Here is a 115,343-nt window from a genome sequence, read left to right on the forward strand (position 1 = left end):
CAGTGCCTTGCATGGCGATATGACTCAGGATGAGCGCAAGCGTTCGCTGGATTTTTTCCGTCAACAGAAAACCCAGGTACTGGTCGCCACCGATGTGGCAGCGCGCGGGTTGGATATTGATGATATCGAATTGGTGATCAACTTTGATATGGCGCACAGCGGTGATGAATACACGCACCGTATTGGCCGTACTGGCCGCGCCGGTCGTGAAGGTCGCGCTGTGTCTCTGGTTACGGCGGTTGACTGGAACCTGATGAGTAGCATCGAGCGCTACTTGAAAGTGCGCTTTGAAAAAACCCAGGTGCCCGGTCTGGTAGCGAGCTACCAGGGCCCGGCCAAACTCAAATCCTCCGGTAAAGCCGCCGGCGTTAAAAAGAAAAAGCCCGGTGCCTCGGCATCGTCTGGCGGCGGTAGTAAAAAGCCGTTGGAAAAAGCCAAGGTGCGTGACCGCGATAAGAAAAATATCGGCAAGCGTCGCACTGCGGTGGATGGTGCTGCTCCGCGCCCGGAAAATTCTGCTCCGGTTATCGATGGTTTTGCACCACTCAAGCGCAAAGCCGTTCGCGACCCGGGCGATGACGCCTGATAAGTGTGCGCGTTTTCTCACGCCGATTTTTTAGTTGAAATAATTTATTAATCAGTAACAAATCGGCGTTGACCGCTATTTTTTTTGGGCATATATTTCAAGCAAGCTGCTGAAGAGTGACAGGTTCATTTGCAGTGCTGTTCAGCAGTTTGATACCGGCGATATTATTTTTATAAGGCACAAAACTTTTTCTCCGGTTTGGTGCCATAATAATGTCACACCGGCTTGTTAAAAATAACAAACCGGTAGTTGCACGGTGGGGTGGCTTTGGCAGGCCGATACATTCATACGACAACGTGGAGTTAAAAGAAGTTTTCCTGACCTGTTTACGTCAATTCGGAAGTTAAGCAGCTCGCGCAAATGCCGGTGATTATCAGCTCCGGATGTTTACCCGATTTTCGCGACGCGTTATTTTTTCCAACCAGAAGGGGATAACCACCCATGGCGAAACGATCTCATGCTAGACGTAGTACTTCTCAGGGTTACGCGGAAGATGGCAATTACAGGGGCTCAAGGCACAAATCTTCCAGACGACACCGAAACGACGACAACATCGTCGAAATCAATTCCCGCTCACAACAGATTGAAACTGCTTACTCTCCTCCTCGCTCTCCCCAGCCCCTTCGGGCAAAAAACCAGGCTCAGCAAGATTACATCAACGCTATTCGTCATCACGCGTTAACCTTTGGTATTGGCCCTGCGGGTACCGGAAAAAGTTATTGCGCCGGCGCACTGGCGGCTGAAGCGCTGGAATCGGGTCGTATTGAACGCATTATTCTCACGCGGCCGGCGGTAGAAACCGGTGAAAATCTCGGTTTTCTTCCTGGCGATCTGGATCAGAAATTCTCCGTTTATATTGATGCCTTCCGCGATATTCTCAATGAACGTCTCGGGGCCGGAACGGTAGATTACTGTTTGCGCCATGGCCGTATTGTAGCTGCGCCGCTCGCCTTTATGCGCGGTAAAACCTTCAACAGCAAAACCTTTGTGATTCTCGACGAAGCGCAAAACACCAGCGTTGCGCAGATGAAAATGTTTCTGACGCGTATCGGGGAAGACTGCAAGGTGGTTATTAACGGAGACATTGAGCAAAGTGATATTCGGGGGCCAAATGGTTTGGCGGATGCAATTCAGCGTCTGGATAAACTGGCCAGCGTGCACATTCACGAATTTGCCAGAGAGGATATTGTCCGCAGTGGTCTGGTGCGGGATATTATTGATCGCTACGAATTAAATTAGCGGTTTGCCTGAGCACCGCAGCTGCCAGGTTGCGGTGTTTTCTGTTGCTATTCCTTTTCATGCCATGCATGCTTCGCGTTTTCCCTTCTCTATTTTTTCTATTGCCTTATGCATTTTATTTGCCCCCTTTGCCATTGCGGCCTTGTTGAAAATACCTCCGGTGTCAGTTGTGCTTCCGGTCATCATTTTGATCGCGCCAAAGAGGGTTATCTCAATTTGCTGCCGGTGCAGCACAAAAACTCCCTTGCGCCCGGCGATGCCAAGGCGCAGCTGGTAGCGCGTCGGCAATTTTTAAATGCCGGTTTTTTTTCCGGCTTGTTGCCAGACTTGCAAACGCTGGTGCCGGCGTCGACGCAACGGCTGTTGGATATCGGCTGTGGTGAAGGTTATTTCACCCATGCACTGGCAGGCCTGTTGCCTAAAGACGCGAGCGTTTACGGTATTGATATTGCGCGCGATGGTGTGCGCATGGCGGCCAAAGCTTACGGTGAATCCTACGCGGTGGCATCGGCTTATGCGTTGCCGCTGGCAACCGCCAGTATGGACGTCATCACTCGAATTTATGCGCCTTCGGATGCCTCGGAATTAAAACGTGTGTTAGCGCCGGGCGGTCGGGTAATTGTCGTTACGCCCGCCGAAGAACATTTACTGGGGTTGCGTCAGCGCATTTATAAGGTTGTTCGGCCACATCCGGAGCCGGGTTTGCTGGAAGGATTTACCTCCGTAGAGCAACAGCGCGCCTCATTCCCCTTGAATATTCCCGCCGGCGAACTCTCCGCCGCCTTGTTAAAAATGACGCCTTTTGCCTGGAAGATGGATGAGTCACTGCAACAGCAGTTGATAGCAACCGGTATTCAGGATAGCGCTGATTTTTATATCACTGTGTATGTTGGCGAATCTGCCCAATGAAACCGCTGCGAGTGATGGCTCGATTAACCTGTAAAAAGTTGTAAATTATTCTGACAGTTTATTTCGTAGTCGTTTAAATGCTGGCGCTTTATTCTTCGTAGTTATAAGAAATATCGTGTAATACCAATTCTGTTGTATGAATTTTTAAATTTGCGATAGAATTCACATTAATAACAGTACACCGTCAACTCGCGTATTCCCAAGGAGAGTTAGCGGTGGTGTCAGGGAATTGCACAGCAACCGGTATTACACACTTTTCTCCAAAGGATATTGCGCATGAATCACAGATCTTCGGCTGGTTCTTTAGGTGCCAGGTTATCAACCTTATTTATGGTGATAGTCGCTGGTGGAAGTATGGCCGCGCAAGCACAAAAGCCGCCGGCCAGTTCAGTCACTGAAGCCGTGTTGCAGGCTATTGAATACAACCCTGATGTACAGGCCAGCTATCATGCTTTTCGTGCTTCGGCGCATGATGTCACCATCGCCCGTGCCGGCTGGTTGCCAACGGTTGATGTAAACGCCGCCGCCGGTACCGCCAATCGTGAATATGACGGTCGTGCCAGTTACGATACCGGCTATGCAGAAGTCTCCTTGAGCCAATCCCTTTTTAACGGTTTTCGCACCACCGGTGAAATTGAACATTTCAGCAGTGCCCGTCAGGTACGCTATTACGAATTGTTGAATCAGATTGAAGATACTGCCCTGGAAACCGTACGCAGTTTTGAAGATGTAGTGCGCACCCGCGAGCTGGTTTCTCTTGCCAGAGCCAACTACGCCAAACACCGTGAAGTACTCGGTCAAATTGAAGAGCGCGTGGGTTCCGGTGTAGGTCGCCGGGTTGACCTGGAGCAGGTCGGTGGCCGTTTGGCTCTGGCAGAATCCAATTTATTGACGGAAGCTTCCAACTTGCATGATGCCACCGCACGTTACTTGCGCGCAGTGGGTACCTTGCCTGCCGAGCAGTTGCAAGTGGTAGAACTGGCCGAAGACAAATGGTTGCCCGCCGACATCAGTGCCGCATTGAATCTGGCCTACCAGGGCAATGCCGGTTTTCATGCGGCGATTAAAAATATTTCTGCTGCCCAGGCCACTGTAAAAATCGAGCGCTCCGGTTATTTGCCAAAAGCCGAGCTGCGTGCCCGTCAAAATATTACCCGCAACAACAACGGTTTTGATGATCGTGTTGATCGCAACCGTTACGGCGAAGAAGGTGTTGTTGAATTGGCGCTGAGCTACAACCTGTACAGCGGCGGTGCCAACCGTGCTGCGGTGCGTCGTTCGCTGGAGGAAGTCAACCAGGCTAAAGATGTGCGTGATCAGGTGTGCGTTGATTTACGACAAACCACCCAGGTTGCCTTTAACGATACCCTGCGCATCCGTGAGCAATTGCAATCCCTTGAGCAACACCGTCTGGCCAGTGATAAGGTTCGTCATGCGTACAGCGAGCAATTCAATATTGGCCAAAGAACCTTGCTGGATTTGCTGGATGCTGAAAATGAATTCTTCCAATCAAGCCGTGCCGCTATCAACGCCAGCAGCGACCTGACTATCGCTCAGGCAAGAACGCTGGCTGCAATGGGCAAACTGTTACCGGCGCTGTCGATTGTGCGTGAAGGCCTGAATCTTTTGGGTAACGCCAACATCAACCAATTGCAGGTAGATGCAGCAACGGCCTGCCCGAGTGATGCACCGATTGCATTGCGTCGCGACGATTTGATTTCTACTACCGTGCCAATTAGCAGTGATGCCCTGTTTGCGGTTAACAGTTCTGATTTGAACCCGGGTTCTACCGGTAACCTTGATCGCCTGTTGCAGCAAATTCGTGAAACCCCGAAAGTAGTGGAAATTCGCGTGACCGGTCATACCGATGCTTCCGGTAGCGATCAGATCAATCAGCCATTGTCTCGCGCTCGCGCTCAAAAAGTGCGTGACTATCTGGTACTGAACGGCCTGGAGTTATCCAATATTATTGTGGAAGGTTTTGGCTCCAGTCGTCCGATTGCGGATAACGCCACTGAAGCGGGTCGTGCGTCCAATCGTCGCGTCGATATTACCGTGGTTAGCCAACGTTAATAATTGCTTTACGCCCGCGGGTCTGGTCGGTTGTGGTTTGTGCCGTCAGACCCGCGGGCGCTTGTGATAAGATCCTTCGCTTTCCTGTGATCGCATAACACCAAAGGGTTGTACCTGATGTCGACTTCCGAATCTGTGGCCGTTCCTTCAGCTGACGAGACATCGACATCTGCCAAACTCCCTCCTTCTGATGATCTGGTTAATTGTTTATTGCTGGTTGCCGATGCGCACGGCATTAAAACCACCCGCGAAACCTTGCTTGCCGGTCTGCCGCTGGTAGATCAAACACTTTCTCCCTCTTTATTTGACCGCGCTGCGGTGCGCGCGGGAATGACCTCCAGCCAAACCAAACGCCTGCTTGTTCATCTCAACCCGTCGCTGTTCCCGGTGATTTTGTTGTTGAAGAACAATCGCGCCTGTTTGCTGACCGGTATCGATAGCGAGCAAGGTGTAGCGCAGCTGGTGTATCCCGAATTGGGAAAAGCTGGCGTTTCTCTATCTCTTGACGAGTTGCAACGCGATTACACCGGCCATGCTATTTATGTGCGCCCGGAGCAACGTTTCGATGCCCGCGTGGCCGATGTGCCAAAAAATCGCGAAGGGCACTGGTTCTGGTCAGTCATTGCCGCACACCGTCGTTTGTACCGCGATGTATTGCTGGCCGCCTTGCTGATCAACATGTTCGCCCTGGCGATGCCGTTGTTTGTAATGAATGTTTATGACCGCGTTGTGCCCAACCATGCAACTGACACCTTATGGATGCTATCGCTGGGCATTATCCTGGTGCTTTGTGCCGATGCAGTGTTGCGCAGTATGCGCGGCTGGTTTATTGATATCGCGGCCAGCAGGACGGACGTTACCTTGTCCGCCGTTATTATGGAGCGCGTGCTCGGCATGAAGTTGGCGGAGCGACCGGCCTCGGTGGGTTCGTTTGCTTCAGGCTTGCAAGGTTTTGAATCCATCCGCAGTTTTATTGGTTCCGCTACTGTGGTGGCGTTTATTGATTTGCCCTTCGTGTTGCTGTTTTTACTGGTCATCGGGCTGATTTCCTGGGTGCTGGTGATTCCGGTCATCATCGGGGTCATTGGCGTGTTGCTCTATACCGCCGCGGTGCAACACAAGATGCATGCACTGTCCATGAGCAGTATGGAAGCCGGGGCGCAGCGCAACGCCATTCTGGTAGAAAGTTTAAGCGGTCTGGAAACCCTGAAAACCCTCGGGGCCGAAGGTCGTATGCAGTTGATGTGGGAAAGAGCAACCTTGTTTCTTTCACGCATTTCGGTGCGTATACGGATGCTGTCCTGCTCGGTTACCGCCGGCACCGGTTGGGCGCAGCAAACCGTTGCGGTGCTGGTCATTATTGTTGGTGTCTATCAAATTATTGATGGCAACCTCACCCAGGGCGGCTTGATTGCTGTGTATATGTTGTCGTCCCGGGTGATGGCGCCGGTCGGGCAAACCGCCGGGTTGTTAATGCAATACCACCAGGCTGCGACAGCGTTAGGTGCGTTGGATCAGGTGATGCAAAAACCGGTAGAAAGACCGGCCAGCGCGCAGTGGATCAGCCGTCCACGTCTCTCCGGCGGTATTGAATTCAAGCAGGTTACGTTTAAATACCCGAATGACTCCCGCGAAATTCTCCGTGATGTGTCTTTCAAAATACAACCGGGCGAGCGCATCGCGGTGCTGGGGCGCAACGGCTCCGGTAAAACGACGCTGCAAAAATTGATGGCCGGTTTATATACCCCGGCTTCGGGGGCGGTATTGCTCGACGGTATCGATATTCGCCAGCTCGACCCCGCCGAATTGCGCCGCAATATGGGTTATGTCTCGCAGGATGTGAATCTGTTTTTCGGTTCCCTGCGTGACAATATTGTGATGTCCAACCCGGCGGTAAGCGATGAGCGTCTGCTGGAAGTGGTTCGTCAAAGTGGTTTGGTCGATTTTGTGAACAGTCATCCCGCCGGTCTGGCGATGCCGGTGGGTGAGCGCGGTGAGCTGTTGTCGGGTGGCCAACGTCAAAGCGTTACCATTGCCCGCGCGCTGTTAAATGATCCGCCGATTTTTCTGCTCGATGAGCCATCGGGCGCTATGGATCATTCCACCGAAGAAGATTTCAAGCGCACTATGAAAAATGTATCGGCCGGTAAAACCATGCTGGTGGTGACCCACAGAACCTCACTGCTGGAATTGGCCGAGCGTATTATTGTGATTGATGCCGGAAAAATTGTTGCCGATGGCCCGCGTGATCAGGTGGTCGAGGCGCTACGTCAGGGACGCATCGGGAGGGCTTCCTGATGGTTACCCGTGAGAAACGTTTTTTTGACAAGCTCGGTGTGTACTTATATCGCTTTGGTGCACCGGCCAGCCGCTGGATTGATCGTTTATATGGCCGCTGGTTAAAGCAACCGGTGCAACAGCAGGATTGGGTAAGCGATGCCGATTGGGCGCAGCTTGAACAGGAACCCTTGCGAGCCCGCGCGTTACTCTACGGTATGCTTCTGGTGGTTGTGCTGCTGGTTATCTGGTCTGCTTTTGCCAAACTTGACGAAGTCGCCCGCGGCGAGGGTAAGGTCATTCCATCGCGTCAGTTGCAGGTTATTCAGTCGTTTGATGGTGGTGTGGTAAACGAAATTCTTGTTCAGGAAGGGCAGGTTGTTGAAGAAGGGCAGCTGCTGCTGCGTATCGATCCCACCCGTTTTATTTCTACCTTTCGTGAAAATCGCGCCCAGTATTTATCATTGCAAGCCAAGGCGCTGCGTCTGCAAGCATTAACCTCGGATACACCGCTGGTGTTTCCGGATGATCTGCAGCAGGAATCGCCGGAAATTACTGGCGAAGAATCCCGCTTGTACCAGGCGGCGCTGCGCGAGCTGGAAGAACAGCTTTCTATTTCCAATACCCAGTTGCAACAGCGCGCAGAAGAACTTAACGAAGTTCGCGCCAAAGTGGTACAGGCAACCCGTGCCCTTGAACTGGCCAGCAAAGAACTGGCGGTTACTCGCCCTTTATTGGCCAGCGGCGCGATTTCCGAAGTGGAAATTTTGCGGTTGGAGCGCGATGTATCGGGCACCGATGGCGAGTTAAAACAAAGCAAGGCGCAGCTGTCCCGTATTCAGGCGGCCGTGGCAGAAGCGGAAGGCAAGTTACGTGAAGTTCGTTTAAGTGTGCAAAGCAAATGGCGAACGGATCTTGCTGAAACATTGGGCAAACTTTCCAGTTTGTCCGAAAGCAGCACCGGCCTTGCGGATCGTATCAAATACGCCGAAATCCGCGCGCCGGTGCGTGGCACCATCCAGCGGTTATTTACCAACACCGTGGGTGGCGTGGTACAGCCGGGTCGCGAAGTGCTGGAAATGGTACCGCTTGACGATCAGCTATTGATTGAAGCAAAAATTTCGCCCAAGGACATTGCATTTTTGCATCCGGGGCAGCCTGCGATCGTAAAATTTACCGCTTACGATTTTGTGGTGTACGGTGGGCTGCAAGGCACACTTGAGCATATCAGCGCCGACACGATTACGGATGAGCGTGAAAATACCTTTTACCTGGTGCGGGTGCGAACGGATCGCGCCGGCTTCGACCCGGCGCTGCCTATTATGCCGGGCATGATGACCCAGGTAGATATTCTGACTGGCAAGAAAACCGTGCTGTCATATATGTTAAAGCCGGTGTTACGAGCCAAACAAAATGCGCTGACGGAACGGTAAGGCGATGAAACATATTTTTCTGACGGACAACCATCTTGTATCCCCGCGCTGGGCTCAGGCATTTGCCAGCATAAACACAGTGAGCGAGTTGCCCGCTGACTGGCAAGGTGCTGCTGCCAGGCCTGACGTTTACTGGTGGTGCCTGTTTGACCATGATGCCGGGCAGAGCCAGGTTGAGCGTTTGTTGCGCCATTCCGCTCAGGTGATCGCACTGACCCGCCAGGAAAATATTGTTGAAGCCCGGTTGGCCATTTCATGGGGCGCGCGCGGTTATCTACATTACCTGGCGGTGCCATCCCAACTGTTACAGGTTGCCGACGTGGTTCATGCGGGCGGTTTGTGGGTGGGTCCGGAGTTGATGCGCGAGCTGGTCCGCACACCTGCACCTGTGGTTGAGAAGGTGAAAGGAACCTCTCTTGCTACCTTGACGCCGCGGGAGCGCTCAGTGGCCGACGCCGTGGCTGCCGGTCACACCAATAAGGAAATCGCCAGAGCGCTGGATATCACCGAAAGAACCGTTAAAGCCCACCTGAGTGCGGTGTTTGAAAAGCTCCATATTCGTGATCGTCTGCAACTCGCCCTCGCTATCAATCATTCCTCCAATCCCGTCTGACGACGGGATTTTTTCCTGCCGTCGCTCCGGCACCTCAATTTTCCTTCTGTCATTTTTTTTGCCTTTCCCTGGCCTTTGGTTCAATACAAAGCGCGAACAGTCTTGCTATATTGTGTGACAGTGGTCACACAATTGCTGTGACAAATATTGGTTACAGGTTTTCCTACAAAAGGGTTCATTTATGGCAAATTCCGTAGCAACTGTCGCTTTCATTGAAGGAAAAGTGTGGGCAAAGTCGGCGGATGGCAGCATGCGACTTCTGGCTCAGGGCGATGTATTGAATGCAGACGAGGTCGTGATTACGGCCGAAGGCGCACGCGTTGAACTGGACTTCGGTGATGGCCAAGCTGTAGCTCTCGCCGGAGGGCAGGAAGTTGGCCTTGGCCCGGATTTGTGGGAAGTCAGTGTAACCGACCGTAATGAAGCCGAAATTGTTGACGAAACCGTCGAGCAGGTACTTGCGCTGTTGGAGCAGGACGGCGACCTGCTGGAAGAATTGGAAGAAACCGCTGCCGGCGGTAATGACGCCGGTGCCGGTGGTGGTAACAGTTTTGTACAGGTGGATCGTGCCAGTCTGGATAGCCCGATTGACCCGTCCTACGCCTTCGGTGAAGTTTTCCGGGCAACCGGCACGGGCACTTTGATTGCTGAAGGTGTCAATCAGGCGCCTGAAGCAGAAAATCAGTTAATCAGCTCCCCGGAAGATACGCCGGTGAGTGGACGTATTATCGCTACCGACCTGGAAAACGACACGCTTACCTGGTCTTTGCTCACCCCGCCGCAGAACGGCACCCTGACATTAAATCCGCAAACCGGTGAGTTTATCTATACGCCGAACCCGGATTTTAATGGTGCTGACAGCTTTGTCGTGGTGATCAGTGACCCTCGTGGTAATTCCACCACCGCGCGGGTTGACCTCGATATCACCCCGGTTAACGATGCTCCCACATCCCAGGATTTGACGCTGGTTACACCGGAAGATACCCCCATCAGTGGTCGCGTTGATGCGCAAGACCCGGACGGTGATCCGCTGACCTGGGTAATCCAGAACCCGCCCACCAACGGTACGGTGGTAATCGATCCGAATACCGGTGAATTTGTTTACACGCCCAACCCTGATTACAACGGCGGCGACAGCTTTGTGGTAATTATCAGCGATGGCAACGGTGGCACTACCACCAGCACCGTTGTGATTGAAGTGACGCCGGTCAATGACGCGCCCGAGTCAAATAATCAGAATTTGACGACTCCGCAGGACACCCCGATTGATGGCCAGATTATCGCCACCGACCGCGATGGTGACGAACTGAATTACGGCGTGAATAACCCGCCAACCAACGGCACAGTAACGCTGAACCCGGTTACCGGTGAATTCACCTACACGCCCAATCCCGGCTACAACGGTGGTGACAGTTTTGTGGTCATCATCAGCGATGGCAACGGCGGTACTACTACCAGCACGGTTACTATCGGTGTAACGCCAGTGGCTGAACCACCCGTGGTTGAGCCACCGGTTGTTGAACCTCCGATCGTGGTCATCAATACACCGCCCGTCACCAACAACCTGAATTTGACGACACCGGAAGATACTCCGGTCAGCGGCCGGGTAACGGCCTCCGATGTCGACGGGGACAGATTGACCTTTACGGTTAGTGGTGGCCCTGCAAACGGTTCAATTACTTTCTTTAACCCGGCACTGGGTTCATTTGTTTATCAACCGGGCCCTGGCTACACCGGTAGCGATCAATTTACGGTAACTGTCAGTGACGGACGTGGTGGATTCGCCGTGGCTGTAGTGACTATAGGTGTTACGCCTGACACAGTCGTTCCTCCGGTCAATCAAAACCCGATCGCTGATGACCAGAGCCTGACCACCGACGAAAACCAGCCAGTCGATGGCACCATTGCCGCAACCGACCCGGATGGCGACACATTGGGCTACACACTCACCGGTCAACCGTCGAACGGTACCGTAACCGTGAACCCGACCACCGGTGAATTTACCTACACCCCGAACACCGGCTACACCGGTAGCGACAGCTTTATTGTCACCGTCTCTGACGGCAAAGGCGGTACTGACACGGCGACGGTCACCATTGGTGTGATTCCGGAAGTGGTCGTACCGCCGGTCAATCAAAACCCGGTTGCTGATGATCAGAGCCTGACCACCGATGAAAACCAGCCGGTCGATGGCACCATTGCCGCAACCGACCCGGATGGCGACACATTGGGCTACACGCTCACCGGTCAACCGTCGAACGGTACCGTAACCGTGAACCCGACCACCGGTGAATTCACCTACACCCCGAACACCGGCTACACCGGCAACGACAGTTTTGTGGTGACCGTCTCCGATGGTAAAGGCGGCACTGACACCGCCACCGTCACCATCGGTGTGACGCCTGGCAACGAACCACCTGTAGCAGTTAACGATCCGGCAGGTTCTCCTTACAGTGTTGCTTTGGGAACCGTTGCAGCAGGTGCCTCCAATGCTGCGGCTTCCTGGAAAGTGGCCGATAGCTCCGGAACCGGTGTGAAAGTGACGGCCTATAATGCCGACGGCAGCTCCGGTAAATTGATTTTCGATGGTTGGAAAATGGGTGTGGACGGGACTCCTCGCACCGTGCCAGCCTGGGCTAAAGAAGAACCCAGACAGATTGAGTACGATATTACGACGGGCAAATCCGAGTCTGTGGTTATTCAGCTCAATGGTAATGTCACCACCGCGACATTTGGTGTTGCCAACCTGATCCACAATGAACAAGGTGGTGCCGAACAAGGTGTCTGGACGGCGTATTACAAAGGCAATCTGGTCGCCAGCGAGTCTTTCCATTTTGTTGGAAAATCGGCAGGAGATGTAACGATTAATACCGGTGGAAAAGTGTTCGACAGTGTCCGTTTCAGTGCACTTGATAACCTCGGTAATACCGGCGCCGGTGATGGTAGCGGTTACTACCTGACCAGCTTCTCGGCATCCGGTTCGGCCGTTGCCAATAACGATTACACCGTTGATAAACAAGGTAAGCTGACCGTAGATGTTAATAAAGGCTTGCTGGTTAATGACAGTGATCCGGATGGCGATGCGCTGGTTGTTAGCCAGATAAATGGTCAGGCAGTTAACAATGGCTCAACGGTAACACTTGCCAGCGGAGCATTACTGACCATCAATAGCGATGGCAGCTTCAGTTACGATGTCAATGGTAAGTTCTCCAATCTGGCTGCTGGCACACTGGCTACCGATTCATTTACTTATGAAGTATCGGATGGCAAAGGCGGTTATGCTGAAGCTGTGGCAACCGTTACTATTATCGGTACTGGCCCTGGGGTGCCCGATGCGGTTGCCCAAAGCCCAAGTGCTTTATGGGGTGCTGAGACGCTTGTATGGTCATTGGATAACAAAAATGTCCTTGATAAACCTGAAAAGAACGTCTTGAGCAGCTCAAACATCGAGGAAAATGCTTCTTTACAATTGTCGGATATGTTGCAGGATGAAAAAACAGATGCCCTCACCAGTTACTTGCAGGATGCGAATTCTGAAGTTGATGGCAACCCTGTCGGAGATTATCAGCGTGGTGAAGATTCGAGTAAAACAGATCAGACGATCGCCTTGCAAAATAGTAATCTGAATACCCATCAGGACGTGATTCAGCAGTTGACTTCGGGTAGTAATCTGATTGATTGATGCTGATCTGAAAAGGGGGAAGCCAATTAAAATTTAGAATCTATAAGGAAAACGGCGAGCATGGCTCGCCGTTTTGATATGAGGAAGATGTATGTATATTCGACGTGGAACAGACAACAGGATTGTTGCGATCAGTAAAGTTGCTACAGAGGGTTTTGATGAGCAGGTAGCGGAAGATAATACAGAGCTGTACGCTTTTCTGCAGGATGCAAAATCTTCCCGCCAACAAACACTGGAAACATCAGACTTGCACATGGTACGGGTGTTGGAAGATGTTATTAATTTATTGATTGAACGAAATGTCATTCGTTTTACGGACTTGCCATCGGCTGCGCAAGGCAAGTTACTGTCGCGGCGGGCGTTGCGTGAAGCGGTCAATCTGCTCGATGATGAGGATGATAATATCCCTCTGTAAATGCAGAAAACTGCCGGATGCCCGGTGGCATCCGCTGCGTCGTAGCACAATGATATTGCTCACTTTACCGGCGAAAGTGACTTTCAAAAATGGTATCCAAACGCAGAACAATAAGCTTGCTGCGTATTAAACCCCCGGGCCTGTTACACCATCCAACCCGAGACGGCCCAATTCGGCAATTTCATCACCGCTCATTACTCCCTCGGCAATCACCACCATCCCCAACGAATGGCCAATGGCGGTCATGCCTTTTACCAAGCCCTGATTGGCTGGGCTCTGGTGAATATTACGAATCAGAGAACCGTCGATTTTCAGATAATCCAGCCCAATATTTTGTAACTCTTCAATGCGGGTAAACTCCATACCCGCGTGCTCCAAACCGACATGACATCCGGCCTGGCGCAATGCGGTACTGAAATGGCGGAATTCGTCCGGGCAACGTATCGCCGCAGACTCGGGGAACTCAAGCCATAACCAGCGGCAGGATTCAGTCTGCTTTTGCAGTAATTGAAGAACATTTTCCCGGAAGTGGCTGCTTTTCAGGGCATCAATAGAAATGTTGATTGCCAGCGGTATGGGTTCATCGGCCAGCGTTTTCAACGCTTCCTTAACCACCTCAAGATCCAGCGTAGGCATCAAACCCAGGCGCGATGCCCATGGCACAAAATAACCGGCAGGTTGCAAATGCTGATCAAGAAATATCCGTGCCGGCGCTTCAAAATGTAAGGATGCGCCTGTTAGCGTTTTAACCGGAAAACGAGCCAGTTGCAGATGGTGATTCTCGAAGGCATCTTCCAATAATTGACGCCATTCATTAACACTGTGTCGTTGGTGTGAAGTGTTTTCGTCGCTACTCAGGTAAATAACCGCGTGGTTGCCTCTCGCTTCGGCGCGTGCAAGGGCGCCATCCAGTTTATGCATTAATGCGCGGCGGTTTTCTCCACTTTTGTAATGTCCCCAGGCGAGCGGGGCGGAGATGGTTTTCAGCTGGTTTTCCTGAAAGAAAATTTGCAGGTGCGCCGACAACGCTTCTCCCAGATTATCAGCGGCAGCAGTATCTGCCACCACAACGGCGAAGTCGCTACCATTCAAGCGTCCGATGATGCTGTAGGAAAAAGGTTCGCTCCAATCCAACAGGCTGCGCGCCATTTTTTTCAAGGCTGCGTCCGTTTTATCCCGCCCCATGGCATTGTTCAATTCGACCAGATTGATAATGCGTAACATCGCAATGACGCCTTCACCGGCATCCTCACGGGTTAGTTGGCTATCCAGCAGATTGAAAAAATGCTGCCGGTTGTAAAGGCCGGTCACCGTATCCTGTTGCGATTCGCGGCGCAGAATTTCCAATTGGCGGGTTTCTTTTTCCAGCATGACTTTTACGCTGCCGGACAAGGTGTTCATGGCTCTTACCAGACGGCGAAACTCGTAAGTACGTGGCTCGCGCGTGGTGATAAAGCGACGGTTGCCGATCGCTTCAGCCTGATTAACCGCAATATCCAACGGCCGGGAAATGGTTTTTAAAATCCATGTGCCCAATAACCCGCTACCGATGGCCGCAACCAAAAACCATGTCAGTAAATTGATCACGTTGTTCCACAAACTCTGTACGGCAAAGTCTGCGCGACTTTCAACTTGTAGGGTGCCCAGCTGTTGCCAGCCATCCTGCACCTGGGCGATGCCAGGGTTTACGTCAATATCCGCAAAACGGGCGAAGCTGGCAGGCACCTTCGGAATGACCTTGTCAGTGGCCAGTTTTTCAATCATCACTTCCCCATTCGGAGCGGTGAGCGCGATACGGCGGTAGTGGCCGGTATCAAATTGGGCGGAAATCAGCAGCTCCAGCGTCACCGGATCTTTGTCCAGTTGCGACATGGACAAGGCCAGCGAGGTCGCGTTGTCCATATTTTTAAGTTGCAGTTGTTCCTGCAGATACACTTTGGCGGAAAACAGACTGATAAAAAAACTGCCCCCCAGCGCCAACAGCAGCAGAACAATAATACCGAGCCAGAGTTGTTTGATCAGTGACATGGCTTGTCTCCCCACGAAAAAACACCAGGCGCTACAGGGTGACGCCAGCACGTGTACTTATTGATGAACCTGTTATTCATAAAAACCTTCTTCCTGCATGCGGCTGAGCAGATCGCGCCAGCGCGATAATCTGGCGGTCGGATCGGCCTGGGACTGCGGGTTGTTACCCACCCATAATCCGACACTGTTAAAACTGAAAACCGGTTTTAAATCCGGACGCTGGCTGGCAGACAAAATACGCGGCAGCAAATTATCGAGAATCAGCGGCATGGATTCCGGCGTTTGGTAATAACCAAGCACCATGTGTGCCTGGGATACCCGACTGTTCACGCCGCCAATAGTTGCACGGACATAAATAAGGCGCAGACGTTCGTTAGGTATGCCCAACTTGACCAGCGAGATGTATTTGGCAATGGTGTAATCTTCGCAATCACCGGCGCGGCTGCCCATGGTTTCCAGCGGTGTAGCCCAGTAATCCGATTGGCCCCACAAGTCGATATCATCGCTGTAGCGGATATTGCGGTTAAAAAAAGCATTGATTTGCTCCAGCTGTTGTCGCTCATCGGCAGCTTCCTGTTCCAGCATCAGGCGATTCCAGGCTTGCAAGAGCGCCACGCCATCATCACCAAAGCGCTTTTGCATGGTTTGGCGGGATTTGTCAGAAAGAAAATCGGCTGACGAGAGAAAGGCGCAGCATAAAAGCAGGGCGGCCAACAGCAGCCTTGGGGCAACGCCGGAAAACCACCCGAATATCATGGCAGCACCCAACCGTTGGCGGAAAGTTCGCCCGGTGCAAAGGTAAAGCCTGTTACGAATGGTTTGTTCATAGGAAGGGTGGTGGAACTCCGGTTTCCCCTGGTTTTTTTGTGCGGCAGATAACAGCCTGCAAGCGGCAAAGTATAGCCAGTCGCGAAAATCCTTGCAGAACTATAAATCCTTACAGAATCGTTTGAGCATAGGCTGCTAGAATATAGCCCGTTTCAACATCATAAAAGAGTAGAGAACCGAGTGGCCAGGGTTTACAGCAGCGAACATCCCCATACATGGGTAAAACAACAGATTGCACGATTGCTGGAGTCGCCGCTGTCGAGCCGGTGTTTTGTGTTGCAGGTTGTCCACCGGCAAACCTATCTGTCGCCGGAGACGGCTATTTCCTTGTTGGCCCCGGTGGTGCTGGAGAAAACCGGCAACACCGTGCAAATATTCGCAGCAATTTTGCCCGATACCGACTCTGCGCGTGAATCCCTTACGGCTCTGGCATCTACCCCGCGGGATTTTGAAAATTTTGCCACTGAACACCACTTGCCCTGGCTGAATTTGCAGGCTCCTCTCAACCTCAAACCGGTTTTTATTGCCAAACCCTGGGGCAGGGAAGTCTGGTACACCGGCATTGAAGTTCGTGGGCAGTCGCTGATTGAAGCGCAGGGCCAGGTTATTCCTTTACCCTGGTTGTTGGCGGTGTTCCCGTTTGTGCTGGCTAATGAAGAGCTACAACAGGTTGCTGATGATCTGATTCTGCTGAAAATCCTCGATCCTTTGCCTGATGACGTGTACGGCGATCTTTATTTTGAAGTGCATGACGAAAAGCGCGAAGTTTACGTCGTTACTGCGGTAGACGAGAACGCCTGGCCGGCCGGTTATGGCGCTATCCGTCTTGGTTTTGATCAGGAAAAACGTCAATCCTGCCAGGATGATGAGGCTTTTCGCCGTGCCTATCTCCAATCGGTGCAGCGGTACCGTGAGGTGCGGGTAGCGATAGATGAACAATTTGACCAGCGCCGTGTAGCCGAAGGCCTGGCGCTGCTGCAACCGGTATCCGCCGATACCCTTAAACGCTGGCAAGACGAGTTGCCCGCCGGGCTGCAAGAGCAGGAAAAAAGCTTGCGCCAGCAGATGGACGCCTTTACCGCGTTACAGCCCCTGAAAGTTGGCGATGTGGTAAAAATTCCCTGCGGTGTTCCCCATGCCTTGCAGCACGGGGTTCGCACGGTAGAGTTTCAAACGCCCGTCTATGAGCGCAACATTCTCTCCTTTGCGCAAAAAGTGTTAACCCAAACGGCATGGGATACCGAAAAAGCCCTGCCTGGCGTATCACTGGATCAGCCGGATAGTCTTCAGCTCGATGTGTTGCAGCAGCAGCCGGGGAAATATACCCTGGAGCAAGTTGCGGCTTTTGATGACTTTGTGGTGCAGCGCCTTACCTTGTTGGCCGGGCAAACCTTTGATTGGTTAAATGATGGCCGCTACGCCCTGTTATTGTTGATTCAGGGAAAACTTGCTTTACAATCCGCTGCCTGGAGTCAGCACCTGGATGCTGCCGACGCCATCAATCCGGCCTCGCTGGTTCCCGCCACCCTGAGCCGTTTGCACCTGCGTGCGTCAGCGGGTGATGCCATCATTCTGCTGGCTCGTCCGGTTGATTCTGCACCTCTACTCCGGAATAGCTAACCCTCATGTTTCGTGCTTCACGCTTTGTTTTTTCCGTTGCTGCCATGCTATCGCGCCGTGGCAGCCTGCTACTGGTTGCCGGTTGTTTATTGGCCAATATCTGTTCGGCTCGGCCGCTGATGTGGCAAGTTGAAAAGCCTGGCGTATCGGGCGAAGTTTATTTGTTTGGTTCATTGCATTACGGTTTGCCGGATTTTTATCCGCTGCCCGATTATGTCATGCAGGCCTATGAGGCGGCTGACGCGCTGGTGGTCGAGCTGGATGTAGACACCCTTGAGCAAACGGATGTAGCACAGTTGATGACGGGGCTCGGCTATTGGCCGCCTGCCAATAAAGCCAATCAACAACCGCTTAAAAACCTGATAGGAAAAAAACAGTGGAATTTACTGGCTGACAAAGCCGCCGACCAGGGGGTGGACGCGGAGCGTTTTAAAAATACCCGCCCCTGGCTGGTTTCCATGCAATTGGTCAGTGGTCAGCTACGACAAACCCGCTTTGCTGCCACCCAGGGGATTGATCGCTACTTTATTGGTTTGGCGCGCGAACAAAAGCCGATTTTGCAACTGGAAACCTTCGAACAGCAGATTCGTACGTTCAGCGATATCAGCGAAACGCATCAGGTTGCGCTGTTGGCCAGTACTTTAAAAGATTACGAAAAAGCTCCCGAGATGCTGGAAAAACTGGCGACGTCCTGGCAGCAGGGCAATGTCGATCAACTGGAAAAGCATATTTTTACGGCATTCCACGGTTCTGATGTCGGTGAAGTGTTGTATGAACGAGTGTTTACCGGCCGCAACGAACAAATGGCCGCTTACATTGCCAACAAACTGGCAGCTCCGCAGCGTTATTTTGTTGTCACCGGAATTGGTCATATGTTGGGTGATGACGGGCTGGTGTGTTTGCTACAGCGGGATGGCTATCGGATACAGCAATACCCGCCTACTGAAACGCCACTGTGTCCTGACGTTTAATGGTGCGCTCAAAAGTGCTATAATCGCGGCCCTTTTTAACGCCTTTGCGGTTTTGTCGAAAGGTGGTGCGGAGTTTTTATGTCTTCTTTCTATGAAATCCGGGAGCTACCGGATGGTGATGTGGTTTTACTACGCTCTGATGATGAGGGCGAGCCGCTGGTGAAAATCCGTTTTTCTGCCGAATCCCTGGCATTTCTCGGAGACGGGCGCTTTGAAGTAGCCAAAGCTATGATTGAGGCGGGTATGGATGCTGCCAGCGAATTGGCAGAGCGCTATCAGGACGAACGCGACGACTTTGGCGTTGACTTAATGGATGACGCAACCACTCATATGCTGCATTGATTGCCCGCTTTTATCTTCCTGTCTCTCGCGGATCAGAATGCCCTGACACTGACCGCTATTGGCAGCATGTTCCAGTTCTGCAAATTCCCTGTCATTTAATTTTCCCGGCGATGCTATCACGGTATGGCTGTTGCCTCTCGCCAGTGCTTCCCAGGTAATCCATAAGGCTTGTTGATCATCTGTGCAGTGAATAATGCGCAGGTTGCGTGTATTCACGCCGAATTTTTCCAGTAATTGCCGAGTGATATTGGTGGAGGTTACCCAGCTGATCCAGCGCCCGGCGCTGTTGTGGCTCAACCAGGCAATCATGGGCAGCAACAGTGCTGCCTGATCCGGCGCATGGCGGGTTAATACCAGTTCGGTAACGCTACCGGTAGCGGTGTTGCTACCGGTTTCTGACGCAGGTGAAGGCAAATTGCGAAGTGCATTAGTCACGGCGAATTACTCCAACACTCAAACCTTCAATGGCAAATTCGGCATCACGAAGATCCACTTCGATGACATTGAAATCGGGGTTTTCCGGCCACAATTCCACAATAGAGCGGTTACCTACGCGCTTGTAACGTTTAACGGTGACTTCATCACCAATGCGCGCTACCACTACCTGGCCGTTGCGCGCCTGATCGGTGCGGTGCACCGCCAACAGATCGCCATCCATAATGCCGATGTCTTTCATACTCATGCCGCTGACTCGCAGCAGATAATCAGCATTGGGAGAGAAAAAGCCGGTAGGAATGTTGCAGTAATCTTCGATATGTTCCTGCGCCAGAATAGGGCTACCGGCTGCTACGCGACCGACCAGCGGAATGCCCTGGCGGAGGTTGTCCGGCAGGCGGATACCGCGAGAGGCGCCCGGAATAATTTCAATGGCGCCTTTACGTGCAAGTGCTTTGATATGTTCTTCGGCCGCGTTGGCCGATTTGTAACCCAGTTTGCGCGCAATTTCAGCCCGGGTTGGCGGGTATCCGGTGGCTTCGGCATAACTTCTGATCAGTTGTAAAACCTGTTCCTGGCGTGCAGTCAGATTGTACATGGCGTGCTCCCAAAATCTGTTTATTTATACAGTGGTTGTGATTATATACAGTATTGGGATTGCTGCAAGCCTGTTTTTTCGCCAGTTTACCGGCTGCCTTTCAGTAGCACCGCATCCAGCATACGGGTGCTCAAAATGCGTTTTAAAAACCCCATCAAATAAGTAGGGAAGGTGACGTAATAGCGGGCTTTGGGATTTTCTGCTTCCAGCGCATGCTTCAGGCGGAGGTAAACCGCTTCCGGCCCTTGTGTGAATCGCGATGCGGCGCCTTCTTTATTAAGCCGTTCCAGTGTTTGCCGGTATTGATCGGCAAAGCGGCTGCTGCCGACATCAATATTGCTATGGAGTGCCTCAAGGCCATTGGCGCGAAACCGGCTGAGAATAGGGCCGGGTTCAATCAGGCTGATATGGATGGGTGAGTCGTGCAGTTCAAGGCGCAGTGTGTCAGTCAGCCCCTCAATAGCAAATTTACTGGCGTTGTAGGCGCCGCGAAATGGCATGGCGGCGAAGCCCAATACCGAGCTGTTTTGCACCACACGGCCATAACCCTGGGCGTGCATTACCGGCAGTATCAGGTTGGTCAGCTCATGCCAGCCAAATACATTGGTTTCAAATTGTTGCCGTAATACATCACGGCTCAAATCTTCTACCGCGCCGGGTTGGCCGTAGGCGCCGTTGTTAAACAAGGCATAAAGTTGCCCGCCAGTGATTTTCAGGGTTTCCTTAACGGCGCGTTGAATACTGGCAGAATCCGCGAGATCCATTTGCACGCAGGTCAGCCCCTCGGCTTGCAACCTGGATACATCTGACAGTTTTCGACAGCTGGCGATAACGGTGTAGCCTTCCTGCTTCAATCGGGTTGCGCAGTAATGACCAATGCCACTGGAGGCACCGGTAACCAAAACGGTTTTAACGGGGTTCATGCAATGTTCCCTGGGTTATCAGTTATTGGGCGTAGCTTATCCGTCAAGCATGCAGCTGCTTTGCGCAGATTAAAGCCAACGCATTCACATTTCTGCTGCAAAGCGCTTTGAGGCGTCATGGAGGTGATTAAAATAGCGCGTTTTTCCAATGAATAACTACTGTTTTGATGGAGCCAGACATGTCGGACGCCGTTCCTCCCCAATCATCCTCAGCGGAGCGTACCATTCCTCTGGTACAGAAGAAAAAATTATTGGAAGTGGGTGAAATATCCAATTTGAGTTTCTGGATTGGCCATTGCTTCATGCTGCTGGCCACGGTGCTGGGTGTTTATCTGGCCGGTCAGCAGGGTTTGCGACAAGCCGTTGAGTTTGAACAAATCCAGAGTGATAAAAATAATTACTACCTGCGTCAATCACTGCACGATGAACTTAACGATAACCTGCAACTGATTCGTGAATATACTGAAAAATTATCCGGCGTGAGTATTAGCTCTGCTCGTAGTCAGAATCTTACGCTGGATAAATTTGTCTGGGACACCATGCGTTATTCACCCGCCACACTGGAAACACCGTCCGAGTTGCTGGGCGAAAGCCGGAAATTTTACCGTGATGTTAATGACGCTTACGAAAAAATTCGTAACGGTTATTTTCATTACCCGGAGCAGGGCGGCAAAGTGTTACTGGAAGTGGTTGCGCACATGGAAGCTAATGTATTGCCGCGTTTTCAGGAAAATCTTTCCGGTATTAAAGCGGTTCTGGATAAGAAAAAGGTAGCCCTGTAAATGAGCGCTGTATTGAATTGTCCGCACTGCGGAAATGTTTCGATGGAATTGCGTGAATTGCATGGTCATGAATTGCAAACCTGTCCGCAGTGTCATGGTTTGTGGTGTGATGATGGCGATTTATCGACAGCGATTCGCAATAAAAATGGCATGAGCGATGCCTATTGTATCAAGCAAGGTTTCGGTGAAACCCTTGATGGTCATCATTATGAATGCCATCGTTGTCATGTGCCGATGAAACAGGTGCATTTATTAAAAGACTACCACGTGACCCTGGATACCTGCCCGACCTGTAGTGGAATCTGGGTGGATGGTGACGAAGTGTCGATGGTGCTGGCTGCGCCGAAGTTGCAGGATGCCCTTGAGCAGCTCAACGCTAAAGTGAATACCAAAAGCTGGCTGTTTCAGTTTTTGACGCGTATGCCCCGTGAATACAACATCAAGCCGCACCGTAAACCCTGGATGACCTGGTCGCTGCTGCTTATTAATACCTTGATCTTTTTTGCCTATGGTTTCGATGAGGTATCAACCGACTGGGTGTACACATGGTTTGCGGTGGATTCCGAACCGCTATTGCGCGGCGAACATTTATGGTCGTTACTCAGCTACCAGTTTTTGCATGGCGGAATTATCCATTTGGTGGGGAATTTATATTTCCTCTGGATTATTGGTGACAACCTTGAGGATGCGCTGGGCCCCTGGAAGTATCTCGCGGCTTATCTGTTCTGTGGCGTTATCGCGGCGCTGGTTGAGTTGCTGGCGTCGCAGGTGTCCCGTGGCGAATTATTAATGGTGGGTGCCAGCGGCTCCGTTGCCGGTTTATTCGGTATGTATTTAATCTGGTTTCGCCACGCCAGTATCACCTTTATGTTTGTGGTATGGCAGAAAAAACTGAAACCTGTCTGGTATTTTGCTATTTGGGCAGGGATCAATATTTTCGGATTGATGAGCGAAGATTTATCCGTAGCCTATTGGGCTCATCTGGGTGGCTTGGCGGCTGGTTTGCTGGTCGGTGTCATCTGGAAAGAAAAAGTGCTTGCGCATAATCCGCTTATTCAAATGCTACAGCGACCGGAAGCACGGATTATTCGTTAACAGGCTGTATCCTTTTCCCTCATACATGCGTTGATATAACATCGAGCGAGCACCGTTCGAGTTTGGCGTTGGGAAGTTTGTTCCAAAACCGTCAAGTCAGGGACGCCCGCCATGGATGGCGGAAGTTAGTGCAATGCAGGAGCAATTGCCGTTGACTCGAGGGAGCTATATGGGTGGAGTACGCACATAGCAAAACATGTTTTGCGCGCACGGAACGACAATCATCTGCGATGATTGACCGGCTCCGCTTGCGGATATTTATGCGCTTTTGGAACAAACTTCACAATGACAAACGGCCATAATGGCACAAGGTTCAGATAGATTGCGCAGAGGCTTTCAGTTTATGCTGAGACAGGTGTAACCTTCACAATCCTTCCTTTCTCACTATCAATCAACAAATAAATATTGCCATCCGGGCCTTCCACCACGTGGCGGATGCGTTCTCCGAGTTCCTCAAATAAGGTTTCTGCCTCTACCACTTTGTCGCCGTCCAGGCGCACTCGTTGCACATTGCGAGCAGCCAGGGCGGATACCAGCAAATCACCTTTCCATGCTGCGAATGCATCGCCTTTATAAATCGCCATACCGGAAGGTGCGATAGAAGGAGTCCAACCCAGCAGCGGTTGTTGTGTGCCTTCATAGTCTTTAAAGGGTGTTACGCGCGCACCGGTGTAATCCAACCCGGCGGTCGCAATCGGCCACCCATAATTTGCACCGGCGATAATACGGTTAAGCTCGTCACCGCCGCGAGGGCCGTGCTCGTGGGTTAGCAAACGCTTGTTGTCGGCATCGTAAACAATGCCTTGCACATTGCGATGGCCGTAACTGTAAATTTCCGGGGCAACACCGGCACGATCAACAAAAGGGTTGTTGGCAGGCACCGAGCCGTCTGCATTCAGGCGCACAATTTTGCCGAAGTGATTGTCGAGGCGTTGTGCTTCTTCGCGATAATCAAAGCCATCGCCCAGCGTTAAAATCAATGTGCCATCGGCCAGCCACGCCATGCGCGCACCATAATGCGCGGCGCCGCCACTGCGTGCCGGTTGGCTGCGAAAAATTTCCTGGAGGTTTTCCAGTCGATGCCCGGCCAGTGTGGCGGTAGCAAGGCAGGCATGGTTCGCCGCCAGGGTGCCGCAGGAATAGGACAGATAAATCCGTTGGCTTTGTTCAAAGTCCGGAGCGAGCAAAATTTCTTTCAGGCCGCCCTGGCCTTTGGCGAGCACGTCGGGAACACCGCCAATCGGGTCTGCATGCAAACGCCCGTCGGCATCTACCACACGCAAGCGGCCCGGTTTTTCAGTGACCAGCGCCCGCCCATCGGGCAAAAATGTCATCGACCAGGGAAAGGCGAGACCATCTACCCAGGTTGCTGTTTGATACGGGCGATCGTTGGCCCGGGTTTCTGCGGGTAGCAAAAAAGAGGCAGTTGCCAACAGTAAAACCGGTATTACCGGCTGCACGCCGGGTAAGCGGTTGTTGCTGTGGTAAAGCCGTGAGAACAACCAGCCGCCCAGTGCTGCGGTTGCCAGTAACGCCAAGGTGCCGCCGCCACTGCGTGTAGCTGCAATCAAGGTGGGCATGGGGGCAACCATATCCGTCACTTTAAAAGCTACCCATAAACCTGCCGCAGCGGCCAACGCACTTAATGCGGCTTTGTGGCGGGGAACGAGAGGGCGCACCAGTAATAACGCAACTAATAAAGATGGCAGCAAACCCGCTGCAAGAATGCCCAGGTAAGCGGGAGCAAAGCCGACGATGTCTTGCAGGGTTGTTTGCAGGCGTAACCCGAAGGAAATTGGCGCGCCCAAACGCTGTAATTCCAGCAGGTTAAATTGGGTTTGAACAATGGTGCCCAGTAGCCCGGCTACCACCAGTGCTACCAGAAAACAGCCTGTGAAACGCAAAAAACTCTGCATGCGAACCCCTCTATGTTGATGAACAACGTTAGATGATGAAAAAGTTGAATTGTACTCATCATTATAGAAGCCGCTACCCATTCGCAACCTCCACGCACTCAATGACTATCGCGGTGCTTTCATGCCGGGATCACGCCGCTGTTCTACCGCCAAACGCTTTCTCTTTCACTCGATGATCGCCTTATAAAGCGGTGTGTGCATTGGCAACCACCGGAGCCGCCAGCGACAGCATTTGCCGCAAATGCCGGGTTTCATCGACCGGGCTTCGGCCGAACAAACGTTTAAATTCCCGGCTGAACTGCGAAGCGCTTTCGTAGCCCACTTGTTCAGATGCAGTGGCAGCATTCAGGCCTTTGCGGATCATGATCAGCCGCGCCTGGTGCAAGCGAATGGTTTTTATGTATTGGATGGGCGAGGTGTGGGTAACATTTTTAAAATGTGCGTGAAAAGCAGGCACACTCAAATTGGCTTCTTTCGCCAGACTGGTTACATCCAGTTGGCCGGCGTAATGATGGTGAATGCGATGCAGTACTTTGGCGATGCGACCAAAATTGCCACCTTGTTCCAGGGCGGCGCGCAGTCTGCCGCCCTGGCTGCCGGTTAACACCCGATAAGTAATTTCCCGAAAAATGGATGGGCCAAGCAATTTGGCTTCGGTGGGTGAGCACAATGCTTCCAGCAGCCGCAGGGTTGCTTCTTCCAGTTTGGTTTCCATCGCGGTGGCATAAAGTGTGGCCGGTTGTTCGGGCGCATCGTTTGATACCGACTGTGCCAGCTCGGCGGTGGTAGCCGGGTCGATACGCAGCACAAGGCCCAGCAAGGGTTCTTCTTCACTGGCTTCGGTTTCGATGGTGAGAGGCAAGGGCACCGACAACACCAGATACTGTTGCGGATCGTATACGTACATCTTGCCGCCATGAAAACCGCGCTTTCGCCCCTGCACCATAATCACAATGCCGGGTTCATAGAGTGCCTGCGCGCACGACATGGGTTGATCGGCTCGCATAAACATCACGCCATCAAGCAGCGATTGGGTATAGCCCTCGCGCGGCGCAAGTTCGCGGAGCAAGCGGATCATCCGTGCCTGTGTCGAGTTTGTCGCTGTAATCATTGATGTGTCGGTTTGAGTCATGTGCGTTTCTGCCGCCTGTGAGTAACAGGCACTATAAAAACATAATTTCCACCGGTTTTGCATCGCTCGAATAGGATTAGGCAAACACCGAAGACGAACGGGTCTTAGCCTGGTGGGTGCAAATTTTTATGATGGCTGCTGTTACCCACCCTCTTCAGGACGCAACATCATGAATAAAATTTCTCAAAGCAAAGTGATTTTACTGACCGGCGCCAGCAGTGGTATTGGCGAAGCGGTTGCCCGTTATCTAGCAGCGCAAGGCCATCGGCTGGTTATTGGTGCCCGGCGTACCGATCGTTTGGAAAGTCTCGCGCAAGCCATTCGTCAGCAAGGCGGTACCGTCGATTTCCAGACGCTGGATGTTACCCGCCAGGATGATGTAAAAGCTTTTGCAGATTTTGCCCTGGCCATTCACGGCCGTATTGATGTCATTATCAATAATGCCGGCGTGATGCCGCTGTCTCCTATGTCTGCTTTAAAAGTAAGCGAGTGGGATCAGATGGTCGACGTCAATATTCGCGGTGTGCTGTATGGCATTGCGGCGGTGCTACCCACCATGCAAGCGCAGCAGAGCGGGCAGGTGATTAACGTGTCATCGATTGGTGGGCTTTATGTTATGCCAACGGCTGCGGTGTATTGTGCAACCAAGTTTGCGGTGCGTGCAATTTCCGATGGTTTGCGTCAGGAAAACCAGCACATCCGCGTCACCTGTGTTTACCCTGGCGTGGTTGAATCCGAGTTGGCTCATACCATTACCCACGCCGATACCGCCGAAATTATTGATGCGTTTCGTAAAGTGGCTTTAAAACCGGAAGCCATTGCAGCGGCGATTGCGCATGTCATTAATCAGCCGGACGATGTCAACACCAGTGACATTGTTATCCGCCCCACCGCCAGCCCGGCGTGAACCCGGTGTAAAAAAGATCAGACCGATTCGCTCTATAGCGAATCGGTTTTTTGTTTTTTAGTTTGGATACTATGTGTCACATAGTCATTTTTTGAAAGATATTTGCTATATCTTTTTTAAAAATTATTTCCAAACTGAATTCATAAATTCAATTTATTTGTCTGATGTTTGATAAATGTGAATCCGATTACATAAAGCCATTATTTTTTTGTGGACTAATTTTTATTTATTTGTAAAATCCCCCGAAATACTGAAGCGTTTCACAAAGCTTCGAGATTCTGTTGCTGGACTAAAAAAATAGATTTTACTAAACCGTATAGTCAGAGCGTTGATATCTTTCTGAAATCAATAAGCCGATCGTAGTTTGTCGCTTTATTCCTCCGTCGGAAAGACGTTGTTATCAATTTCAATTGAATGATCACTGTTGAAATCAGCACGGCGTGCTGGTTTTGCTCATGCGTTGCATTTTTAAAATTTCAATTTTTGGGTTTTCCTGGATAGAAAATAATACAAACGATAGAGCTACCGGATTAGCTGATGAAAATTTTAAAAAGACTGACCCATTTCCCGATCTTTGTTGCCTGCGCTGCTGGCTATCAGTTTGCGTTGGCGCGAAATTCTTTATTTGCCCATCGTATAGCAACAAACTCCACCCATTCCCTCTATCGCATAGCGTCTTTTTTTGATGGTGTTTTGTCACACGGTTTTCATCTGCCCGTGATAAATCCTGCCGTCAGTTGGATAAAGCTCAGGTTATCTCTCAGGAATTTATTGACTCACAGTCCTGATGTTGCCAGGGAACCAGGTTTTTAAAGCCGGAAGGAAACGCCTTCAGGTTTTGCCGAATTGTCGATGTCGATGTCGATGTCGGTCGGCGAGTGCGATTGTGATGATTGCAGTTTTTTGATGGAACATTGCCGGGTAATGCCGGTGTTTACTAAAAAAAGAGGAAGATACCATGAGTAGAATTTCCGTCCCCCCGCTAACAACCGTGCAGCGAAGGAAAAAGGCAAGCCGATGTTTATCGCTGGCGGGTCTTGTTCTGGTGACAGCCGCCACATTTTCGTCCCAGGTGCAGGCCGGGTGTGAATATGTGATTACCAATCAATGGAATGACGGCTTTACCGCCAACATCCGTATTACCAATACCGGCACCACGCCGATAAACGGTTGGAATGTCAGTTGGCAATACAGTGGCGATAATCGCCTCACCAGTTACTGGAATGCCAATTACAGTGGTGATAACCCTTATTCGGCATCCAACCTTGGCTGGAATGGCAACATTCAACCCAATCAAAGTGTTGAGGTGGGTTTTCAGGGAACCAAAGGCAGTGCGTCTGCTGAAGTTGTGCAAGTTACCGGTGATGTGTGTGGCGAATCTGCCAGTTCTTCGTCGGTTAGCAGTTCCAGTTCTTCTGCTGGCAATCAGGCCGCCTGGGATCTTGATGGCACGGCTTCCTATTTAAATTTTGTGACCACCAAAAATACCCATAACGTAGAGCTGCACCATTTTACCGCGCTGAGCGGTTCAATTGGTAATGACGGTGTTGCGCGCGTTTCTATTGATCTTAATACCGTGAAAACCGGTGTTAACCTTCGCGACCAACGCGTTCGCGATTTCCTGTTTGAAACGGTTTATTACCCCTCGGCGACGATTACCGTCAATGTGCCTGCCACCGTATTGAATACGCTGGCAGTGGGCCAAACCGCCCAAACCAATGTCAGCGCTGACGTGGATTTGCATGGCGTCACCAAAACGGTAAGCGCTCTGGTGTCGGTACAACGGCTTTCCGATTCGCGCATTCTGGTGCAAAGCATGGCACCGGTATTAACGCGCGCTACCGATTTCAACCTCACAGCTGGCGTAGAAGTGCTGCGTAACCTTGTCAATCTGAGCTCGATCAGTGCGGCGGTTCCGGTAGATTTCACGTTTGTCTTTGACGCCCGCTAACAGGAGGCTTGGGAATCTATCATGAAAAAATTATTCAAAACCTCAATCGCCTTTATGGGCCTGGCTTTAGGCTCTCTGATTTCTGCTGGCGCTGCGGCGCAACATGTTTGTAGCGTGTCTTACACGGCGGTCGCCAACTGGGGCAGTGGTGGGCAGGCTCAGGTCATTGTTGAAAATAAGGGCGCCGCACTCAGCAGTTGGGAAGTGTGCTGGGCTTTTAATGGCAACGAAGTGATCAGCCAACTGTGGGACGGTGTACATACCGCTAACGGCAAAAATATTTGCGTAAAAAATGCACCTTACAACGGTAATTTACCGGCGAATGAAATTGTCCAATTCGGGTTCAATTTAAGCAATCCGGGAACGCAGCTGCCCGCTGAATTTACCTTGAACGGTGTTAATTGCGGTGGCAGTGCTGGTCAATCCTCCAGCGTTGCCAGCAGCACACCGGCGAGTTCAGGCAGTTCCAGCAGCGCGCCTGCTCCCGCAACTGCTGCACGCTGGTTGTTGGAAGCTGAAAAATCCAGTTTCCATTTTGTAACCGTAAAAAATATTGATAACGCAGAAAGCCATACCTTTACGCAGTTGCAAGGTACGGTCAGTGCCGCCGGTAATGCCACACTGACGATTCCGTTAGCAACGGTTTCTACCGGTTTTGCGATTCGCAATACCCGTATGCAAAATCTGCTGTTTGAATCCGGTTATTTGCCCAATTTGCATTTCACCACGCAACTGGATCTGGCTGCGATTGATGCCATGCCCGTGGGCGGTATCAGTCAGCAAACGTTGGCCGGTAATTTGATTCTGCATGCGATTAACAAGCCGATCAGTTTTGAAGTGACGCTGATCAAGCACACCAATAACAGTGTCAGCTTCTCACCGCGCCGCCCGATTGTTATCAATAGTGTTGATTTCGAATTGAATGCCGGTGTTGAAGCGCTGCGTTTGGCTGCCAGTCTGAGTTCAATTGGTGAAAAAACACCGATTTATTTCAAGATGTTTTTAACCCGCGATAATCCCACTGGCATCGCCGCCATTACCTTGCCTGCGGCTCCCGAAGCGCCAGTTGGTCTAACCGGTAATCTGGTGCAGGACGTTGGTTCTGCTGAGTTGATCTGGTCAAATTTGAATGCAGATGAAACCGGCCTGCTGGTTCGTCGTAAAGGTGCAGATGGCCGCTGGACAACGCAAAGCAATCTCGCTGCCAATACGTCAATTTTCAGCGAAACCCTGCCGGCTGTTTTCGGTAACTACGATTATAAAGTTATCAGCTACCGCGACAGCGTTCCGTCTGTTGCCAGCAACGCCGTTGCGCTGGTGTATGAAGACACTTCCGGTAACACCAGCAGCTCGTCCAGCGAAGGCAGTGCCTCAAGTGTTGAAAGTTCGGCAAGCTCGGTATCGTCAACCTCCAGTTCATCCTCGGAAGATAACGGCCCGATCACCGGCGATGCCACCAGTGGTGCGGCCTTGTGGAGCACCCGCGGTTGCGTGTTCTGTCATGGTGTTGATGGTGAGCGCAATGCATCCGGCACACCGGCGGCTACACCCTTGAACCCCAACCGTTCGGTATACCGTCACAGCCAGGATAATCAGGATCTGATCCTCAGAGACTTTATTTCCAGGTGGATGCCGCAAAGTAATCCGGGCAGCTGTACGGGTCAATGCGCCGCTGACCTCGAAGCCTTTATCCATACCTGGCGCCGTCCGTCCGATGGTATTCCGGATAATCCGGTTTCCTATTTCAGCTGTCCGGCACCGGGCGCCAGTTATGGTCAGCGTACCTTGCGTTTGTTAACCAAAAACGAATACCAGCGCTCTGTGCAGGATCTGGTTGGCTACACGCAAGATGTTGTCTCCCGCTTGCCGGATGACTTCATCGCGGGCACCTTCATGAACAACAATACCCTGATGGTAGATAGGACGCGCTACACCAGTTATATCGCCACCGCGGAACGTATTGCCGAAGATGTCGCGACCCGTTGGAACGATGTGCTTGCCTGTTCGCCAGATAGTAACTGTGCAACAAAACTGGTAGACGATCTGGCCCCGAAAATTTTCCGTCGTCCACTGACTGCTGATGAACGTGCTGACTATTTGGCAGTCGCGCTGGGTACAGATGATGGTCGTACTACAGCAGAAGGTATGGAAGTGGCACTGGCTGCGATGTTGTCATCACCGCAATTTTTGTATCGTTCCGAGTTGGGTGAAGCCAGTGGTGGTGCATTCAAATTGAATGGCTACGAAATGGCAACCTTCATCAGCTACACCTTTACCGGAACCACGCCAGGCGATGATTTGCTGGCCGCGGCCGGGCGCGGTGAGCTGGATACGGCTTTCGGTGTGCGTCAACATGCATCGATGTTGCTGGAGTCTACCCACACCAAATCCCTGTTGGGTGAATTTGTGAACCGCTGGCTGGGTACCGAGCAGTTGGAAATTAAAGAAAAATCCGGCGTGGCAAACTTCCCGGTATTGGCGCAAGACATGAAGCAGGAGCTTGGCAAAAACTTTGCTCACGCCATGCTGGCGCATGACACCAATTTTGCATCGGTTTTCAACCCGCATTACACCCATGTTAACCAGCGGTTGGCCAGCTTGTACGGCATTCCTTTCATGGCTGGTAGTGCCGATGCGCAAGGCTTCGCGCGCGTCAGTACCTCCGAGCGCGGCGGTATTCTTACCAGCGGTGCATTTATGTCCCGCTACGCGACTGCCGACGATGCCAACATGGTTACCCGTTCGGTTGCAGTTCGCCGTCGAATCATGTGTCAGGACATTCCCGAGCCACCGTCCGGTGTCAGTCTTGACCGGGAAGCGCTGGCTGCCCGCGACAGAGAGTTCTTCGAAAATCCGCACACCACACAGCGCATGATCTTCGACCGCATTACTTCGGGCACCAGCTGCTCGAATTGTCACGGCGAAATTATCAACCCGCTGGGCGGTTCAATGGAGAACTTCGATGCTCTGGGACGCTTGCGCGCCGTTGATTTGAAAGGCAACCCGATTGATGCCGTAGGTACTTTCTTCTCACCGTTCCCGCAACTGCAATTCCTGAACGATCCGGACCGTGTCATTCATTCGCCTGCGATTCAATTTGATGGCGCGAACGAACTGGCGCAAACCATGGTTGAAGATCCGATGGTTTCCGGTCTGGCGCAAAGTTGTCTGGCAACACAATTTGTCAGCTACAGCTCCGGTATCAACTCCATCTTCCTGATTGATTCACCACGGGATGTTGGCTATGCCCGCATCAGTAAAGCCGAAGAGGAGGCGTATCGTTGTGATGTCGCTAACCTCGTAGACGTACTCAATATGAACGGCCCACGCGCCATGCTGGAAGAAATTCCTGCATTGGATTCTGTGATGTACCGGCAAGAGTGGGCGCGCTAAGCGCGCCCCTCGCAACGTCCTGTTAAAGAATTGGAGTCAATAACATGAGATATAAAAATTGTTTCGACAAAGAGCGTCGGGATTTTTTCAGAGTGATTTCCCACGCGGGCATCTCGGCCGGTCTGATTAAAGCATCCAGCATTCTGGCTGGCGTTATGCTGGCGCGCACTGCAGAAGCCCAGTCCGGAACGCCTAACAAACACTGCCTGGTTTTTTCGGGCGGCGGTTGTCATCCGGATAAATGGTTTCCAACCGGGGCAAGCTTGCCGGTTCAGTCTGCGCCCTTGCAGCGCCACTACAACCATTTTGCCATGCTGCGTAATGCATCGCTGAGTGGAGCAGGGCACGGTGTGATGTTTCACCGTTTTAACAACGGCAGTTGGTCCGATGACAGCTTTGACGTAAACCTCGGCAAAACCATCGGTGCCAATTATCCGGTGCGCTGCCTCAACGTGGGCACTACCGCTGAATCGGCGCTGAGCCGTGAAGGCTATAACGGCCGACCACTTATCACCAGCCCGCAGGCAGCGCTCGACGTATTGTTTGCCGGTGGTTCGGGTGGCTCTGGCGGTGGTAATGGTGGTGACGGCGGGCTGGCACCGCGCCAGTCAGTGGTAGATTTGCACTACGCTGCTATCAGCGGTCTGCGTACCAAACTGGGGCAACACGAAAAAGAAAAACTCGACAGCCACTTCACGGCTATTCGTGAAATTGAAACGGCTATTGATAGTGGCGGTGGCAATCCTGGCGGTTCCTGCCCGCAGCCGCCAGGTGCGGTGGTGGCCGGTTTTGACACGCACGCCAAGCTGCATGCTGACATAGTGACGCTGGCGCTGAGTTGTAACCTGACTGCTTCAGTATCACTGGCCTTCGGAACGGATGCGCACACCCACTTCCTGGATGCACTGGGTCGTGAGTCGCATCAGTCGCACCACAATCAGGGCAACCTGCCGTTGCACTACACGGAAGATATTGTGTACATGCAAGGCTTGACGGCGTATCTGTACGATAAGCTGATTGAGCGCGGTTTGATGAGTTCCACCATTATCACTCAGGTGTCTGACATGGGCGATGCCGACTCCCACGGCAACAGCAACGTGCCTATGCTGGTGGCAGGAGCGGGCATTACCGGTGGTCGCGTGCTGGATATCGGCGGCAAAACCCAGTCCGAGCTTTATCAAACTATTGGCCTGAAACTCCGCGCCGATCAAAGCCCGGCAGGCGGCAGCTACCGCAACTGGTCAACCTCCACCATCGCCAACCTGTAAAACCGTTAATAGCGTTTTCAGGTTGTAATAAAAAACCACCCCCTGGCTGAAACCAGGGGGTGGTTTTTTTTGGCTATCGAAAACAGTTGTAATACGAAATCCAACATTACTCGCTGCCCCATTGTTTTCAGGGGGATGGTGCTGTTATAAGAATGACGAGGCTGATAGTGAGCTTCAGGTCTAATCGCAGCTTTTGAACGTTGATGATTGTTGACGTTTTTTGCGCTTGGCAAATTTCTATTCAAGATAACTTCTATGGAGAATATTAGTGGAATACCTTTTTTCTTATGGCACATTGCAGTTAAAAAGCGTACAGATCGCCAACTTTGGTCGGGAGTTGAAAGGGGCGGCAGATAAGCTTCCCGGCTATGTGGTAGAGCAGGTAGAAATTACCGATCCGCGCGTGCTGGCAGAGAGCGGGCAGAAGTATCACCCGATACTGAAATATACCGGTAACTCTCGTGATCAAGTCGCAGGAACCGTTTTTGAGGTAACTACCCATGATCTTGAAAAAGCCGATGCTTACGAGGTGGATGATTACAAGCGAGTTGCTGAAAGTTTGCTGTCTGGCAAGCGCTGTTGGGTTTACGTTTCTGTGGCCTGACCGGTGCCAGTGTTTTCAGGGTGGCTGACGAATAATATTCCTGTTCGTACTCAGAACATATTGATCACGGCAATGTCTACTTCATCATTCAAAACCTGACTACAAGGGATTGGTATATGAAGTATCCGGGCATTGTTTTCGCTTGTTTGCTCTTAAGTTCACACAGCTTCGCTAAAAGTGGTGATTTTGGTGTGGAGGTGGATGTTTCCACCGTGGGTCTTTTGCCTCCCAGGTTGGAGACTGTAACGGTTGCCACGGTAAAACCTGGCTCATCAGCCGCGAAGCAGGGCATCCAGCCCGGCGATAAAGTTGTGAGCATTGACGGCTGTGAAATTCCCGGCTGTTCTGCCTTCAAAGCCAAAAAGAAAATGAATAAAAAACCGGGCGAAACTGCAACCTTTGAAGTAATTAATCAGGATGGCGAAGCCGTCAGTATCATCCTCACTGCAGAATAGCGGTAAAGAGCAGCCCGCTGGCCTTACTCTATCCCTGGTCAAAGGCTGTTAAAGGAGTAACCATGAAAAAAGCGGTGTGGGGCGGTTGTCTGCTTTTTTTCATTTTTGTCATCGTCGGAGCAGGCTTTCAGCGGCATGCTTTGGCTTGTGAAATTTTGCCATTATTAGATTACTCCCGATTGAATGGTCATGTTTTTATTGGCGCTGACCACAAGCCTGCATCTACCGAAAATATTGAGGATCTGTTGCAGGCTGCATCTTTGCGTATTGAACGTATGTACGGGGAGCCGCATTCCCGGCCGCGCATCCTGATTGCCGGGAGTGTTGAGGCGGCAGAACGGTGGGGGGCTAATGACACTGCCACCATGCATCGCCTGCCATGGCGCACTTGTATTATTCTCGGCCCTGAAGGGGAAAATATTGATGTGCTTGCGCATGAGTGGCTGCATGCAGAAATCCAGCAGCGTGTCGGCTTCTGGCGTTTTTTGAGAGAAATGCCTGTATGGTTTGATGAGGGCGCTGCTCTTACCGTGGATTATCGGGAGCCGTTATTGCCAGAAAATATTGCCCTGTCCGATGAGGAGGTGAGCCAGGTTCGCAGTTTAGTGAGCGGCGCAGATTTTTTTAGTGACAATGTTCTGGAAAATTATCAGGCCGCTCGCCTCGCGGTTATCCCGTTGATTAATGCCAATACTTTTTATGCTGATCTGGAGCGTATTGCTGCCGGGGAAAATTTCTCTGACGTTTTTTCGGCGCGCAGTAATTAATTTTTACTGCTGATCAGGCTAATTCCTTTCATTTAAAATGCTCGCCGGGAAAATGAACCAATAATCACGGCTTCAGTCTGAGGAAAACTCCCCCTGCCGGTATTGGAAAATGTTGCCAGCGCTTGATCGCAAGGATATTGATTTTGCTGCGCCGCCGATTGAATTCGAAAGAGCGACGGTCACGAAAAGTCATGGACTATGGCTGGCTGTTGTTGCTTCATGTGCAATGCACTTTTTGCTGGTACTTATTATACCGCTGGTATCATCTCCTCCCGTTCCTCGTCAGACACCATTGAAAACACCTCCGCGCACTGTTCATGTGACTTTTTCTCAGGTGGTGCCGCAAAAAGAAGTTGCCACTATTGAAGTTCCGGATGTTTCTGTGTCGTCACCAGTCATTGTTAACGAGCCGGAAGTTGAAGCAAATAATGTTTCGTCTGGATCAGCGGTGCCTGAGGTCGCTTCGGAAAGTCATCCTGTAAAAACTGCTCTCTCTCCTGCTGTGACTGAGCCGATTGCTGATGAGAGCAATGCTCGGTCAAGGCGCTATCGTCCCTCATCCTCGCAGCAAATGTCCGAAATTTCAGCCAGCCAACACAGTGGATCGGCTTATTCACATTCGTCAGTTATTGAAAAAAATGTTTTTCATCCGAAGTTGCGCTCGCAACTAAAGGCGTTGCAGCAACAGCCAGCGTTAGCGCGGGTTGAAGATTCCCGGCTGGATATGTATTCCACCGGCATTGGCTCTGATCGATTAAAAACAAAGGGCGGTGGTTGTTTGGAGGTGGCTGACCGAGGGCGAGATAGCGGGCCACGCAATTGGTATATGACCAGGTGCGCTGAAAAATCAGAAAGTGAAAATATGATGGATCGGGTTAATGAGGCAGTCAATGAGCGCTTTAATCGCTCTCGTTAAAATGACCGACTGATTTTTGAATGGTTTGAAATGTGACGAGCAGATATTTTTGTCGCGAATATCGATACCCATAAAAAACGGGTCTTTGGTAGATGCTGCCGGTAAACCGGCAGTAAAACCAAAGACCCGTTTTGCGATCAGTCAGCGCAAAGCGCCCGGCTGAATCAGATTGCTACAGTTTGAATTTCTACCGCAGCAATGCGCTTGCCTTCGTCAGCAGCGCGTTGATAGCTTTCGATCTCATTAAAGTTGAGATAGCGATAAACATCAGCAGACATGCTGTCGAGTTTTTCTGCGTACTGAATGTACTCATCAAAGTTCGGCAGTTTACCCAGAATCGCCGCTACCGCTGCGAGTTCGGCAGAGGCAAGGTATACATCAGCGCCAGTACCCAAACGGTTCGGGAAGTTACGGGTAGAGGTAGACACCACGGTTGAGTTCGGGGCTACACGCGCCTGGTTACCCATACACAGTGAGCAGCCTGGCATTTCGGTGCGAGCACCTTTTACGCCGAAGATGCTGTAGTAACCTTCTTCCATCAACTGGTGCTCGTCCATTTTGGTGGGCGGGGCAATCCAGAGGCGGGTGGAAAGTTCATTTTTGGTAGAGTTGAGCAGTTTACCGGCAGCGCGGAAGTGACCGATGTTGGTCATGCACGAACCGATAAATACTTCATCAATTTTGGCGCCGGCAACTTCAGACAATACTTTTACATCGTCCGGGTCGTTCGGGCAGGCCAGAATGGGTTCTTTGATGTCGGCCAGGTCAATGTCGATAACAGCAGCGTATTCGGCATCGGCATCGGCTTCCATCAATTCAGGATTGGCCAGCCACTCTTCCATCTTCTGAGCACGACGCTCCAGAGTGCGAACATCGCCGTAGCCTTGTTCGATCATCCAGCGCAGCATGGTGATGTTGGAGTTGAGGTATTCGGCAATCGGCGCTTTGTCCAGTTTGATGGTACAACCGGCAGCAGAACGCTCGGCAGACGCATCGGAAATTTCAAATGCCTGTTCAACTTTCAGGTTGGACAGACCTTCTACTTCCAGAATACGGCCGGAGAAAATGTTCTTCTTGCCTTTTTTCTCAACGGTCAACAAACCCGCTTTGATGGCGTACAAAGGAATCGCATTCACCAGGTCACGCAGGGTGATGCCCGGTTGCATGTCGCCTTTGAAGCGAACCAGTACCGATTCCGGCATGTCCAGCGGCATAACACCGGTAGCGGCAGCAAACGCCACCAGACCGGAACCGGCCGGGAAGGAGATACCAATCGGGAAACGGGTGTGCGAGTCACCACCGGTACCTACGGTGTCCGGCAACAACATGCGGTTCAGCCAGCTGTGAATTACACCATCGCCCGGACGCAGTGAAACACCGCCACGGGTCATGATGAAGTCAGGCAGGGTGTGCTGGGTTTCGATGTCTACCGGCTTTGGATAAGCCGCGGTGTGACAGAAAGACTGCATGGTCAGGTCAGCAGAGAAGCCAAGGCACGCCAGGTCTTTCAGTTCATCACGGGTCATCGGGCCGGTGGTGTCCTGTGAACCGACGGTGGTCATGTAAGGCTCGCAGTAAGTACCCGGACGAATACCGGTTACGCCACAGGCTTTACCAACCATTTTTTGCGCCAGGGTGTAACCCTTGCCGGTATCAACCGGAGATTCCGGCAGACGGAACAGGGTAGAGGCGGGCAGGCCGAGAGAAGCGCGTGCCTTGGTGGTCAAACCGCGACCTACGATCAGCGGAATACGACCGCCAGCCTGAACTTCGTCCAGCAGTACGTCGGATTTCAGCGCGAATTCGGAAATGACAGCGCCGGTTTCGGCGTTGAGGATTTTGCCTTCATAAGGACGGATATCAATCACGTCGCCCATATTCAGGTCATCTACCGGAGCTTCAAAAACCAGTGCGCCGGCATCTTCCATGGTGTTGTAGAAAATCGGCGCGACTTTGCTGCCGATACACACACCACCGGTGCGCTTGTTGGGTACGCCCGGAATGTCGTCACCGATGTACCAGAGTACCGAGTTGGTACCGGATTTACGGGAAGAACCGGTACCTACCACGTCACCCACAAATGCCAGCGGGTAACCTTTGGTTTTCAGGGCTTCGATTTGTTTGATCGGGCCGATGGTGCCCGGCTCGTCCGGGGTCAGGCCTTCACGTTCCATTTTGAACATGGCCAGGGCGTGCAACGGAATGTCAGGACGTGACCAGGCATCCGGCGCTGGCGACAAGTCATCGGTATTGGTTTCACCGGTCACTTTGAATACGGTCAGTTTGGTGCTTTCCGGTACTTTCGGGCGCTTGGTAAACCACTCGCCGTCTGCCCAGGATTGCAATACGCCTTGCGCGGCAGCGTTGCCGGCTTTGGCTTTCTCTTCCACATCATGGAAGGCATCAAACATCAGCAGGGTATGCTTGAGCTGTTCGGCTGCAAGCGGAGCCAGCTCAGCATTATCCAGCAGGTTCACCAGGGTTTCGATGTTGTAACCACCCAGCATCATACCGAGCAGTTTGATGGCCAGAGGTTTGTCGATGAGGGGAGATTGGGCTTCGTCTTTGAGGATTGCGCTCAGAAAAGCAGCTTTTACATAGGCTGCTTCGTCAACACCTGGCGGAACGCGGTTGGTGATCAGGTCAAGCAGGGTTTCTGCTTCATTGGCAGGTGGGTTTTTTAATAATTCTACCAGTCCGGCGACTTGTTCGGCGTTTAGCGGTTTAGGCGGTACACCTTCTTCAGCGCGTTCTGCGACATGTTTACGATAGGCTTCAAGCACGGTTTATTTCCTCTGATTTGTGAGTTTACTCCCTTGGCAGGATCTCTGCGTCGGGAGACTATCCATGACCGACATGGATGAAATTGAACACTCTGGCAAGAGCGAACAATCGGGCGCAAATTATACATGAAAGCCTTTGTTCTGTTAACTTTTCGCGACGCGGTTGATGGTTCGAGCCGGTAATAGAAAAGAGTTTTTGCGGCGGGGCTGTGCTATGTTTTCATTTTTTCAGAGCGAGCCCAGGGTAACCGGTGATCCGTTGCCCGCCATTCAGGAGACCAGCATGACAAAAACGCGGATTTTTTCAGCGCTAACACCTATTGCAACCCTACTTTTGGCAGGCGGCCTGGTTGCCTGCAGTGAGTCAGCGCCACCGGAAGCGGTTACCGCTTCCAGCCTGTCTTCCGAAACGGCATTTTTAACCGCGCCCGAAGAGCAGGTACTGGATAAAGCCCAATGGAGCTGCCCGTCTACCGGTGGCACCGCGCCCAAAGGCCGGTTGATTGCGGACCGGGTTGATGCCGCCGACTCCACCCGTGATGAGCCCGGCTTGTACGAAGGCCCGGTATGGTTGAATGGCGCCCTGTATTTTTCCGACTTCACCTTCGCAGACGGTTTTCCCTCCCGTATTCAGCGCCTGGTGGATAACGCCACCATGGACACCGTGATAGAAGACAGCGGCAGTAATGGCTTGGCGGTAGATGCCGACGGTTTTATTATCGGCGCGGTGCACAGCACCAAATCACTGACCCGCTTTAACCTGACTACCGGCGAACGCTCCAACATTGCCGGTATCTACCAGGAAAATGCCTTTAACTCACCGAATGACCTTACCGAAGCCCACGATGGCAGCGTGTATTTCACCGACCCGGATTTCCAACGTTCGGCAGCGCCAGGCGGCCAGGATAAAACCCGTGTCTACCGCGTCAGTGCCAGCGGCGAAGTGAGTGTGGTCGATGAAACCATCGCCAACCCGAACGGCATTGCCTTGTCTCCGGCGCAAGATGTGCTTTATGTGGCGGGCGGTGGCGAAAACGGTTTCCTGAGAGCCTATCCGATTGCCGACGGCGTACCGGGAGAAGGTAAAAACCTGGTCGATAATGTACGTGTGCCCGACGGGTTGGCCATTGATTGCCTGGGTAATATTTACGTTACCGAGCATCTGGCACAGCAAGCGCGGGTGTTTTCTCCTGACGGTGAAGAATTGGCAACCATTAAAGTGGATGCCAACATCACCAATGCCGCTTTCGGTGGCCCGGAGCGTAAAACCCTGTACCTGACCGGTGCCGGTTCGGTGTGGAAGCTGGAGCTGGACGTAGCCGGTTTCCCTTACTAATTCGCGTTGGCAGAGCCGGTGTTGCAAAAGCCCGGCTACTGATGCGTTTGCGGTATTAACCATGGAGCGGTTTTTGTTTGTTTTGAGCTGACGCCCATTGCGGCGTCAGTTCACTTTGGTGAGCTGTTAAACCCCATGTCTTTATTTAAACCCGTTAAAACACCGTGTGTGGGTATTTGCTCCACGGGCATTGGCGACAGTGTCTGCCGTGGCTGCAAGCGATTTGCCCATGAGGTGATTGACTGGAACTTGTACTCGCACGACCAGAAATTGCTGATCGCCCGCCGGCTGGAAAGCTTCCTGTCGCAAATTGTCCGTAATCACATTGAAATTCTTGATGAGCGTTTGTTGCTTGAACAAATCCGCTATCAGCAAATCCAGTTCAAACCTGAGCAACCAGCCTATTGCTGGGTGTTTGATTTATTACGCGCCGGTGCCAGCCAGATTCATGATTTGGGCGTTTTCGGCCTTTGTTTGCAACCGGCCAGCCATCATTTATCGCTCAAGCAAATCAGCCAGCTCATTGATCAGGATTATTACGCCTTATCGCTGGCGCACTACGAGCGTTACATTGAACCGGGTTTACCGCCCAAAACCTGAGTGCCCATTATTTGCCAGCAGGGCGCGAAAATAGCCGCACAAAGGCTATGGACTCTGTGTAAACTTCGCACCGTTTCTGTGGCCGCCTGCTGGCTCTTATCTCCTGACGGATTGATCCTGACCTTACCATGAACGAACTGAACGAAATTCTTGAGTTTTTACATTGTGAAACCCCGGATGCCTGGATTGAGGCAGCGGTAGCCAACCAGGCGTTGTTGCTGCTCGACCACGCCAACTGCGAAAAGAAGGCCGCTTCTACCGCCTTGACGCTGATGTACCGTTACGTGGGCGACTTTGACATGATGCATAAGATGTCGCGGTTGGCGCGTGAAGAGTTGCGTCATTACGAGCAGGTGATGGACATCATGCAAAAGCGTGGTGTGCCTTATGACCAGATTACGCCTTGCCGTTATGCGTCCGAGTTGCGCAAACCGGTACGCACCCATGAACCGGCTCGTTATATTGATACGCTGATTGTGGGGGCGATTATTGAAGCGCGTTCCTGCGAGCGTTTTGCCAAATTGGCGCCGCATTTGGATGAGGATTTGCAGAGGTTTTATCTGTCCTTGTTGAAGTCCGAGGCGCGTCACTATCAGGATTATTTGCTGCTGGCCAGCCGTGCGGCAGAGGGTGAGGATATTGGCGAGCGCGTGCAGCTTTTTCTTGCGCTGGAAAAAACACTTATCGAAAGCCCGGATACCGAATTCCGTTTTCATTCCGGTGTTCCGCAGGAGGCGTGAGTTTTTTCAGGCGCTATAGAAGCTGTCTATTTCGGTATCGTTCCTGAGCGGGTGCATTCTGTCCGTTTGTCACCACTTTTCTTTTTCCAAAAGCGCATAGATACGTCCGTGTAGCTCCCTCGAGTCATCCCTGACTCGACGGTTTTGGAAAAAGAAAACTGGAGACAAACTCGCTTTGTGCCTGCGGGGCGTCCTTTCTTTTCTTGCAAGCCGGGTACCTTATTTAAATCCTTTTGTCTTTTGCGTAACGTCGGTTGTCTGTATTGATAACTGAGACGCCCGTCCCATTTCAGTGTGTGCCACTTTTCCTCTCCCTCGTCTCACTTTTGTTTCCCGCGCAAAGGGACTTCTCAACTATTTGTTTGTCAACGCTATTTTACTTTTCCTCCACTGACGTGCTTTGGCGCGGTTCACTTTTGTTCTGCTGGGTATCGGGACGACTTGCGGGTAAAACGGGTTCATTCTGACTGACGGTAATCCGGAGATCTGGACGCTCATATTCCCGGTTGCTCATGGAGCGAGTAACAACGAGCGGGATGAATTTTCGGAAGCGCTTTTAATAATAAAACCGGGTTAACCCCTGAAGCTCCGGTGCAGTTGTTGTCGTTGTGGAGAAGTCGGCGCCGTTTCCTTGCGGTGTTGAACACAACAGAGATCGTTGGTTTTCAGCGGTTCCTGCTCTTGAGGAACGCGTCATGCGAATAATAAAATTGAATTACCGTGTTGTTGCTCGTGCCACCGCTCTGCTTTTTGCACTCTTTGTTGCACTGGGGGTGATAGCGCCATCTGCTTACGCTGCTTGCAGTAATGGGTGTATTTCTACGCTTAACAGTTCTACCTTGCGCGCCGAAGTCAGTCGGGGTGATGTGGTGGACATTCACTACCGTATTAATAACGGCCCGCAAATGAATTACCGGATGCAGGTTGCTGCCGGCAGGTGGCATTACGATATTGCCGGCTTGAGTGGCGGTGATGTGGTCAGCATCAGTTTCACCGTTATTACCGCGGGTGTAGGGGAGAATATTAGCTGGCAGAATTATTCGCTGGGCGCTGTTTCGTCATCCAGCAGTGCAGCCTCAAGCCAGCCGGCCAGCAGTGTGTCCAGCCAGTCATCACAGTCCTCGAGTGCGGCGAGCAGCACGCCGGTGTCCATCAATGTGGTGCCCTTGTATAACGCTACAACCCCGCTGGAAGGCGCTATTCAATTTGATCGCGGTGATGCGTTGGTAACACGTATTTCAGACCGGGGGCGGGATCGTCATGCCAAGGAAAGCCAATTTCAGGCTTACGACCATTTTCTGAGTTTTTACTGGGAAGACCGCACCGCTGCTATCGAGATTGTGGATTACGTGGCCAAGGGTGGTGATTCCATTCGCATGAATGTACGTACCGAATTTCGCCTTAACGATACCGAAGCGGAAAACCGCTGGTTTTATCGCGGCGTGGGTACCGTGGCCGAATACTATGACAATGGCACCATGGAAGTGGTGGATGACCTGAATTACTACAAGGAACGCAGCTGGAACGCACGGGAAAACCGCCCGATTCAGGTGGGCGATAAGCTTGAATTCGAGCTGAGCCAATTTCTCGATCCCGGCGTGCCTAACGGGCGTGCTGCCTATTACGGTACTACCTACCTTTATATCGTTGGTGAAGGGTTGGTGCCCTGGGATATTTTGCCCGGCACTTTCGGGCCGTTAAACGGCACCAAAGACTCGGTAAAAATTCCGGAAAAAGCCTGGCTTGGCGGTAAAACCACGCTGCCTTATATGCACTCCAACGAGCCGGATAATCACTTTATTCAAATGGCGACCAATCTCGGTTATGAAAACGGCCAGCCGTTTGTGTTGGGGCGCCGGGTGCATCACACGTCTTTCGTTAGCGGTTTGCACGATGAACACGCCGAGAACGGTGTATTTAACGCGCTGGTCGGTTTGACCGGTTCCCATTTTGTGAATGACCGCTGCGCCAGTTGTCACGTGCGCAATGGCCGGGCAGCACCTGCACCCGTTGGTCAGCCGTTAAATCAGTGGGTGTTCCGTGTGGCCGATGTAACCGGCGCGCCCGATCCGGATATTGGCCGTTATTTACAGCCGCAAACCACCGGCGGTGCTACCAGTGAAGGTACGGTTGCCATTCAGTCGTGGAACGAGTCCGGTGGCTTGCGCTCGCCCGAGTATCAATTCAATGGCGTAACGCCGGTGTTGTTTTCTGCACGTATTGCACCGCAGTTGGTGGGCATGGGTTTGCTGGAAGCGGTAGCGGAAGAAACCATTCTGGCTATGGAAGATCCGGATGATCTGAATAATGATGGTATTTCCGGTCGCGCCAATCGGGTGATTGATCCGGAAACCGGCGAAACCCGTCTCGGGCGTTTTGGCTGGAAAGCCGGTACTTCCAGTGTGCGCCACCAAATTGCCGCCGCGTTTAACAACGATATGGGCGTAATGACCAGCGTATTTCCCAACCCGGATTGCGGTGCCAACCAGACCGATTGCGCCACCGGTGCCGGGCAGCTGGACGATGAGCACCTGGAAAACCTGGTGAAATATGTATCGCTGTTGGGGGTGCGCCCACAGCGTGACATTACCAACGCCGCCGTGGTTCGCGGCGAAGCACAGTTTGCCGCTATCGGTTGTGTGGCTTGTCATACCCCGACCTTGCAAACCAGTGCTTACCATCCGCTGGCCGAGTTGCGCGATCAAACCATTCACCCTTACACCGATATGTTGCTGCACGATATGGGACCGGGTTTGGCAGACAACCTGGGTGAAGGCCAGGCTTCCGGTTCCGAATGGCGTACCGCGCCTCTGTGGGGGTTGGGTTTGTCAGCCTGTGTTACCGGTGGCGTAACCAATCCGATTGGCGGGCAGGGCAATGAAGTGTGTACGCCGGTGCACAGTTATTTGCACGATGGTCGCGCCCGCAGTATTGATGAAGCCATTCGCTGGCATGGCGGTGAAGCGCAAGGTGCAAACACTCGTTACCAGGCGCTGAGTAATTCGCAACAACAAGACCTGCTGCGTTTTCTCGAATCACTCTGATTTATCCGGAAGTTTGTCATAAGCATTGCCGCTTATGACACGAAAGGGCGGTTTTCTGCCTCGCAATGCGGGATGGAAAACCGCCCTTTGTGGTTGATAGCCGGTAAATAGTTGCGCGGGTTGTGGTGATAACTGTGCGTGAGCTAACGAAAAAACAGCAAACTCGCGTTTGCAGGCGCCAGCACCCGGCAAGGTCATTTTTTCCCGCTACACTGAATATGAAGTCGGTGAGATTTGAAGGAGTCGGCAAGGCCGATAACGATTTTCCCTATCTCCGGCATAAGCATGTTTTGTAGAAGGCGTTGTTACGCAGCGTCTTTTCCAGAGCATGAGTCATCAAGACAAAAGTCATCAAGGTACAGGAGAAACAAATATGACATTAACCGGACTGCTGATTTTTCTGCTTATTGGTGCAATTGCCGGCTGGCTGGCGGGAACCCTGGTAAAGGGTGGTGGCTTCGGCCTCGCTGGTAACATCGTGGTGGGTATCGTCGGTGCTTTTATCGGCGGCTTTTTATTCAGCGCGATGGGTGTCGCGACCGTAAGTCTGGTCGGGCAAATTATTAGTGCCACTATTGGTGCTGTGGTACTGCTGATTATCATCAGAGCTATCAAACGGGCTTAACCCGAAGCTCGATAGTAGCAGTAAAAACGCCCGGGGCCAGTCGCCCCGGGCGTTTTGTATGGCGGGTTAGCAATGTGTGTAACAAAAATAATCCTTTGATGATAAATTCCCTTGTCCGACATATTGCCAGCACTGCAGATCTCTGAAAAACTGCGTGCAATTGAATGTTTGTGATTTTACAAACCAAAGCTGTGACGCGTTCCTGACCACCTGCACCCTGGAGGTGAATCAGCGGATCTGTTTGCGGGATGATGTAGTGTTTAAATAAGGATAAAAATCCCGATGGTAGATGTATCGTCCGAGAATCTGATGATTGCCTTTGCGGTAACCATAGCGGCTGGATTGGCCACCGTATTGGGAAGTGTGCTGGTATTTTTTTCAAAAACCCCCAACCCCCGCATCCTCGCCTTCGGGCTCGCCTTCGCCGGCGGTGCCATGGTGTATGTGTCGCTGACCGAAATTCTGACCAAATCTACCGATGCCTTTTCTGCCGGCTACGGTGATTCAATGGGCTTTGCGCTGGGCACCCTGGCGTTTCTCGGCGGGGTTTTTCTGATTGTTATCATTGACCATTTTATTCCCAACCCCCACGAAAGCCTGGATGTCGATGACCCGCTGTTTCGTCACAACAACCGCGAATACATCAAGCGGGTTGGTTTATTAACCGCTATCGCCATTACCGCCCACAATTTTCCGGAAGGTCTGGCCACTTTTTTCGCCATGCTGGAAAGCCCGTCACTCGGTTTGCCGCTCGCACTGGCCATCGCTATTCATAATATTCCGGAAGGTATTTCCATCGCGGTGCCGGTGTATTTCGCAACGAACAGCAGAATGTGGGCTTGTGTGGCCGCTTTGTTATCCGGCCTTGCTGAACCGGTGGGGGCAGCGGTGGGTTATTTTATTCTGGCTCCGTTTTTGTCAGATGCGGTGTTCGGGGCGGTGTTCGGGATTATTGCCGGTGTGATGGTGTTTTTGGCTTTGGACGAACTGCTCCCTGCCGCCAAACGCCACGCCAAAGGCCACGAAACCGTTTACGGTCTGGTGAGTGGTATGTCGGTGATGGCGTTGAGTCTGGTGTTATTTAACTTTTAACTCTCCGTAAAAGCCATCCTCACACCCGTGAGGATGGCTCTTCCACTTCAATAAACTTCTGTTTCAGCAACGGGAAATATAACGCGGTGCGAATTTCCCGGTTTTCCATATCGGCAAAACAGCGGCGGTATCGCGCCAGTTGCGGGCGATAGGCTTCGGTTTCCTGCGTAATAAACTCTTCCATGCTTTGCCCCGCAACCGGTTCGCTGGTTTTGTAATCAATAATCCAGCGAATGTCGCCATCGACAAAAGTGCGGTCAACGATGGACTCGCGCAGTTGATTGGCTTGCCAATATTGCAGCGGCATTTCACAGGCGCTTTCGCTATGTTGTGGGTCGAGCAACCAACGGCCTTTTTCATCCTGCAAGGTTTCGCGAAAGGCGCGCTCAATTTTATTCAGCGCCTGCTCCAGCCAGGTATGTTGCCAGCCCTGCGATTGCAATTGCAGTTGCCACCAGCGGCGTTGCTGCGCAATGTAAGCCTGCATATCGTCAGTGGCGAGCAGGCTCAGTTGCTGTTGTTCGGTAATGCGTTGCAAGGCACGGTGCAGCACGGTGCCGCTGTGACGCGCCAGCCGGTTGATCATGGAATCGGCTTCGGGGGTGTTGTTGTCTTCCTCATCCTCCGCAAACTCGTGACCCCGATAAGCATCCAGCAGAGTAACGTCTTGCAGCGCCGGGCGTTGCCACTGCGCCGGCAAGCGCAAAATATGGGTAAGGCTGCTATCCGGCGTGCTGCTGCGTGAGTGGCGGGTTGCTTCCGGTATTTCCAGTCCCTCTTTTACCATCGGCCAAATGGCGGCCAGCAGCGCCGTTTTACCCGGTGCGCTCCACTCTTCATTTTTTTGTGCAACGCAGGCCAGCAAATACAAACGGTTGATGGCGCGGGTGCAACCCACATAGAGCAAACGGGTGGCTTCGTAGCGTTGTTGCAAATCCTTTTCCTGCCGCATAAAAGCGTACAGCGGGCCGGTTTGTTCACCGGTGGCTGCCAGCGGGCCGAGTAACAGTTGGCTTTCACCTTCGGGGCTGATGCGTTCCTGCCACAACAACAGTTGTTTGTCGTCGTTGCGGGTGCGGCGATCAAGGCCGGGAATAATCACCGTATCGAATTCCAGACCTTTCGATTTGTGAATGGTCATCACCTGCAAACGCGGGTTGGCATCCGAGCGGGGTTCGGCGTAAAGGTTGTCGATCGCACTGGTGAAGGCATCCCAGTCGCGAATGCTGCCTGCCTGCTGATAGCGGTCGAGCAGCGAAAAATAGCCGGGAATGTTGTTCATATCATCCGGGTCGGTCAGGCACGCCGGGCCGCCGAGCGCCAGCCATACGCCTTCCACCCATTGCCGCAAGGGTTTGCGCTGGCGGTTGGTAATGGCCGGTTGCAACACGTTATGCAGCCGTTCCAGGGCGGTTTGCCCGGCGGCAGAAAGGCCGGTAATGCTGTGGTAGTTCAGCAGTTGCTGATAAATGAGCGGGAAATCCTGGTCGCGCAGGCGCGGGCTGGCATCGGCGTTGACCAGCCGGTGCAGATCATAAAGATCAAGCCCGCACCAGGGGGCTCGCAATATAGCTAGCCAGGCAATGCGATCACTGGGGTCGAGCAGGGCGCGGGTCAGCGAAATCAAATCGACAATTGCCATACGGCTGGAGAGGCGATCAATCTCTGTCGCCATCCAGGTTAACCCGGCGGCACTCAGCGCCGGTAATATCCGCTGCAAGTGGCTGCGGGTACGCACCAGAATGGCAACACTACCGGTGGTTTCTGTCAGCGCTTGTGCGGCCAGCCGGGCCACAGTGTGCGCTTCCTGTTCTTGCGCGCGAAAGCGCACCAGGCTGCTGTTTTCGTCTTCATCGTCTTTGTCTGCCTCATAGGGGCAGGCATACACAGTGACCGCCGGGTTGTCCTTTTCCGCTTTGGCCGCAATCGACGGCGAATAACTCACCGCGCCACGGGTAATGTCATTGGTAGCAGGAAAGGCTTTGGTGAATGTATCGTTAACCCAGCGCACCACGCCGGTTTGCGAACGAAAGTTGACGGTCAGGTCAATGGCTTCCAGCGCTACCGAGCCAATACCTTGCTGCCGTGCGCCGAGAAATAAACCCACATTGGCGTTACGAAATCCGTAACAGGACTGCATACCATCGCCGACGATAAATAGCGTTCGGCCATCGCCGTTTTGCCAACCGGCGGTAAGCCGCTCAAGCAGTTGCAATTGCGGGCTGGCGGTATCCTGAAATTCGTCCACCAGAATGTGACGAATACGGTAATCCAGTTGCAGGGCAATGTCGCCTGGGGCATCTTCATCGCCCAGCGCGGTGAGGGCTGCGCGGGTTATTTCGGTAAAGTCGGTGGCACCCAATTGGCGAAACACCAATTTCAATTGGGCAGCGAGTACCGGTAGCAGGCGGGTGAGGCTGTCCAGCAGTTGCCATTCATCATCGCGATAGCTGGCTGGGGGTAATTGTCGAATGCCGTGTAACAAGGCTTCGAGGTCTTCATCTTCTTCACGCAACTGCGCTACCAGTTGCTGAAAATCGTCTTTCAAGGCCTTGCCGTTAGCGCCGGCAGGAAATCCTTCGTTTTTGGTCAGGCGTTGCCGAAAGGTACCGGCAGTGGTGAGCAGCAGCTCGGCCAGCTGGCGCCATTGCAAGGCGTGATCGGCACTGAGTGGCGGCAGGGCGGACATGCCAACCAGATGTTCAATGCCCCACGGGAAAATGGCTTTACCGGAAGGCTCCTGCTGCAAATTGAACCCGGCGCGATCGGCAACCGTACACAGGGCGGGCGAATGTAAGCGCAGTTTGCTGTGCACCAGCGTCAGGTGTTCAAGAACTACATCTTGCAATACCTGCTGCAGATACTCGCGCGCTTCTTCGTGGCGCGCCTGCAATAAAATATCCAACCATTGTTCGCGGCGGGCGAGCAGTGCCACCAGCAGATTTTCAATCGCTGGCAGGTGGTTATCCAGATGCATCAGCAGGCGGGTTAAATCATCCTGCAAGCCCAGATCAGGATTTTCCAGCAGTGCCAGCAGTTCGCGTACTGCAAGGCGATACGCCTTGTCGGCATTATCCAGCGTTTCCGGTTGCGCCCCTATGCCGCTGGCGAGTGGTAATTGCCGGGTAATCGACCGGCACAAGCTGTCGATGGTTTGCACCCGCAAGCGCTGCGGGTTGCTCAACAGGTTCCAGTTTTTTTCGGCGTCCCGTTGCATCACCGCCTTGGCCAGCTGCCAGGTCAGCTTGCCGTGCGGACTGTCGGGTTCTGCTTCGAGGCTCGCCCACAAGGCTTGCAGAATTCGCTCCTGCATCTCGCCAGCTGCTTTGCGGGTGAAGGTAATGGCGAGGATTTCTTCCGGGTCTTCACAGGTGGTGAGCAAACGCAGCACCCGCTGGGTGAGCAGCCCGGTTTTACCGGAACCGGCAGGTGCAGATACCGCGAAGGAGCGGGTCGGGTCGAGCGCCGCTTGTCGGGTGGCAATATCCGGTGGCGAGTCAGGTGCGAAAGCGGCGTGTTCGATCATGAAAGTCCTGGCAATCTGGAGGTGCTGTGGCGGTATAGGTAAAGGCGGGAGTTTGGCATATTTGCCGGGATGACAGAACCGGCTTTGTTGTTTGGGAGATCGGCTATCCCCCTTAAGCCGGTTCAGACACGCTGTGAATCCGTCTCTGCAGGTTCGACTGTCGCATCCTTGCGGCAGATGGTCTGTACCGGCTTTGTTGTTTGGGAGATCGGCTATCCCCCTTAAGCCGGTTCAGACACGCTGTGAATCCGTCTCTGGAGGTTCGACTGTCGCATCCTTGCGGCAGATGGTCTGTACCGGCTTTGTTGTTTGGGAGATCGGCTATCCCCGTTAAGCCGGTTCAGACACGCCGTGAATCCGTCCCTGGAGGCTCGACTGCCGCATCCCTGCGGCAGACGGTCTGTACCGACTTAACGGGGACAGCCCTGAAACATTCGATTGGTGTTACAAAGTTAGTCTTTTCGAGCGGCAAGAGGCTTGAATAACTGTCAAAGCTGCATGATACGAGTTTGGCCTCAGATGCCCTGTTCCAAAACCGTCGAGTCAGGGATGACTCGTCGGAGCCACATGGATGTGTTCATGCGTTTTTGGAACAGGGCATCTGAGGCCAAACGGCCAAGGGGCACAATTACAAAGTTTGCAACGTGGTATACACCTGACCGAAACTTATTTAAGGCAATTTCACTTTAAAAATGGTGTAGGGATACTCGGTGCCGTCTTCGCCCTTGTTCCATTGCGGGTCTTTCTGCAATTGCGCACAGGAAAAGTATAAATAACCATCACTGCCAATCCCCAGCGAGTCCGGCCAGATCAGGCGCGAATCCTGTACCAGTGTGCGCAAATCACCTTCCGGAGTGAAATATTTAATGCTGTAATCCATGGATGAGGTAAGAAAAATATTGCCTTTTTTATCCGCAACCAAACCATGAGTTACTACGGTTTTACCCACATCCTCTACGTGTTCGGCAAGCGCTTCATCATTCAATGACGTATCAGCCAGATAGCGGGTTTCGATGCGGTAAAGATTCAGTTTGTTAATCGGTTTGAAATAAAAATAACGGTTATCGTGAGTCAGCGCGATGCCGTTGATATTGGAACGGAAAGGCGTGCCTTCGCGGTTGCGCATATCCTGACCGTTGTAACTAAGAACCAGGCTTTCATCGGCTTGGGTAGCCGGATGGCCTTTCAGCAAGGTGCGGGTTTTACCGGTTTCCAGATTCAACACCACAATGGCGCTTTGCCCCGGGTCTGAAAAATACGCGAGATTTTTTTCGGTATCCACGCGCACATCGTTAAGCCCGGACGCTACCTTGTCGAGATCTTCAAAGTGATAAACCCTTTCAACCTTATTATTTGCCAGATTGATTTTTACCAGTTTGAAATAGCCTTCCTGTTTTTCGCCATCGTTACCGAAAATGGAACCGCCGGAGGGTTTTGAATCGAGCACCCAGAGGTTGTCTTTGGCATCAACGTACAAATCCTGAACGCTGACAAAACGTTGGGTATCATCACCCTCCTTTTTATTCCATTCGGCATCGGGATAAATATTTTGCTTTCCGTCAATAATTTCTACCAGCGCATGCTCGTAATTATTTTCCCGGCGTGGGAATGAAACAAACAGGCGGTTGTCTGACGACACGCTGACGCCAATGGCTCTTAATTTTCCGAGGTCTGCCACCGGAATCAGCTTGTCGCTGTGAAAGCGGGTGGCATCATCACTTTGTGCCATCGCATGACAGGTGAATAACAGGGCTATGCAGCCAACAAGGCGTTTGATCATCCGTTGCTCCTTTGATATGCGGGATTTTTCACTGTATCAGTGTGTATCGGTTAAATTTCAAGCCTTTTTAAGGTAGTGCATTTTTTCGGTGTCTGCAGGCGTGTGAGAGCCAGGCCACACTGTTCTTGTTACGAGTTTTGTTATTATGGCGCACAAGCGTCATGGTTTTTGCATGATACCGAGCTGCCGGATAGTGCAGCATTTTTGAGAGCAGGTTATGAAATATCGGGTGTTATTGTTAGTCATCACGGGATTGTGGCTGAGTGGCTGCTCATCATTTTTTGGAAATCATGCCGGTAAGAACACGGTGTCAAGCAGTCTGGTGCAGTATCTCTATCCGGATGAAGAAAGCCGTAAGGCAATATCGGAAAGCATTCCGCATTTACAGTTGCCGGTTAAAGTGGGTATTGCTTTTATTCCTCCTACCGGTGGGGCTTACGGGTCGGTGCTCGACAGTAAAACCCAAATGGATTTGCTGGAAAAAGTTCGCAGCTCATTCAAGGAATACGAATATATTGACCGGATAGAAATTATTCCGGCCACTTATCTTGCGCAAGGCAAGGGGTTCGATACGCTGGATCAGCTGGCGAGACTTTACGATGTAGATATTATGGCGCTGGTGTCTTATGACCAGATGGCCCGCAGTTACGAAAATAATGCGGCGCTGTTGTATTGGACCATCGTAGGTATGTACGTTATTCCCGGTAACGACAACAGTGTACAAACCTTTGTTGATACCGCGGTGTTTGATGTGGCCAGCCGGAAGATGTTATTTCGCGCTCCCGGTTTGAGCAAAACCGAGCGCAGTTCAACCGCTGTCGGCGCAGAGAAGAATATGCATCGCCAGTCGCTACAAGGCTTTGAGTTGGCGGTGGATGATATGGTGGTGAATTTGAACAGTGAGCTGGACAGATTCAAAACGCGGGTTAAAGAAGAGAAGGTCGCCAGTGTTGAGTACCGCAATCGCAGCTACGGCGGCGGTGCGCTGGGTGGTGTTGTTTGTGCAGGTCTGTTATTGCTGGCCTTTGCTCGTCGTGGCTCACTCCGGAGCTAATTCAGCTATTTGCAAAAACGGCCGTGATGGCCGTTTCAGATGAATAACAAACGGACACAGGGCTACGGATGCACCGTCCATTTCACCAGCTTTAATACCACCGGCCGTACCGCCATGACGCAGATAAACGCCGATGGCATGGCCAGTGTGTAAGCGCGCAAAACCTGCACAAAATAACCCTCCACAAAACCCTGATTGATGGCAGTAATAATCAGGCACATCAGAAACGCCATAATCCCGGCCATATAGAAAGCAAAAGCTACCGGCATCAAGCGAGTGTGCAATTTGAATCCGGTTCTGCGTGTTTGGGTGTTGGTGGTCATCATGATTTCCCTCGGTTGGCTCATGTGCGATCAGTTTAAGGCCGCCAGAATTTGGCAGTAGAGGCCTTGGGGCTGAATCAGTATTAAGCTAAACTTTTGAATATAACTATTTATTCGGAAGCTAAGCTATGGACACTTTGCGTGGTATTGAAAGCTTCGTTAAGGCGGTAGAAACCGGCAGCATTGCCGGCGCGGCGCGGGTCCTCGGCATCAGTGCCGCGGCGGCCAGTCAGAATATTGCGCGGCTGGAAGCCTGGTTGGGGGTGAGATTATTAACCCGTACCACGCGCAGCCTGGCGCTTACCGATAGCGGCACCGTGTATTTTGAGCAGGTAAAGCATGTTGTTCGCGACCTTGAGTTGGCGCATTCGGCGGTGACCGAATACCACGGCGAACCGCAAGGGCGCCTGCGTATTGCCTCCAGTGCGGCGTTTGGCCGGCATGTGTTGGCGCCGCGATTACCCGCTTTTCAAAAACGCTACCCGCGGCTGGCAATTGAGTTGATTACCACCGACCGCAGCGTAGATCACATTACCGAACAGGTGGATATCAGTATTCGCATTCGCGAACAGCTGGAAGACGGGCTGGTTGCGCGTCGTATTGCCCGGGTGCCATCCATCTTCTGCGCCGCGCCGGATTACCTGGCGCGCGCCGGTGTGCCGCAAACCCCGGAAGATTTGCAGCATCACGATTGTCTGGTTTTTCGGGTGGCGGCAGATGGCCGTTTGTTGCGCTGGTTTTTTCTGCGCGACGGGGTGCGGTTTGATGCCCAGGTTAAAGTCGCGATGGTCAGCGACGATATTGATGTATTAACCCGTGCTGCGGTGGCGGGCGGTGGCGTTACCCGCATTGCCGATTTTATCGCCCGCCCCTGGCTGGATTCCGGCGCTCTGGTGGCATTGTTTGCCGAGCGGCAAACCGCGCAAGCCGAAGTGGAGCCGCTGGATTTTTATGTGTGTGTTCGCGACCGTTATGAACTGACACCCAAAGTACGCCATTTTATTGATTACCTTGTTGAATCCTTGCCGGAGCAATGGCGTACCTGAGGTGGTTTATCTTCCCGTTAGTGAACGGCGCTTTTGGAGAAAATGTTAATGATGACAACCCCGGTGATAATAAAACCCAGCCCGATTATTGCCGGAATATCGAGGCGTTGTTTGAATAAAAATAATCCGATAATAGAAATTAAAACAATGCCCAAACCGCTCCACAGGGCGTAAGCAATGCCCACTGGAATATGACGTAAAGTAAGCGATAGAAAATAAAAAGCGCCTAAATAGCCGATCACCATAATGGTGGTAGGCAGTGGCTTGGTAAATTGTGCAGAGGCTTGCAACGCGCTGGTGGCTACCACTTCAAACAAAATAGCAACCAGCAGTGGCCAATAAAGTGCTAATAAATGCATAACAAAAACTCCCGTTGTGTTTTGCAATTATCAACGGTTATTTAGCACTTTGCACCGGGCTGAGAAAAAATATAAATCTTGACGCAAGCAGTCTGCTCTGAGCACCTGTAATAAAAATCAGTGTCGGTTGCGAGGCAGTTGTTGAATCATGGCGCGCAGTAAACCGCTTTTGGTAAAACCACCAACCACCAGATCAACCGCTACCAACAAAGCAATCCAATAACACCAGGGGCTGAAAAAATATCCACACACAATACCGATAATCACCAGCAGCCCGGCAGCCACTTTTACCTGGTCGCCGGTGCTCATGTGGTGAGAGGCATTTTTTTCTACCGGCAATCCGGCTTGCTTCCAGGCGTTGATGCCACCATCGAGAATATAAATGTCGTTTTGCGCACTTTGTTCAAGGCGATTGGCGTACAGCCGTGCGCGGTGGCCAGTTTGGCAATTGAAAATAATGGCGGAGTCGGCGGGAATATCCAGAGATTCGGGTTCAAGCAACGCCAGTGGCACCGAGCGCGCTTGAGGAATGTGTTCTTTATTGAATTCAGAAGGGCGGCGGATATCAATCAATACCGCACCGTTCAACAACATCTGTTCTGTTTGGCCTGGTGTTAGCAAGCTGATGGTCATAAAACATCTCCCGGGACAAGCGAATAAAAAAATGGATTACGCAGATGTTCAGGTTGATGGTGTGCCAGATGAGCTCCTTTGTATGACATCGCACTCATTGAGATAGATGCTTATAGTGAAATGAGTATAGTCCAGCGATTGTTCCGGCATAGCCCGGCGGTGTTGGTTTATGCCGCGCCGGGCAATTTTTGCGGGCAAGCTCACCACCGGTGTGTGCGTGGTACGGGTTAACCCGCTGCCAGATTACTTCGGGCGATTCCAGGGCATTAACATCAGCAGACGCGCCATACCACAGAATCCGCTGATGCCGGCAAATAACAAACCGGCCCCGACAAATCCGGATAACCAGAAGAACGCGGGCGACAGCGTAAAGCCCAGCAACACGCCCAGTAGCGTCAGGCTGCCAGCAATAATTTGTACCTGACGCATCAATTCCAACGGCTGGCCCGCTACTTTTCGGGTCGGCAGCCCGGCCTGTTTCCAGGCATCCAGGCCGCCTTCCAGCAGGTAAACATCGCTGCTAATACCGCTCGCCAGATGCGCGGCATTCTGGCGGGTGCGTTGGCCGGATTTGCAGTGAAAAATAATCTTGCGTGTCGCGGCTTCCGGTAACTGATCAGGTTGCCAGCGCGATAAAGGCGCAGAGCGGGCGTTGGCGATATGTTCCCGGGCGTACTCGTCCGGCTCGCGAATATCAACCAGGAGTGCGCCCTCAGCAAGCCATTGCTGCGCGGTAAGCGGTTTAACGTCGATAACAGCCATGGTTGCACCGTAAGGTAATGGGTGGAGTGGATCGCCTTTTTGCAATAGTCCGGCGATGTATGCGAGCTGTTGAAACGGGTTGCGCCAACCGATAATGGCACAGAGAATGGTGGTTAATTTAGAATTGTCTAAAATAAATAACAAGTTGTTTATAGTAAAGTTTGTTGACGCGACAACCCTCGCAGATACGGCTCCGTTATTGACTGGCCAGCAGGTATTTTATGAGCACAGATGTAAAACCTCATATTCGCGATTTTTTTCACGAACCGGACAATACCGTCAGTTATCTGGTGGCTGATCCGCAAACCCGACAAGCGGTGGTGATTGATCCGGTGCTGGATTTTGATGCCGCGTCCGGTGAGGTTCACTGGTCGTGGGCTGAAAAGATTCTTGATTGCGCCATCCGCGAAGACTGGAACATTGTACGGGTGCTCGAAACCCATGCCCATGCCGACCATCTTTCTGCCGCGCCCTGGTTCCGTGAAAAAACCGGCGCCCGCATTGGTATTGGCGAACATATCGCCAAAGTACAGCGAATCTTCAAGCCGGTATTTAATCTGAGTGAATTATCGGGCAAGGGTGAGGAGTTCGACGATCTGTTTACCGATGGCCAGCAATTTTCGGTTGGCAATTTATCCTTCCGGGTCATGCACACGCCTGGGCATACGCCAGCCTGCATTTGTTATTGCGTGGCCGATGCGGTGTTCACCGGCGATACCTTGTTTATGCCAGATTACGGCACCGCCCGTGCCGATTTTCCGGGGGGTGATGCTGCAACTCTTTATCAATCCATTCAAAAAATACTGGCGCTGCCTGACGAGACACGGCTGTTTCTCTGTCACGACTACAAAGCGCCGGGGCGGGATAAATTTATCTGGCAATCTACCGTAGCGGAGCAAAAAAAATACAATATTCATGTGCATGAAGGCATTGATGAAAAAGCGTTTGTGGCGATGCGTGAACGGCGCGATGCAACCCTTGCCGCACCCACTTTGTTGCTGTCGTCCATTCAGGTCAATATTCAGGCCGGTGAGTTGCCAGAAGCGGATGAAGCGGGCGTGCGTTATTTAAAGCTGCCTTTGAAGTTTAAAAACTGAAGTGCTTTTAATGTGATGGCTTTAATCAACAATGTTGGTAACCCACCCTGGCTTTTTTACTTGCGGTTGCATCATTCGGTTTTTTCCCGCTTTAACAATTCTGCTTTACGGGCAATGCCCCAGCGGTAACCGGAAAGTTGGCCATCCGTGCGAATTACCCGATGGCAGGGAATCGCGATAGCCAGTTTATTGGCGGCGCAGGCGAGAGCAACGGCTCTGGCTGCCGAGGGGGATTCAATCATGGCAGCGATCTCCGTGTAGCTGGCGGTTGTGCCCGGTGGAATTTTTTGTAGCGCCTGCCAGACGCGTTGCTGGAATGCGGTGCCCTGAATATCCAGCGGGAGATCCACCGGCCTGGCCGGGTTTTCTACCAGGCCGGCTACCAGCGCCACCGTTGTTTCAAACGCTTTGTCGCCACCCATCAATTCCGCACGGGCAAAATGCTTTTGCAAATCCTCCAGCAAGGTGTGCGGGTCGTCGCCCAGTAAAATGGCACAAATACCTTGCTCGCTTTGCGCCACCAAAAGATGGCCGAGTGAGGTTTCTCCCAGCGCAAAACGGATGGTTTGTTTTTCACCGCCTTTGCGAAATACCGCCGGTGTCATGCCGAGAAATTCTCCTGCTTTTTGATAGGCAGCGCTGTCTGAATTAAAGCCCGCATTGTAAATCGCCTCGGTGACAGATTCCTGTTGGCGTAACCGGGCGTGCACGTTTTTCCAGCGCAGTTGCTCGGCATAAGCGCGCGGTGTTACGCCGGTTACCGTTTTAAAAACCCGGTGAAAATACCACTGGCTCAAACCGGCGGCTTGTGCCAGTGAGGCAAGGTCGGGCGCTACTTCGGCGTTGGCCAGCGTTTCACAAGCGTTGGTAACGAGTTGGCGATGCAGGGCGGTTATGGCGGAGGGGTGTTGTGCGGCGCGTTTGCTCGGGCGATAGCCCGCGGCTTCCGCCTCGGCCGCAGAGTTGAAAAATTCAATATTGGCTGCATTGGGTAAACGGCTGCCGCTGCCGGGCAAGGCGTAAACGCCGGTGGTTTTTACCCCGTAGACAAAGGCAGGGTCATAGTCGCTGTTGCGGTCCTGCAAGGCTTGCCAGCGCGGGTCTGCGGTAACGTCAATAAATGCAGATGGCTTTTTCATAAGGCTTTGGATCCTGCAGCTACAGCGGGGAAGAGGCCGGTTTCGGGCAAACGCCATAAATACCAGGCGGCAATGCTTCGCCAGGGGCTTAAATTGTCACCTTGCGGGTAAAGCTGGCGGGGTGTGAGCGGCTGCGGCAGCTGTTTTAATCGCCGGTAACCTTCGCGCACGCCGTAATCACTCACCGGCCAGATATCCATGCGCTCCAGACAATCCATCAAAATCATTTCAACGGTCCAGCGTCCAATGCCTTTCAGGCTGGTCAGCTGCTGAATCAGCGGTTCGCTTTGCATTGCCCGGGCTTCTTCCAGTGAAGGTATATCACCGCTGAGCGCGGCGGCAGCAATGGTGCGCAGGGTGGTGCGTTTGCTGGTGGAGAAACCGCATGCTTGCAAGGCTGCGTCATCCAGCGCCAGCAGTTGTGCCGGTTGCGGAAATGGCTGCTCGGGAAACTGCCGCAACAAACGGCCAAGAATGGCATCGCCCGCTCTGGCATGCAGTTGCTGATAAGCCACCGCACGTACCAGCGCCTCCCAGGGTTGTCGCTGCGGGTGGGTTTGCAGGGTGCAGGCGCCCACCGCCGTCACCAGCCGTTGCCAGTCCTCATCAACCTGAGTCAGAAAAGCTTCAGCCACTTTCAACGGGTTGCTTGTCATGGGTTCCGCAAAGTCTCCGGTTGTGTAATCTATAGTCAACAATATCGTCAGCCAATAAAATGGTCGAACATCAATGCTATCTCGGGGCCGTGCAGAATTTTTGCCGACCTATGGCATTGTAGGTCGAATGCCGGGCGCAATCCTCCGGTTGCTTGCGGTCAAATTCGTGCAGGCGAACCGTCTCATAGGTAACCGTGGCAGAAATGGCTCGCATTTATCGAAAACCCACCTCAATAGTGCTATAACAGCCGACATTGGAAGTAGAAGGAGAGGCGTTAATGGCACACGGTCGAGAGATACCTGCGAATCTTATGGCTCGCTGGCAAAAGATTCTGGAAAACCTGATTCGACTGTCTCTGGCTGACCGGGTGCGCTTGCTGCGAGCCAAGGGGCGCAGCTTGTACATTTTGCTGGATACTGCCAACCCGCATAATTCCCACAGCCCCTCTAACAGCAGCGATTCCAGCTGGCAGGTGGTTGACGCCGGTGACCCCGCTTCCGAGGTGCAGCGCGACCTCGCCACGGTGCAAATGGGTGAGTCTGCCAACGCCGGTGCGACCCATGCTACCTATATTGGCTTGCCACTGATGTTGCCTAATGGCGATCTGTTCGGGGTGCTGGATATTTCCAACCGGCAGGGGCGCCAATATTCGCCAGCCGAGCAGGATTTACTCTCTATCTATCGTGACAGTATTGAAGATCAGCTGGCGATTGTTTGTGTAGACAATCTGGATCTGGCCAGCCTGTCATCGACCCGCTCGCGCGTAGAAGAAGACTTGCGCGTCAGCGAAGAGCGGTTCCGACTGTTGGTGGAATACGCCCCGGATGATTTTTTCCTCCACGATGAAAAAGGCTATTTTCTGGATGTCAGCGAGCGCACCTGCCAAAACCTCGGATATACCCGCGCAGAGCTGCTCAGCATGCACCTGTCCGATATCAGCGCCGATGTGGAATACGAGCAATTGCAGGCGGTGTGGAGTTCTACCGAGCCGGGTTGTGCCGTATGCCTTACCGCTTCGCATGTGCGCAAGGATGGCAGCAAATTTCCGGTAGAAATACAAATTGCCTGCCATCTTATTCAGCAGAAAAAACTCTTTCTTTGCATGGTTCACGATATTTCCGAACAGGTAGCAGCGAAAAAGCGTTTGCAATCGACCAATACCGAATTGGAAAAGCGGGTCAGGGAGCGTACTGCCCAGCTGGATGAAACCATGCAGCTGCTGCAGGCCGTGCTGGACAGCGCCTCGGATGCCATTACCCTCAGCGACCCGGACGGTTATCTGCAAATCGTTAATAAGGCGGCGGAACATTATTTTGATAAACCGGCTGCCGAGCTGGTTGGGCGCGTCAGTCACTCGTTGTTTGACGAAGACAACAACCAGGCGATTCATCTGCACGAAAAACAGGTTCTCGCCAGTGGTGAAGCGTCTTCCCTTGAAGAAGTGCTGCCCTGTGCAGAGAGCGAAGCAATTTACCTCACCACACGTAGCCCCCGTGTTGACGATAAAGGCAACGTCATCGGCCTGGTCAGTATCTCGCGTGACATTACCCGCCGCAAAATCATGGAAAATATCTTTCATGTTGAACAGGAACGCCTTGCCCTGGCCACAGAAGCCGGTCACCTCGGCGTATGGGATTACGACTACGATACCCGCCAGCTGATTTGCAACCATAAATGGCATGACATCACCGGCGTGCCCCTCACGGTTGTTTCACCGCTGGAAGGTTTGCGCCAGCAAGTGCATCCGGACGATATAGACATTGCCGTCAGACAATTTGCCGCGGTAGTTGATGATCTGGATCACGAAATCAATACCCGTTTTCGCATTCTTCACCCGGACGGACAAGTACGCTGGGTGGAAACCATTGGCCGGTTGGTTGAAAACGAAAGCCTGTCATCGCGGCGTTTATTGGGCGTGATAAAAGACATCACCCTGCAACGCGAAGCCGAACAACAACTGCAACAAAGTTATGAGTTTCTTCGGCAAGCAGAGCGTATTGCCCGCATTGGCTCCTGGACCTATCAACTTGCCGATGGTTATTTTGGTACTTCGGAAATGATGCGCGCACTGATCGGTATAGAGGGCGATAGTCCGCCGTTAACCATCGACAGTTTGCAGCAGTTGATGACGCCGGACAGCTTTAAAAAAGTCAGCAAAGCCTTCGCGCAATGTATTAAATCCGGTGAGTCTTTTACGCTTTACGCGGATCATTTTCGCATCGACGGCAGCGAGTTCGCCGCGCATGTACGCGGCCAGGCAGTCAGAAATGAAGCCGGAGAAATTGTTGCATTGGCCGGTACCGTGCAGGATATCAGCGAACGTGAAGAAGCGCGGGCGCAACTTGAAGCACTGGCCGACAACGTGCCCAACAGTGCTATTTATCGCTTTGGTCAGGATGCCGACGAGGAATATCGCTTTGCTTATTTGAGCGCGGGAATTGTCCAGTTAAGTGGCATTTCGGCAGAAGCTATCATGGCCGATAAACGTGCGTTTCTGGCGGTGATTCATAAAGACGATATTTATGATTATCTGAGCACCATTGATCATGCGCTGTCCAACCGGATTCAATTTGACCACGCGTTTCGCATCCATAACCCGGAAGGCGGCATTTCCTGGATGTACAGCAGAGCCGTGCCGCGCCTGAAGCCGAGCGGCCGTTACGAATGGAACGGCATTATTCGTGATATCACCGACGAGCGCGCCGCTGCAGAAGTGCTTAACGAAGCAAAATCTGCCGCCGAAGCCGCCGGGCGGGCGAAAAGCGATTTCCTCGCCACCATGAGCCATGAAATTCGTACGCCGATGAACAGCATTATCGGCATGACGCGGTTGATGTTGCAGGCAGACCCTGATGAAAAGCAGCGCAACTATCTGCAAAAAGTGGATGCATCGGCAAAAAATTTGCTGACCATTATCAACGATATTCTGGACTTCTCGAAAATTGAAGCGGGCAATCTCGAATTGGAACATGTCGATTTTTCCATCGACAGTGTGCTCGAAATGGTTTCCAACGCAACCGCCTTGCGCGCCGAAGAAAAGGGTCTGGAAATTATTTATGCCATGGATGCCAGCGTACCGCGTTTCATTAATGGTGACCCTTTGCGCTTGTCGCAAATTCTGATTAACCTGGTGGGTAATGCCATCAAGTTTACTCAGGAAGGCGAAATTCTTATCAGCGCCTATTGCCAGGAAAAACAATTACATTTTACCGTGAGTGATACCGGTATCGGCCTTGATACGGCACAAATGGAAGGGTTGTTCCGCCCCTTCACCCAGGCGGATTCGCGCACCTCGCGTCGTTACGGCGGCACCGGCCTCGGGCTTTCTATCTGTAAACAGCTGGTAGAAAAAATGGGTGGAAAAATCGGTGTAGAAAGCCAGCCTGGCGCCGGTTCGCAGTTTTATTTCCACTGCCAGTTTGATGCCGCTGACGATGGACTGGCTGAAAACTCGTCATTACACAGTTTGCGCGGCAAGCGGGTATTGATTGTTGACGACAACGCCTCGGCGCGGGCGATTCTTGCCGATCTGGTCAGCAGCTTTGGTATTGCTGTCAGCACCGTCGAATCCGGTGCGGAAGCGATTGAGTTGTTGCATAACGCCTCTGATGACGCGCAGGATTTTGATATTGTATTAATGGACTGGCAAATGCCAGGTATGGATGGTTTGCAAGCAGCGGAATATATTCGCGCCGATCATCGCCTGAAAAAAATACCGGCCATGTTAATGGTTACCGCCTACGCCAAAGAAGAAGTGCTGGAGCGGGTGAACGAATTAAAGTTGCAAGGCTTGCTGATCAAACCGGTTACGGAATCCATGATGTTCAATGCGATTCAACATGCCTTGTCGCCGGTTTCCTATCACCGCAATCCGGTCGTTTCTCCCTCGTCTTTCAGCCCCATTATGCCCACCTCGCTGCAAGGCAAACGTATTCTGGTGGTGGATGATAACGCCCTCAACCGCGAAGTAGCCGGCGACTTTTTATTGTTGGCCAAAGCGGTGGTGGATACCGCAGACAGCGGCAACCGCGCGCTGGAAAAATTACGGCAGCAGGATTACGACGCAGTATTGATGGACATCCATATGCCCGACATGGACGGCCTCGAAGCGACCCGTAAAATTCGCGCCAACCCGCGTTGGCATTCGCTGCCGGTTATTGCGCTCACGGCACAGGCCCGCAGCGAAGACCAGGAAGCTACGCTGGAAGCGGGTATGAATGCGCACCTCACCAAACCGATTGATGAGCACGCCTTGTATCGAACCCTGGATGAAATTTTTACCGGTAAAGAGCATGCGGCAACCGGCGTTGAGTTTGCAGCACCGGTGCTAACCTTTACTTCATCCAGCGTTACGGAAAGCAGTTTTTCTACCCACCGGCCACTGCTGGATCTTGACGAAGCCTTGAAAAGAGTAGGTGGGCAGCCGGCACGATTGCAGCGGCTGTTGCAAAATTTCAAAGAAGAATTTTCCGATTTGCCGGAACTGTTGACCGCTGCAAGCGATAAAGACGATGCCGATGCGGTAGCTTTTCAGAGTCATCGTTTAAAAGGTGTATTGGGTTATTTAACCCGTCACACGCTGGTGGATCTGGCTGGAAAAATTGAAACCAATGCGCGTAACGGCGAGGTAGATAAAGCGCTGGTTGTCACCATGGTGGATCAATTGCAGCAATTGTTGCCACTGGTGGCGCAAGCGCTGGCGGCTTTGCAGCAATCGGAATTGCAGCCGTCGGCAAACCGGCATCCCGCCGCTGAGCAACTGATCGAGCAAATAAAACCCCTGCTGGAGCGTGCCGATTACGCGGTGGTGGCGTTGCTGGAACAACTGGCGGCAATTCCTGATATGCAGCCTTTTAACGAAGAAATTCACACCATATCCCGCGCTTTTGATGCACTGGATATTGATATTGCCAAAGAAAAACTGGTGCAACTTGAGCAAGCGTTATCCGCTCCAGGTAAGGAAATCCATTAATGAATACCACGTTACCGACCATCCTGATTGTGGATGACGAAACAGCCAACCGTCATTTGCTGGCGGATTTGCTCAAGGATGAATGTCGGATACTAATGGCAAAAGACGGTGCCTCGGCGCTGCAACGCGTCCGTGAAGAAAATATCAGCCTGGTGTTGCTGGATGCGTCGATGCCGGAGATGGATGGCTACGAAGTATTACGGCGTTTAAAAGCCGATGAAAAAACCGCTGATCTCAGCGTTATTTTTGTTACCGGCCAAACCGATGAAGAAGACGAGGAGCGGGGTTTATTACTCGGCGCGGTTGATTACATTGCCAAACCGATTCGCCCTTTGCTGGTAAAAGCCCGTGTCAGAAATCACCTTAAATTTGCGCGGCAACGGGAGTTGCTGGAACAACTTTCCATGCAGGATGGTTTGACCGGCATCGCCAACCGCCGTTGTTTTGATCAGGCACTGGAACGCGCCTGGTTACACAGCAAACGCAGTGGCGACACGCTGGCGCTGGCGATGATCGACGTTGATCATTTCAAAGCCTACAACGATCAATACGGCCACGCCGCCGGCGACGAAGCCCTGAAACAGGTGGCCTTTGTTTTATCCTCGGCGATGAAGCGCCCTTACGATCTTGCGGCACGTTACGGCGGTGAGGAATTTGTGTTGCTGCTGCCTGGTATTGATCAGGTGCACGCGGTGCTTGAACAATTGCGTACCGCTATCATGGCGCTCGATATTGCCCACAGCCAATCTACGGCGGCCGATGTGCTGACCATCAGTTGCGGTGCTCTGGTGAAATCTGCCAGCGATGGTGTCGCGCTGGCCGAGCTGTTACAGCGCGCCGATGCCGCCTTGTATGAAGCAAAACATCAGGGGCGCAACCGGGTGGTTATCGGCCAGTTGTAAACCCGCCGCGCCGGTACTAAATCACTTCATTTGGTGCCGGTCGCACCGCCCAAGGACGACAGTTTTTTTCAGCAAATGGCCCGATTACCAGGATTTATTACCAGCCCGGGGGTATCATATCGGCCACTGCACGTCGTTTTCCTTTTTAATGCACGGTTGGTCATGAATACGTCCTCTTCTGTTCCCGATAATCTTTCCGATTTTCCTGTTGATACCGCCAACGCGGCCGGCGTTCTGCGTATTGATCTCGCGGCGCTGCGCCATAATTATCAATGGTTAAAAGAGTCAGTTGCTGCCGAAACCGTGTGTGCAGTGGTTAAAGCAGATGCCTACGGGCTGGGTGCGCCGAAGGTGGTTTCAACGCTTTACCAGGCCGGATGCCGGAATTTTTTTGTGGCACACCTGGATGAGGCGCGGGTTTTGCTGCCGCTGGTGCCGGACGATGCTTCATTTTTCGTATTAAACGGCCTTGCTCCCGGTTCCGAGCCTGCCTGTGCAGCCACCGGAAGAGTGGTGCCGGTGTGTAATTCTCCCGAACAATTTTCAACCTGGCTGGCCGAGGCCGAGCGGCTTAAACGCCGTTTGTCGGTGGTGCTGCAGGTTGATACCGGCATGTCCCGGCTGGGTTTTTCGCTGGATCAGCTGGAAACGCTGGCGCAAGAGGGACGGTGGAAATCCCGTTTGAATATCCGCCTGGTGATGAGTCATCTGGCGTGTGCCGATGAGCCGGAGCACGGTTTGAATGAACTGCAACTGGCGCGCTTTCGTAGCATTGTTTCGCTTTTTCCGGGTGCTGCTGCGTCCTTGTCCAATTCGGCGGGCTGTTTGCTGGATAATGAATTTCACCAACAATGGGTTCGCCCTGGGATTGCGCTGTATGGCGTCAATCCCACTTCTGTGCAAAGTGATCCGTTCAAACCGGTGGCGTCACTCCATGCGCGGGTGATTCAGGTTCATACAGTGGATAGTGAAGCCACCATTGGTTATGGCGCCACAGCAACCGCCGAAAAACCATTACGGCTGGCAACCATTGCCGCCGGTTACGCAGACGGCTGGCCACGGCATCTCAGTAATCGCGGTGCCGCTTACTGGCAATCCTATCGTCTGCCGATTGTGGGCCGCGTGTCGATGGATTTAACCATCGTCGATATTTCCGCGTTACCGGAATCCGCATTGCAGCGCGGTGACTGGGTAGAGCTCATCGGGCCGCATCAGACAGTCGCTCAGGTAGCCGCCGATGCCGATACCATCCCCTATGAAATTCTCACCCAGTTGGGCAAACGCTACTACCGCTATAGCGTGGGGTAATCGGTGTAGCCTTTTTCTCCGCCGCCGTAAAAAGTCGTTTGATCGAGTGTATTTAATGCGGCATCTTTTTTGAATCTTTCGACCAGATCCGGGTTGGCAATAAAGAGTTGGCCAAACGCGACGGCATCGGCTTTTTCAGCTTGCAGCGCCTGTTCCGCCAGGGCTTTGTTGTAGCCGTTATTGACCAGCCAGCCACCGCGCCCGCCGTTATCGCGGTAGTGGTGGCGCAATGCTTCGTAATCAAAAGCCTTGTCACCTTGCTGGTAATCACGCGGGCCACCGGTTGCGCCTTCAATAATATGTACATATGCCAGATCGTATTTGGCGAGTTGCTCTACCACATAATTAAATAAAGCTTGCGGTTGGTCATCGTGCGCATCGTTGGCGGGTGTCACCGGTGATAGACGAATGCCGGTTACCGCCGCGCCAATTTCAGCGGTGATGGCATTGAGTACTTCGAACAAAAAGCGGGCGCGGTTTTCAATAGAACCGCCGTACTCATCGGTGCGTTTATTGCTGCCGGAGCGCAAAAACTGGTCAATCAAATAGCCATTGGCTGCATGCAATTCCACGCCGTCAAAACCGGCATCAATCGCCGCCCGTGCTGCCTTTCGATAATCTTCAAGAATGCCGGGTAACTCTGCAATTTCCAGTGCGCGTGGTTCGGAGGTTTCGGCAAAGGTGCCGCTGCCGTCTTCATTGATAAGGTAGGTTTTCGCCTTGGCGCGAATGGCAGACGGCGCTACCGGAGCCTGACCTTGTGGTTGCAATGTCGTGTGGGAAATACGGCCTACGTGCCACAACTGAACAACAATTTTTCCGCTCGCCTGGTGCACGGCATCATTCACTTTTTTCCAGCTGGCCAATTGTTCCTGATCATAAAGCCCCGGCACGTCTGCGTAACCCTGGCCCTGATGGGAAATGGCGGTAGCTTCGGTAATTAATAATCCGGCGCTGGCCCGTTGCTGATAATAGGTAGCAGCAATAGCTTGGGGTACGGCGCGGGGTGAGCGGTTTCGGGTGAGGGGAGCCATCACAATACGATTGGCCAACTGAATATCACCAAAACTGATCGGATCAAATAACTGTGTCATACAGACTCCTGAATGGTGTTGCAAAAAAGCTGCGGGTTTATGGATTTTCCAACGAACCTGCAGCGCAATGATCAGCGTATTCACCTTGCCCACTTTGTTTGCGGAAAGTAAACAAGGTGACGGCCAAACCTATTAATGCAATCAGCGCTGCTGCCAGTGGTACCTGCACCAGCTCCAGCCCCTGATCAATCACCAGGCCACCTACCCAGGCGCCCAGTGCGTTACCAATATTAAAAGCCCAAATGTTCATGGTAGACACCAGATTGGGAGCTGCTTTACCAAAATGCACCACGCTGACCTGCAGTGCCGGCACTGCTGCGAAGGTTACCAATGCCCACAAAAACAAGGTGATTTCTGCCGGTACCAACGACTGGCTGCTCCAGCTGAAAATAGCAGAGGTAGCGGCAATACCAACAAAGGACAATGCCAGTGTAGTGCCAAGATTCCAGTCTGCCATACGGCCGCCGATGAGATTACCGATAGTCAGGCCTAGGCCAATTAAAAAAAGCGACCAGGTAACGCCTTGCGGAGAAACGCCAGTAACGTCGCGCAACAAAGGTGCAATGTAGGTGAACACGGTAAACATTGCCGCGGCAAACAACACCGTGGTTAATAATGCCAGCCAGATGCCGGCACCTTTTAATGCCAGGAATTCCTGCTTCATGCTGACGTGAGTTTCTTTTTCAGCAGGTGCTGGTAGAAAACGAATCAGCCCGATCAGCGTGATAATGCCAATCAGCGTTACTGCGATAAAAGTCGACTGCCAGCCACTGACCTGGCCGAGCGCGGTGCCGAGTGGTACACCCAGCACATTGGCCAGCGTTAAACCGGTAAACATTAACGCCACCGCGCGCGCCCTTTGGTCCGGCGCTACCAGCGTGGCGGCGACCACAGAGCCAATACCAAAAAATGCACCGTGACACAGTGCAGTGACTACGCGGGCAAACATTAATAAACCGTAATTTGCAGCAATAGCGCAGAGAAAATTACCGAGAATAAAAACGCCCATTAAAATAATCAGTGCTTTGCGGCGCGATAGATGTCCGGTGGCCATCGCCATAAACGGCGCGCCTATAGCGACGGCAAGCGCGTAGCCGGTAACCAGCCAACCAGCGGCGGGGATGGAGACATCGAGGTCGCTTGCCACTTCAGGCAGCAAACCCATGATGACAAATTCAGTGGTGCCAATAGCGAAGGCACTTAATGCCAGAACAAGCAAAGGGAGCGGTATGCGCATGATAAAACTCGTGATAAATCGCAATCCATTCCTGTTGCTATTGCGATGAAAAAATCATGACCGATTCCTGTCGGCATCGTAGGGGGTGTGCCTGTTGGTTTTACAGCGTGTGCAAATGTTTGAGAAAAGCCGCGATGTTGTTTTCATCGCGTTTGTAAAAAACCCATTGGCCAACTTTACGCGAACTTATCAAGCCGGCGCGTTGCAGTATGGCGAGGTGGGACGACACCGTAGATTGTGAAAGCCCGCAGCGTTCAAACATGCCGGCGCAAACGCCCAGCTCAAGCGGATGATCCTGGTCGGCGAAATGCTTCTGTGGTTCTTTTAACCAGGCGAGCATGTCCCGACGGGTAGGGTGCGCCAGGGCTTTGTGAATTTCGTCGGTATCAATGGGTGGCATAAAAATCCATGCGAGTTGTATATCGGAATTTATCGAATTATATATCGTAAAAATTCGATATATGAAATACCAAAATCATATAACCCGCATAAGTCGGGGTTATATGACGGTCAGGGAGCTATAGATTTCAGGAGAGACTAATCAATTCTCAAGCGTTTGGCGTGAGGAATATCTACCGGTTGATGGCTGACAATAATCAGAATGCCAGCTTGTTGCCGACGCAATAAGGCTGCAACAACTTGATCACGGCTAATCGGGTCCAGCCCGGCAAAAGGCTCGTCGAGTAACAATATCGAGCGTTCTGCCAACAGCAAACGCGCCAGTGCCAGCCGGCGCGCCTGGCCACCGGAAAGGCGAACACCATATTCACCGGTGGTGGTTTTCAACCCGTCGGGTTGCGCACGCGCCCAGTCACCCAGCGCGACATCATCCAGCACCTGCCACAGCTCTTCTTCCGTTGCGCGGGGTTTGGCAATCAGCAAATTCTGTTTCAAAGTCAGGTCGAAGGTATCAATTTGCTGTCCGAGCAAGCCGATGGTGTGGCTGGTATTCCAGTGATGCAAAGCTTGTCCGTTCAGTATCAGGCTGCCACTACTCAGCGGTAATTGCCCGCTCAACGCCTGCAATAAAGTGGATTTGCCGCTGCCGGACGGGCCTTCAATAATCAGCACCTCGCCATTTTGCAGGCTGAAATGCACATCGCAAGGGCCTTGCAGCGCGCCGGGTAACATCGCAGCGAGAGCGTCAGCCTGCCAATGCAACGGCGTTGCTGGCACCGGTTTGGTGTTGTGTTCAGCCGGGGCTGCGGAATGCGTTAACGCATTAAGCCGGTCGCGGGCGGCCTGGCTGAAGCCCAGTGCGATAAAGCTGTTGCACAGCGGTGCGAGCACTTCGTTCATCGCCAGCAACGCCAAACCTGCGGCCAACGCCCAGGGCACGGTTAATTCACCGGCAGCAATCAATAGCAGGCTTTGCCAGAGCAGCGCCAGCATGGTGAGTGCCAGCAGCCATTGCTGTACGCAGACCGTTAGACTGCCAAGGCCTTGTTGTTGGAATTGCTGTTGCTGCCAGGCCTGATCGGTGCGGGTAAATTGTTGCTGTTGTGCTGACCATTGCCGCCATAGCAGCAGAGGTGTCATCAGCATCAAGGGTTCAATCAATTGTTCACGGCGCTGTTCTGATAAAGCGCTTTCCTGTTTTGCCAGACGCACACCGCGAAAGAATGTCAGTAAGGGTAATATCAGCCAGGCAAGAATTAGCCCGGGTGCGGTGATGGCCGCCAGCGCGGGTGACAGCGCGTGGTAGAAAAACAGCACAATCAGCGTAAGCACCGTTGCCCAGCACCAGGGAGCGATGACCCGCAACGGGAAATTATCCAGCTGATCAATATCGGCGACCAACCGGTGCAAGGTGCGCGCCGAAGTGGTGGTATCGCGGGTACTGACGTTTTGTTTGATGCTTGCCAGGGCGTTAAACAGCTTGCAGCGTAAATCCTGCAACAAGCCCAGCGCGGCATGGTGCGATGCCAGCCGTTCGGCATAACGGCCACCGGTGCGAACCACCGCCGCCAGCCGAATTAACGCCGAAGGGCGGAAGATATCAAAAGAGTGAGCGGCAGCAGCACCGCTAAGACCGGCCACGGCAGCAGCGGTGATAAACCAGCCGGAAATACTCAGCAAGCTCACTACCGCAATGAGGGTTAATACGCCCAGCGAAAGTGCCAGCAACCAGCTGCCCAGGCGGGTTTTGATCAAATCACGCAAGCGAATCATACACTGGCCTCCGCGGGCGCTGCCGGTTGTATATGCACGCTGCGATCCAGCCAGTGGATGTCCTGCTGGTGGCTGATTAACAGTAGTGTTTTGCCACGGGACACCGCTTCCAGCAATTGATGCAAGCGGCTGGCAGTGTCCGGGTCGAGATGTTCTGTGGGTTCATCGAGTAGCCATAAAGGCGCGTCTCTCAGTAGCAATTGCGCCAGCGATAGCCGCTGTAGCTGACCACCGGACAAGCCTTTACCGCGTTCGCCCAGTGGCGTTTGTAATTGCAGCGGCAGCTGTTCAATCAATGGCCAGAGTTCCACCTGCTGCAATACCGTGATCAACGCCGCGTCGTCTGCATCGGGTGCAGCAAGGCGCAAATTATCGGCAATGGTGCCTCGTTGAATACTGGCTTGCTGAGCGAGATAACCTATTTGCTGATGCCAGTCATCCCGGCTGAGTTGGCGCAATTCGTCGTTATTGATACCAATGCTGCCCTGGTAATCGGCAAAGCCGAGCAGCGTATCCAGCAGTGTCGATTTACCGCTGCCACTCGGGCCCTGAATCAAAACCCGTTCGCCGGGCGCAAGGTGCAGCGAGAAGTCTGCCAGGCGCAAGCGACCATCTGCCGCTCGCACACTGAGCTGGTGAATATCCACTGCGGGTGGTGCAACCAGATGAATGGATTGATGGCCAGGATGCTGCCAGAACTCGGTATTCAGCAGCGGCTGTAACTCGGCCACAGCACCTTCGGCCTGGGCTTTGGCGTGATAGTCGCTGCCAAGTTGGCGCAGCGGCGCATAAAACTCGGGTGCCAACAGCAGAATAAATAAAGCGCCCATGTAAGGCACCGGAATAACGTCTACCGACCAGGGTAGTTGGCCAACCAGCCCAAGACCGAGGTAGAGCGCCACCAGCGCAATGGCGAGGGCGGTAAAAAATTCCAGTACGGCGGTAGACAAAAAAGCCATCTGCAACACTTTCATGGTGCGCTCGCGGTATTGTTGCGAGGCGTCGGCAATGCTGCCTTCTGCCAGTGCGGTGGCATTCACTTGTTGCAAGGTAGTCATGCCGCGAATGAAATCGAGAAACCGGCCACTGAGCCTGGCCAGCGCGGCAAACTGGTTGCGATTGGCCTGCGCCGCCGCATTGCCGAGCATGATCATAAACAGCGGCACCATCGGTGCGGTAATCAATAGCAGTGCCGCTGCCAGCCAGCTGTACCAGGCAGTGGCAATCAACAAAATAACCGGGCTGATAACCACGAGATAGCGTTGTACGTAATAACGGCTGATGTAGCCATCCAGGGCATCGACTTGTTCCAGCACCTGGCTGCCCAGGGCGCCGTCAGAACCGAGTTGCTGACGCGCCGGGCCGGCAGCTGCCAGTTTGCCCAGCAGTTGCTGGCGCAGCTGGTGGCGAACCCGCAGGCTGGCAGTTTGCGAGAGTCGTTCGCGCACGTATTGCAGCAGCGGCCGCACCGCAAAACAGAGAATCAACCAGGGCAAAACAGCCAGCAGGCTTTGGGTGCTAATGCGGCTGGCATTGTCCAGGTATTGATGCAGCCAACCGGCGAACAAATGGGCGAGCAACCAACTTTGCAGCACGAAAAAAACCGCACTGAGTGCGGCGCAGAGCAAGGCTATTTTTAGCAGCGAAGCCTGCGGTGCCAGCAGCGCTTTGAGGCGGGCATTGATTTGCTGTTGCGGGGTTTCACTCATCGAATCGTTCGTCTTCACCATCGTAAACCTTTTAATACCGCAGCATTGCATTAAGAAATGACGCAGTTGCGCAAATTAGAACAGAGACGGAGTTTCTTTTAACAACCACTGATGAATAGCATCTTTTTCGAGACAGCGGTTGAGTGGCCGCAGCGCTTCGCTGTAGCGGTCGGCATCAATATTTTTAAACTCAACACGGGCATCGCCCTGTTTGAATTCTTCGGCCAGATGGGTGAGGGCGCTTTGCCAGAGTTGTAAGGTTTCCGGCCAGGATTGCGCCGGTGGTGCAATACCCGGGTGTTGCAAGGCTTCAATACCGAGCCCCGCCCAACCGCGCCCTTTGGCATTTAATTGTGCAAAAGCAATAGCATCGACGGCTTCGTTATTGCTGATGGCGTACAGCGGCAGCTGCGGCTCGTCCGGGCGATCGCCCAGCCAGCTGGATACTTTCGAGCTGCCGGTTTTGTAGTCAATCACCAGCCGTTGCCCTGCGCCGAGTTCGTCAATACGGTCAATACGCAAATTCAACATCAACCCGGCAAAGGTTACGGTGCGGGATTCTTCAATCGCCACCACCCGAAACGGTGGCCGTTCCTTTTCATCTTCCAGCCAGGCGCCGATCAATTTCACCAGCCGTTGTTGCTCCAGCGCCGCATAACGATCACCGATGTTGCGCCGCTGTTTAAGCGGTTGCATGGCGGTGCTGACGGCGGTGTTGATTTGTTGCGTCAGTTGCTCGGCTTCTATTTCTTGCAGGCGGTTGCTGTCACCGATTTCTTTCCAGATAAATGCCAGCGCATCGTGTAACAGGGTGCCGCGCTCCATGGCAGAAAAACCGATCACCGGTGGCTCGGGCCAGCGCGCACCCAGGCGCAATTGGGCAAAAGCGTGAAACGGGCAGGCGGCTTGCAATCTCAGCAACGAGCTGCCGCCGCGAACAAGTTCGTCGCTGCCCAGCGGCGGGCCAAAGCGGCTGTCGTGAAGTTGCAGTTGCGCGCTGCCTTGCAATTGTTGCCGGTTGAAGGCGGTGGCGCTGCTGCTGGCGTTGCCAATAAGCTGTTCAATAGCCACCTGCGGTATTTCTTCAATCAATGCGCTGGTGCGCAACTCGCCAATATCATCGTGCGCCGGTGAGCTGAAAATAATCGTTTTCGCACACTGCCGGTAATGGCGGGTGAGGCGGCTGGCGTATTGAAATTCGCGCTCGGCACTGGCGTGCGGCATCTGCAACTCGCGCTGCATGCTGATCGGCAAAAACGGGTTGGGCGCCGGTGCCGGTGGCCACTGGCGGTGGTGCAGCCCGGTCATCCAGCAATAATCAAAGTGCAAGCCATCGCCTTCCAGCGCGCCAAGAATCTGAATAGGGGAATCCGGTGTTTGCGCCTGAAACGGTGTTTTGGAAGCCTGCCGGAATAAGCGGGTCAAGGCTTGTTGCGCCGATAACAGCTCATTTTGCCCGGTGTGGTTGCTATCCAGCGTGGCAAATTGTTCCAGCAAACGATACCACTGATTGAGTTGCTGGTATTCCTGGCTGTCCGGACGGCGTTCGCCGGGCCAACCCAGCTGCGCCAGTTGGTCGGCAAACCATTGTGACCATTGCAAAGCGCTGCCCCGTGCCGGTTGGTGGCGGCGGTTTTCGTAAAATTGATTGAGCGCATTCAACAAACGAATGCCGCTGCTTTCGTCCGGCAGGCCGCGCTGCTGCCATTGTTCACATAACCGGGTGGCGTGGTAGCGCAAGTCGCTGCTGCTGATAAAAAACTGGCCGCTATCGCGCAGCCGATGCACCAGACTGCCGCGAAACAGCCGTTCGCTGTCGCTATTGCCAAAAAACGGCGAGAGCAGCAAATCGCACAGTGGCTCCACCTCCTGCTGCGAGCGGTTCAGGCCGAGCAAATTCAGTGCGCAGTGAATTAACGGGGTAGAAGCCAGCGGTGTACCGGCAGAAAAGTTGAAGGGCGCGGTACGGCGCGGTTGCTCGGGCAAGCCTGCCATCGGTTCAAACACTTCGCCAAAAATGCGCTCCATTTTGTCGCGAATCTGGCCAAGGTTGGGCACGATAATACCGATGCTGGCATCGGGCGACGCCAGCAGAATATCGCGGCTCCAGAGTGCCGCCGCAAGTATTTCCTGTTCTTCGTTAACCACCGTGGTTCGCTGGCACTCGCCCTGTGGCAAGGGCAACTCAACAGTATGCTGTGTGGTTGCTGCGGCGTTAAGGATGCGGCTTTCCAGCGGTAACAAGGCATCAAAGCCGAGCAAATGAACAACCGGTTGCACCGGCAAATGCTCCTGCCAGGCGTCGGCGATGCGCTGCCAGGCGCTTTCCCGGGTAATCCAGCCACGTTCGGCCATGGCGCTGCGGAAGAGCTGTAACCACTGGTAAAAAGACTGGCTGTTGGCGCTCAGGGTAAACGCATCGACTTTTTCCGGGTTGAGCTGGTCATCGTCCAGGCACCAGCGTTCCAGTTGCGTGAGTGCGGTATCGGCGCTTTGGGCGAGAGGTTCGGCGAGCAACAATTCCAGGTCGGGCGCATCGGCAATAACCTTTTCCCACAGCCACACGCGTTGGTCGTCACTGGCAATAATCGCGGCGGTAGATTCCAGCTCTTTATCCTGCAAAATCTGCCACGCCTGCTGCAACCACTGCGACAGGGTAAAAATATCCGGGGTCTTCCACACCTTAACGCCTTGCTGGCGTTGATGCTGGCCATAGGCGCGTAACAGGTGGTTGCGTAAACGGTTATTAGCAGTGATGACCGGCTCGCCCCGCGCAAGCGCCGGTAGCAGAGGGGAGATATCGAGCAGACTGGAAACCATGCAGCAAACCTTGAGCAACGCGAAAGCGCCAAGGGTAACTTTCTGACACGGCTTTCACAACCGCGCGCAGGGGCGTATCAGCACACCGCCAGAGGAATATCCAGAATAGCGGTCTGCGGCAAGCCAAAACGGGCGAGGGCGGGGCGCAATTGTTCCACTTCTGCGGTGCTTTTGGTGAAAAAGGCCTGATGTTCGGGTAGTGCGGTGCTGGCATCGGGTGACAGTTGGGGCAGTAAACTTTGCACCCGTCTGGCGATGGCATCGCCGGAGTCAATCAGCGTGACGCTGGCGCCCAGCTGCCGGGAGATTTCTTCCGCCAGCAAGGGAAAATGGGTGCAGGCCAGCACCAGTGTGTCCATTTGTGCCATGGCCGGGTGCTGGTAAAACGGCTCGAGCACCGCGCGGATAGCCTCGTCACTCACCGTTTCGCCGCGTAGCTTTTGTTCGGCCAGCCATACCAGTTCGCTGCTGCCGACTGAAATAACGGTGCTATCGGCGGCGTAATCAGCAATTAGTTGACGGGTATAAGGGCGAACTACGGTAGCGGGTGTGGCGAGCAGGCCAATCACCCGCGAGCGGGAAAACTGTGCCGCCGGTTTGATGGCAGGCACTACCCCGACCACCGGCAAGGAAAAGCGGCTGCGAATCACCGGTAATGCCAGGGTGCTGGCCGTATTGCAAGCGATGACCAGCAAATCCGGCTGAATGCGGGCGATGGCGTAATCCATCACCTCGGTGACACGGGCAATCAGCTCCGCTTCGGTTTTGGTGCCGTAAGGGAAGGCGGCGTTGTCTGACAGGTAAAAACGCTCGCAGCCCGGCACCCGGTTGGTGATGGCCTGCAAAATACTGAGGCCGCCGACACCGGAATCAAACACCAGAATACGGGGATGGGAAAAGGGTTGAGCTATCATCGGTAAAACCTGTCACCGGGTAAGGTAAAACGTCAGCAGTGCAAAAAACTGTTGCGCAGTGTAGCTTGAACCGCTTGGCCCCGACAGTCCTGCCGCTGTTAATTGTGTAGAATAGCCGTTTGTCTTTTTGCCGGGCCGTTGCCCGCCACCACGGGTAATAACATGCCGTTAACCGACAACCTTGTAGTGATTTTTGCCGTGCTGATCGCCGTAATAGCCGGGCTGTGCCTGGGCGTTTTTCTAGCCTCCCGCATGGCGCGCAGCAAACTGGCCGATGCCCTGCAACTGGAAAAGCAACAGGCCGAGATTCAGCTGCAAAACCTGCGGCACGAAAGCGGCTTGAAAGAAACCCGCTTTATGCTGGAGCAGCAACAGCTGAAAGAGCAGGCCCAGCAGCTGCGTGATCAACAGGAGCAACAGCAGCTGGCGCAGCAGCAACTGCAACAGCAATTGCGCGAAAGCCAGCAACTGCTCAACCGCGAAAGCCAAACCCTGGCGACCGCCCAGGAGCGCAACCGTCAGTTGGAAAGCCTGCCCGTGCAACTGGCCGAGCGGGACCAACAGCTTGCCCGGGTGCAATCCGAATCGGCTGCCTTAAAAGCCGGCCTTGACCAGGAGCGCCGCAATTTTGAGCAACAATTGCAACTGCTACAAAATGCCCGTGAAGAATTGAAGCGGGAGTTTGAAAACCTCGCCAACCGCATCTTTGAAAACAAACATCAACAATTTTCTGCCAACAGCAAATCTCTGCTGGAAACCACCCTTGACCCGATCAAAAATCAATTGGGTGAATTCCGCCGCAAGGTAGAAGAGGTTTACGAAAAAGAAAACCTTGGCCGTAATTTGCTGGCGCAGCAAGTGGTTGAGTTGCAAAAGCAGGCGCACAAAATTGGTGAAGATGCGGTAAACCTTGCCCAGGCGTTAAAAGGCAACAGCAAAACCCAGGGCAACTGGGGCGAAGTGGTGCTGGAGCGCCTGCTGGAACAATCCGGTTTGCAAAAAGGCCGTGAGTACGAAACGCAAAAAAGCTTTGTTACCGAAGATGGTCGCCGGCAAATGCCGGACGTGATCATCCGCCTGCCGGAAAACAAAGATATTATTATCGACTCAAAAGTGTCGCTGGTTGATTACGAAAAATTCTGCAACAGTGAAGATGAAACCGAACGCCAGCTGTTGCTGGGCGCGCATGTGCAGTCGCTGCGCAATCATATTCGTCAGCTGAGCATCAAGGATTACGAGAAACTGGACGGCGTGCGTGCGCTGGACTTCGTGTTTATCTTCGTGCCCATCGAAGCTGCGTTTTTAATGGCCTTGCAAAAAGAGCCGGGCCTGTACCGCGAAGCCTATGATCGTCATATTATTCTGGTCAGCCCGACAACCTTATTGGCGACATTGCGCACGGTAGAAAACATTTGGCGCTATGAAAACCAGAATAAAAATGCCGAAGTGATCGCGGAAAGAGCCGGTGCTTTGCATGATCAGTTTGTACTGCTGCTATCATCATTGGACGGTATAGGAACGCAGTTGGATAAAGCGCGGGACAGCTACGATAAGGCGCGCAAGCAGTTGCACAGTGGCCGTGGCAATCTGGTTCGCCGGGTGGAGGAGTTGCGCAAGTTGGGCGCGAAGACCAAAAAAGTGATTCCCCGCGAGCTGGTAGAGCAGGCGGATGATGCACCGGAAAGCAGCTTGCTGGAATTGACGGAAGCATCCGGGACGGATTCGCTGGTTTCGGACGAGTAATTTTTTAAGCGGCTGAATAACTGTTATATGTTTCCTGTGATATGGCAACTTCATTCCGCCCGCTCGCCATCCGGATATAGGTTCCAAAAGCGCATGAATATCCGCAAGCGGAGCCGGCCAATCCTCACAGAGGATTGTCGTTCCGTGCGCGCAAAACATGTTTTGCTATATGCGCACTCCACCCATGTAGCTCCATCGAGTCATCCCTGACTCGACGGTTTTGGAACCAATGACCGGATGACCAGCTCACATTCGTGCCGTGTTTAAGAGTTTTCGTGATTTTTGCTGGCGAATACTTTTGGTCAAATCATGTTTAATTAAACATTTGAAATTGGATACAGAATGAATACTTTGCAAATACTGACATTGATTGGCGGGCTGATTATTTTGGTGTTATCGGTTATCGCCATTGTGCTGCGCCGAAAAGTGCGGGAAATGGAAAAGCGTCGCGCCGCGCAGGATGCGGAGCAACAAGCGGAAGCGGCTGCGCGGCGGCAAAAGGTCAATCAAAGCATTCAAATTATTGCCCGCTCTTTGGGGCAAGATGAACGCCTCACTCATACCGAAGCCAGTATTCGCATCAGCGGTTTGCTGGATAGCCTGAGCGTACCTCAACAAACCCAGCAAGAGTTTTCGGCCTTTTACCAGCTGACCAATGCCACTGCCCATATCCCTTACCTGGAAGAGTGGAAACAATTGGACTCCAAGCGTAAACGCGAGCTTGAGCATGAACGGGAAGTGCAAGAAGGTATTTATCGCGAATTCGTTGAAGATGCAGCCAAGCGCATTATTGGCCGTGAGTTTTAAACATTATTTTTTAGTGGCTGTTTTTACATGTTTCGTATTCGTTTGATGCAGGTAACGGATATTCCTGCTGTATTGGTGATTCAGGCGCAGGCTTATGTGGATGAGATATTGGAGAGCGCCGAGGTAATTGCGGCGCGTTTGCATAGTGCGCCGCAAACTGCCTGGGTGGCAGAAACCGATGCAGGTGTACAAGCCTATCTGGTCACTTATCCTTCCCGTTTGGGCGCCTTGACCGCCTGGGGTGAAAACTTTCAGTGCGCGCAAGATGCTGACTGCCTTTACCTGCACGATCTGGCAGTGGCTGGCGCCGCGGGTGGCGGCGGTTTGGGGCGGGCACTCATTGTGGCCGCAACGCAGTATGCAGAAGAGAGCGGCTACCGTTTTTCTTCGCTTATTTCAGTGCAGGGTTCAGTGGGGTTCTGGCAGCGCCGGGGTTACGGTGTTGTAGAAAACCTGAGTCAGGCGCAGCAGCGGTTGCTGGCAACCTACACCGGGCCTGCTTATTACATGAGTAAAACCCTTGCGGTGAGAGAGGCGGTTGTTGAAAGCATTTGCTAAAAAATAGTAGCTACCGGTGTTAACCCGTAGCTTTTTTATTAGCACTGCCTTGAACAACCGTTAAGGTTTCTCAAAGCATCAGACGCATGACCCGATGCATGCCGATTTCCGGTACATCAAAAGGCTCGCTGACAATGTCAAAACCGGCTGCTTCGTAAAAACCCAGCGCATTTTCTCTCGCTTTGCACCAGATAGTGCTGCCGCCAGCTTGCTGACAATGGTTTATCGCGGTTTGCAAAATCGCTTTGCCAACACCTTGCCCGCGCACTTCTGGTGTGGTCGCCATACCGCGTAAAAGCCATTCTCCCTCTTTTCGGTTGCCATCCAGGGCCCGATGCACCAGCGTAGCAATACCGCATAAATCCTTATTCGAAAAAGCACCCACGTGCAAGGTGTCTGCATCGTCGTCGCCTTCGTAAACCAGTTCTTCGGGTTGTTGATGCGGGCGTAAAATACGGGCGCGTAATACGCGGGTTTGTACGGCGGAAATGGCGGATATAGTGATGGACATGACAAGGTATCTCGAAAGTTTTCCCTATCATAGCAAAGCCCGGCAGCCGATGTGGTGCCGGGCCTGGTATCGTGTTACTGCGGCGTATTAACCTGAACAACGTAGCAATGCATGGCAGAAATTTTCAAACCGCCTTGGTGGCTCAAGGTGTATATATCACAAAAAGCCCAGGTTTCTTCCTTGCCGTCTTTGCGGGTGGTCATAGTGCCATCGGCTACGGCCTGGTTGCCGTCCACCAGAATGCTGTTAATTAACAAGGTGGCCGGTTCGTGGTTTTCCATGTCCGCCATCATGTTACGAAACCCCGCTTTTCCGATGGTATCGGGGGAGCCCGGCATTTTCCAAACCATGTTGTCGGTTATCTGATCAACCAGAAAATTCAGGTCATTACGGGCAAAGCCCTCATTGAATTTCGTAATAAAATTTTTAATGTCATTCCGGTTCAGGTGTGCGTCCGTTTTTTGTTCGCCGCTGTGTTCTACGTAATTTTTAAAACTGTCGAGAATCGCCTGCCAACCCTGTTGCTGTTCTTCGAGGGAGTGTTCATTCTCCGCCTGGAATTCGGTAACAATGCGGGTGGTGTCCGGGGTGGTTTGTATAAAATGCACAACGGCGGTGCGGCCATCGTCCATGCTGTAAGCCAGGTGTTTTTCGGTGTCTACCCTGGTGTAAATACCGCTGAAATCGAAACTGAAACTGCCATCTCTGGCGGCCATGGTGTGTTTGAAGCGACCACCAATACGCAGGTCATTTTCTGACGCAGGGCAGTGCCAGTCGGGTGATGCCTGGTTCCATTGTTGAATGGCTTGCGGGTCATTAAACGCCTGCCATACCTGAGCGGAAGGCGCTTTGATGGTGGCGGTTACGGTAAGAGTATCGGTCATCATTATCTCCTTGCTGTGAATGTTTACTGGCACTGGTTTACCGCGCCGCTGATCATCCAGGGTGTGCCGTATTTATCCTGTAACATGCCAAAACGTTTTGCCCAGAACTGCTCTTGCATTGGCATATGGATTTCACCGCCTTCGCTCAGCTGTTCAAAAATACGCTCGGCATCAGCCACCTCATCTATTTGGATGAACACGTAAATACCTTGCGGTTTATCAAACCAGTCCGGTGGCGTGTCAGAAGCCATCAGCATGGCATCACCAATCGACATTTGCGCATGCATTACCCGGTCGTGCCAGGCCGGGTTGATCTCATCGCCGGGGGGCGCATCGCCGTATTTCTGTATTCCCAGAATCTTGCCACCAAATACTTTGGCATAAAACTCGAAAGCCTCCTGACAATTACCATCGAAATTCAAGTACGGGTAAATCTTCATCGCGTTACTCCTTCACAGATTAACAAGTGTCAACACATTGAAAACGGAGGGCGGCCAAATGGCAGCCTGACCTGAAATTCACTGTTCCGATCAGTTCCAGTTAATAGTCGATGCAGAAATTAAGAAATCGACAACACCGAAAAATTAATCTGTTTGCAGTTCCCGAACCGGGCGAATTTCAATGCTGCCCACCCGCGCTGGCGGAATGCCAGCGGCTTTACGAATGGCGTGGTTAAGGTCTTTTGCCTCAATCAAATAGAAACCGGCGAGTTGCTCTTTGGTTTCGGCAAAGGGGCCGTCTGTAATCAGCAGTTCGTTGTTGCGTACTCTTACTGTGGTCGCCGTTCTGACCGGCTCCAGGGCTTCTCCGGCTACCAGAACGCCGGATTCATGCAAAGCGGTGGCGTAAGCCATGCACTCACTGTCTTGTGGACTGTCCGGCAAACTGTGGAGTTCATTTTCATTGGCGTAGACAAGGCAAAGGTATTTCATAAGGGTTTCCTTAACGATAGCTGGCTGGAAGCTGTCTCAAAATTTTTTAATGGTTCATGAGACGCTTTCCAGATAGTCGATGGCAGACCGCCGAAATCGACAGGATGTTGAAAAATTATTATCTGACACAGGGTGTGCGCCATTCTGTCCGTTTGTGCCGGGTCGTCAGGTGTGTGTTACAAGGCGCGTAACTGCGCCTGTAAAAACGCTTTTTCCGCCTCCCGGTCACTTAAATTCAGTGCTTTACCATAATCGGCTTTGGCGGCATCGGTATTACCGCACTGTCGGTAGAGTTTTGCCCGTGCCGCATAGGCGTAATGATAGTTGGCCAATTCACGTTCAATCAGCGGCGTAATCAGGTCAATTCCCGCTTGTGCGCCCTCGTGCATCGCCACGGCGATGGCGCGATTCAAAGCAATAACCGGCGACGGATAACGATTCAGCAACAAGGTATAGATACCGCTGATTTCGTGCCAGTCGGTATCCTGTGCGCTGGCGGCTTCGGCATGTAGTGCGGCGATAGCGGCTTGCAGGCTGTAAAAACCGGGGTTTCCGGCAGCCCATGCCTCTTGAACACGGCTCACGCCTTCGCCAATCAGTTCGGCGTTCCACAGGCTGCGATCCTGATCTTCCAGCAATATCAGATCACCATTTTCAGTGACGCGGGTAGCGCGTCGGGATTCCTGCAATAACATCAGCGCCAGCAAGCCATTGATTTCATCATCCGTGTGTAATTCATGGAGTAAACGGGTTAGTCGAATCGCTTCGCTGGCAAGGTCGGGAGTGCCTGCTGCAGCGGGCAAAAGCGAGGAATAGCCTTCGTTAAATACCAGATAAATAACTTGCAGCACCGACTGCAAACGCTCGGCAAAAATCGTCTGGTCGGGGATTTCATAAGGGATATTGGCGGTGCGAATTTTCTGCCGCGCTCGCACAATGCGTTGCGCCAGAGTGGAAGGCGTCACCAAAAACGTTCTGGCAATCGCTTCGGTGGTCAGGCCGCAAACTTCGCGCAAGGTGAGTGCGACACGCGCCTCTTTGGACAGCGCCGGGTGGCAGCAGGTAAAGATCAGCCGCAGGCGGTCGTCTTCAATAAAACCGGTGGGTTCCGCAAAATTTTCTGCATCGCTCAACAGTTCCTGCTGTTCCAGCCAGGCGGTTTCGCGTGCTTGCAAGCGGGAGCGCTTGCGCAATAGATCAATCGCTTTAAAGCGACCGGTAGACACCAGCCAGGAATAGGGGTTGGCCGGAATGCCGGCTTGCGGCCATTGGTGCCAGGCGGCGGTAAAAGCCTCCTGCATGGCATCTTCGGCGAGGTCAAAGTCGCCGAGCAGGCGAATAAGCGTGGCAAGAACCCGCCGGGATTCCTGCTGATAGAAGGCATTTAACGATTGCTGATCGAACCTGTCCGGCATGAATAATCCTGCTGGCGTTGACTGTTATGGTTATTGGCTGTGTTTGCAATACTGACAATCGGCGATATTATCCGCCGTCTCCCGGATCTGCGAGCAGTATTGCTGCTTCTGGCGGTCTTAACTGTGAAGAAATGCAGGAAACTGGCAATGAAACAACTGATTCTCGGCGGCGCCCGCTCCGGCAAAAGCGCACTGGCGCAAACCACCGCTGTACAACTGGCGGATGCCCGAAAAGAACGCGGGCAGGACACACAACTTATTTACCTCGCCACCTGCGATAACAGCGCCGCCGACAACGAAATGCAAACACGCATCGCCCGCCACAAAGCTGAACGCGACGAACGTTGGACGCTGGTAGAAGCCGATGCAGATCTGGCGACAACACTAAAATCCATCGCCAACGACAACACGATAATTCTGGTGGATTGCCTGACACTCTGGCTAACCCGGTGTTTATTGCTAGATGAAGACTTGTCAAAAGCCCTCATTTTTTGGCAACAACAAAAAGAAGCTTTATTAGCAGCAGTGAAATCATTACCCGGCGAAATTCTATTTATCAGCAATGAAGTCGGGCAGGGCGTAATACCGATGGGCGCACTAAGCCGCACATTCGTAGACGAAGCCGGCTTTCTGCACCAGGCATTAGCCAGCCAATGTGATCGCGTTGTTTTTACCGTGGCTGGGTTGCCGATGGTGTTGAAAGGGTAAAGCAATACTTAACAATTTCAGCAGGAAAACCAGAGCAGATTCCAGAAAACATCCACACCTGTCACTTCTTATTTGCTGTGCTAACAGCTTGTATTCTTTACTTTTTGCGTATGACGGCAGGCGCTATATCAACTATGGTTTTTATTAATCCGCCATCGAGGTGTGTCGCCCAAGGCGGCAAGGATCAGCATGATGTGGAAGCATCCGTCATTTTGTTAACACCTCTGATTTAATGTTGCCCGAAAAATGAGGACCCTATGATATCGCAACTGATATTGGTTGTTGCGCTTGCCCTTGTTCATGCCAATGCTGCCAAATTGCTGCAATTGAAGGATATCCCCCGCAGTGGCGCCTTGTCATTTGCGGGCGGTGTTTCTGTCGCTTACGTTTTTATTCTTATTTTTCCCGAATTGGTAGAAGCTCAGGAAGCCATCAGTGATCATGGCATGCTGGCTTACCTTGAATACCATGCGTACCTGGTTGCTCTCGTAGGGCTAACCGCTTTTTACGGCCTTGAGCGTTGTGTAAAACATTCCCGGGGCGCTCAGAATCAAAAAAACGAAGAACCCGATAAGGCCGCTGGCCTTGGCGTATTTTGGTTACACATTGTTTCGTTCGCGCTCTACAACTCGTTGATAGGCTACCTGCTTGTTTACCGCGAAGGTGAAATTTTTGAGTTGAGCTTGTTTGTACTGGCTATGGGCTTTCATTTTTTAGTAAATGACAATGGGCTAATCAAACTTCAACGCAGTGCCTATCTGCACCACGGTCGCTGGATACTGTCTGCAGCGGTTCTGTGGGGCTGGGGTATTGGCCAGTTTGTTAAAGTTAGCGAAGCAACAACCAGTCTTCTATTCGCATTTCTGGCCGGCGGTATTATTCTCAATGTGCTGAAAGAAGAATTGCCGGGAGATCGCCAGAGCCGGTTCATGCCATTCGCTGTTGGCGCTGGCGTGTATGCCACGTTACTGTTATTGATAGCAGGCTAGCTGTTTATCTTGTGACACTCTAAGCGACGGTCGGCCGCGACGAACGCTGGACACTGGTAGAAGCCGACGCGAACCTGGCAGCAACACTAAAATCCATCGCTAACGACAACAACATAATTCTGGTGGACTGCCTGACACTCTGGCTAACCCGATGTTTGCTGGTAGACGAAGACTTATCAAAAGCCCTCATTTTTTGGCAGCAACAAAAAGAAGCTTTATTGGCGGTAGTGAAATCATTACCGGGTGAAATTATATTTATCAGCAATGAAGTCGGGCAGGGAGTAATACCAATGGGCGCACTAAGCCGCACCTTCGTCGATGAAGCCGGCTTTCTGCACCAGGCATTAGCCAGCCAATGTGATCGTGTTGTTTTTACGGTGGCGGGGTTGCCGATGGTGTTGAAGGGGTAGGATGGATTTTGGAAATTACCAATTATTAGCGAAGTATTTCATCAAAGCTTAAGTTGTGTAGCATCTAACTATTGCCTTTTTTGTAAGTTTGAATTCATCTGAATGCTAATGCGCGGTAAAAGTAGGCTCTCTAACTATACAGAGTGTCTACAGTTGCTGGGTAATTCGGCCGGCTAACGTCGTGGTAACGGGAGCGCAGCGTAGTCTGCGTCCCGTTGAGTACCGTGTTAAACATTGCTGTTAATCCAACTTTATTGCTGCTTTCGGAATTAACTCAACAACTGACCTTGTGGTATTTGATTGTTGGGAGTCAGATTTAATAAAACCGGTGTCTTGCGGTGAAAAAATACAAGCTGCCGCATGGCTAAGAACAATATCCTTACTTTCTTCAGAAACAGCCGAATTGGTTATGGCTGTATAGGTCATTAGTGCATTTTGCCTATGTTTATTAACAATGGCGCTATGCTTATGAGATAGAAAGTTTTTAGCCGAAAGAAATAGCATATAAGATATAACAAAAAAAATCAGTACTTTACTTGTTACAAGCTGTATAGATTGAATAGTACCTTCGGGTTGCAGCCATGACCATTTATGAAAAAATATACTTAAAAATGCATAGGCTCCCAAACCCCAAGCCAATTTAGTAGTTCGGCTGCGCCATGTTTCTGCTAGTTCCTCATGCACATCTGCTTCATCTTTAAAATAAATTGCCTGCTGTGAAACACCTTGCTCTGCTGCAACTCTTCTAACATCTGCAAGAACATTTTGTGCTTGTTCTTGATGTTCAGTTAACTGCTCAGTTATTTCTAAAGCTTCGTCTTTTACGTTTTGAAGCATTGCCCGAGCTTCATTTTCCATTCTCTGAAAATCAACAGATTTGCTTGTTCCATATGATATAAATGGGAATAATTTTTGAAATGCGGGAGCGTATGCGTTGGTAACTTGTTGGATTAATTGATCTCTTGGCTGGGTAGGGTTTTGGTTTTGTACGGTGGTTGGGTCAAAATCTAAAACCTGCTGAAACCTATTAAAATCAGCATCGGCTTGCTGTTTGATTTCAGAAAGTATTTTCTCTGGGAAATCATCCAGCGTCGAAAGGCCTAGCTGATTATAGAGTCTGATTAGTTTTGAGGCTGGAGCCACGATAGCAGAGAAATCAAAATTTCTTCCCAGCTCTTCCTCTCTGGCAAGACTTTTCGGGTCAAATGCCTGCATCCGGGATAGTGATTCTTGTGTTTCTTCCAATTGACTCATTTTTTCTCCTTACTCGGACAAGATATTTAGCACCGCGATAAGCTGTGCTTCTTAAATTGCATTTTTTCCATAAAATGGAGCGAAGCAGAATGGCAAAAATGCAATTTAAAAACCACCCGTTTGATTGCCTCGTATGATCGATTTTCAGCAGTTTTACCTCAACTGCCAAAAGCGATAAGGTGAAGCCCATACCTGCGCCAAGGAGTATTCAATAAGGTAGCCCGATTAAAGAATGGGAAATCAGGTTATCCCGTTAACAAGCATGGGCGCCTTGCTGACTCTACTTTTAACTCGAACAGTCGAATGGGCTTCGAGCCTGGGCAGCACCACCCGAATGTAGCAAGGGTGCGTTATGAAAACAACTACCAACGCCAGCATTAATCGCAGTGAGCCCCATGTCGGTATCGACATTGGCAAAAGTACGCTAGACCTCTGCATTTACGAGGTCGATATTTATCATCAATTTCCTAACAACAGCGAAGGCATAAAGGCTTTGGCCAAAATGCTCGCTTTCTAAAAACTCACCCGCATTCTGGTCGAGGCAACAGATGGAAGTTTTGGTTGAAGCGAGTGGCCGGTGATTGTGGTGCAACCTGTTCAAGTGCGTCAGTTTGCCAATGCACAAAATCTGAAAGCCAAAACCGATAAACTGGATGCGCACCTGATTACTCAATTTGGTGCAGTACTCAGGCCAGAGATTCGCCCTTTAAACTCTAAAAAAGTTCGTTATAACAGGGATTTATTGGCCCGCAAGCGCCAGCTGAATTAGTGCCGAGTGCAAGAACTCAATCGCCAGCAAAAAGCGCTAGAAATCATACACGATTTATCAAAGTGCTCAATAAAGAAATCGAATGGGTTAACAGCTGCAGGGCAAAGCGGTTGCAGAGGTGAGCGAATGGCAATGCCCCCATGAAATCCTTAACTCTATACCTGGCATTGGCGATGGCGTGATCTTTACCCTGCTGGGTGAGCTGTCTGAACTGGACAATCTATCCAGCCGTAAAATCAGCGCAATGTGTGGTTTGGCACCATTCAATCGGGACAGTGGAGCAATGAAAAGCAGGTGTCGTATCAACGGTGGCCGAGCACCAATTCGAACCGTGCTGTATATGGCCATGCTAAGCGCCATTCAGTGCAACAAAGTCATTAAAGCCTTTTACCAAAACCTAGTCGCGCAGGGTAAGCACAATAAAGTCGCGCTTACCGCCTGCATGCGAAAGATAATGGCCATATTGAATGCAATGGTGCGCGATAATTGCGAGTGGCAAGTAACTAAATTTGCGTTGCAGGTATTGATTTTTTACCATAGTCGCTTGTTAGGCATTTTACGGCTGATTGGTAGGTAAATACCAATTACCTTTATTGTTCACGAAATCATTTAACTGAGCTTGGTTGATTGGAATATTCGGGTCAAGTCTTTGAACAAAGCTAAGACTATTAAGTGTTATTCGTGGCCTAGAATATTCTTTGTCCTCTATAAAAACCTCCATACCTAACATATAGAGCGATACATCGGTGTATGCTTCCCCTTTAGAGGCATAATATGACTTTATAATAATAGGTATGTCGCCATTGCTAAATTTTACGACCCCGCTCTCTGGTTGGACATGCTTCAACGTAAGCTCTTGTAACTCGTGCATAACAGACCCCATGTGCCAAAACTTACCTGATGAATCGATCGGAGCTGAATACTCATGAATTAAAGGCGGAAAGAAAACTTCACCTTTGAGAAAATAGCTTTCGTTACTAGCTGAAGCAACATATACGCTTTTTCCTTCATCTTTAAAGGTGCCTTTTAAGATCAAGTATCTCTCTTGTTTGAACTCTAAAACACTGAGTTGATGTGCCTGATGCGCAAAGACTAAACTTAAGATAGACATCGCCACAGCTATCATAGAGCCTATAAAAGCCGATATCGGATTTTCAATTAACTTTTTGAGTGAGTTCATGAACACTGCTCCGGCCTAACATCTTGATAACGCGCATGCGCGTTATCAGCCCTTAAAATTATTTTAAAAGCAAAGCCTGACTATTTGAATGGCCTGTGCTTTAACCCTTTTCCTAACCCAGCATTGGGCGAAAAACGTGTATGCACGTTATCCTGTTTGGCGTTGCTCGTTATCATTCTTGTTCAACCAGGCAAGTTGTTGACTATAAAGTGGTTTTTGTAGAAAGCAATATGGATAACGTGCTTTTATGGGGAGATAAACGTGCAGGGATTAGGCGGGAGTTTTAATACACTGTGTAAACATGCAGTTTTTGATTCGCTTGTTACGGAGTCGGTTATTTGAAGATAGAAATACAAAGCCTGATGGGGTCAGACTCAATCTGTTTGCTGGTCTCAAGTTGGCACAATGCGAGTTTGTCGTTAGCCTGGCAGGGAAGTCCAACCTTCGGTCTCACGTGTAATTTCCTCATCAAGAGTCAGAGCATGAAGTTCAGGGTTATCGGGATGGCGCTGGCCGCTGGTCAGGCAGGGCCGTGGCTGGCTGCGAAGGCCGCGAGCGGATGGTGCTGGAGCATTTCCCGTTCGGCCGCATTCAGCAGTGCATGGCAATCGGCCAGAGCCGGATACGGTGGAAATCCGGGCAGGTCGCACAGAAAACCGCGCTCCAGGTAGTGCGGAATCTTGATGAATTCATCGATCACCCGCCGGCGAAACTCGTCATGGGTGAACCAGTTGTCCGTAGAGACCCCGAAGTAATTGACACCCCAGCAGGACAGGCGCAGCCCTGGCCAATGCTTTTCGAGCGTCATGGCGTAGCGCCGGGTCGAGCAAATCTTGCCGATCGCCAGGACACTGCCGATGGACGACGGGCTGACCGATTCGCGCAATTTCGCCAGCCCGAGGATGACGTTTTCTCCGGTATTGGTCGCGGCGTGCTCCAGGATCATGGCAGAGGCCGGCATGCCGAGCTGACGCAGCCGGGCGCCGATGATGTAGGCCTCGGTCTCGGCCTGGCCCGCGGTGGCGCCACCGGAAATGAGCAGCTTGGCGAACATGCCCCGACGCCACAGACCGTAGGCTTCGTCGCAAAACTCCTCCACCCCGTGGCGGGTGCCGAACAGGAAGCCGATATCGCATGTGGCCAAGGGCACGCCTGGCATGACGTGCCGGCCAATCTGCTGTAACGACGATGTATTCATGGGCAAATTCCGAAAGTGCATGTTCCCGTATCGTTACCGGTCATGCGGCGACGACCCGGTTTCCTATTGAGAGTTACGATAAATTTCAAAAGTGCATTTGGCACTAACTTTCCTGAACGTTGCGTTAAACCGCTAAACATTCATAACGCCTCAATAACGGGCAGCAGTTTTGCTGCGTCCGGCGCCGAAGGCGCGAAGTTGATTGATTTGTTATGTAGCTTTAATAACACGTTCAATTGTATCCCTGCCTAAAAAACCATAATTCAATTCGACCCACTTAATAGATTGACGATATCGCTTACCACCTTCCTGCTGTTTTCCAATGATTTGGAAAGAATTGTTATTTAGTATTGCCTCATAAATAGAGGCATCGCTCTGAGATTTAGCTGTTGATATAAAGTATGCGTCGACTGCCCTAGCACATCTTATAAGCATTGTAATTAAGGTCGTAACATCTTTTAGTGTATATTTATTTTTTTCGAAGTTATCCAAGGCAAGATTTATATCAAAATGATGAAAATCATCGAATATTTGTTGTGATCTTTCGGCCAAATACTGTTTAGATGATTTCGAGATACAAGCATTTGATGAGTTTGCATGAACTACTTTATTTCGCCAGTGACAGAGTAGCTCCGTCAAAATTATCCATTCTTTTTCAACATTTGGAATCCCTGTTAAGAAGTCTGAAGCTCTATCCGCTTTCGAAATATTTTGTTTGGGTGACTCATTAAAGTTTTTTCCAGTCCCTAACCAAAAGTTATCTTTGCTTATCTTTGATAGATATTCGAAAAAGCTTTCGACTGAGTAAACAATCGAAGATTTTATTGCAAACCGCCTAGCATTAATGCTTGAGCTAGTAACATTTCCGGGCTTCCAAGAAATATTCAACTCTTTTGGAGGGGCAGTTTCTTGTGTTAATTGCGAGAGAGAAACTGCGATCGTGTTCATGCAGTGAACGCTATGTCCTATGTCATCCAGGAATACTTTTAAATATGTTGTTTCGGACATACAGAGCCTATAGTGGTGGCATTGTCAGGATTCGAACCTGCATTTCCGGCTTTAAATAAGAACTTTTAGTAACCGATGTCTTACCGTTAGACGATGATGCCAATTTGATTTTAACCTTATTTAGACGCTTGGCTAGGGGGGGCTCTAGCTCAGGCTACATAGTATCTTGATAACGCGCATGCGCGTTTTACTGCCTGGCGGTGCTCGTTATCATTCTTATCCAAACAGGCAAGTTGCTGACTATAAAGTGGTTTTTATAGAAAGCAAGATGGATAACGTGCATTTATGAGTAGATAAACGAGCAAGGTTTGGGTGGGAGTTTTAATGCACTGTATAAATACGCAGATTTTGATTCGCTTGTTACGGGGTCGGTTATTTGAGAATGGGAATACAAAGCCTGATGGGGCCAGGCTCAATCTGTTAGCAGGTCTCAAATTGGCTCAGACGGACGGAATGCTTACTAACCAACCCCAAAGTTGAGGTTGGTTAATAGTGTGTGACTTGATAGATATCAGACCTTCCGCTTTTTCAAAATAACTCCACACTCCAAATGGTGCGTATAAGGAAACTGATCAAACACCGCGAAAGCACTTATATCGTGGGTTTGGGTGATGGTTTCCAGGTTGGCTTTGAGAGTGGTCGGGTTGCAGGAGATGTAGATAATATTGTCAAAACGCTGGGTTACCGATGTGGTGTAAGGGTCCATACCGGCGCGGGGCGGGTCTACAAAAATAGTACTGAAATTGTAGTCGTCCAGGTTGACGTGGGCGAGGCGGTTGAAGGCGCGTACTTTGTCCAGTGCTTGCACAAACTCTTCGCTCGACATGCGGCCAATGGCGATGTTCTCCACCTTGTTCAATTCAATATTAAACAGCGCGGAATTCACTGAGGGCTTGGATAACTCGGTGGCCATCACTTTATTGAAATTGGTAGACAAGGGCAGGGTGAAGTTGCCGTTGCCGCAATACAATTCCAGCAAGTCGCCGCCGTGGTCGCGGCTGTGGTTTACCGCCCAGTTGAGCATTTTTTCGCACACAACCGCATTGGGTTGGGTAAAGCCGGATTCAATTTGCTGGTACTGCCAGGTTTTGCCAGCCACCTGCATGGTTTCTACTACGTAATCGCGAGACGCCGCCACTTTTTGCCCACGGCTGCGGCCAATAATCAGCAAACCAATTTCCTGGCTGAGTGCTTGTGCCGTGGCAAGCCAGTTGTCATCCAGTTGTTTGTGGTAAACCAGCGTTACCATGGCTTCGCCACTTTGTGTGGTGAGAAATTCTACCTGGTAAATTTTCTTGCGCAGAATCTCGCTGTTGTTCAGTGCATCGCGCAGCAAGGTCATTTTTTCATTGAGCAACTGCGAGCCGATGGGGAAGTCGGTTACGTCGTAAGGCGTCTTGGCTTTGTCATTGGCGAACATCACGTAGTTAACGATGTCGCCTTTGTGCCACATACGAAACTCTGCACGCATGCGGAAGTGGCTTACCGGCGATTCAAATACTTCGATATCGGGCAGGGCAAAAGCAGAAAAGTCCTCGCGTAGCAGCTGGATTTTTTGCTGGAGTTGTTGCGGGTAAAGGCTGGTATCTAACGTAGTATTTGACATGTAGTAACAACTTCAAATCGATGTATAAGACAGGCCGGTGTCGGGTTGAGTGTGTGACCCGGCTTCAAAACCGCCAATGATAACGTAATCCCGGCGGCGGGTGTTTTCTGCGGATGGTCGCGCCGGGTTATTCCCGTGGGATCGGCAGGCTGATACTGAACAGGGCGCCTTTACCGGGGCTGCTTTCCACGCTGATTTTGCCTTTATGGTGTTCAGAAATGATAAACCAGGACACCGACAAGCCCAGCCCGGTGCCTTTGCCGACATCTTTGGTGGTGTAGAACGGCTCGAAGATGTGCTTTTTGATCTCGTCGGACATGCCTGGGCCGTTGTCTTCTACTTCTATTATCACCTCGTGCTCGTCGGGGTAGGCGCGTACGACCAGTTTGGGCGCTTCAGGCATGCTGGCTGCCGCTTCGGTCATTGCATGGCGGGCGTTGCTGATCAGGTTGAGCAGTACTTGCTGCAACTCGGCGCTGCTGCCGAACACCTTGGGCAGGTCTGGTGCGATTTCTTTTATAACGGTAAGCGCCTGCTTTTTCGAGCTGCTACTGCTGATGCCCAGCTCGATGCTGTGGTCAATCACGTTGTTCAAATCAATAAGGCCTGCCACCCGCTGGCTGGCGTGGGAAAATTCCAGCATGTTTTTCACGATGTGCGCCGAGCGTTCGCCGGCCTGTTTAATGTCGTCAAGGAATTGCTTGATGCCGCGTTTTTCCAGATAGGTTTGCAGCACTTCCAGATCCAGCCCTAAGGTATCTGCCAGTTGGCGGTTGCGCTCAAAGCCGGGGCGCAAGCGGCGGGTGACGTTTTGCAGGTTTTGCAAGATGGTGCCGAGCGGGTTGTTGATCTCATGAGCGATACCCGCTGCCAGTTCGCCGAGCGACAGCATTTTTTCATTTTGAATAATCATGTGCTCAATTTTGACTTTGGCGGTTACGTCATCCAGCCGTATCACCGCGCCGGTGCCTTCTGCCACTGGTAGCGGGTAAATGGTCATGTCGGTGTAGCGTGCTTCGCTGCCAAAGCCTTCACGCACGTTTTCCTTGCGCCAAAGGCGGCCCGACGCCAGCGTTTGCTGAATCAGTAACGGGGTGATGAGGCTTTCCGGGTAAAGCTGGCAAATGGACTGCCCCATGGCTTGCCGGGCAGTAACGCCGGTGTTGAGTTCTGCCTCGCGGTTCCAGTGGGTGACCTTGCCGGTGTTTTCTACGCCGATGATCACCGAGGGCATGGCATTGAGGATGCTGTACAAATAGGCCTTGGTATTGCGCAGCAGATCCACAGTTTTCTCGTGGTTGGCGATTTCCTCGGCCAGCCGGTGGTTGCTGCTTTCCAAGCTGGCGGTGCGCTCCTGAATACGCTGCTCCAGTTCTTTATGCGATTCTCGCAGCGCTTCGCGGGTGCGGTTGTTGTTCACCCGGCTGCGTTGTAGCCCCATGATCAGCAGGCTTTGCAGTGCGAGTAATAAACTGATGATGATCCACAGCACATAGCGGGTAGGGGCGTCATCCTCTGTTGCGGTGTCTGCCAGCGCCGGGTGCGAGCATAAGACCAGTACGGCCAGCAGCGCCTTCATGCTTATAAAGCGACGCATTAACGCCCGAGCAGGGTGGCCGGGTGAGTGACGGGCAGAGGTGAATAGCGCAAGCAGCACAGGAAGCTCCGAAAAATGGAAATATTCAAACAGGTGCGCATTGTAGCTCGCGTTGCGAATGCGCTCAAAAGTTCGTCGTGATGTGCAAAACACGGTCGATTTGATCATCAAAAAGCCTTTAAAAAACAATATGTTAGTTTTTTTAAAAAGATTGCCGAAAAAGGTTTGACAAGGTTTTTGAAATCGGTAGAATGCGCACCACTCGACGGGCGGTTAGCTCAGTTGGTAGAGCAATGCCCTTACAAGGCATGGGTCACAAGTTCGAGTCTTGTACCGCCCACCACATTTTTTATGTGGAGTTTGTTGAGTAATGCGGACCGGTAGTTCAGTTGGTTAGAATGCCGGCCTGTCACGCCGGAGGTCGCGGGTTCGAGCCCCGTCCGGTCCGCCACTTAATAGAAGCCCCCAACTTCGGTTGGGGGTTTTTTATTTTTTTGCCGCAAAATTCGTCTCTCCGCCATTTTCTGCTTGCAATCTTCCCTGGTTTTCCTTTAGTTTCGAAATTCCTGCCGTGCTCGCAACAAAATTGTCATAGTTTTTGCTTAGTATTTAAGCACTGGACGGCTGGCGGGAAAGGAAAACCCGGCAGGAAGGGAATCCTTTCGTTCTTTCGCTGTCTTTATACCCGCGGCTACAGCGAAGGCATTCAAGCAATAACATAAGCCGTATTTACTTTTTATTTAATTACCATGAGGACCCCTGTTATGCAGGACTACATTGAAGAACTACTCGCAACCGGCTACGACGAAGCCGATGATGAACTGACCGAGGATTATTCCGAGGTTTAACCGGGCAGGGTGTTTTGCCCGGTTTTGTTTCACTTTTTGAACACTTGCAACATTTGAAGGCATTACGCCGTTAGCTTTACCCTCTGACAGCCTCCTTTCTTACTGCATTTTCAGACTGACCCTCCCGTTACTTGCTGCTAAATTGCCGATTTGATCACGGCAGTTTGTTTGACTTGCTCTCATAATTTCAGGTATTGCGTCACACCACGCTAACACCGGTTTTTCAGGGTAAGGATGTACCATGCAGACGTTTTCCTCCGAGCAGTTGGATGCGGTTTTTCTATGGGAGGGGGATACCATTGTTCGCGACCTGTTGTGGCCGGAATTTGAAGCCATTCTCGATGGTTTTATTCCGGTCAACGAGTATGCAGGTCGTCTCGCCAAAGCTGTTTTCGTCCGCGTTGATTCCCGTCTTCACATTACTGCTGCCGTATTCTTTGTGCTTGAGGTTGATGCCGATGGCATGGTGAGCCGCCGTTGGAATGTGCCTTTATTTCGTCTGGTTGAACAGGCGGCCAAAGGGCCGGATCTTGGCGCAGGGCCGATTCGCCTGGCGTGCTTCAGCCAATGCCCTATTGAATGGCAGCGCAATAATTTGTGGGACCCGCACATGGAGCCCGGCAACAACAGCTTTGCGCTGTTGCGCAAACGGGTTGCGGCGAATACTCCCGGTTTTGTTTTTCGCGCTCTCACGGAGCCGGAAGACGAGGAGCCGGTGGCAGTTTCCGACGATGCACAGCAGGCCTGGCGGCAATCTGTTAAAGAGAGTTATTTTCGGGCCTTTCGTATCCGTCTGGCACGGGTAATCCGCGAGCAGCGGCTGCGTATCGCAACCCTCACCAATGAGCATAAAAATGTGCTTCGTCTGCGGCAGCAACAACATCAGCAGCGACTTGCGGAGCATCAACAGGTCATTGCTGAAAACGCCTCGCAACTGCAAGCATTGCAACAGCAAAACCAATTGTTGAATCAGCAATTGCAAGAGGCTGCTTCGCGTTTCGAATTGCTTGAGCAGCGCTTTGGCGAACAACAGGATGCGGCGCAAGCACTGGTAAATAATGCTGAGGTGCCGGAAAACCACGATGAGATAGCCCACCAAAGCGCAGCGCTGCAGGTGCTGCAAGAGCGGCTGGATCATCGCGAGATGGAGTTGTTCTACCGGCAGCAGCAGGAAAATAATCTTAACGATGAAATTGCGCACATGCGCGATGAAAATGCCCGCTTGCTGGAGCAGGGGGGCGATTATCTTTTACCGCGTTTACAGCAAGCCGGTTTGCGCTTTGTTTCCATTCAGCCCGGGGTTGGCACTATTGAGCTGGCGCTGGCAGACCTTCCGTTATTACTGGATAACCCCCAGCAGCTGGTGTCGCGCTTTGCCGGCGTTAATGAAACTGTGTATCGCGCCTGGCTGGGGCATTATCAGCAGCCTTGTTGTCAGCACCGCGATGCCCAGGGGCATTTTTGTGGCCAAACGATTTTGCGCACTGAGGTTCCGGTTGATTTTATCCTGGGTGAAAGCGACCGTTGTGAGTTGCATCAGCCCCGTGCCACCATCTGCCACGGATAAATAGAGTCGGGAGTTATTGGGTTGAATTCTTGTGACGAAACAGAGCTGCTCGCTTTATTGCAGCAACGCGCTGCTGCGGTGCCTATGCAACCTGTGGTTTTGCCCGCGCTGGCGCGTGTTGGCGTTGAGTTAATGGTTCGCCGCGATGATTTGATTGATCAACGAATGAGCGGCAACAAATTTTATAAACTGTTCTGGAATTTACAGCGGGCAAAGGCTGCCGGTGTTCGGCAAATTGCCAGCTTTGGTGGTGCCTGGTCGAATCATTTATACGCCTTGGCGGCAGTGGGTCAGGCGTCCGGGTTAAAAACCCTGGGCGTTATTCGTGGTGACCGGCCAGCCGTGTTAAGCGATACCTTGCGCGATGTTGAAGCCATGGGCATGAGGCTGTGTTTTGTTGCGCGGGAAACCTATCGCCAGTTAACACGGCAAGCGGATCAGCAAACTGCTTTTCAGTCGTGGCTCGCCGGGCGTTACGGGGATGTATGGCTGATACCGGAAGGCGGTGCCAATAGTGATGGTGCTCGCGGTGCAATGGCCATTGGTCAGGCTATTGAGCAGCAGTTGCAGGGGCATTATGACCAGGTGTGGGTGGCCACTGCCACCGGCACTACGCTCGCCGGGCTGGCAGCGGGTTTGCCGGCCGGAAAAATTGCCGGTGGCATTTCGGTGCTTAAAGGGCAGGGCAGTATGAGTGCGGATATTGAACGGCTCTACCGCCAGCAGCTCGGCGCCCGGCATTTGCTGCAAGCTGGTCGTTGGCGGTTGGTGAGCGGTTTTCATGGTGGTGGTTATGCGCGAAAACTGCCGGCGACGTTACAAAAGTTTCAACAGGATTTCGAAGCGCAGCATGAAATTTTGCTGGACCCGGTGTACACCCTGAAATTATTTTTTGCTATCTCCAGTCTGGCGCAAGCCGGATATTGGCGGCGCGGCACCCGGGTGGTGGTTGTGCATTCCGGCGGGCTGCAAGGTCGGCGGGGTTTTTCCCAGGCATTGCCCGAGGCTATCTTTTCAGCTGCGTCAGCTTGCAGCGGTGGTCAGCAAGGGGCGGTGCCCGGCCAGTGATCGGGCACCAGACAATGCCTTTTGTATTCATACCAGCGGTCATTTGAAGGCTGCATTTCTGCCAGCATCACCGGAAAGTGATGTTGTTCCGCGTCAACCAACCCTCGCCATAAATCAACTTTGTTTTGTGTTTCTGTGGCGGCTGCTGTGGCCGGTGCCAGCCAGTGCGCTTTTGGTAAAAATATAAAACGACTGTCAGGCGCTGCGCGTAAAAAATGTTCGGCATACCACCATTGCCCCCGTAAATGATGCGCGTGGGCGTGTTGCGGCGGCGCTATATTGCCTTCGGCCGGATAGAAAAAATAGCCTTTAATAATGCAGCGTGCCGGGGCGGGTGACAGGCTTGGGCAGGTTTGCCGGAGTAGTGCGCTGCCTGCATCGGTGTTGCCGAGTTGCAGTTGGTGTTGTGCCAAATGCTGAAATTTTCCGGCGGCGCTGTCGCGGCTGTCCGGCCCTGGCCATGCGCGCCAGTCGCCGGGAAAAGATTCCCGCGCTGGCACACCAAGATAAAATTTCACCGCAATTTCCAGTGGCAGGTAGTGGTCGCCACGCTGCAGGATAAAATCAAACGCGCCTGCGGTTTGCCGCCCTTTATTCAGCGGCTGATAAACCGGCAAATTATGCGCAAGCAGCGTGCAATCTCCGTTAAATAACGGCGCATGCATTAAAAGAAATTGCCATAAAGCTTCGAAGTAAAGCCCGAGGCGATGGGGTTGCCGGGCGAGATATTCGTGCAGGGCATCCGGTGTCTGATCCAGCTGCAGCAGCCATTGCCAGAGACTTTCTTTATTTTCCGGAACCGGGAGTTGAGGCAGTTCTGGCAAGTTTTCCAGCAGTGGCGGGCTGAGCGCTGCCCAGGCGAGATCGCGAGTTGCCCGGTGTTGCAGCATTTGCAGTTGCGTGAGCCATGTCCCTTCCAAGCCGGTCTATTCCACTGTATGTTGTCGTTGATGCGGCTATAATGCCGGTTTTGTGCGGTGTCCTGATGGAAAAAATATGACACATTTCAACACGGTTGGACTTATTGGTCACCTCAATAATGAGCGTGCGACCTATTCCATCAAACGCCTGATTCGTTTTCTTCAGAAGGCTGACAAACGCTTTGTGCTGGAAGATAAAACCGCCCGGCTGCTGACTGACCCGGCACTGCTCAATAGTGCCCATCAGGTGGTAGAAATGGAAGCGCTGGGTAATATTTGCGATTTGGTGATTGTGGTGGGTGGCGACGGCAGTTTGTTGCGTGGCGCCCGTGCTTTGGCTCGCTTCAATGTGCCTTTGCTGGGCATTAATCGCGGCCGCCTCGGCTTTTTAACGGACATTACCCCGGAAGATATCGAGCAGAAAGTGGGCGAAGTTCTTTCCGGTCAATACACCTCTGATCAACGTTTTTTGCTGGATATGGCGGTAGTGCGCGGCCAGGAAGTGGTTGCCACGGGCGACGCCCTTAACGATGTGGTGCTGCACCCTGGCCAGTTTATCCATATGCTCGAATACGAGCTGTATGTGGATGAACATTTTGTAACCAGCCAGCGTTCTGACGGGATGATCGTCTCTACCCCGACCGGCTCAACGGCTTACGCCCTGAGCGGCGGCGGCCCCATTATGCATCCCAAGCTGGATGCCATTGTGCTGGTGCCGATGAATCCGCATACACTGAGCAGCCGGCCGATGGTGGTATCCGGGGACAGTATTATCAAAATTGTGGTGGGTGCTCATAGCGCCGCCCAGCCGCTGGTAACCTGCGATGGCCAGAGTCACGCGGGCGTGGAGGCGGGTGATGAAATCCATATTCGTAAAAAACTGCATCGTTTGACGCTGATTCATCCCCTGAACCATAACTTTTATGAGCGGTGCCGTTCAAAACTGGGATGGGGCACTCAACTACTAAACTCCTGATATGTTTGCACTTCGAGCTTTATTTTCCGATTTGATTTTACGTCCTGTCGAAGGTTACGACCTTATTGGCGATGTTCACGGGTGCGCCGAAACTCTCGCGCGGTTGCTTGAAAAGCTGGGCTACAGCAAGCAGCTCGGGGTTTATCAGCATCCACGCCGCATTGCTATTTTCCTCGGCGATATCATTGACCGTGGCCCGCGGGTGCGTGAGGCGCTGCATCTGGTGCACGATATGGTGATGCGGCGCTCGGCGATGATCGTGATTGGTAATCACGAGTTCAATGCCATGACCTGGGCGCGCATTAACGAAAACGGCGAATATTTACGGCCGCACACCCCGCGCAATACCCGTCAGTTGGAAGCCACGTTGGAGCAGTTCGCCAACTATTCCGATGAATGGCAGTATTTTCTGCGCTGGTTTGAAGAAATTCCCTTGTTTATGGAAATACCGGCGCGGGACAATTTCAGTGCCTTCCGGGTAGTACATGCCTGCTGGGATCCCCGCTTGATTGAGCATCATCAAGCCAATTACGGCGATGGTCACTTTGATGAGGCGTTTATTTGCGCTTCCGTGGTGCCGGGTAATGACGCCTGGTACACCCGACAGCGACTGACCAGCGGTATTGATATCCCCATGCCGCAGGGTATGAGCATGGTTTCCAGTGATGGCCTGCGTCGATCTTCCTTCCGCACCAAATTTTGGGCGACCAACCCGCAAACCTACGGCGAAGTGCTGTTCCAGCCCGACCCCTTACCCGAATCCCTGGCGCGCACCCCGATTTCTGCTGACCACCGCCTGCAAATGGTGCACTATGACAAGCACCAACCACCGCTTTTTATCGGTCATTACTGGCTCAAGGGCAAGCCGGAACCCATAACGCACAATCTGGCCTGTCTGGATTACAGTGCGGTCAAATACGGTCGGCTGGTGGCTTACCGCATGGATGGTGAGGCGCGTTTGTCGATGGATAAATTTGTCTGGGAAAATGTTGATCCCTGATGTGTTGTTGAAAACAGGATATTGCTCGTGAATTGGATAGAAGTGCGGCGCCTGCCGCTTGATCAGAACCTGGCAGCCCTGAGTCGTTTTTTGCAGGCGCGTGGCCTGCATCATCGCATTACCGAAGAACGCGGTGAGCAAGTGGTTGCGGTGCAAGACCCGGCAGCGGTAGAGCCGCTGGGGCGAATGATTGACGAATTTCTCGGTGGCGGCATTGAGCTGCCCGAAGAAGCGCCGGTTGTAACCACTGGCCGATCCGACACCATTCAGCCATGGGAAACCCCTATGACGCTGTTGTTTATTATTCTCAGCGTAATCGGCTGCCTGGTTGTTGAAACCGCTGCCGGTCGTGAATGGCTGCCCTGGTTTACCTTTCAGTCGTTCAGCCGTTATGAGTTTGTGCCGATTTCCGAAGGCATTTTTGCCGGTGAAATCTGGCGGCTGGTAACGCCGGCGTTTTTGCATTTCGGCTTCTTTCATTTGCTGTTCAACAGTCTCTGGTTGTGGGATTTGGGGCGTCGCCTCGAGTTTGGCCTGGGGCGCTGGCATTACGTCGCTTTTGTGCTGGGCACTGCCGCTGCTTCCAACGTCAGCCAATATATGTGGAGCGGCTCGGCCATGTTTGGTGGTATGTCCGGCGTAGTTTTTGCGCTGGTCGGGTTTATCTGGGTGCGCCAGCGGTTTGACAAGCATCCGCTGTATGCGGTGCCCAAAGCGATTATTGGATTTATGCTGGTTTGGCTGGTGGTGTGTATGACCGGCCTGGTGGATTATTTTATTGGTGGATCGGTAGCCAACGCTGCACACGTGGGCGGTCTGGTTGCCGGTATGCTGTGGGCGTATGTCGTTACGCCACGCAATCGCACGAGGTAAAACAATGAATTTTCAGGATATGCTGAACGGCCTGACGCCGGATATTTACCAGCGTTTGAAGCTGGCCGTGGAGTTGGGAAAATGGCCGGATGGCAAGCGTTTGACCGCTGAACAGCGCGAGTTGTGTATGCAGGCGATGATTGCCTGGGAGCATAAAAATTTGCCACCCGAGCAGCACACCGGCTATATAGAACCGGAGCCGCACACCCATTGCGGCACTGATGATCACGACGATCATCACGAACCCAAACCGCTGAAGTGGTTGTAAGCGCCGGATAGCATTGCCCGGTTTTACAGTTTTCCCGCGACCTGTTCGCGATACTTTTTACGGATTTACTCAGACTTATGTCCAGTGCAAGCCAGCCGCAACCGATTTTACTTGCCAACTACACCGTGCCTTCCTATTTGGTTTTAAAAACCGATTTGACTTTTGATCTGCACGACGACCAAACCCGGGTAACCGCGTTGTTGACCTTGCAGCGTAACCCGCAGGCGGTGACTGATGTTGATTCGCTGGTGCTGCATGGCAGTGAGTTGGAGCTGGAATCTATCGCGCTGGATGATCGCGTATTAACGGCCGCCGAGTATCAGGTAGACGGTGAGAGCCTGACCCTGACCGGTTTGCCATCGCAACTAACCTTGCGCATTGTTACCCGCATCAAACCGCACCTGAATACCTCGCTGGAAGGTTTGTATCAGTCTCGCGGTTTGTATTGCACCCAATGCGAAGCCGAAGGTTTCCGCAAGATTACCTACTACCCGGATCGACCGGATGTAATGAGTGAATTTACCACGCGCATTACCGCCGACCGCCAGCGTTATCCGGTTCTGCTATCCAACGGCAACCTGGTAGAGCAGGGCGAGTTGGACGGCGGACGGCATTTTGCGGTATGGCACGATCCGTTTAAAAAACCGGCATATTTATTTGCACTGGTGGCCGGTGATTTGTCGTTTATTGAAAACCATTTTGTCACCCGCTCCGGGCGCGATGTGACTTTGCGCATTTATGTGGAGGCAAAAGACCTCGACAAATGCGACCATGCCATGGACTCGCTGAAAAATTCCATGCATTGGGACGAAGAAGTCTACGGCCGCGAATACGATCTCGACATTTTTATGATCGTTGCCGTAGATGATTTCAATATGGGCGCGATGGAAAACAAGGGGCTGAATATTTTCAACACCTCTTGCGTGCTGGCCAAACCCGAAACCACGACGGATGTTGGTTTTCAGCGGGTAGAAGCGGTAGTGGCCCACGAATATTTTCACAACTGGAGCGGCAACCGCGTTACCTGTCGCGACTGGTTCCAGTTGAGTTTGAAAGAAGGTTTTACGGTATACCGCGATGCAGAGTTTTCTGCCGATATGGGCTCGCGCACGGTAAAACGGATTGAAGATGTTGCGCTGTTGCGCACGCTGCAATTTGCCGAAGATGGCGGTCCTATGGCGCATGCGGTCAGACCCGCGTCCTACATTGAAATATCCAACTTTTACACGCTGACCATTTACGAAAAAGGCGCCGAGCTGGTGCGTATGCTGGCAACCTTGTTAGGCCCGGAAAAATTTCGTGAAGGCAGCGATTTGTATTTTGATCGTCACGATGGCCAGGCGGTAACTACCGACGATTTTGTGCAGGCCATGGCGGATGTTTCCGGTCGTGATCTTGGCCAATTCAAACGCTGGTACAGCCAGGCGGGTACACCGCGTATAGAAGTATCCGATCATTACGATGAAGATGCGCTGGAATACAGCCTGACCTTCCGCCAAAGCTGCCCGCCCACGCCGGAAAACACCAACAAGCAGCCGTTCCATATTCCGGTAAAAACCGGTTTGTTGGGCACCGCCGGTGATTTGCCGTTGCGACTCAAAGATCACCCGGTCGATACCGAAACCTCTGACAATACCTCTATCGTGCTTGAGTTGACCGAAGCCGAGCAGACTTTTGTATTTCAGCAAGTGCATGAAAAGCCGGTACCTTCAGTGCTGCGTGGTTTCTCCGCGCCGGTGAAATTGCATTACTCCTGGCAGCGCGAGGATCTTATTACCTTGATGAGCCGCGACAGTGACGGTTTTAATCGTTGGGAAGCAAGCCAGCAATTAGCGTTGCGGGTATTGCACGATCTGATGCAGGAAGCGTCACTGGCCACCGTTTCTGCTGCTACCGAAGAAGCTATTGCGGCATTGATTGACGCGCTCCAAAGCGTGGTACAGGACGAAACACTGGACCCGGCCATGGTGGCTTACATGCTCACCTTGCCGACCGAAGCCTACATCAGTGAGCTGGCCACAGTGATTGATGTAGACGCGATCCACCAGGCTCGCCAATACTTGCAAGGCCGTATTGCTCATGCGCTCAAATCGGCGTTTGTATCTATCTACCAGCGCTACGATCATCAGCAAGCTTACCGTGCCGATGCCCGTGGTATTGCCGATCGCAGTTTGAAAAATACAGCGCTGCATTATTTGAGCTTGCTGGACGACGAAAGCTGGATTGAAACCTGTTACGAACAATACCGCGCTGCCAGCAATATGACCGATGCCATGGCAGCATTGACGCGGCTGGTGAACACCGATAATCCGCTGGCGGCTACCCTGGCTGAAAATGCGCTGGATAATTTCTACCAGCGCTGGCAGCAGGAGCCCTTGGTAGTTAACCAATGGTTTTCTGTTCAGGCCGGTTGCAACTTGCCGGATACCCTGGCGCAGGTTAAGAAATTACAAAAACACCCGGCATTCGATAGCCGTAACCCCAATAAAATTCGTGCCTTGATTGGCGTGTTCTGTAATAACAATGCGGTAAATTTCCATCGCCTTGACGAACAGCAACAAGGGCAGGGCTATCGTTTCCTGGCGGATGAAATTATTCGCCTCAACAAACAAAACCCGCAAATTGCTGCACGCTTGCTCACGCCGCTGACCAAATGGCGCAAGTACGACGAAACCCGTCAGCAGTTGATGAAAGCCGAGCTGCAACGCATTTTGCAGGAAGAGCTTTCCCGCGATGTTTATGAAGTGGTCAGTAAAAGCCTTGCCGAAGCCTGAGCTGAAAAAACAGCCCGGTTATAAGTGCGGTTGCTGAGGTTTTTCATCGCCGGGTCGTAATCGCGGGTTTTCAGCAGGGTGTCGTGGTTGCGTATTAATATGAAATGGCCGGTATTTTCCGAGAAAATGCCGGCTTTTTTGCGGTTGCAGTCACTGTGGTGAGCAAAGACGCTTGCGACAGTGGCAGATTGTTATACATTTACTTCAGGTTCATTCAGGCAGGTTCTGATTCTTATTATGCAGTTTTTATTTTCCCGTTACCTGATGCTGGTTACGCTGGCGTCACTTCCTTTTATGGCGCAGCAGACGTTTGCCCAGTCGGCAGACGCCTCAACTGACGACCTTGCAACTGAAACTTCCGAGGCGCCTTCATCCGATGCGGCTGTGGTGGAAGCGCCGGTGCTGCTTGCCGAATCTACTACCGAGGAGATGGATCCGCAGCGAGAACCGTCTGAAGCGCTGAATCAACCGGAGCAACCCGTTGCCGTATCTTCGATCAGCAGCGCGGCACATTCTTCCGTTGTTGCGGTGAGTGCGCCTGTCTCTTCAGTGGCGGTTTCCAGCGAAGCCAGCAGCAGTGTTGCGGCGGAAATTGCTGCCAGTAGCGAATCCTCAGCGTTTCCCAGAGCAGAAAACATCGATTTAAAAGAAGTGGTTCGATCTCCGGAAGAAGCTGGCGAATCCTCATCCAGCAGCTCCAGCGTTGCGGTTGTAAATGAAGTGGTGGCTGCATCGTCGGCATCCTCAGCAACCGGTCAGTCAAAAGTGATTCTTGGCGTTGAAGTGGCGCCTGGTACGGCAGCGCGTCTGGTATGGACGCCGGATACGGTGGTAGCCGGTCTTGCCGAGCAGACGCCCGTATTGGTAGTGAATGGTCGCCAAAGCGGCCCGACCTTATGTTTAACCGGCGCGGTGCACGGCGATGAACTTAACGGCATCGAGATGATCCGCCGCGTGCTTTATCAACTGGATCCGGAAAAACTCACCGGTACTGTGATTGGTGTGCCGGTCGTCAACCTGATGGGTTTTCGTCGCAATTCCCGTTACCTGCCGGATCGTCGCGATCTCAACCGCTATTTCCCCGGCAACACCCGTGGCAGTTCTGCCTCGCGCATTGCGCACTCGTTTTTTACCAATATCATCAGCCAGTGTAATGCGTTGGTAGATATTCACACAGGTTCGTTTCACCGCACCAACCTGACCCAGTTACGTGCTGATTTATCCAACGAAAGTGTTGCGGCGCTGGCACAAAGTTTTGGCAATATTGCAGTGCTGAACAGCCGTGGCAATGCCGGTTCGTTGCGTTCTGCGGCGGTGCGCGCCGGTATTCCTTCGGTCACCGTAGAAGCAGGCGAGCCGATGCGGATGCAAGGCGATATTGTTGAAGAAGGTACGCGTGCTATTGAAACGTTGATGGCAAAAATGAATATGTATGGTCGTCAAAACAAATGGCAGCGCAGTGCACCGGTGTATTACAAGTCTGTTTGGGTGCGTGCTAACCAGAGCGGCATTCTGTTTTCCCGCGCCCCCCTGGGCAAGCGCGTGAACAAAGGCGAAGTGTTGGGCACCGTGACCGACCCGATTACTAACGCCAAAAGCGATGTCGTTTCGCCGTATCAGGGCAGAATTTTAGGTATGGCGCTTGATCAGGTGGTGTTGCCCGGTTTTGCTGCTTACCACATTGGTATTCAAACCCCGGAAGCCATCCTGATTGAAGAGGGCTTGCTGGATGAAGAAGACGGTGATGACGTACAACGAACGCCTTCCCAGGATACGGTTAACGATCTTGATGCCCTGACGCGGCCGCAGGATATGGATGACGAGGAATAGAGGTAATAAGTGAGCTTGATGCAAAACTGATAATGCTATTTTGATGAAATTAATGAGTCCCAGGCGCTTGCCTGAGACTCTATTTTTATAGTTTGGCTAAAATCAATTTAGCTAAATTTTAATGTTCGAGTGGACTTTAAGTAGTGACGAAGCTACTCGGAAAAATGCAGTAATGCTTCGTTATGATCGAATACTTGCCAATTTTGGGACTCGGGTTTTTTGCCAAGGTGAACGCCTATTCCGTATTCAGGCCAGGCTGCATCAAACAGAATGTCTTGCCCGCTGCCGGAAGATTGGAGTGTATGAGCTACTAGCGGTGCAACGGAAATTCTGTTTTTGGCTAAATTCAGAATACCTTGCAATGCGGGATCTGCATATTTGCTGGCAGATGCCCAAGATCTTTCCAACAGTAAGCCTTGTTCTTTTCTGAGCATATTAATGGTGGACATATCTTTGTGTTTTATTGTCATATGACCGTGAAAAGGCTCCTTTCTATGGCAGTCTAGGCAAAGCACCATTAAATTCTTAGCAGAATTATCATTTTTCACTCCATTTACGTGATGTGTATGAAGCAATTTCCTTGCCGTCACAAGGCACACTTTGCACTCCTGGCAAGTGAAGTCGGCAGATTCTCTGAAGTGAAGTGAGACTTTCTCCCAATCTTCTGTATATCCATAGATAGCATTTTCAGGTTTTGCTTTTGGCAGGAATGAAAAAAGAGAGCTGTATGTTGAAAAGAACTCCAAAGGATTAAATTTTTCAACTATCACGTTTCTTTGTGGAGCAGTTAATTTGCTGGCATTCTGGTAATTAAGTTGGCTGATGCAGTTCTTGCATACATTTAATTTGGCTTTATCTTTAATGGGTGAACCGCTCTTTGATGTTCCAAATATATCAAACTCCCCCGATGTATTATTCGTAACATGGTAGCGTTCAAATCTATTTCTAGCTCTCATATCTTTTAGGGTTCTGCAGTCGAATACGTGAAATTTATTTCCGAGTGCCGAATTTTTCAGCGCATCATCAATTTTGAATCCGTGATCTGAGATAAAAAGAATTACCTGACGTCCTTTGACACTCAATAGCCCCTGTGTGGACGATATTTGATCCAGAGTAATTTCGATACTGCTGGAGCTTAATTGCGTGTCGAAATCAATGTCTGTGTCTTGCCATATACTATCAAGGTCGACTTCTCTTTTTCGAGCTCCCATTCGTTCGACGTTTGTCCACAGTTGGGTTAAATCTACGGTGAGTTTCATTCTGTTGCCTCCAGGATCCTTTTAATCTGTATTTCGGCATTCGTTACTACACGGAAACTCACTCTTCGGGACTTTACAGAGTCCTCGATATTTTTTTCATCCAGTATCAGTTTTGAAGATGAAAAGCCTACTGCAGCAAATTTGCTTTTAATCCAGTCTTTATGTGCTGCACTTGTTTCCAGATCATGGACGAAACTCAGTACAGATCTTGTTCTTCCTTGTGACAAATCCATATAGTGAAAATAAGCATCGCGTTCTGAAGAGTTGCTGTTCCATTGGCTGCTTGTATGGCCCTCAATTCTTACCTCATTGATAGAGCTTTTATATTGCTCCAATACACTCATGTATCTCGGAAAAAAATCAGTCAATAAGTGTTTGTACTGGTCGCTCAGGTGGGATTCACCTACTTTGAATAATACATCTGGAGACTTGAAGGTAAATGTGAGCGTATCTTCATCAATGTCTGCATTCCATTTGTTGAGATCCGGCTCAAATTCCTTTTTCAGGTCTTGATATATCGCGACCTGATTTTCCTGATATGCGACGGCTACTTGCTTGATCTTGTCTCGCTCGATAAAAGCATGTCGCATCAGTGTTATTGCAATGAATAAAAAAACAATCATTAAGCAAGACATCAAATCACTAACGGATAGCCAGTGTGAATCGTCTTCCTGATGTGTTTCGTTTTTGAAGATTTCCATATTTTTTTCTACTGGATTTGTTTTCTGACAACATCATTCATTTTGGTCACTAATTGACTATAGTCATTAGTGAATTGTCCACTTATAGAGGCAAGCGCGTTCGCCATATGTTGAATAACTTTGGTTATTTCCTCTCCAAGTGTTTTGTCAATCATTTCAACCTGCTTGTTGATGGACTCGCCTGTGTTGGAAAGGGCATTCTCTATGGTCTTTTCCAGACCCGCAAAAACTTTTTCGGATGACTTGATGTGTTCTTGAGCACTCGACTCTATACTTTTGGATAGGTTTTCACGCATTTTTTCCAAATCTTTGTTGAATGCTTTGCTTATGTTGTCTGATCCTTCAATCAATTCGCTTGACGCCAGTTTAAAGTTGTTATTCAGGGATTTTCCTCCTTCCAGTAACTCAGCTAGAAGATTTCGCATGTGTGTATCAATGTCTGATATGGCTGCGTTCAGATGTTCCTTAATTTCTTCTGTAGATGTTGCTGTTGCAGAGGCTGAGTTAATAAGAGCTGCTCGTGTTTGATCAACTGCATCCCGGTATTGATCTGCACTTTCAGTTATTCCTCTAGCCAGTTCAGTGCTCGCAGTTTGTGCGCCCTGGATGGCCATTTGTACTTGCGCTTTTATTTCCGGGACAGCTTCTACGGCTTTATCCCGAACATCTTTAAACGCAACCAAATGACGATCCAGCTCTGAGATTTGATGTTGATTTACTTCAATTACCTCTTTGAGTTCTTTCATTGAGGCAGGTATGGATTTGGTTTCTTCACTTATGGTTACTACGGAAGCCTTTGTGAGAGTAATTGCCTCTACACCTTGGTTATATTGCAGCATCATTTCCGCTAGCTGGTGCTTATAGTTTTCTTGCCAGTTTACGAGTTCCCTAACCGCACTATTGAGCTCTTTGAAATTTTGCCCAAACTGTTCTATTAAATTGTTATTAAAATCTTGAATTACCTGCTTTAAAGCCTCAATAACCTGTTCGGTTGCAGATTTTGAAAGCATATCAGCAAAGTCCTGAAATTTAATCCAAAGCTTATCTTCGAATAAATGGAAAGATTCACTGTTTGAAATGATGTTTTTAGAAATACCACCTAATTTTTCATTGCTTAAAATAATTTGCTCATGCATTTTTTTATGGTTCTCTCCTGCGTCAGCCCGTAAAATTTTTAGCTGACTCATAAGGCTTGATTCGTCATTGTCCCCTATGATTTTTTTCAATGATATGATTGCTTCTGCTTGCTGTTGCATTACTAAAAAGAAATCTTTAGTAGATATATTGTCGGGAGTTTCTGTGTCGCCTATTTTCTTGTTTCCCCATTTGGATGACAGTAGAGATTTGAAAATTATAGACAGGGTCATGCCCACGAGACTGGTGATGAACGCAGTTTTTAATCCACCCAGCAGCATTGAAATGCTGCCATCAATATTATTAGGGTCAAAGCCTAGCAGGCCGACGATGATTCCAGCAAAAGTGCCCAAAATTCCAATAGAAGTTAAAAGGGTTGGTGTATACAGTACAAATGAACTCGCTTCGCCAGATCTTTTAAAAAGGACTGAGACAAGAAAAACCGCGATCATTATCCAGATGAATGCCTCAGTCAAAAAGTTCGCTGTGGCGTTTTGAAGGATTTCTTCAAGAAACGGTGCCAAAATCATATATTTATCCGTAATTTAGGAGCTATTTTGTTAAAAGCGAGGACTTATACGCCATAAGCTCGTTGGCGTCCATTGCAACATATTACATGGTGATTTTGGTTGAAAAATGATCTTTGATCGTGGCTCGAAGCTTGGATCGCAGGCTTTAAATATCAGGATTGAAGTTTCTGAGCCCAAGCCAGGGTGAAGGAAGATCGGGAAGGGGAGCTGCCAGAGTAGTGAGTTTAAAGTCACATCGTGCGAGTGGCATGAATTGGGATGGCCATCACCTGACTATCGAGGGCTTAATTGTTTTTGCGAAATTATTTTTCGGCGAGGCTTAATTCAATTATCTGCAAGCTGCAATATAGCTTGCCACTCTTGTTCGCTCACCGGTTGAATGGATAAACGCGCCTGTTTTAGCAGCACCATATTTTCCAAAACGGTTTGCTGTTTAATTAGCGATAACGGGATAACTTGCTTGAACTGACTGGTCAGTTTGATATCCACCGCCACCCAGCGCGGTAAGTCCGGCGTGGCTTTGCTATCAAAGTAGGGGCTTTGCGGATCAAATTGGGTGGGGTCCGGGTAAGCGGCTTTTACGACTTCGGCAATACCCACCACGCCCGGTTGTTTGCAGTGGCTGTGGTAGATAAAAACCGCATCACCTTTGGCCACCTGGTCGCGCAAAAAATTGCGCGCCTGATAATTGCGAATGCCATCCCAGCGGCCGGTTTTTTTCGGTTGCGCTGCCAGATGCTCAATACCGAACACATCCGGTTCTGCCTTGAATAACCAATATTGCATGGTTGAATTACCTGTAATCAATCAGGCCAGTTGATTCCACACGCTAAGGCGCTCAACGGTTTCCTGGTCAACCTGCTCCAGCACAATGCGACGCTTGTCTGCATCAACGCTGTTGACCATCACATAGACTTTTTCATCCAGTCGATATTGTTTGCCATCCAGCGTGAGGCTGAAGCGGCGCGGGTCAAACGTGGGCTTGATGCCGGCATCTTTATCGGCCAGCTGCACATAACCTTCCACACCGATATCATCCAGCCGCGCAGAGAAACCATGGGCATTAATCTGGGTGATGATGCCGGTGTGCACGCTGCCCGCATGTTGGGCAACGTATTGGCAGCAAAGCCACAATTCCAGTTGGCGGCACGCCTGACGGCCCAGCGCGATTTGTTCTTGCAGTTTTTCTATCAGGGTGTCTTCTTTTGCGAGTGGTGGAAGGCCCTGCAAAATGCGTTTGATGGCAATGTGATTGAAAAAATCGTTGTAGCGACGAATCGGCGAGGTCATGGTGGCATAGGCTTCAAAGCCCAGACCGAAATGGTGCGGACACTCAAAAGACAGCGCGCCCGCTTGCAGCATCCGTTGTAGTACCGCTTGCAGCGGAGCATTGAGATCCTGCTGATCAAGATTCAAGCGCAAGGTGCGCAACAGGCGTTGGAAGTTTGCCAGTTGCGTTAAATCGCCGATATAAAAGTCAGGTTTGTCTTCTTTTACAAGGCTGACAACATCATCAACCCGCTCCGGGCGGAAACCGATATGGCTGGAAAAAATGCCGTAACCGGGATTGCGTTTAAACAGCAGCCCCGCAGAAATATTGGTTGCCAGCATGGCTTCTTCAACCAGCTTGTGAGCAAGGTTGCGCTGGCGTTTTTCAACGCGTTCGATTTTTTTCTGATCATTAAGCTGATAAAAGTAATCGGGCTTTTCTTCCATTACCAGCGCGTGGGTTGTGCGGTAGTCGCCGCGCACCTGGGCAAAGCGATGCAGCTCGCGCAGCATTTGATGTGTCTCTGCCGGTGCGTCGATGGCTTCGCTGTTGCCTTCAAGAAATTCGTGAACGTTCTGGTAGCTGAGCTTGAAGTGCGAACGAATCAGCGCTTCCTGGAAAGAAAAATCGTTCAGTTCGCCGTTGGCATCAATGTCCATCTGACAGATCAGAGCCGGGCGATTTTGCTCAGGTACCAGCGAAAACGTGTCGTGCGCCAGTTCAACTGGCAGCATGGAAATGGAATAGCCGAGCAGATAAACGGTGTTGGCTCTTTCCCGTGCGGCAAGTTCCAGCGGGCTGCCGGCAGCGATATAACGGGTGGGGTCGGCAATCGCTACGGTCAGGCGCCAGCCGGATTGCAGCGCTTCGATATGAATGGCGTCATCCATATCACGGGTATTTTCTGCATCAATAGTAACGAATGGCAAATGGGTCAGGTCAGCAAGGTCGGCCAGCTGTTGCGCGGCATTACCCTGAATGTCGCGCGCCTGCTGCAGAGCAGCATCGCTCCATTCCGCCGGTAATTGATGGCGGGCGGCAATGTAACGGCTCTCGATGCCGGCATCTTCAGGCTTTCCGAGGTTGCTGATAACTTTAATTTGCGCCTTGCCCTGGTTGTGAAACGGGTGACGGCCAATTTCGCAGAGCAGGTAGTCACCCTCTTTGGAGAGTTGACGCTCTTGCGGAGGAATAAATAACCAGCGGGTGAACATGGGCAAATCCGGCTCGGCGAAATGCGCATTACCTTTCAGTACATGGCGGCCGGTAAAACGTTTCATCGGGCTGTGCAACAGCTTTTCAAGACGGGCCTCAAGTTGGCCTTTTTTGTTGGTGATAACTTCTATTTCCACCCGGTCATCGGGTAGTACGCGCAGCATCTGCTCGGGGTCGACAAAAGCCTCGCGGCCGTCGTCCAGTTTGATAAAACCAAAGCGTTTGGTAGTAGTGCGAACTACACCCTGAGCGATATCTTTACTCGATTGCAGATTGGTTTTCAGTTGTGAGAGTTGTTGCAGCGCGTCGTTATTCAGCATGAAAAGAAACTTTAAGTCGATGAATGGTCAGGGCGCGATCATAACAGGAAAAGCAAACCGCCGTCCCGACTGTGTTTTCCGGTGTCGGGCTGCGCACTGCCGCAATTTTTTAAACAGTGGCCTGAACACGCCCGTGGAGCATGGCTTATGCTGTTATCAGGCGTTGCATACAGCTCACTGAAATTGAGAGGAAATTCCTATGTCAGTAACCGTTAACCCGTTGTTATGGCGAGATCAACTTTACATCAATGGCCAATGGCGCGCCGCCGCCAGCGGTGCCCGATTTGCGGTCGATAATCCCTCTACCGGCGACACTCTTGCCGAGGTGGCCGACGCCTCAGCCGATGATGCTGTAGCCGCGGTAGAAGCTGCCGCTGCGGCCTTGCCCGGCTGGCAAGCGCTCACCGCGAAAAAACGCAGCCAATTGCTGCGAGGCTGGTTTGATCTGGTTATGCAGCATCAGGAGGATCTGGCGCGGATTCTGACCCTGGAGCAAGGTAAACCCTTGAAAGAAGCGGCCGGTGAAATTGCTTACGGGGCCAGCTACATCGAATGGTTTGCCGAGGAGGCCAAGCGTATTTACGGGGATGTAATAGCACCACCGGCGGCGGATAAACGTATCGTTACGCTGAAACAGGGGGTTGGGGTGGTAACCGCTATAACCCCATGGAATTTCCCAAATGCCATGCTGGCGCGTAAGATTGCGCCCGCGCTGGCCGCCGGTTGTACGCTGGTTGCCAAACCGGCGGCCCAAACGCCGCTTTCCGCTCTGGCCCTGGCGGCGCTGGCTGAAGAGGCGGGCATTCCTGCCGGGGTGATTAATATCGTTACCGGGACGGATGCCGCTGCCATTGGCGAGGTATTGACCACGCACCCGCTGGTGCGCAAGGTCACCTTTACCGGTTCTACCGCCGTGGGCAAAAAGCTCATCGCGCAAACTGCCGATAGCGTTAAAAAAGTCACCATGGAGCTGGGCGGTAATGCGCCTTTCATTGTATTTGACGATGCTGATCTTGATGCGGCGGTGGACGGCGCGGTCGTTTCGAAGTTTCGTAATGCCGGCCAGACCTGTGTATGCGCCAACCGTTTTTATGTTCACGCGAGTGTGTATGATGCCTTCGCCAAAAAATTGCAGGTTGCTACAGAGGCGCTTCGAGTAGGTGATGGCTTGCAACAGGACGTTACCCTGGGCCCGCTGATTAACGAAGCCGCGGTGAAGAAAGTTGAAGACCTGGTAGCGGATGCGGTTGCGCGAGGCGCAAAAATCGTCACTGGTGGACAGCGTCTGTCATCCGGGTCGCTGTTTTATTTGCCAACGCTACTGGTTGATGTACCACCAGACGCTCGCCTGGCGGCTGAAGAAATTTTTGGCCCGGTGGCCGCCCTGATTCGTTTTACCAATGAAGCCGAGGTGGCCGAATGGGCTAACGCCTCTGAATTTGGCCTGGCCGCCTACTTTTACACGCAGAATCAAGCCCGTATCTGGCGTTTTTCAGAGCGGTTGGAAACTGGCATGGTGGCCGTTAACGATGGTGCCCTGTCCAATGAAATGGCGCCTTTCGGCGGCATCAAGCAATCCGGCATGGGGCGCGAAGGCTCCCGATACGGCATCAATGATTATCTCAACATCAAGTATCTCGCCATTGGCGGTATACATCCGGACTAGATTGTCGGCGTTACTGTTAAAGAGCAGGGCTTGATCCGTACGAGAAAACGGCCATCCACAGGGTGGCCGTTTTGCAAAACAGGGTGATAACAATGGCGTATTTCTTGCGTTGTCACCCGGTTAACAGGGATGGTGTCAGTTTTTTGTCGCCTCGTTCGAGCAACCCAAACAACTCGAACGATAAGCCCGGGCACCGTCAGCGCTTCAGGAAACAAGCTCTTACTTTTATCCCTTTGCGGATGTCTTTAACAGGAATACAACAATGACAAACTGGTATCAGAATCTCGGATTTCGCTGGAAGTTAACCCTCCCACTGGTTCTGTTGGTAGTTCTTTTTATCTACGTTGGATTGTATGCGGTGCGTTCCAGCCAGACGCTGGCAAGCCATGCCGAAGTGGTGGCAGGAACCAATCTCCCCGAAATCGAATTGTTGCTGCAGGCCGATCGCGACCTGTATCAGGCGCTGTCAGCCGAGCGTGCACTGTTAACCGGCCAGTGGACTGACGAAGAGTGGAAAGCGCTGGAACTTGAACACGCTGAGAACGTTGAGCAAAGCCGTGATCGGGTTATGCAGTCGTTTGCCTTGTCGGACACCGCTACCGCGGCTGAACGGGAAGAGTTTTTGCGTCTGCTGGATGCCTGGGTGAAATACTCATCCGGTCTGGTTCAGCAGGCAGCCACCGCAGGCGAGGGCGTGGATACCTCGAACCTTACCGATGAAGAAGCCCTGTTTGCTGACGAAATTGTGCTGCGTTCCGACCTGTTGGAGCAGTCATTTAATGAAGGTTACGCCACCTTTACCAACCTGCGTAACTTCATTGATCAGGTGGGCGACCGCCGCATGAATCACATCGAACGCCTTACCCAAACCATCAACGATGACAGCCAGCGTATTACCCGCCAGCTGATTCTTTGTGTGGTAGCGGGCACGCTGGTCATTATGCTGGCCGCCTGGTTGTTGCCGCTGCTGGTGACGGTGCCCTTGAAGACCATCAGTGGCCGTATTCGCAATATCGCGGAAGGCGATGGCGACCTGACCATTCGCATCAACATTGACCGTCAGGATGAACTGGGCGAGCTGGCCGGTAACGTCAACCTCTTTATGGAAAAGCTGCAAAAGCTGATTGGCGAGATTCGCTCCAATAGTGAAGAAGTGTCGGGTGCGGCGGAATTTCTGTTAACCGTGTCGGGTAGCAGTGAACAAGCCGCTGATGAACAGTGCCAGGCCATTACCATGGTAGTTGCGGCGGTGAACGAGCTGACGGTGGCTATCCAGGAAGTGGCGCGCAACACCGGCGATACGGCGCAAAGTGCCCGCGAAGCCAATACCACTACCGAGATGGGCCAGACCCGTATTCGCACCGCTGTAGATCGCGTCAAACATTTGTCAGCGCACATTACTACGACGGCGGACATCATGGTGCGCCTGGAGCAGGAAGCCAGGCAGGTTACCTCGGTAATTGATGTGATTCGCGGTGTGGCCGAGCAAACCAACTTGCTGGCATTAAACGCGGCGATTGAGGCAGCGCGTGCCGGTGAGTCAGGGCGTGGATTCGCGGTAGTAGCGGACGAAGTGCGTACCCTCGCCAGCCGCACCCAGCAGTCCACCACCGATATTCAGGGCATGTTGAGCCAATTGCAGGCCGGTGTACAAAAAGCCGTAGAAGCGATGA

Annotated in this window: 93 protein-coding genes, 2 tRNA genes and 1 pseudogene (2 of these 96 cut by a window edge); 56 read left to right on the plus strand and 40 right to left on the minus strand. The window is 51.9% G+C overall.

The window, feature by feature from the left end; genetic code table 11:
- The 9 genes from C4F51_RS07890 to C4F51_RS07930 form a co-directional block, all read left to right on the plus strand.
- Positions 1–586, plus strand: partial view of a DEAD/DEAH box helicase gene (locus C4F51_RS07890; RefSeq protein WP_193908734.1) — the 3' end only. The gene continues 821 nt to the left of window position 1, outside the view; 586 of the gene's 1,407 nt are visible here — the last part of the coding sequence; its start codon lies off the left edge, out of view; its stop codon occupies positions 584–586.
- A 441-nt stretch (positions 587–1,027) separates the two neighbouring features.
- Positions 1,028–1,825, plus strand: a complete 798-nt coding sequence (locus C4F51_RS07895) for a PhoH family protein (protein WP_193908736.1) — start codon at positions 1,028–1,030, stop codon at positions 1,823–1,825.
- A gap of 108 nt (positions 1,826–1,933) precedes the next feature.
- Positions 1,934–2,734, plus strand: a complete 801-nt coding sequence (locus C4F51_RS07900) for a putative RNA methyltransferase (protein ID WP_193908738.1) — start codon at positions 1,934–1,936, stop codon at positions 2,732–2,734.
- Between the two features lie 276 nt (positions 2,735–3,010).
- Complete coding sequence (locus C4F51_RS07905) at positions 3,011–4,807, plus strand: TolC family outer membrane protein (RefSeq protein ID WP_202987645.1); 1,797 nt, start codon at positions 3,011–3,013, stop codon at positions 4,805–4,807.
- Positions 4,808–4,924: 117 nt separating this feature from the next.
- Positions 4,925–7,105, plus strand: coding sequence for a type I secretion system permease/ATPase (locus C4F51_RS07910; RefSeq protein WP_193908740.1), 2,181 nt, complete (start codon positions 4,925–4,927; stop codon positions 7,103–7,105).
- Complete coding sequence (locus C4F51_RS07915) at positions 7,105–8,517, plus strand: HlyD family type I secretion periplasmic adaptor subunit (RefSeq protein WP_193908742.1); 1,413 nt, start codon at positions 7,105–7,107, stop codon at positions 8,515–8,517. Before C4F51_RS07910 ends, C4F51_RS07915 begins: the two co-directional genes overlap by 1 nt.
- Before the next feature lie 4 nt (positions 8,518–8,521).
- Positions 8,522–9,130 (plus strand): response regulator transcription factor, encoded by a 609-nt coding sequence (locus tag C4F51_RS07920; RefSeq protein WP_193908743.1) that lies wholly within the window; start codon positions 8,522–8,524, stop codon positions 9,128–9,130.
- A 181-nt stretch (positions 9,131–9,311) separates the two neighbouring features.
- A complete protein-coding gene (locus tag C4F51_RS07925; RefSeq protein WP_193908744.1) occupies positions 9,312–12,812 on the plus strand; it encodes a retention module-containing protein in 3,501 nt (1,166 codons plus the stop codon).
- A 91-nt stretch (positions 12,813–12,903) separates the two neighbouring features.
- Positions 12,904–13,227, plus strand: a complete 324-nt coding sequence (locus tag C4F51_RS07930) for a hypothetical protein (protein ID WP_193908745.1) — start codon at positions 12,904–12,906, stop codon at positions 13,225–13,227.
- 126 nt (positions 13,228–13,353) lie between these two features.
- Here the strand turns inward: C4F51_RS07930 and C4F51_RS07935 are convergent, their stop codons facing one another.
- Positions 13,354–15,255 (minus strand): bifunctional diguanylate cyclase/phosphodiesterase, encoded by a 1,902-nt coding sequence (locus tag C4F51_RS07935; RefSeq protein WP_193908746.1) that lies wholly within the window; start codon positions 15,253–15,255, stop codon positions 13,354–13,356.
- Positions 15,256–15,327: 72 nt separating this feature from the next.
- Positions 15,328–16,011, minus strand: coding sequence for a transglutaminase-like cysteine peptidase (locus C4F51_RS07940; protein WP_193908747.1), 684 nt, complete (start codon positions 16,009–16,011; stop codon positions 15,328–15,330).
- A 345-nt stretch (positions 16,012–16,356) separates the two neighbouring features.
- On the opposite strand from C4F51_RS07940, the gene C4F51_RS07945 reads away from it, so the two are divergent.
- The 3 genes from C4F51_RS07945 to C4F51_RS07955 all read left to right on the plus strand — a co-directional run bounded on the left by C4F51_RS07945 (position 16,357) and on the right by C4F51_RS07955 (position 19,016).
- Positions 16,357–17,703 carry a cupin domain-containing protein gene (locus C4F51_RS07945; RefSeq protein ID WP_193908748.1) on the plus strand — a complete coding sequence of 449 codons (1,347 nt, stop codon included), beginning with the start codon at positions 16,357–16,359 and terminating at the stop codon, positions 17,701–17,703.
- A 5-nt stretch (positions 17,704–17,708) separates the two neighbouring features.
- Entirely contained in the window at positions 17,709–18,674 is a 966-nt protein-coding gene (locus tag C4F51_RS07950; RefSeq protein ID WP_193908749.1) for a TraB/GumN family protein, read from the plus strand.
- Positions 18,675–18,752: 78 nt separating this feature from the next.
- Positions 18,753–19,016, plus strand: coding sequence for a hypothetical protein (locus C4F51_RS07955; protein WP_193908750.1), 264 nt, complete (start codon positions 18,753–18,755; stop codon positions 19,014–19,016).
- Here the strand turns inward: C4F51_RS07955 and C4F51_RS07960 are convergent.
- From C4F51_RS07960 to C4F51_RS07970, 3 genes are all read right to left on the minus strand, one after another.
- The gene (locus tag C4F51_RS07960) at positions 18,981–19,451 is read right to left on the minus strand and encodes a cell division inhibitor SulA (RefSeq protein ID WP_328701322.1); all 471 of its coding nucleotides are present in this window, start codon (positions 19,449–19,451) and stop codon (positions 18,981–18,983) included. The two genes, C4F51_RS07955 and C4F51_RS07960, sit on opposite strands and share 36 nt — an antisense overlap.
- Complete coding sequence (gene lexA, locus C4F51_RS07965) at positions 19,444–20,049, minus strand: transcriptional repressor LexA (protein WP_193908752.1); 606 nt, start codon at positions 20,047–20,049, stop codon at positions 19,444–19,446. The genes C4F51_RS07960 and lexA overlap by 8 nt, the downstream gene beginning before the upstream one ends.
- Positions 20,050–20,135: 86 nt before the next feature.
- The gene (locus C4F51_RS07970) at positions 20,136–20,972 is read right to left on the minus strand and encodes an SDR family oxidoreductase (RefSeq protein ID WP_193908754.1); all 837 of its coding nucleotides are present in this window, start codon (positions 20,970–20,972) and stop codon (positions 20,136–20,138) included.
- Positions 20,973–21,151: 179 nt separating this feature from the next.
- Here C4F51_RS07970 and C4F51_RS07975 point away from each other — a divergent pair, with 179 nt between their 5' ends.
- Positions 21,152–21,754 carry a hypothetical protein gene (locus C4F51_RS07975; protein WP_193908756.1) on the plus strand — a complete coding sequence of 201 codons (603 nt, stop codon included), beginning with the start codon at positions 21,152–21,154 and terminating at the stop codon, positions 21,752–21,754.
- On the plus strand, positions 21,755–22,849 hold the full coding sequence (locus C4F51_RS07980; protein WP_193908758.1) for a rhomboid family intramembrane serine protease: 1,095 nt from the start codon (positions 21,755–21,757) through the stop codon (positions 22,847–22,849). It begins immediately after the preceding gene.
- A gap of 341 nt (positions 22,850–23,190) precedes the next feature.
- Here the strand turns inward: C4F51_RS07980 and C4F51_RS18135 are convergent, their stop codons facing one another.
- Both C4F51_RS18135 and C4F51_RS07990 read right to left on the minus strand, forming a co-directional pair.
- On the minus strand, positions 23,191–24,765 hold the full coding sequence (locus C4F51_RS18135) for a PQQ-dependent sugar dehydrogenase (RefSeq protein ID WP_193908760.1): 1,575 nt from the start codon (positions 24,763–24,765) through the stop codon (positions 23,191–23,193).
- Positions 24,766–24,946: 181 nt separating this feature from the next.
- A complete protein-coding gene (locus tag C4F51_RS07990) occupies positions 24,947–25,843 on the minus strand; it encodes an AraC family transcriptional regulator (protein ID WP_193908762.1) in 897 nt (298 codons plus the stop codon).
- Positions 25,844–26,066: 223 nt separating this feature from the next.
- Here C4F51_RS07990 and C4F51_RS07995 point away from each other — a divergent pair, with 223 nt between their 5' ends.
- From C4F51_RS07995 to C4F51_RS08035, 9 genes are all read left to right on the plus strand, one after another.
- Positions 26,067–26,804: an SDR family oxidoreductase gene (locus tag C4F51_RS07995; protein ID WP_193908764.1), complete on the plus strand. Its 738-nt coding sequence runs from the start codon at positions 26,067–26,069 to the stop codon at positions 26,802–26,804.
- Positions 26,805–27,341: 537 nt separating this feature from the next.
- Positions 27,342–27,617: a hypothetical protein gene (locus C4F51_RS08000; RefSeq protein WP_193908766.1), complete on the plus strand. Its 276-nt coding sequence runs from the start codon at positions 27,342–27,344 to the stop codon at positions 27,615–27,617.
- A gap of 145 nt (positions 27,618–27,762) precedes the next feature.
- Positions 27,763–28,755, plus strand: a complete 993-nt coding sequence (locus C4F51_RS08005) for a cellulose binding domain-containing protein (RefSeq protein ID WP_193908767.1) — start codon at positions 27,763–27,765, stop codon at positions 28,753–28,755.
- A gap of 21 nt (positions 28,756–28,776) precedes the next feature.
- Positions 28,777–32,148, plus strand: a complete 3,372-nt coding sequence (locus C4F51_RS08010) for a DUF1592 domain-containing protein (protein ID WP_193908768.1) — start codon at positions 28,777–28,779, stop codon at positions 32,146–32,148.
- Between the two features lie 44 nt (positions 32,149–32,192).
- Positions 32,193–33,416, plus strand: a complete 1,224-nt coding sequence (locus tag C4F51_RS08015) for a DUF1552 domain-containing protein (RefSeq protein ID WP_193908769.1) — start codon at positions 32,193–32,195, stop codon at positions 33,414–33,416.
- Positions 33,417–33,684: 268 nt separating this feature from the next.
- Complete coding sequence (locus C4F51_RS08020; protein WP_193908770.1) at positions 33,685–34,020, plus strand: gamma-glutamylcyclotransferase family protein; 336 nt, start codon at positions 33,685–33,687, stop codon at positions 34,018–34,020.
- Between the two features lie 116 nt (positions 34,021–34,136).
- Positions 34,137–34,475, plus strand: coding sequence for a PDZ domain-containing protein (locus tag C4F51_RS08025; RefSeq protein ID WP_193908771.1), 339 nt, complete (start codon positions 34,137–34,139; stop codon positions 34,473–34,475).
- Between the two features lie 62 nt (positions 34,476–34,537).
- Complete coding sequence (locus C4F51_RS08030) at positions 34,538–35,242, plus strand: hypothetical protein (RefSeq protein WP_193908772.1); 705 nt, start codon at positions 34,538–34,540, stop codon at positions 35,240–35,242.
- Positions 35,243–35,351: 109 nt separating this feature from the next.
- Positions 35,352–36,158 carry a hypothetical protein gene (locus tag C4F51_RS08035; protein ID WP_193908774.1) on the plus strand — a complete coding sequence of 269 codons (807 nt, stop codon included), beginning with the start codon at positions 35,352–35,354 and terminating at the stop codon, positions 36,156–36,158.
- A 164-nt stretch (positions 36,159–36,322) separates the two neighbouring features.
- Here the strand turns inward: C4F51_RS08035 and acnB are convergent, their stop codons facing one another.
- Positions 36,323–38,941 (minus strand): bifunctional aconitate hydratase 2/2-methylisocitrate dehydratase, encoded by a 2,619-nt coding sequence (gene acnB, locus C4F51_RS08040; RefSeq protein WP_193908776.1) that lies wholly within the window; start codon positions 38,939–38,941, stop codon positions 36,323–36,325.
- A 283-nt stretch (positions 38,942–39,224) separates the two neighbouring features.
- Here acnB and C4F51_RS08045 point away from each other — a divergent pair, with 283 nt between their 5' ends.
- From C4F51_RS08045 to zupT, 6 genes are all read left to right on the plus strand, one after another.
- Positions 39,225–40,277 carry an SMP-30/gluconolactonase/LRE family protein gene (locus C4F51_RS08045; RefSeq protein WP_193908778.1) on the plus strand — a complete coding sequence of 351 codons (1,053 nt, stop codon included), beginning with the start codon at positions 39,225–39,227 and terminating at the stop codon, positions 40,275–40,277.
- Between the two features lie 135 nt (positions 40,278–40,412).
- The gene (locus tag C4F51_RS08050; protein WP_193908780.1) at positions 40,413–40,877 is read left to right on the plus strand and encodes a DUF1289 domain-containing protein; all 465 of its coding nucleotides are present in this window, start codon (positions 40,413–40,415) and stop codon (positions 40,875–40,877) included.
- A gap of 128 nt (positions 40,878–41,005) precedes the next feature.
- Positions 41,006–41,617 carry a tRNA-(ms[2]io[6]A)-hydroxylase gene (gene miaE / locus C4F51_RS08055; protein WP_193908782.1) on the plus strand — a complete coding sequence of 204 codons (612 nt, stop codon included), beginning with the start codon at positions 41,006–41,008 and terminating at the stop codon, positions 41,615–41,617.
- 695 nt (positions 41,618–42,312) lie between these two features.
- Positions 42,313–44,661, plus strand: a complete 2,349-nt coding sequence (locus C4F51_RS08060; protein WP_193908784.1) for a di-heme oxidoreductase family protein — start codon at positions 42,313–42,315, stop codon at positions 44,659–44,661.
- A 373-nt stretch (positions 44,662–45,034) separates the two neighbouring features.
- The gene (locus C4F51_RS08065; protein ID WP_193908786.1) at positions 45,035–45,286 is read left to right on the plus strand and encodes a GlsB/YeaQ/YmgE family stress response membrane protein; all 252 of its coding nucleotides are present in this window, start codon (positions 45,035–45,037) and stop codon (positions 45,284–45,286) included.
- A 282-nt stretch (positions 45,287–45,568) separates the two neighbouring features.
- Positions 45,569–46,378, plus strand: a complete 810-nt coding sequence (gene zupT / locus C4F51_RS08070; RefSeq protein ID WP_193908788.1) for a zinc transporter ZupT — start codon at positions 45,569–45,571, stop codon at positions 46,376–46,378.
- A gap of 19 nt (positions 46,379–46,397) precedes the next feature.
- On the opposite strand, the gene C4F51_RS08075 is transcribed toward zupT, so the two are convergent.
- Complete coding sequence (locus C4F51_RS08075; protein WP_193908790.1) at positions 46,398–49,904, minus strand: UvrD-helicase domain-containing protein; 3,507 nt, start codon at positions 49,902–49,904, stop codon at positions 46,398–46,400.
- A 670-nt stretch (positions 49,905–50,574) separates the two neighbouring features.
- Positions 50,575–51,684 (minus strand): L-dopachrome tautomerase-related protein, encoded by a 1,110-nt coding sequence (locus C4F51_RS08080; RefSeq protein WP_202987647.1) that lies wholly within the window; start codon positions 51,682–51,684, stop codon positions 50,575–50,577.
- Between the two features lie 217 nt (positions 51,685–51,901).
- On the opposite strand from C4F51_RS08080, the gene rhlP reads away from it, so the two are divergent.
- Positions 51,902–52,738 carry a rhombotarget lipoprotein gene (gene rhlP / locus C4F51_RS08085; protein WP_193908792.1) on the plus strand — a complete coding sequence of 279 codons (837 nt, stop codon included), beginning with the start codon at positions 51,902–51,904 and terminating at the stop codon, positions 52,736–52,738.
- 62 nt (positions 52,739–52,800) lie between these two features.
- Here rhlP and C4F51_RS08090 read toward each other — a convergent pair whose 3' ends face one another.
- Positions 52,801–53,064, minus strand: coding sequence for a DUF2798 domain-containing protein (locus C4F51_RS08090; RefSeq protein ID WP_193908794.1), 264 nt, complete (start codon positions 53,062–53,064; stop codon positions 52,801–52,803).
- A 125-nt stretch (positions 53,065–53,189) separates the two neighbouring features.
- Between C4F51_RS08090 and C4F51_RS08095 the strand changes: the two genes are divergently transcribed.
- Positions 53,190–54,107, plus strand: coding sequence for a LysR family transcriptional regulator (locus tag C4F51_RS08095; protein WP_193908796.1), 918 nt, complete (start codon positions 53,190–53,192; stop codon positions 54,105–54,107).
- A gap of 17 nt (positions 54,108–54,124) precedes the next feature.
- On the opposite strand, the gene C4F51_RS08100 is transcribed toward C4F51_RS08095, so the two are convergent.
- The 3 genes from C4F51_RS08100 to C4F51_RS08110 form a co-directional block, all read right to left on the minus strand.
- Complete coding sequence (locus C4F51_RS08100; protein WP_193908798.1) at positions 54,125–54,466, minus strand: DMT family transporter; 342 nt, start codon at positions 54,464–54,466, stop codon at positions 54,125–54,127.
- 117 nt (positions 54,467–54,583) lie between these two features.
- The gene (locus C4F51_RS08105; RefSeq protein ID WP_193908800.1) at positions 54,584–55,099 is read right to left on the minus strand and encodes a rhodanese-like domain-containing protein; all 516 of its coding nucleotides are present in this window, start codon (positions 55,097–55,099) and stop codon (positions 54,584–54,586) included.
- A gap of 243 nt (positions 55,100–55,342) precedes the next feature.
- Positions 55,343–55,861 carry a rhodanese family protein gene (locus C4F51_RS08110; RefSeq protein ID WP_193908802.1) on the minus strand — a complete coding sequence of 173 codons (519 nt, stop codon included), beginning with the start codon at positions 55,859–55,861 and terminating at the stop codon, positions 55,343–55,345.
- Positions 55,862–56,082: 221 nt separating this feature from the next.
- On the opposite strand from C4F51_RS08110, the gene C4F51_RS08115 reads away from it, so the two are divergent.
- Positions 56,083–56,958 (plus strand): MBL fold metallo-hydrolase, encoded by an 876-nt coding sequence (locus C4F51_RS08115; protein ID WP_193908804.1) that lies wholly within the window; start codon positions 56,083–56,085, stop codon positions 56,956–56,958.
- Positions 56,959–57,029: 71 nt separating this feature from the next.
- On the opposite strand, the gene ada is transcribed toward C4F51_RS08115, so the two are convergent.
- Entirely contained in the window at positions 57,030–58,097 is a 1,068-nt protein-coding gene (ada, locus tag C4F51_RS08120) for a bifunctional DNA-binding transcriptional regulator/O6-methylguanine-DNA methyltransferase Ada (protein WP_193908806.1), read from the minus strand.
- The gene (locus C4F51_RS08125; protein WP_193908808.1) at positions 58,094–58,753 is read right to left on the minus strand and encodes a DNA-3-methyladenine glycosylase family protein; all 660 of its coding nucleotides are present in this window, start codon (positions 58,751–58,753) and stop codon (positions 58,094–58,096) included. The genes ada and C4F51_RS08125 overlap by 4 nt, the downstream gene beginning before the upstream one ends.
- A 278-nt stretch (positions 58,754–59,031) precedes the next feature.
- Here C4F51_RS08125 and C4F51_RS08130 point away from each other — a divergent pair, with 278 nt between their 5' ends.
- The 3 genes from C4F51_RS08130 (at position 59,032) to alr (ending at position 65,936) form a co-directional block, all read left to right on the plus strand.
- Positions 59,032–63,726: a PAS domain S-box protein gene (locus tag C4F51_RS08130; protein ID WP_193908810.1), complete on the plus strand. Its 4,695-nt coding sequence runs from the start codon at positions 59,032–59,034 to the stop codon at positions 63,724–63,726.
- Positions 63,726–64,628 (plus strand): GGDEF domain-containing response regulator, encoded by a 903-nt coding sequence (locus tag C4F51_RS08135; protein WP_193908819.1) that lies wholly within the window; start codon positions 63,726–63,728, stop codon positions 64,626–64,628. Before C4F51_RS08130 ends, C4F51_RS08135 begins: the two co-directional genes overlap by 1 nt.
- A gap of 162 nt (positions 64,629–64,790) precedes the next feature.
- On the plus strand, positions 64,791–65,936 hold the full coding sequence (gene alr, locus C4F51_RS08140) for an alanine racemase (protein WP_193908821.1): 1,146 nt from the start codon (positions 64,791–64,793) through the stop codon (positions 65,934–65,936).
- On the opposite strand, the gene C4F51_RS08145 is transcribed toward alr, so the two are convergent.
- The 7 genes from C4F51_RS08145 to murI all read right to left on the minus strand — a co-directional run bounded on the left by C4F51_RS08145 (position 65,921) and on the right by murI (position 75,882).
- Positions 65,921–67,030, minus strand: a complete 1,110-nt coding sequence (locus C4F51_RS08145) for an alkene reductase (protein WP_193908823.1) — start codon at positions 67,028–67,030, stop codon at positions 65,921–65,923. The two genes, alr and C4F51_RS08145, sit on opposite strands and share 16 nt — an antisense overlap.
- 37 nt (positions 67,031–67,067) lie before the next feature.
- Positions 67,068–68,267, minus strand: a complete 1,200-nt coding sequence (locus C4F51_RS08150; protein WP_202987648.1) for an MFS transporter — start codon at positions 68,265–68,267, stop codon at positions 67,068–67,070.
- A gap of 100 nt (positions 68,268–68,367) precedes the next feature.
- Complete coding sequence (locus C4F51_RS08155; RefSeq protein WP_193908825.1) at positions 68,368–68,667, minus strand: ArsR/SmtB family transcription factor; 300 nt, start codon at positions 68,665–68,667, stop codon at positions 68,368–68,370.
- A gap of 137 nt (positions 68,668–68,804) precedes the next feature.
- On the minus strand, positions 68,805–70,439 hold the full coding sequence (locus C4F51_RS08160) for an amino acid ABC transporter ATP-binding/permease protein (RefSeq protein ID WP_193908827.1): 1,635 nt from the start codon (positions 70,437–70,439) through the stop codon (positions 68,805–68,807).
- On the minus strand, positions 70,436–72,169 hold the full coding sequence (gene cydD / locus C4F51_RS08165) for a thiol reductant ABC exporter subunit CydD (RefSeq protein WP_202987649.1): 1,734 nt from the start codon (positions 72,167–72,169) through the stop codon (positions 70,436–70,438). The genes C4F51_RS08160 and cydD overlap by 4 nt, the downstream gene beginning before the upstream one ends.
- A gap of 54 nt (positions 72,170–72,223) precedes the next feature.
- A complete protein-coding gene (locus tag C4F51_RS08170) occupies positions 72,224–74,968 on the minus strand; it encodes a PD-(D/E)XK nuclease family protein (RefSeq protein WP_193908829.1) in 2,745 nt (914 codons plus the stop codon).
- Positions 74,969–75,045: 77 nt separating this feature from the next.
- Positions 75,046–75,882 (minus strand): glutamate racemase, encoded by an 837-nt coding sequence (gene murI / locus C4F51_RS08175; RefSeq protein ID WP_193908831.1) that lies wholly within the window; start codon positions 75,880–75,882, stop codon positions 75,046–75,048.
- A gap of 162 nt (positions 75,883–76,044) precedes the next feature.
- Between murI and rmuC the strand changes: the two genes are divergently transcribed.
- The 3 genes from rmuC (at position 76,045) to C4F51_RS08190 (ending at position 78,990) form a co-directional block, all read left to right on the plus strand.
- Positions 76,045–77,625 (plus strand): DNA recombination protein RmuC, encoded by a 1,581-nt coding sequence (gene rmuC, locus C4F51_RS08180; protein WP_235992302.1) that lies wholly within the window; start codon positions 76,045–76,047, stop codon positions 77,623–77,625.
- Between the two features lie 342 nt (positions 77,626–77,967).
- Complete coding sequence (locus tag C4F51_RS08185; protein WP_193908833.1) at positions 77,968–78,432, plus strand: DUF2489 domain-containing protein; 465 nt, start codon at positions 77,968–77,970, stop codon at positions 78,430–78,432.
- Positions 78,433–78,459: 27 nt separating this feature from the next.
- Positions 78,460–78,990: a GNAT family N-acetyltransferase gene (locus C4F51_RS08190; protein ID WP_202987650.1), complete on the plus strand. Its 531-nt coding sequence runs from the start codon at positions 78,460–78,462 to the stop codon at positions 78,988–78,990.
- 70 nt (positions 78,991–79,060) lie between these two features.
- On the opposite strand, the gene C4F51_RS08195 is transcribed toward C4F51_RS08190, so the two are convergent.
- The 5 genes from C4F51_RS08195 to C4F51_RS08215 form a co-directional block, all read right to left on the minus strand.
- Positions 79,061–79,501 carry a GNAT family N-acetyltransferase gene (locus C4F51_RS08195; protein WP_193908836.1) on the minus strand — a complete coding sequence of 147 codons (441 nt, stop codon included), beginning with the start codon at positions 79,499–79,501 and terminating at the stop codon, positions 79,061–79,063.
- Positions 79,502–79,575: 74 nt separating this feature from the next.
- Positions 79,576–80,385, minus strand: a complete 810-nt coding sequence (locus C4F51_RS08200; protein WP_202987651.1) for an SRPBCC domain-containing protein — start codon at positions 80,383–80,385, stop codon at positions 79,576–79,578.
- Between the two features lie 23 nt (positions 80,386–80,408).
- Positions 80,409–80,825, minus strand: coding sequence for a VOC family protein (locus tag C4F51_RS08205; RefSeq protein ID WP_193908841.1), 417 nt, complete (start codon positions 80,823–80,825; stop codon positions 80,409–80,411).
- A 144-nt stretch (positions 80,826–80,969) separates the two neighbouring features.
- Positions 80,970–81,317 carry a YciI family protein gene (locus C4F51_RS08210; protein ID WP_193908843.1) on the minus strand — a complete coding sequence of 116 codons (348 nt, stop codon included), beginning with the start codon at positions 81,315–81,317 and terminating at the stop codon, positions 80,970–80,972.
- A gap of 176 nt (positions 81,318–81,493) precedes the next feature.
- Complete coding sequence (locus C4F51_RS08215; RefSeq protein ID WP_193908845.1) at positions 81,494–82,732, minus strand: RNA polymerase sigma factor; 1,239 nt, start codon at positions 82,730–82,732, stop codon at positions 81,494–81,496.
- 147 nt (positions 82,733–82,879) lie between these two features.
- On the opposite strand from C4F51_RS08215, the gene cobU reads away from it, so the two are divergent.
- From cobU to C4F51_RS08230, 3 genes and pseudogenes are all read left to right on the plus strand, one after another.
- Complete coding sequence (cobU, locus tag C4F51_RS08220) at positions 82,880–83,440, plus strand: bifunctional adenosylcobinamide kinase/adenosylcobinamide-phosphate guanylyltransferase (protein WP_193908847.1); 561 nt, start codon at positions 82,880–82,882, stop codon at positions 83,438–83,440.
- Between the two features lie 257 nt (positions 83,441–83,697).
- Positions 83,698–84,429, plus strand: coding sequence for a hypothetical protein (locus C4F51_RS08225; RefSeq protein WP_193908850.1), 732 nt, complete (start codon positions 83,698–83,700; stop codon positions 84,427–84,429).
- 47 nt (positions 84,430–84,476) lie between these two features.
- Positions 84,477–84,839 (plus strand): annotated as a pseudogene (locus C4F51_RS08230) (bifunctional adenosylcobinamide kinase/adenosylcobinamide-phosphate guanylyltransferase); the annotation flags it as partial.
- A gap of 240 nt (positions 84,840–85,079) precedes the next feature.
- Here the strand turns inward: C4F51_RS08230 and C4F51_RS08235 are convergent.
- Entirely contained in the window at positions 85,080–86,093 is a 1,014-nt protein-coding gene (locus tag C4F51_RS08235) for a hypothetical protein (protein WP_193908852.1), read from the minus strand.
- Between the two features lie 352 nt (positions 86,094–86,445).
- Between C4F51_RS08235 and C4F51_RS18140 the strand changes: the two genes are divergently transcribed.
- From C4F51_RS18140 to C4F51_RS18150, 3 genes are all read left to right on the plus strand, one after another.
- Positions 86,446–86,610, plus strand: coding sequence for an IS110 family transposase (locus C4F51_RS18140; RefSeq protein WP_235992303.1), 165 nt, complete (start codon positions 86,446–86,448; stop codon positions 86,608–86,610).
- Positions 86,611–86,670: 60 nt separating this feature from the next.
- Entirely contained in the window at positions 86,671–86,862 is a 192-nt protein-coding gene (locus tag C4F51_RS18145; RefSeq protein ID WP_328701323.1) for an IS110 family transposase, read from the plus strand.
- A 118-nt stretch (positions 86,863–86,980) separates the two neighbouring features.
- On the plus strand, positions 86,981–87,439 hold the full coding sequence (locus C4F51_RS18150) for a transposase (RefSeq protein ID WP_328701324.1): 459 nt from the start codon (positions 86,981–86,983) through the stop codon (positions 87,437–87,439).
- Here C4F51_RS18150 and C4F51_RS08245 read toward each other — a convergent pair.
- The 5 genes from C4F51_RS08245 to C4F51_RS08265 form a co-directional block, all read right to left on the minus strand.
- On the minus strand, positions 87,419–88,042 hold the full coding sequence (locus C4F51_RS08245; protein ID WP_193908854.1) for a hypothetical protein: 624 nt from the start codon (positions 88,040–88,042) through the stop codon (positions 87,419–87,421). The two genes, C4F51_RS18150 and C4F51_RS08245, sit on opposite strands and share 21 nt — an antisense overlap.
- Before the next feature lie 520 nt (positions 88,043–88,562).
- A complete protein-coding gene (locus C4F51_RS08250; protein WP_193908857.1) occupies positions 88,563–89,240 on the minus strand; it encodes a YdcF family protein in 678 nt (225 codons plus the stop codon).
- Between the two features lie 210 nt (positions 89,241–89,450).
- Positions 89,451–90,188, minus strand: coding sequence for a hypothetical protein (locus tag C4F51_RS08255; protein WP_202987652.1), 738 nt, complete (start codon positions 90,186–90,188; stop codon positions 89,451–89,453).
- A gap of 571 nt (positions 90,189–90,759) precedes the next feature.
- Complete coding sequence (trmA, locus tag C4F51_RS08260; protein ID WP_193908861.1) at positions 90,760–91,854, minus strand: tRNA (uridine(54)-C5)-methyltransferase TrmA; 1,095 nt, start codon at positions 91,852–91,854, stop codon at positions 90,760–90,762.
- 127 nt (positions 91,855–91,981) lie between these two features.
- A complete protein-coding gene (locus C4F51_RS08265) occupies positions 91,982–93,511 on the minus strand; it encodes a two-component system sensor histidine kinase NtrB (protein ID WP_193908863.1) in 1,530 nt (509 codons plus the stop codon).
- A 207-nt stretch (positions 93,512–93,718) separates the two neighbouring features.
- Between C4F51_RS08265 and C4F51_RS08270 the strand changes: the two genes are divergently transcribed.
- From C4F51_RS08270 to C4F51_RS08285, 4 genes are all read left to right on the plus strand, one after another.
- A tRNA-Val gene (locus C4F51_RS08270) sits at positions 93,719–93,794 on the plus strand.
- A gap of 31 nt (positions 93,795–93,825) precedes the next feature.
- Positions 93,826–93,902, plus strand: a tRNA-Asp gene (locus C4F51_RS08275).
- Between the two features lie 638 nt (positions 93,903–94,540).
- Entirely contained in the window at positions 94,541–95,866 is a 1,326-nt protein-coding gene (locus C4F51_RS08280; RefSeq protein ID WP_193908865.1) for a hypothetical protein, read from the plus strand.
- 21 nt (positions 95,867–95,887) lie between these two features.
- A complete protein-coding gene (locus tag C4F51_RS08285) occupies positions 95,888–96,934 on the plus strand; it encodes a 1-aminocyclopropane-1-carboxylate deaminase/D-cysteine desulfhydrase (protein WP_193908867.1) in 1,047 nt (348 codons plus the stop codon).
- Here the strand turns inward: C4F51_RS08285 and C4F51_RS08290 are convergent.
- Positions 96,907–97,854: a DUF1853 family protein gene (locus C4F51_RS08290; protein ID WP_193908869.1), complete on the minus strand. Its 948-nt coding sequence runs from the start codon at positions 97,852–97,854 to the stop codon at positions 96,907–96,909. The genes C4F51_RS08285 and C4F51_RS08290 overlap by 28 nt on opposite strands.
- A gap of 76 nt (positions 97,855–97,930) precedes the next feature.
- On the opposite strand from C4F51_RS08290, the gene C4F51_RS08295 reads away from it, so the two are divergent.
- The 6 genes from C4F51_RS08295 to C4F51_RS08320 all read left to right on the plus strand — a co-directional run bounded on the left by C4F51_RS08295 (position 97,931) and on the right by C4F51_RS08320 (position 105,575).
- Complete coding sequence (locus C4F51_RS08295) at positions 97,931–98,830, plus strand: NAD(+) kinase (protein WP_193908871.1); 900 nt, start codon at positions 97,931–97,933, stop codon at positions 98,828–98,830.
- A gap of 1 nt (position 98,831) precedes the next feature.
- Positions 98,832–99,830 carry a metallophosphoesterase gene (locus C4F51_RS08300; RefSeq protein ID WP_193908873.1) on the plus strand — a complete coding sequence of 333 codons (999 nt, stop codon included), beginning with the start codon at positions 98,832–98,834 and terminating at the stop codon, positions 99,828–99,830.
- Positions 99,831–99,857: 27 nt separating this feature from the next.
- Complete coding sequence (locus C4F51_RS08305) at positions 99,858–100,703, plus strand: rhomboid family intramembrane serine protease (RefSeq protein WP_193908874.1); 846 nt, start codon at positions 99,858–99,860, stop codon at positions 100,701–100,703.
- Positions 100,704–100,707: 4 nt separating this feature from the next.
- Positions 100,708–100,971, plus strand: coding sequence for a YeaC family protein (locus C4F51_RS08310; protein WP_193908875.1), 264 nt, complete (start codon positions 100,708–100,710; stop codon positions 100,969–100,971).
- Positions 100,972–101,048: 77 nt separating this feature from the next.
- Entirely contained in the window at positions 101,049–103,745 is a 2,697-nt protein-coding gene (gene pepN / locus C4F51_RS08315) for an aminopeptidase N (RefSeq protein ID WP_193908876.1), read from the plus strand.
- A 237-nt stretch (positions 103,746–103,982) separates the two neighbouring features.
- Complete coding sequence (locus C4F51_RS08320; protein WP_235992304.1) at positions 103,983–105,575, plus strand: succinylglutamate desuccinylase/aspartoacylase family protein; 1,593 nt, start codon at positions 103,983–103,985, stop codon at positions 105,573–105,575.
- A gap of 152 nt (positions 105,576–105,727) precedes the next feature.
- On the opposite strand, the gene C4F51_RS08325 is transcribed toward C4F51_RS08320, so the two are convergent.
- The 5 genes from C4F51_RS08325 to C4F51_RS08345 all read right to left on the minus strand — a co-directional run bounded on the left by C4F51_RS08325 (position 105,728) and on the right by C4F51_RS08345 (position 112,004).
- Positions 105,728–106,834 carry an HNH endonuclease gene (locus tag C4F51_RS08325; RefSeq protein WP_193908877.1) on the minus strand — a complete coding sequence of 369 codons (1,107 nt, stop codon included), beginning with the start codon at positions 106,832–106,834 and terminating at the stop codon, positions 105,728–105,730.
- On the minus strand, positions 106,831–107,535 hold the full coding sequence (locus C4F51_RS08330; RefSeq protein ID WP_193908878.1) for an OmpA/MotB family protein: 705 nt from the start codon (positions 107,533–107,535) through the stop codon (positions 106,831–106,833). The genes C4F51_RS08325 and C4F51_RS08330 overlap by 4 nt, the downstream gene beginning before the upstream one ends.
- An 8-nt stretch (positions 107,536–107,543) precedes the next feature.
- On the minus strand, positions 107,544–109,199 hold the full coding sequence (locus tag C4F51_RS08335; RefSeq protein WP_193908879.1) for a hypothetical protein: 1,656 nt from the start codon (positions 109,197–109,199) through the stop codon (positions 107,544–107,546).
- A gap of 324 nt (positions 109,200–109,523) precedes the next feature.
- On the minus strand, positions 109,524–109,985 hold the full coding sequence (locus C4F51_RS08340; protein WP_193908881.1) for an EVE domain-containing protein: 462 nt from the start codon (positions 109,983–109,985) through the stop codon (positions 109,524–109,526).
- A gap of 21 nt (positions 109,986–110,006) precedes the next feature.
- Positions 110,007–112,004: a VacB/RNase II family 3'-5' exoribonuclease gene (locus C4F51_RS08345; protein ID WP_193908883.1), complete on the minus strand. Its 1,998-nt coding sequence runs from the start codon at positions 112,002–112,004 to the stop codon at positions 110,007–110,009.
- 199 nt (positions 112,005–112,203) lie between these two features.
- Here C4F51_RS08345 and C4F51_RS08350 point away from each other — a divergent pair, with 199 nt between their 5' ends.
- Positions 112,204–113,670: an NAD-dependent succinate-semialdehyde dehydrogenase gene (locus C4F51_RS08350; protein ID WP_193908885.1), complete on the plus strand. Its 1,467-nt coding sequence runs from the start codon at positions 112,204–112,206 to the stop codon at positions 113,668–113,670.
- A gap of 262 nt (positions 113,671–113,932) precedes the next feature.
- Positions 113,933–115,343 carry the 5' portion of a methyl-accepting chemotaxis protein gene (locus C4F51_RS08355; protein WP_193908887.1) on the plus strand. The gene runs 290 nt beyond the window's last position, so only the first 1,411 of its 1,701 coding nucleotides appear in the window; it begins with the start codon at positions 113,933–113,935; its stop codon lies off the right edge, out of view.

Source organism: Cellvibrio polysaccharolyticus, from assembly GCF_015182315.1.
GTDB lineage: Bacteria > Pseudomonadota > Gammaproteobacteria > Pseudomonadales > Cellvibrionaceae > Cellvibrio > Cellvibrio polysaccharolyticus.

Coding starts and splice junctions, on each gene's coding strand:
- C4F51_RS08280 (WP_193908865.1), top strand. CDS start 94,541: ATGCAGACGTTTTCCTCCGAGCAGTTGGATGCGGTTTTTCTATGGGAG.
- miaE (WP_193908782.1), top strand. CDS start 41,006: ATGAACGAACTGAACGAAATTCTTGAGTTTTTACATTGTGAAACCCCG.
- C4F51_RS08215 (WP_193908845.1), bottom strand. CDS start 82,732: ATGCCGGACAGGTTCGATCAGCAATCGTTAAATGCCTTCTATCAGCAG.
- C4F51_RS08030 (WP_193908772.1), top strand. CDS start 34,538: ATGAAAAAAGCGGTGTGGGGCGGTTGTCTGCTTTTTTTCATTTTTGTC.
- rhlP (WP_193908792.1), top strand. CDS start 51,902: ATGAAATATCGGGTGTTATTGTTAGTCATCACGGGATTGTGGCTGAGT.
- C4F51_RS08115 (WP_193908804.1), top strand. CDS start 56,083: ATGAGCACAGATGTAAAACCTCATATTCGCGATTTTTTTCACGAACCG.
- C4F51_RS08150 (WP_202987648.1), bottom strand. CDS start 68,267: ATGCGCATACCGCTCCCTTTGCTTGTTCTGGCATTAAGTGCCTTCGCT.
- C4F51_RS08185 (WP_193908833.1), top strand. CDS start 77,968: ATGAATACTTTGCAAATACTGACATTGATTGGCGGGCTGATTATTTTG.
- C4F51_RS08340 (WP_193908881.1), bottom strand. CDS start 109,985: ATGCAATATTGGTTATTCAAGGCAGAACCGGATGTGTTCGGTATTGAG.
- C4F51_RS08225 (WP_193908850.1), top strand. CDS start 83,698: ATGATATCGCAACTGATATTGGTTGTTGCGCTTGCCCTTGTTCATGCC.
- C4F51_RS07915 (WP_193908742.1), top strand. CDS start 7,105: ATGGTTACCCGTGAGAAACGTTTTTTTGACAAGCTCGGTGTGTACTTA.
- C4F51_RS07910 (WP_193908740.1), top strand. CDS start 4,925: ATGTCGACTTCCGAATCTGTGGCCGTTCCTTCAGCTGACGAGACATCG.
- C4F51_RS07980 (WP_193908758.1), top strand. CDS start 21,755: ATGAGCGCTGTATTGAATTGTCCGCACTGCGGAAATGTTTCGATGGAA.
- C4F51_RS08010 (WP_193908768.1), top strand. CDS start 28,777: ATGAAAAAATTATTCAAAACCTCAATCGCCTTTATGGGCCTGGCTTTA.
- C4F51_RS07925 (WP_193908744.1), top strand. CDS start 9,312: ATGGCAAATTCCGTAGCAACTGTCGCTTTCATTGAAGGAAAAGTGTGG.
- C4F51_RS07990 (WP_193908762.1), bottom strand. CDS start 25,843: ATGATCCGCTTGCTCCGCGAACTTGCGCCGCGCGAGGGCTATACCCAA.
- C4F51_RS07905 (WP_202987645.1), top strand. CDS start 3,011: ATGAATCACAGATCTTCGGCTGGTTCTTTAGGTGCCAGGTTATCAACC.
- rmuC (WP_235992302.1), top strand. CDS start 76,045: ATGCCGTTAACCGACAACCTTGTAGTGATTTTTGCCGTGCTGATCGCC.
- C4F51_RS07995 (WP_193908764.1), top strand. CDS start 26,067: ATGAATAAAATTTCTCAAAGCAAAGTGATTTTACTGACCGGCGCCAGC.
- trmA (WP_193908861.1), bottom strand. CDS start 91,854: ATGTCAAATACTACGTTAGATACCAGCCTTTACCCGCAACAACTCCAG.
- C4F51_RS07970 (WP_193908754.1), bottom strand. CDS start 20,972: ATGAACCCCGTTAAAACCGTTTTGGTTACCGGTGCCTCCAGTGGCATT.
- cydD (WP_202987649.1), bottom strand. CDS start 72,169: ATGGTGAAGACGAACGATTCGATGAGTGAAACCCCGCAACAGCAAATC.
- C4F51_RS08015 (WP_193908769.1), top strand. CDS start 32,193: ATGAGATATAAAAATTGTTTCGACAAAGAGCGTCGGGATTTTTTCAGA.
- C4F51_RS08130 (WP_193908810.1), top strand. CDS start 59,032: ATGGCACACGGTCGAGAGATACCTGCGAATCTTATGGCTCGCTGGCAA.
- C4F51_RS07895 (WP_193908736.1), top strand. CDS start 1,028: ATGGCGAAACGATCTCATGCTAGACGTAGTACTTCTCAGGGTTACGCG.
- C4F51_RS08235 (WP_193908852.1), bottom strand. CDS start 86,093: ATGAGTCAATTGGAAGAAACACAAGAATCACTATCCCGGATGCAGGCA.
- C4F51_RS08050 (WP_193908780.1), top strand. CDS start 40,413: ATGTCTTTATTTAAACCCGTTAAAACACCGTGTGTGGGTATTTGCTCC.
- C4F51_RS08350 (WP_193908885.1), top strand. CDS start 112,204: ATGTCAGTAACCGTTAACCCGTTGTTATGGCGAGATCAACTTTACATC.
- C4F51_RS08100 (WP_193908798.1), bottom strand. CDS start 54,466: ATGCATTTATTAGCACTTTATTGGCCACTGCTGGTTGCTATTTTGTTT.
- C4F51_RS08075 (WP_193908790.1), bottom strand. CDS start 49,904: ATGATCGAACACGCCGCTTTCGCACCTGACTCGCCACCGGATATTGCC.
- C4F51_RS08035 (WP_193908774.1), top strand. CDS start 35,352: ATGTTGCCAGCGCTTGATCGCAAGGATATTGATTTTGCTGCGCCGCCG.
- C4F51_RS08310 (WP_193908875.1), top strand. CDS start 100,708: ATGAATTTTCAGGATATGCTGAACGGCCTGACGCCGGATATTTACCAG.
- murI (WP_193908831.1), bottom strand. CDS start 75,882: ATGATAGCTCAACCCTTTTCCCATCCCCGTATTCTGGTGTTTGATTCC.
- C4F51_RS07920 (WP_193908743.1), top strand. CDS start 8,522: ATGAAACATATTTTTCTGACGGACAACCATCTTGTATCCCCGCGCTGG.
- C4F51_RS07955 (WP_193908750.1), top strand. CDS start 18,753: ATGTCTTCTTTCTATGAAATCCGGGAGCTACCGGATGGTGATGTGGTT.
- C4F51_RS08000 (WP_193908766.1), top strand. CDS start 27,342: ATGAAAATTTTAAAAAGACTGACCCATTTCCCGATCTTTGTTGCCTGC.
- C4F51_RS08250 (WP_193908857.1), bottom strand. CDS start 89,240: ATGAATACATCGTCGTTACAGCAGATTGGCCGGCACGTCATGCCAGGC.
- C4F51_RS08200 (WP_202987651.1), bottom strand. CDS start 80,385: ATGACCGATACTCTTACCGTAACCGCCACCATCAAAGCGCCTTCCGCT.
- C4F51_RS08245 (WP_193908854.1), bottom strand. CDS start 88,042: ATGAACTCACTCAAAAAGTTAATTGAAAATCCGATATCGGCTTTTATA.
- C4F51_RS08060 (WP_193908784.1), top strand. CDS start 42,313: ATGCGAATAATAAAATTGAATTACCGTGTTGTTGCTCGTGCCACCGCT.
- cobU (WP_193908847.1), top strand. CDS start 82,880: ATGAAACAACTGATTCTCGGCGGCGCCCGCTCCGGCAAAAGCGCACTG.
- C4F51_RS08190 (WP_202987650.1), top strand. CDS start 78,460: ATGTTTCGTATTCGTTTGATGCAGGTAACGGATATTCCTGCTGTATTG.
- C4F51_RS08080 (WP_202987647.1), bottom strand. CDS start 51,684: ATGATCAAACGCCTTGTTGGCTGCATAGCCCTGTTATTCACCTGTCAT.
- C4F51_RS18140 (WP_235992303.1), top strand. CDS start 86,446: ATGAAAACAACTACCAACGCCAGCATTAATCGCAGTGAGCCCCATGTC.
- lexA (WP_193908752.1), bottom strand. CDS start 20,049: ATGTACAATCTGACTGCACGCCAGGAACAGGTTTTACAACTGATCAGA.
- C4F51_RS07940 (WP_193908747.1), bottom strand. CDS start 16,011: ATGATATTCGGGTGGTTTTCCGGCGTTGCCCCAAGGCTGCTGTTGGCC.
- C4F51_RS07975 (WP_193908756.1), top strand. CDS start 21,152: ATGTCGGACGCCGTTCCTCCCCAATCATCCTCAGCGGAGCGTACCATT.
- C4F51_RS08205 (WP_193908841.1), bottom strand. CDS start 80,825: ATGAAGATTTACCCGTACTTGAATTTCGATGGTAATTGTCAGGAGGCT.
- C4F51_RS07930 (WP_193908745.1), top strand. CDS start 12,904: ATGTATATTCGACGTGGAACAGACAACAGGATTGTTGCGATCAGTAAA.
- C4F51_RS08095 (WP_193908796.1), top strand. CDS start 53,190: ATGGACACTTTGCGTGGTATTGAAAGCTTCGTTAAGGCGGTAGAAACC.
- zupT (WP_193908788.1), top strand. CDS start 45,569: ATGGTAGATGTATCGTCCGAGAATCTGATGATTGCCTTTGCGGTAACC.
- C4F51_RS07900 (WP_193908738.1), top strand. CDS start 1,934: ATGCATTTTATTTGCCCCCTTTGCCATTGCGGCCTTGTTGAAAATACC.
- C4F51_RS08045 (WP_193908778.1), top strand. CDS start 39,225: ATGACAAAAACGCGGATTTTTTCAGCGCTAACACCTATTGCAACCCTA.
- C4F51_RS08330 (WP_193908878.1), bottom strand. CDS start 107,535: ATGGAAATCTTCAAAAACGAAACACATCAGGAAGACGATTCACACTGG.
- C4F51_RS08295 (WP_193908871.1), top strand. CDS start 97,931: ATGACACATTTCAACACGGTTGGACTTATTGGTCACCTCAATAATGAG.
- C4F51_RS08160 (WP_193908827.1), bottom strand. CDS start 70,439: ATGATTCGCTTGCGTGATTTGATCAAAACCCGCCTGGGCAGCTGGTTG.
- C4F51_RS07950 (WP_193908749.1), top strand. CDS start 17,709: ATGTTTCGTGCTTCACGCTTTGTTTTTTCCGTTGCTGCCATGCTATCG.
- C4F51_RS08125 (WP_193908808.1), bottom strand. CDS start 58,753: ATGACAAGCAACCCGTTGAAAGTGGCTGAAGCTTTTCTGACTCAGGTT.
- C4F51_RS08195 (WP_193908836.1), bottom strand. CDS start 79,501: ATGTCCATCACTATATCCGCCATTTCCGCCGTACAAACCCGCGTATTA.
- alr (WP_193908821.1), top strand. CDS start 64,791: ATGAATACGTCCTCTTCTGTTCCCGATAATCTTTCCGATTTTCCTGTT.
- C4F51_RS08345 (WP_193908883.1), bottom strand. CDS start 112,004: ATGCTGAATAACGACGCGCTGCAACAACTCTCACAACTGAAAACCAAT.
- C4F51_RS08300 (WP_193908873.1), top strand. CDS start 98,832: ATGTTTGCACTTCGAGCTTTATTTTCCGATTTGATTTTACGTCCTGTC.
- C4F51_RS08025 (WP_193908771.1), top strand. CDS start 34,137: ATGAAGTATCCGGGCATTGTTTTCGCTTGTTTGCTCTTAAGTTCACAC.
- ada (WP_193908806.1), bottom strand. CDS start 58,097: ATGAAAAAGCCATCTGCATTTATTGACGTTACCGCAGACCCGCGCTGG.
- C4F51_RS08210 (WP_193908843.1), bottom strand. CDS start 81,317: ATGAAATACCTTTGCCTTGTCTACGCCAATGAAAATGAACTCCACAGT.
- C4F51_RS08335 (WP_193908879.1), bottom strand. CDS start 109,199: ATGATTTTGGCACCGTTTCTTGAAGAAATCCTTCAAAACGCCACAGCG.
- C4F51_RS07935 (WP_193908746.1), bottom strand. CDS start 15,255: ATGTCACTGATCAAACAACTCTGGCTCGGTATTATTGTTCTGCTGCTG.
- C4F51_RS08145 (WP_193908823.1), bottom strand. CDS start 67,030: ATGACACAGTTATTTGATCCGATCAGTTTTGGTGATATTCAGTTGGCC.
- C4F51_RS08090 (WP_193908794.1), bottom strand. CDS start 53,064: ATGATGACCACCAACACCCAAACACGCAGAACCGGATTCAAATTGCAC.
- C4F51_RS08105 (WP_193908800.1), bottom strand. CDS start 55,099: ATGACCATCAGCTTGCTAACACCAGGCCAAACAGAACAGATGTTGTTG.
- C4F51_RS08065 (WP_193908786.1), top strand. CDS start 45,035: ATGACATTAACCGGACTGCTGATTTTTCTGCTTATTGGTGCAATTGCC.
- C4F51_RS08155 (WP_193908825.1), bottom strand. CDS start 68,667: ATGCCACCCATTGATACCGACGAAATTCACAAAGCCCTGGCGCACCCT.
- C4F51_RS08325 (WP_193908877.1), bottom strand. CDS start 106,834: ATGAAACTCACCGTAGATTTAACCCAACTGTGGACAAACGTCGAACGA.
- C4F51_RS08110 (WP_193908802.1), bottom strand. CDS start 55,861: ATGGCTGTTATCGACGTTAAACCGCTTACCGCGCAGCAATGGCTTGCT.
- C4F51_RS08320 (WP_235992304.1), top strand. CDS start 103,983: ATGCAGTTTTTATTTTCCCGTTACCTGATGCTGGTTACGCTGGCGTCA.
- C4F51_RS18135 (WP_193908760.1), bottom strand. CDS start 24,765: ATGCAGAGTTTTTTGCGTTTCACAGGCTGTTTTCTGGTAGCACTGGTG.
- pepN (WP_193908876.1), top strand. CDS start 101,049: ATGTCCAGTGCAAGCCAGCCGCAACCGATTTTACTTGCCAACTACACC.
- C4F51_RS08255 (WP_202987652.1), bottom strand. CDS start 90,188: ATGAACACGATCGCAGTTTCTCTCTCGCAATTAACACAAGAAACTGCC.
- C4F51_RS08005 (WP_193908767.1), top strand. CDS start 27,763: ATGAGTAGAATTTCCGTCCCCCCGCTAACAACCGTGCAGCGAAGGAAA.
- C4F51_RS08135 (WP_193908819.1), top strand. CDS start 63,726: ATGAATACCACGTTACCGACCATCCTGATTGTGGATGACGAAACAGCC.
- C4F51_RS08170 (WP_193908829.1), bottom strand. CDS start 74,968: ATGGTTTCCAGTCTGCTCGATATCTCCCCTCTGCTACCGGCGCTTGCG.